Source organism: Duganella flavida (assembly GCF_009857445.1).
In the GTDB taxonomy this organism is placed as follows: Bacteria; Pseudomonadota; Gammaproteobacteria; order Burkholderiales; family Burkholderiaceae_D; genus Rugamonas; species Rugamonas flavida.
Genome location: NZ_WWCN01000004.1, coordinates 1 through 112,300 on the forward strand (window position 1 = coordinate 1; position 112,300 = coordinate 112,300).

The window sequence follows — 112,300 nt, forward strand, 5'->3', positions numbered from 1 at the left end:
CACAACCAAGCACTGATCGCTCTCGCAAGGCGGCGCTGCGACGTGATGTACGCCATGATGCGAGACGGGACACTTTATTGCCCTGCACCTCTCGCAACTGCTTGACGAAGTACATAGGGACACCCCCTAAGCCGACATTGCTTTACCACCGCTGGAAACGAGCGGAATTGTTACACGACGAACGATGCACAGACCGACGATGTCCATGCTCACATGAACGATAACAGCCGTAAGTAGGCCGACGTAGAGTGCGAGGAAACCCAAAACTACGCTGACAGAAAAAATTCCAAGGGCTTGAAAGAGCACTCGTGCATTTAAAATATTGAATCGATAGGCACGGGTATGAGCCAGCACGAAAAGAGCTGAAGTTGCCCACACTCCAATCAAGGGCTGTAGAGCTCCACGGAATAACAACTCCTCGCCAATACCAGCGGCAAGTGCAATCCATAAAGGATTCCAGCCTCGTAGGTCTAAACGCGCATAGCTCTCGACGGTGCTCTGTGTCGCTTTATGCTTGACCATGTATTTGAACCCTATGGCGGATGCCGCCCAGTACAATGCTCCCAATACAAACCCTAAAATGGCTTGGAGGAAGAGTGAGGGGCCGGCGAGAAGCGTAGAAATGTATGGCGGGCGTTTAAAGATGAGAGTGATTGTGACGGCGAGTGTGCAGAACAATACACATGTGAGAAGTTGCCGACTTAAACCAAATTTTTTTGTCATTTTAACTTTCACATATTTGGTTGGAGCCTTCCACAGAGCGAACGACATCCTAATTGGCGACCGATTAAGTATGAACAAACATTCTGCCGAAGTACCCTACCAAAGGTCCGCTTGTGGCCGAACTCAGCCAAAAGCTCGGAAAAGCAGCTTGCTAAAATATAAAATCCCAGATTCTCACCCTCGGCTGAAGCCGCCCCAAAGCGTGTACTGGGACGAAGCATAGAAAGAACTCAACGAAGAAGTTAGGGGCCGACACGGTTTTTTTGCGGAGGCCCGCTCAACTGCCGCGTTATGCCTTGCTTACAAGAGATGCACGAGTATTTCTCCGAGCCCCTACCAGAAACCCCTGCCATCGCATGGCTTGAGGATTGACTGCATCAGCCCCTGCTTCGATTAACGCAGTCACTGTACCAGTGGCCGGGAATAGTATACCAATAGCGTCGCCCAACATCGCTTTTCCGACCGACCGATAATGACGACTTTGATCGCAGTGCTTGAGAAATAACTTTTCCTGAGCATCTTGGAGCGCGTTTTCTACCTCAGCCTTCACCTCCTTCACTTCATTAGGTGACGCCATCCCCTGCTGTTGAGTTACCCATTTTCTAAATTCAGCTAGATATCGGTTAGCTCTCACTTCTTCAATAACTGGGTGATAGGGGCCTTGAGGAGTTAGATAGTTAGGAATATTTTCGAGTACTAGTAATTGTGTAAGTAGTGATTGACTGGCTGTATTAGAATCCGGCTCCAGAAATGGCTCAAGGCGCGAATTTGTTACCAATTCAATAGATGGATCGTTTAGCCTCTTGCATATGTATGCATCGATTGCCAAGTTGTAAGGATCAGCGTTTGCTTGACGTTGAAATGGGCCAATACTTAGGCCATGGGAATGATTGTCAATGCCCATTCCGTTAATGGCTCCTGCGTTTTCCAAGGACTCCTGAAACGACAATCCTTGTTCAATGGGCTTGTCTGGGGCATTCCACGCGGTCTTCCAGACTTCATTGACCTCTTCTTCCGTCACCTTTGGAAAAATACTTCCCTCGTCGAGAAATGAAACGTACGGAAGTGCACGCATGTTTTCGGGACACAAACTCCGTGACAAAAACACCAACTCATCAAATAACAGCAATAATCCAAATGGCGAATCAAGGACCGGATTGGGTGAGCTGTATGTATCTGCTTTGGCCTGGGTGGCGTGATTTTGATAATCAAAACCAATAGGTGTAGAAAGACCGATAAATGCTTTTCTCATTTTCTTTCCATGAAAAATTTTCAGAATTATTTCAAATTTTTGGTGCGAGATATATAGTGAAACACTTCATTGAACATAGAATACTGATAAAACATTAAATCCAATTTTTCTTGTAATTTTATAAATTAATTGTTGTTATTGAATTACCTAATTAAGGGGATAAATAAACAATAAAGTGCAAAAACAACTAACGCATTCAGAACTAAGCCGTCATCATAAGGCCTTTCTGGGCCCAACTTCCGCTTGTGGCCGGAAGCGGCCCCAAGGTTATTCCGACCTTGATTAATTGGCTTTCAGCATAGCAGTTTGCGCGTTGGCAAAGTTCACCAATTTCCACTCAGGCCGCAGTGCTTGGTTGTCGCCGCGCCTAGGTGAGCAAGAGGAGTGTAAAGAGGTTAGTATAGTGTGGCCACAATGGGAACATTGCGGCCCTTTTAACTTTCAGGAAAGGATCTACCGTGGCAGCGAAAAAGATACTGTTTTTGACGGGCGACTTTGCGGAAGATTACGAAACGATGGTGCCGTTCCAGGCGCTGCAAGCGGTTGGCCACATCGTGCACGCGGTGTGCCCGGACAAGAAGGCCGGTGACACCATTAATACCGCCATCCACGATTTCGAAGGCGACCAGACCTACACCGAAAAGCCCGGCCACCGTTTTACGCTCAATGCCAATTTTGCCGACTCCGATGTGAGCAAATACGATGCGCTGGCCATTGCCGGCGGCCGCGCGCCGGAGTACCTGCGTTTGAATCCGCGCGTGATTGAGCTGGTGCAGCAGTTCGCCGCCGCCAACAAGCCGATCGCCGCGATTTGCCACGGCGCGCAGTTGCTAGCTGCGGCCGAAGTCATAAAAGGCAAGACCATCTCTGCGTACCCGGCTTGCTCGCCGGAGGTCAAGCTGGCCGGCGCCATTTACGCCGACATTCCGGTCGACCAAGCGGTCACCGATGGCATCTTCGTCACCGCGCCGGCATGGCCTGCGCATCCGGCTTGGATTGCGCAGTTCCTGCAAAAACTGGGTACGGAAATTAAGCTGTAGCCAGGTTCTTCGCGTGGAAGCGCAAATGGTCTTCCACAAAGGTTGAGATGAAGTAGTAGCCGTGATCGTAGCGCTCATGCCGACGCAATGTCAGCGGCTGCGCTGCGGTCATGCACGCGGCTTCAAACGCCTGCGGGTACAACTGCTCTTGCAGGAATTTGTCGCCTAAACCTTGATCGATCAGGATGCCGGCCGGGAAGGGCGTCTTCGATTGCGCCATCAGCATGCTAGCGTCGTACTGCGCCCACTCGGCCTTGTCCTCGCCCAGATAACCGTTGAACGCCTTCACGCCCCACGGGCATTTCGATGGCGCGGCAATCGGCGCAAACGCCGACACTGAACGGAAGAGGTCCGGACGTTTCAGCGCCATCGTCAGCGCGCCATGTCCGCCCATCGAGTGGCCGAAGATGCCGATGCGTGCGGCGTCCACCGGCAGTTCTTGCGCCGCCAGTTCGTGCAGTTCGTGAATGTAGCTGTACATGCGATAGTGCTTGGCCCACGCAGGCTGCGTCGCATCCAGATAGAAGCCGGCGCCGACGCCGAAATCCCAGCTATCGTTTTCGCCTTCCACGCCAGCACCGCGCGGTGACGTGTCGGGCGCGATCAGCATCAAACCCAGTTCCGCCGCCACGCGCTGCGCGCCGGCCTTGATCATGAAGGTCTCTTCGGTGCAGGTCAGGCCCGCGAGGTAAAACAGCGCAGGCACCGCGCCTTGTTCCGCTTGTGGCGGAATGAAAACCGAGAAGCGCATCGGCAGGCCGATCTCGCGCGAGTCATGACGATAGAAGCGCTGCACGCCGCCGTAGCAAGCGTGTTCGCTGACAAGTTCCAGCATATTGTTTCCTTATGTTCCCCAGCGCACAGTGAAAAAGCTGGTAATAGCCCAGAATTGTACAAGTATCTTTAAAAAGGAGAAGTACATGCCGGATATTCAGGTCATTTTGGCCGATCTGGGCTGGCCGCTGGCGATTGCCGTGGCGTGGCTGTCGGGGGAATTCGTGCATCGATGGACGCGCCTGCCGCGCATCAGTGTTTACGGTTTGGTTGGTTTTTTATTGGCACAGGCTTTTCCGGAAGCCCTCAGCAGCGGCGCTAATAGCAATGTGACCCTGCTTGCAAACATGGCCTTCGGCCTGATCCTGTTTGAATTTGGCTACCGCATCAATCTGCACTGGCTGCGGATTAATCCCTGGATTGCGGTCAGTGGTTTGGTGGAATCGGCCGCCACGTTTGGCGTGGTCTACCTGATCGCGCATCTGAGCGGCATGCCGCCGTTGACCTCTCTGTTACTGGCCTCGCTGGCCATGTCCACTTCGCCGGCCGGTGTGCTGCGCGTGATTAATGAAGAAGATAGTTCGGGCCAGGTGACTGAGCGTGTGCTGCACCTGGTCGCCATCAACAGCGTGATCGCGCTGTTCGTGTTCAAGGTGGTGGTGGGCTTCTGGGTGTTCCAGACCTCGGGCAGTTTGACGCAGGCGATTTCGCACAGCGGCATCGAGCTGCTGCTGTCGGCCGCGATGGGCGCGCTGATGGGCTTTATCGTGCCGCTGGTGCTGCGCCGCCTCGGCGCGCTGGCGCAGGATGGCACGATTGCGTTTGCGCTTGGCGTGATCCTGCTGGTGGCGGCATCGCGTGCGTTTGACGTGTCACCGGTGCTGGCCACGCTGACCTTTGGCCTTACGGCGCGTCACAAGCGCGTGGCCTTCAGCCGCACCGAGCGTAACTTCGGCGGCATCGGCGAGCTGCTGACCGTGCTGCTGTTCGTGTTTGCCGTCTCCACGCTGGAATGGGAGCGCGTGGTCGATGGCGCTGCGCTGGGCGCGGTGCTGCTGCTGGCGCGCTTTGCGGTCAAGGCGTTCAGCGTCGCCGCGTTCTCGCGCGTGAGCGGCATTACGTGGCGCAAGGGACTGTTGACCGGTATCGCGCTGTCGCCGATGTCGGTGTTTGTCACGCTGCTGCTGGAGCAGACTAAATACATGGGCATCGTGCTGGTGGACGAACTGGCCGCGCTGGCGGCAATGACGCTGCTGCTGGAGGTGCTCGGCCCCGTCATCACGCAGCGCGCGCTGCACTGGGCGAATGAAACGCCGAAGGAGGAACGATAATGGCATTGGAAGAATTCAAATCGTCGCAACCGCTGACCATGGGCGTGGAACTGGAGCTGCAGTTGGTTAGCTTGTCGGATTTCGACCTGACCGCATCCAGCCCGGACTTGCTGCACCTGTTGAGCCGCAAGCCTTTCCCCGGCAACGTCACGCCGGAGATCACTGAGAGCATGATCGAGATTAACAGCGACGTGCACACCAATCACAGCGAACTGGTGGCGCAGCTGCAGGTCATTCGCGACACGCTGGTGCAGGCGGGCGAGCAGCTCAACATCGGCATTTGCGGCGGCGGCACGCACCCGTTCCAGAAATGGTCGGAGCGCCGCATTTTTTCGAAGCCGCGCTTCAAGGAAGTGTCGGAGCTGTATGGCTATCTGGCCAAGCAGTTCACCATCTTCGGCCAGCACGTGCACATTGGCTGCGCGTCGGGCGACGATGCGCTGTTCTTGCTGCATTCATTGAGCCGCTACGTGCCGCACTTTATCGCGCTGTCGTCGTCGTCACCGTATGTGCAGGGGAATGACACGCTGTTCAACTCCGCGCGTCTGAATTCCGTATTCGCTTTCCCGATGAGCGGCCGCGCGCCGTTCACGCAAAGCTGGTCCACCTTCGAACACGAATACTTCGCCAAGATGGAGCACACGGGCGTCATCAAGAGCATGAAGGACTTCTACTGGGACATCCGTCCCAAGCCGGAATTCGGCACCATCGAGCTGCGTGTGTGCGACACGCCGCTGACGGTGGAACGCGCTGCGGCGTTGGCCGTGTACCTGCAGGCGCTGTGCCGCTACCTGCTGGAGCGGCGCGAGGAGCCGCCGGCGGAAGACGATTACCTGGTCTACAACTACAACCGTTTCCAGGCTTGCCGCTTCGGCCTCGATGGCGCCATCGTCCATCCAAAAACCTACGAGAACCTGTCGCTGCGCGAAGACATCCTGACCACGCTGCGCAAGATGGAGCCACATGCGGCGGCGCTGGGTGGCACGGCGGGCTTGCAGCACTTGGTGCAGGTAACGCATGAAGGCAGCGACGCGCACTATCTGCGCCAGCAGTTCGACAGCAGCGGCAGTGTGGAAGGTGTGGTTGACGCGGCGATCCAGCGTTTCCGCGGCGGTTGATTATTTGAAGGTGATCGCCTTGTTCAAGCGGTTGATCACCTCATCCGGCACCGACTTGCTGCACATGATGTGGCGGTCGCCGCCGCGCGGCATGTCCTTCAGCGACAACAGGCGCAGGTTGGCGGCGCTATCGCCAGCCTCGTTCTTGAGGATGTAGGCGCCTTCATCTTCCGACACAAACATCAGGTCCACTGAACCCTTGGCCACCGACTGCACCATTTTCAAGGTGGAGGCGGTGGACACGGCCACCACCGGGTGCCATTTCTGGATGAATTTGTCCAGCCCACCGTATGAGAAATTATCCTTGATCAGCACGCGGATATCGCGCTGCGACGCCAGTTCCTGCATGGTGGTGATGCCACGCTCGGCAAAGGCCACGTTAGCCAGCAGCATCCAGCCCTTGTCGCGGTAGATGGCCTTGGTGTATTTGGCGTACGCCATCCGCTCCGGCACTGCGAACCAGCCGATGGTGCAGTTCAGTCCATGTGGATCTTTCACCATCGCCAGTTGGCGGTTGGTCGGCACCAAGTGCCATTGCACCGGGATGCCGGCGGCTTTGAAGGCGGCCGCAGTCGGTGCACCGGTCAGGCCGGCGGGTACACCATCAGCTTGCTGGATCAGGTAGGGCGGACGTTCGGAGTAGGCGACATGGATGGTGTCCTCCGCCTGGCCAGCCAGTGGAGCGAGCAGCAAGCTTGCTGTTATCAGGGCAGTGCTACGCGGGCATTTCATGAAAATCGATCCGGCTTTACGAAGACCGCCAGTCTACACCCGGCGATAACATAAAATCAAAACACATTTTTTAATAGCATCATTTGAGAGGCTAGAAGCGTGTCTCCCGCGCCACGCGCAGGAAGTTGTCGAGGATGGCCGTGCAATCGAGCAGCTCGACGCCGCCGGCGCGGTGGAATTCCGGATGCCATTGCAGGCCCATCACGAACGGCGCCTTGCGGTAGCGGATCGCTTCCACCACATTGTCCGGGACGGACAGGGCTTCGACCGACATATCGCGCCCCAGCGTCTTCACCGCCTGGTGGTGGATAGAGTTCACCAGCCCGCTACTGCGGCCCTTGAACAGACGCGCCAGCGAAGAGCCCACAGGAAAGCTGACTTCATGGCGATTGCGGTCGTACGCATCGTTGACATGGGCCAGCGAGTCCGGCATATCGGTGGCGATATCCTGGTACAGCGTGCCGCCGAAAGCCACGTTGATCAGCTGGCAGCCACGGCAAATACCCAGCACCGGCTTGCCCGCTTCGACAAATTCATGCAGCAGCTCCAGCTCGTACATATCGCGAGCGCGGTCGCCGCCCCATTCGGGCCGGGTCGCCGTTTCGGAATAGCTTTGCGGCGAGACGTCGGCGCCGCCTTGCAGCACCAGTCCGTCCAGATGCTTGGCGTAGTCGCGCAAGCGGATGTTGGAGGGATGCAGCAAGCCCTCCGTGTTCACGGTCGGGATCATGAACACCAGAACGTCGCGTGACATCACCCATTGCGCGATTGACTCTTCCAGATATTGCAGGTTCTTGCTGCGCAGGCCAGTGGCACCGGGCTCGGGATGGTAGATGCGGGCTGACACGCCGATGTGCAGCGGCCGCTGGATGATGTGGCGCGTGGCCGCCGCCGCCAAACGACGGTAGCGCGCCATGATGACCCGGCCCCACAGGCTGAACACCGTGTCGCCGGGATCGAGGTAGCGCGGCGTGGCGTCAGCGTGGCGGGTCTTGCGCTCGTGATGGCGGCGCTCGCTCTGGTCGCTGGCGCGGCGCTGTTGTTGGGATTGCGATGGATCTTGCGGCGGATCGCGGTCGTGGTCGTCGGGGCCGGCGCTCATACTGTTTCCTGTTAGTCTCCGATGCGCCTAGTGTGCCACACGTCGAAGTCAGCAGTCGCCCGGTTCAAGTTGTGCGGACAGCGTGTCGGCAAAGGCGGTGACGAGCGGATCGGCGTCGCGGCGGGTAGCCAGGCCGACGGTGGTGTGCAGCTGGCCGTGTGATAGCCTGACGAAACGCACGCCGCCCGGTGCGGTCAGGCGCATGCATTCGGGGACGATGGCGATGCCGAGTCCGGCCTCGATCAGATTCAGCTGCGAGGATTTGCGCGACAGGGCGCGCGCCGGCTTCGGGAAGAAGCCTTGCTCAAGGCAGAGATTGGCCACCAGGTAGCTCAGGCCACCACGGTCCTTGTGCGGAATCGAGATGAAGGCGTGCTCGCTCAACTCGGACAGGTCGACATTCTTGCGCGCCGCCAGCGGCGAGTGCTGCGACACCGCCACCATCAGCCGCTCGCTGCCGATCTCGCGCACCTGGATGTGCGGATGGCGGCGCAAAGTGGGCAGGCGCAGCAGGCCGATATCGGCGCGGCCTTCTTCGATTTCCATGGTTTGATTTTCCGATGGCAGCATGGACACGTCCAGCGTTACACCGGGATGCGCGTCCAGCGCTTGCGTCAGTGCGGCGGTGATGCGCGGCGTCAGGATCACCGAACTGGAATGCTGCAAGCGGATCAAACCTTGCGCGCCTTGTCCCACATGGCGCGCTTGCAGCAGCGTGTCGTCGATTTCTTCGAGAATGCGCTTGCCGCGTTCGAAGAATAGCTGGCCGGCCGGCGTCAGCTCGAACTGGCGCGCGTCGCGCACCAGCAGCGGCGTTTGCAGCTCGTCCTCCAGCTCCTTGATTTGCCGGCTCAGCGCCGACTGCGCGATGTATAACTTCTCGGCCGCGCGCGAATAGCTGCCGGCCTCCACGATCTCAATAAAATACCTGAACTGTTTAAGCGAAATCACCGTTATGCCGTTTCGAGATAGATGGCTGCCGTTTTTGCTATTGGATCAAATCCGGGCTGGCCGTTAAAGTGAAGCGTCCCTTCTTCATTTACGGAGCCTGCCATGTTGGCATTCATAGGCGTGATCGGCGTGGTGCTGAGTATTGCAGTAAAACTGATTTGCGTCCAGATCGGATGCACGGGCGCCGCCGGCGAGCGCGAAGACTAGCGTAGGCGGTGCTTGAGGATCTTGCCGGTGGCCGCTGCGGGTAGGGCGGCCATCAGGATGATCTGCGATGGGCGTTTGTAGGGCGCCAGCTGCTGCGCGAGATAGTGCGACAGCTCTTCGCTGGTGATGGTGTGGCGTGGATCGGGTTCCACGAAGGCCACCACGTCCTCGTCGCCGTCGCTGGCCGCGCGGCCTATCACGGCGGACTGCGTGACGGCCGGATGCGCATTCAGCACCGTCTCCACCTCCAACGGATAGACGTTGAAGCCTGAGTGGATGATCAACTCCTTGGTGCGGCCGGCGATGAACAGGGCGCCGTCGGCATCCTGGCGCACGATGTCGCCGGTATTGAGCCAGCCGTCTTCGCGCAGCACGGCGGCCGTCAATGCTGGCTCCTGATAGTAGCCGCGCATCACGTTGGGACCGCGCACCCACAGTTCGCCGGTGTCGCCGCCGTCCGCGCCAACTTCAACGCGGATGTCGATGCCGGGAATCGCTTGGCCGACCGAGGTATCGCTGCGCGGCTGGTCGAGGCGCGTCTGGCTGACGGTGGGCGCGGTCTCGGTCAGGCCATAGCCGTTATGCAGCGGCACGCCAAGCAGCTGTTCCACTTGCGCTTTCAAGGTCGGCATCAGCGGCGAGCCGCCGGCGTAGGCAAAGCGCAGGTGCGTCTCCATCTTTTTCTGCACGCCGCCCAGATGCGCGAGCAAACGCGCATACATGGCCGGCACGCCTTGCACGATGGTCAGGCGGTCGTCGCGCAAAGCGTTGAGCAGCGCTTCCGGCGTGAAGCGCGGGCACAGGTACAGGCAAGCGCCCGCATACAGAGTCCCCAGCATCACCGATGTCAGGCCGTAGACGTGTGTCATCGGCAGCACGCCGTACGCGCGGTCGGATGGCGTCAGGCCGCGCAGCGTGCTCGATACGGCGGCGATGAACAGCAGGTTGCGGTGCGTAAGCATCACGCCTTTGGGATTGCCGGTGGTGCCGGTGGTGTAGATCAGCGCCGCTATTTGCTCCTCGCCGGCGGCATGCACCGGCTCCGGCGTGCAGTGGGGATTGAGCGCGCTCACCATCCATGGCCCGAGCGGCGTGTGCTCGGTCACGGCCGCATGGTGTTCGGCATGGGCCGAGGTTTCCGGCGAGGCGGGCGAGGGCAGGTAGATGGCAAGCCGCGCGCCGCTGTGGCGCAGGATCACGTCCACCTCGCGCGCTGACAGGCGGCCATTGATGTGCACCAGCCATGCATCCAGTTCGGCGGCGGCAAAACTGAGCACGACTTGTGACACGCAGTTTTCGCCGATTACGGCCAGCCGGTCGCCGGGCCGCAACTGCCAGCGGCGCAGTTGCGCGGCGGCTTGCGTGACGGCGTCCGCCAGTTCGGCATATGTCCAGTGGCGCTGGCCGTCGTGCAGCGCGTGAGCATGCGGGGTGCGCTCGGCCCAGCGGCGGGGAATGTCGGAAATCCGTGCCGGCAGGCCGGCCAGCAGTGCAGCGGTGTTCAAGCCTTGATATTAATGAGGGTGCCGATATTTTGGTCGGCGGCCTGGATCACCTTGGCCGACAGGTCGAACTGCGCTTTGTAGACCAGCGAGTTGGTGGTTTCGGTCGCGAGGTTGGTGGCGCTGGGCGCATCCACCTGCAACAGTTCTTGCCCGCGCATGGAAATCGATACGCCGGTGCCGGCCGGGGCGCTCTCCTGGAACACCGCCTGCGTCGGCTGAAAACCCTGGGTGCCGATGTTGGCAATCGCGTGCGCACTGTTACCCAACGCGCGTTCGGCAGCGTTGAGACCGGTGACACCAGAGCTGAGTGCGGCGATGGCCATATAATTTCCCTTCGGCAAGAAGACTCCAGTGTACACCGTGACGTCAACTGTTGCAATTTCACTTGGCAGCTTGATAAGATCGTGGGGCAGGCGTAGCATGAAACTGGATTCCAATGTGGAAGTGACTGGCCATGCGTTTCTGTTTACTGATCTGTTGTTTGTGCTGGAGCCTGGCAGCGGCGGCTGAGCCGACCGTGGTGGTCTACCCGCGCGTGGACGGCGACGGCGGCGAGCACGGCGAGTACGGCATCGCCTTGCTGCAGCTGGCGCTGGCCAAGGCCGGCGGCAACTACCGCGCCGAACTGTCGCCGGCGCGCATGCAGCAAAACCGGGCGCTGGCCGATTTGCAGTCGCCCAACGGCCACATCGACGTGGTCGGCACCATGACCTCGGCCGAGCGCGAGGCCAAGCTGCTGCCGGTGCGCATCCCCATGACGCGCGGCCTGATCGGCTGGCGCATCGGCCTGCTGCGCGCCGACCACAAGGAGCTGTTGCAAACGGTACACGGGCTGGACGATCTCAAGCGTTTCAACGCCGGGCAAGGCTATGACTGGCCGGATTTGCAAATCCTGCGCCACAGCGGGGTGCCGGTGCAGGCGATTACGGTCTATAACACCCTGTTCGGCATGCTGGGCGCCAACCGCTTCGACTGGGCGCCGCGCTCGGTCAATGAGATCTGGGCCGAGGTAGCGCGCCACCCCGAGCTGGTGGTCGATCCCTATGTGGTGGTGCGTTATCCGACCGCCGACTATTTCTTCGTCAACCGCAGCAATAGCGCGCTGGCCGAGGAAATCCGGCGCGGCCTGGAGGCGGCGCTGGCCGATGGCAGCTTTGAAAAACTGTTCTACCTCCACTATGGCGCCCGTATCCGCGAATCCCGGCTCGACAAGCGCGTGCTGATTAGCCTGCCCAACCCCTTGCTGTCGCCGCAAACGCCGCTGAATCGCAAGGAATTATGGTTCACCCTGGACGATCTTAAACGTATCCCATAGCTATTGCACTTGTGCTATTCTTGCGCCCGATATTGTTCATAAGAAACACTTATTGGGGAAAAATGCATGGCTTTGTTTGATTTTCTAGAGAAGGAACGCACCGTTGCCGGTGCAGGTTTCAATCGATGGCTGGTGCCGCCTGCGGCGCTGGCAATTCACCTGTGTATTGGTATGGCGTACGGCTTCTCGGTGTTCTGGCTGCCGCTGTCGAAGGCGCTGGGCATCAAGGAAGCGCTGGCGTGCCCGGCAGATATTGGTGTGCTGGAACGCATCCTGTCGTCCGGCTGCGACTGGCAGATTTCCATGCTGGGCTGGATGTACACCATGTTCTTCGTATTCCTCGGCTTGTCCGCGTGGCTGTTCGGCGGCTGGCTGGAACACGCCGGTCCGCGTAAAGCGGGCGTGGTGTCGGCCTTGTGCTGGTGCGGCGGCCTGGTGATCTCGGCGCTGGGGGTGTACCAGCACCAGATCTGGCTGATGTGGTTGGGCTCCGGCGTAATCGGCGGTATCGGCCTGGGCCTGGGCTATATCTCGCCAGTGTCGACCCTGATTAAATGGTTCCCGGACCGCCGCGGCATGGCGACCGGCATGGCCATCATGGGTTTCGGCGGCGGCGCCATGATCGGCGCACCGCTGGCCGACAAGCTGATGAAATTCTTCGCCACCGCGGATTCGGTGGGCGTGTGGCAGACCTTCCTGGTGATGGCGGCGATTTACTTCGTGTTCATGCTGGCCGGCGCGCTGTCCTATCGCGTGCCGCCGACTGGCTGGAAACCAGCGGGCTGGACGCCGCCGGCCACCAACACCAATGCCATGATCACTACGCGCCACGTGCACGCCAGCAAGGTGTGGGGCATTCCGCAGTTCTGGCTGGTGTGGCTGGTGCTGTGCCTGAACGTGACGGCCGGTATCGGTATTCTGGGCATGGCTTCGCCTCTGCTGCAGGAAATCTTCGGCGGCCAATTGCTGGGCGTGCCGCTGGCGTTCAATGAGCTGGACACCGCGCAGAAAGCGCAGATCGCCGCCATTGCTGCTGGCTTCACTGGTTTGCTGTCGCTGTTCAATATCGGCGGCCGCTTCGTGTGGGCGTCGTGCTCGGATTACCTGGGCCGCAAAGTCACCTACGGCATCTTCTTCGTGCTGGGCCTGGGCCTGTACGCGTCGATTCCATCGATGGCGCACGGCGGCCACCTGGCGCTGTTCGTTGGCTTCTTCTGCATCATCCTGTCGATGTACGGCGGCGGCTTCGCTACCGTGCCGGCGTATCTGGCCGACCTGTTCGGCACCCAGATGGTGGGCGCCATCCACGGCCGCCTGTTGACCGCTTGGTCGGCGGCGGGCGTGTTCGGTCCTATCCTGGTCAACTATGTGCGCGAGTACCAGATCGCCAACGGCGTGCCGAAGGCGCAAGCCTATGACATCACCATGTACGTGCTGGCCGGGCTGCTGGTCGTCGGCCTGATCTGCAATCTGCTGGTGCGTCCGGTAGCCGATAAGCACTTCATGACCGACGCCGAATTGGCCGCCGAGAAGAAGCTGGCGCATGAGCGCGACGCCGCTGCCTCGAACGGTGCGGCCGTGGCCTCGAACGGCGTCACCAGCCCGGTGATGGTGGCGTTCGGCTGGCTGGCAGTCGGCATTCCGCTGGCGATCGGTATTGCTATCACGGTGCAAAAAGCCGCTGTCCTGTTTAAGTAGGAAAATTCGGGTTTGCCGGCACGTTTGATTTAGATCAAAGGTGCCCGGTGAGGTTAACGTAGCCTTGACGTTCGCGCTGCAATCGCAGCGCGGACAACTCCCTGGCACTTAACTTTCGAGGCAAATCCATGTATCCATTTTCCCAATCTGTCACCCCTGCAGCAAAAACTCACCTGGAAGCGCAACTGTCGTTCTTCAACGACCTGTCCAAATCGCTTTTCCGCACGGTCCAGCAGTACAGCGACCTGAACATCCAACTGGCACAAACCCTGCTGGAAGAATCCACGCAGGTTGGCCAGCAGGTCATCACGGCGCATCGCCCCACCGAGGCCTTGTCCGTTGCCGCAGCCCATGCCCAGCCAACCGCTGAAAAGCTGCGCGCGTATCAGCAACACTTGTCCCGCATCGCCGCCGATACCCACGTTGACCTGTCCAAAGTGGCAGAAGAACACGTGCAGGAAACCAGCCGCACCGCCAAAGCGCTGGCTGACGAAGTGGCGCGTGTGACCACGGAAGAAACGGAAAAGACCCTGCGCAACCACAAGGATGCGGTGGATCGCTTTACCGATCCATTCTCGTTCAGCAAAGACGATGCCCGCCAGTCGCGCGGCAATGAAGGGCGCGGCGGCCAGACCCTGCAAAGCGCCCAGAACGGCGCCGAAGGGCGTGAAAGCGGTAGCATGCAAGGCGGCCAGGCCACGGCGGCCCAAACCGCTGCGCAAGCGGCTAGCCAGGCTGGCAAACAGACTGGCGCTCGGAAAGAAACCTGAACTACGTTTAACGTTTTAAGCTGCCGCGCCGCGCGAAGCAACTTCGCGTGGCGCGGCATTTTTTTCGCCCTTGGATTATCATGCTCAGCTTGATGTCTGGAGATTCATGATGAGCAATTCCCCTAACGCGCAGCCGGAGTCGCTGCATATCGTCTGTCCGCATTGCGATGCGGTGAACCGCGTGCCAGCGGCCAAGCTATCGGCCGAGCCGGTGTGCGGCAAATGCCAGAAGGCGCTGTTCACCGGCGCACCGGTGGATTTGGGCAGCGCGCGGTTTCTGAAACAGATCGAGCGTAGCGATATTCCGGTGCTGGTGGATTTTTGGGCGCCGTGGTGCGGCCCGTGCCGTACGATGGCGCCGTTTTACGCGCAGGCTGCCCAGCGGCTGGAACCGCAGTTCCGTGTGGTGAAAGTGGATACCGAGCAGGCGCAGGACCTGGCCACGCGCTACGCCATCCGCAGCATCCCGACGCTGGCCCTGTTCAAAGGCGGCCGCGAAGTGGCGCGCCAGCCAGGTGCGATGGATGCCGCCAACATCGTCGCATGGGCGATGCAAAACAACCGTTGATCAGGTCTCGCTGGCGCGCTCCAGCCACTTGCGGATGCCGTCGAGCGTGCGAAAGTCGGCGACCGAGCGGGTGCTGATGCGCGGATGGCGGTTCTGCAGCATGCGCGATAGCGCTGCACCGGGACCTAGCTCCAGTGCGACAGTGATGCCCGCTTCGGCGGCGGCATCCATGCACGCCAGCCAACGAATCTTCTCTGCCAGTTGCCGTGACAGCGTTTCGACGGCGCGTGCCTGAGCGCTGACCGGCGCCGCATCAATGCCAGCCAAGATCGGCGCTTGCATCGGCTGGAGCACAGCCTCGCGCAAAGCTTCCGCGAACGGCGCGACGGCGTTTTGCATGTAATGCGTGTGTGATGCCACTTCGACCGGCAGGCGCTTGCTGCGCGCCCCCGCAGCTTCAATCGCTTGCTGTAGCGTGTCTGACTGCGCAGCGGGGCCGCCAGCGATGCACGTGTCTTCCCCGGTTTCGATGCTGACCTGATAGCCATGCTGCGCGGCCAGGGTGCTGGCGCTGGCAAGCGGCAGACCGGTGATCGTCAGCAGTGTTTGGCCGGGCGCGGCACGCTGGCAATCATCCATCAACTGCGCGCGTTGTGTCGCCAGCGCGACGGCCTGTCCGGGTGCGAATGCTCCCGCCACGCCGTATGCCGACAGCTCGCCGATACTGTAGCCGGCCACCAGCGCCGGCGGCGGTGCGAAGTCACGGATCGCCTCCCACATGCACAGCGTGGCCGCAACAATCAAGGGCTGCGCGATGCGATTGGCGAAGATATCGCCATCGACGGCCAGCGCTTGGCCGTCCGGCGAGAGCGCAGGGATGCATCCGGCCAAGCGGTCTGTCAGTGCGCTCGCCGCAGGGCTGGCGCGCGCGAGGTCGAACATGCCAGCATGTTGGTCGCCTTGGCCGGGGCAGAGCAGCAGCAGGCGCGCGCGGGTCATGCGTGGTCCAGCCGCGCGAGTGACTGTACGAAGCAGCACGCCGCCAGCAAATCCGCTGCGCCGCCGGGCGACAGCCGGTGCCGCACGAAGACCTGATGGCTGTCGATGGCGCGCGCGCGCCAGCCAGCATTGGCGGTGCCGCCCAGCGCAAGAAATCGCTCGGCATGGTCACGCACGATCTGCGCGCCATCTGGCCCGGCGCGGTGATAGACATTGCTATCGCTGATATGCGCCATCAATGTGTATAGCGTGTCGATGCGCTCCTCGGTGACGGAAGCGCCACGCGCGCTTGCTGCCAGCAGGGCAGGCAGGCCGACCTCAAACACCGACGGCAGTCCCAGCGCACCTTCCTCCCGCGCGCCACTCACCGCATATCGTGCCGCCACGCGCAAGCCATTGCTCAGATGTGCGTCGCTCGTCGGCACGATGGCGCCGTGGCGTGAGCCCGCAGCCTCGCACCCGATGTGCACCGCATCGCGGCCTGCGGCTGGCGATTGGTGAGCGGGCGTGGCGATTGGCGCTGCATGGCCGGCGAGTTCCTCGCCCCAGCGGATCAACATGGCAGCACGCAGCGCGGATGGGGCCAGCGGTGTGCCTTGCGCACGCGCGCGGCCCGCAGTGGCGCACAACATGCCGAGGCTGAAAATCGCTCCGCGGTGGGTGTTAATGCCACGCGTCGCCTTCAGCATCGCCGCCTCCGCAGCGATGCCCAGCTGCTTCAGTTGCACGAACGGCGCATCGTCCCAACCTGCCAGGCAGATTTTGCGGAAGTAGTGACGCAGCGCGAACATACTGCGCATGAAAGTGCCAGCATCCATGTCGTCATGACTGCCGCTATCCACCGGCGACACCAGTCCCGGCTTCGGATACAGGCACAATTCCGCATGCAAACTGCGCACCGCCAACCGTGCCACCTCCCGCGCAAATGCCCGCCGCGCCGCCATTCCTGCCGCAGCGACGCGAGTGCTGGTGATTGCCTGCGCCTTCTGGCGGACGGACGAGGTGCGCATCATTGGGCCTCCTGCGTGGTCAATGTCGCCAGCAACGAGGCGGTATCCGCCAGACGTACAGCGTGCAATTCCTTTACCATTACCTTGGCCGGATGGCGCATCGCCATCTGCCACTCCTTCCACGATACCGCCGCTCCACCGGGGAAAACAATCTCGCCATCCAGTGGCAACTGCCGCGTGTAACGCTCCAGCAGCGCCACGCCTTCATCGAGCGCGTGCCTGCTTGCCGGATGAAACAGCACGTCCACATCCGACGTAGGCGACACATACTGCAACCCAGTCAACGCCTGCATCGCCAGCGAGCCAAACACGCGCAAGTCCAGTGCCGTAGCCTCATCGCACAACGCATTCAACTGTTCATGCCACGCGCCGGAAAACGGCAGTGCCGCATGCAACGCCATCGCATCCGACGACCGCACTACATGCGCTGCTTGAACGCGTAACGCAATCCTCACTTTCCGGCCCGCGCTATCTGGCGGCACGGGCAGGCCGAGGCACACTTCATCCGGAGCGGCATCCGCATCCAGCCGCCGCACCACAGCAGGCCAGTCGCGCCGCTGCCACTGCGTCAAGGCCGCCGTGTGCTGCGGCTGCGCAGCACGCGCCGCTTGCCAGCCAGCCTCGCTGAGCCACACCAGCATATGACGTTCAAGCTTGCACATGACCGCCCGATACCACTGCATCAATCACCGGCTGCGCCAACTTGCGTCCACCACGCTGCAAACCGAGCGCACTACGCTGGTCGCCGCTCGTCGCTTGAGCCAACGCCGCGCGCAAATGCGCCGCCAGATCGCTATGCCAGATCGACTCCAGCCCACCCATGCGCAGATAATTCTCCGGCCCCGGCGCAAACACCGGATTACTTTGCGCCAGCTCCGTCAACAACTCTTCCGGCACCTTGGTAATGCGTGCCATCGCCGGCAAGCCCATAACGCGGATGGTAGCATCGGGCAGCGCATGGCAAGCATCCGCCATCAAGCCGCTGGTGATGAAGCCTCCCGACAGCGCCTGGTCGTACACCAAGCCGATAATTTTGTGACCTTTGCGCCGCGCCAGATCCACGCATTTGCCTAGGTGCGCCATGTAGCTGTTGATGCCCAACATCTCGTCGCGATGGCGCAGGCGCTGGCCTTGCGTATCGATCAGCATCACAATCGGCATGCCGGGAAATTCGCGCACGGTACGCAAGATGGCCTGCGCTTGCGCCAGTGCGATCTCCACGCCTATCGGCGTGTGGTTAGTCGTGCCGATCACCGCCACCGCGCTGCCATCCACTTGTGCGCTTCCGCATAAAAACTCGTTCTGTTCGACGATGGCATGGCCTTCGGGGAACAGCGTATCCGCCAGTTTTTTCCAGTCCATCTTAAACTCCCCGGCGGCGCGTTGCCGACGCCGCGATAAAACTGTCCACGTCCAGCATCGGAATATTGGCCGCATCCGGCATCTGCATCGCGTTCCAGATATCGACAGGATCGGGCAGGGCGCCGAAGTTTTGCAAACGTGCTTCCAGCATTTGCTGCTCCGCTTCCAGTGCTTCCAATGTCAGGCCAGTCGCGCCACCTGCTAACGCGGCCACCGCTTCCTGCGCCGCAACGCGGAAGGCAGCGACATCGTCGGCCACAATGCGCTGGCAATCGCCTAGCAGGTAGCGATGTTTGCCGCCGGACGTGCGCCACACCAGCGCACGGTCGCGCGAATCGAATTCCTCCACGCCGTTGGCTGTTTCAATCACTTCCGGGCCGGACATGGCGAGGCGGCCTTCTTCTGACATGATGACCACATTCGCGCAGCGCGTCACGATGCCCATGCCGCCGAACGCGCCGTTCGCGCCGCCGACCAGCGCAATCACCGCCACGCCGGCGTCGCGCGCATCGAGCAGGGCACGCATTACTTCCGACACGGCGATCAGGCCCGCATTGGCCTCATGCAGTCGCACGCCGCCCGATTCCACCAGCAGCACCACGGCTGCTACCTTGTCGGCAATCGCCTTGCGCAGCAGGCCAACCAGCTTGGCGCCGTGCACCTCGCCGACCGCACCGCCCATGAACGCGCCTTCCTGCGCCGCTACATACACCGGCACGTCGCCCAGCAGCGCGCGGCCGATGGCGACGCCGTCGTCAAATGCCACCGGCGCATTTAACTGCGCGAGGTGAGGGCTGGTGACGCGCGCCGACGGCGGAATGAATTCCTCAAAGCTGCCCTCGTTGAATAGATGCTGCAGTCGCTCGCGCGCGGTCGCTTCCTGATAGCTGATCGTGCGGCTCATGATGCATCTCCCAACATGGTCTGCACGGCCTGGTCGAGACGCAGGCTGACCACCGCCGGCGTCGCACCCATGTCGTTGATCGAAATGCGCGTATCGGCCAGCAGCCAGCGTGCGTGGAAGTCGCGCATCACCGCTTCCCAGATTGCGCCGAAGCCGACGGCGGCGGTGCTGATCTCGATGGTGCAAGCACCATCTAGCGCCGCCGGCTCGATCAGCACCTCCAGATTGCCCGAGCCGACCACGCCCACCACTTCCGGCGCGGCGTTCAAGCGGCGCGTACCTTGCTCGAATCGATAATTCAGTGTTTCCATCTTCAGACTCCTTTACCAGTTGCGGAAACGCTTGGGCGGGTTGTACAAACCGCCCGATGCGCGCACCAGGTCTTTCATATTGCGGGCCGCCAGCAGATCGCGCGTGGCAAGGCGCTTGTCGATACCGAGATCCTCGGCACGCGTGATGATGCCGCGATCGCGCAAATTCTCCACCATGCGCCGGTCGCGGCCCAGTCCTACCGGCGTGTAGCCGGCCACGCCGCGTATCGCCTGCTCGCGTTCCTCGTCGGTACGGCACAGCAGCAGGTTGGCGATGCCTTCCTCGGTCAGGATGTGGGTGACGTCATCGCCGTAGATCATCACCGGAGGAATCGCCATCTTGGCCTGTTCCATCAGCTCCCACGCGTCGAGCTTTTCAACGAAGGCGGGCTGCATATGCTCGCGGAAGGTCTCTACCATCTGCACCACCAGCTTCTGGCCGCGCGGGATGGTGTTGCGGCCAGCGCGCGCCTGCTCGCCGGCCTTGAGCCACGCCGGACTGGCGTGACGCCGCCCACGCGCGTCCGCTCCCATATTGGATGCACCGCCAAAGCCGGAGATGCGGCCCGCAGTAGCTGTCGATGAATTGCCCTGTAAATCAATCTGCAAGGTCGAGCCGATGAACATGTCGCAAGCATAGTGGCCGGCGGCCTGGCACATGGCGCGGTTGCTGCGCATGGTGCCGTCCGGGCCAATCGCGAAAACGTCCGGCCGCGCATGGATGTAGTCCTCCATACCTAGCTCCGAGCCAAACGAATGCACGGAACTGACGAAGCCCGCCTCAATCGCCGGGATCAGCGCCGGGTGCGGATTCAGCGCCCAATGCTTGCCGATCTTGCCGCGCAGGCCGAGCGATTCGGCATACGTCGGCAGCAGCAATTCAATCGCGGCGGTGTCGAAACCGATGCCGTGATTCAGGCGCTGCACCTCGTACTCGGCGTAGATGCCTTTGATGGCCATCATCGCCATCAGCACCTGTATCTCTGAAATCTGCGCCGGATCGCGCGTGAACAGCGGCTCGATGTAGTAAGGGCGCGGCGACTGCACCACGAAATCCACCCAGTCGCCCGGCACGTCGACGCGCGGCAGCGTGTCCACCAGCTTATTCACCTGCACGATGACGATGCCTTGTTTGAACGCCGTGGCCTCGACGATGGCCGGCGTATCCTCGGTATTCGGCCCGGTGTACAGGTTGCCATGACGGTCCGCCGCTTCCGCTGCGATCAAACAAACGCGTGGCGGCAGGTCGATGAAGTAGCGGCTGAATAGTTCGAGGTAGGTGTGAATGGCGCCGATATTCAGCTTGCCGGCGGACGCCAGCCGCGCCACCCGCGTTGCTTGCGGGCCGGAGAACGAAAAGTCCAGCCGCGACGCTACGCCGCGCTCGAACACGTCGAGATGCTCCGGCAGCGCCAGCACCGACTGCAGCATGTGCAGGTTGTTGACGCGCTCCGGATTCAGGTTAGCCAGCGCATGGCCGAGAAAATCGGCCTGTTTCTGGTTATTCCCTTCGAGGCAGACGCGGTCGCCGCATTCGATGACCGCATGCAGCAGGTCGGCGATGCGCGCCGCCGGCAGGCTTTTGCCGTCCAGTTCCGCGCCCAGCGCCGCGCGGGCACGCTGCAATCGCGCCGCGCGGTTTTGCTGCAAGGTGTTCCAGGACATTTTATTTTGCTCCCATAATCATGTCAGGCAGGCCGGTTGCAATCGACGGGAAGACGCACAGCAGCAGTACGGCGACGACCATCAGCAACAGGAAGGGGAATACGCCCCAGATCACATCCTTGAGCGGAATGTCCGGTGCGATGTTCTTGATGACGAAAATATTCAGTCCTACCGGCGGGTGTATCAGGCCCATTTCCATCACCACCGTCATGACGATGCCGAACCAGATCAGGTCAAAACCAGCTTCGCGCAGCGGCGGCAGGATGATCGGCGCCGTCATCAGGATGATGGAAACCGGCGGCAGGAAGAAGCCGAACACAATCACCATTAGCAGGATTACCGCCAGCAGTACCCATTTTGACAGGTGCAGGCCGACCACCCACGCGGCGGCCGATTGGCTGATGTGCAGGTAGCTCATCACGTAGGAATACAGCAGCGACATGCCGATGATCAGTAGCAGCATGGTCGATTCCTTGATCGACGAGCCGAGGATGGGCGACAAATCCTTTGGCTTCCATACGCCGTAAATCACGGCCAGCAGCGCCAATGCCAGCAGCGCGCCGAGACCCGCCGTTTCGGATGGCGTAGCGAAGCCGCCATACAGCGCTACCATTACACCGATCAGCAGGATGATGAAGGGCAGTACGCGCGGCAGCATCTCGACTTTTTCGCTTAGCGTGAAATGTTCGTCTTCAAGGTAGGCCGACTTCTCGCCGCCTTTCTGATAGATGTCCAGCGCCATGCGGTATTCCTTGCGAGCGCGGTAGACGGCGTAACCGGCGAACAGCACCACCAGCAGCACGCCCGGCCCGATCCCGGCCAGGAACAAGCGGCCCAGCGACTGCTCGGCGGCCACCGCGTACAGAATCATGGTGATCGACGGCGGCAGCAAAATGCCCAGCGTGCCGCCGGCGGCGATGATCCCGGCCGCGAAGCCAGGCGAGTAGCCACGCTTGCGCATCTCTGGAATGCCGGCTGAACCGATGGCCGAGCAGGTGGCAGGCGAGGAACCGGCCATCGCCGCGAACAGTGCGCAGGCAAACACGTTGGCGATGCCAAGGCCGCCGGGGACCTTGTGCATCCAGGTGTGTATCGCGGAATACAAGTCCTTGCCGGCCGGTGATTTGCCGATCGCCGCACCCTTCAAGATAAACAGGGGAATCGACAGTAGCGTGATCGACGCCATCTCTTCGTAGACGTTCTGCGTGATGGTGTCCAGCGAGGACGCTGGCATGAAGAAGTACATAAAGCCGGTGGCGACGACGCCCAGCGCGAATGCGATCGGCATCCCGGAGAACATCACCACCAGCGTCACGGCGCCGTACAGCGCGCCCAAGGTCAGGTCACTCATGCTGCATGCTCCGGTTTATTGGTGAGGCGGGCCAGCGTTTGCAGCAGGATTTGCAGCGTCAGCAGGGTCATGCCGGCGGCCATCATGGAGTAGGGGATCCATAGCGGCGGCGCGAAAGTGGAAGAGGTGGTCTGGCCATCGACCCAGGCTTCATGGAACAGCAGCCACGATTTCCACGTGAAGAAAGCGCAGAACAGCATCGACACCAGATCCACGAAGAACAGCCGCACTGCATTCACGCGGCGCGGTAGCAGGCCGGCCAGCGCTTCAATGCCGATATGGCCGCGATGGTATTGGACGTAGGCGGTGCAGAAGAAGGTCACACCGACCAGCATGAATACCGAGGCCTCGTCCTGCCAGTCGGTGGGCGCGTGGAAGAAGTAGCGCGACACCACCGAGTAAGTCAGCACGAGGGAAGTCAGCACCAGCGCCACCATCGATAGCATCATCAGGAAGCGATTGAGCTTGTCCATCCACGCCGTCAACGCGGCGATGATGGCGTTGTCGGGCGGTGCAGGGCCGCGTGACGGCTGCAGTTCGACGCCGTGGCTCACAGCGTTTTCTCCGCCAGTTTAAGCAGGTTGGCGCAGCTCGGGCTCTTCTCGCTGTAGTCCTTCCATGCGGTGGTCTTGGCGATGTCCTGCCATTTTTTCAGCGCGGCTGGATTCATGTCGACCACTTTGGAGCCGGTCTTCTGGTAGACGTTGGCCACCTGCTGGTCGTCTTCCTTGGACGACTTGAGCGCGAAGGCTTCCAGCTCGGCGCCAACGGTGAGCAGCAACTGCTGCTGGTCCTTCGGCAGGCGGTCGAACACGGAGCGCGACATCATCAGCGGCTCCAGCATGAACCAGTAGGAGCCTGCACGCGCGGTGGTCAGCGCTTTCGAGACTTCTTCAAGACGGAACGAGATCAGCGAAGTGGAGGAGGTGAGCGCCGCTTCCATCGCGCCGGTCTGCATGGCGGCGTAGATTTCGTTGGACGGCAGCGTCACCACGGCGGCGCCTGCGGCCTTCAGCATCAGGTCCATTTCGCGCGAGCCGCCGCGTATCTTCATGCCCTTGGCGTCGTCCGGATCGACCACCGGCTTGCCGCGCGACGCCATGCCGCCGCCTTGCCAGATCCAGCTCAGCATCACGATGCCTTTGTCGTACAAGATGCGCGCCAGCTCCTTGCCGACTTCCGCATTCTTCCAGCCGTAGGCCTGGTCGTAGGAGGTGACCAGGCCGGGCATCAGGCCGATGTTCACTTCCGGGACTTCGCCGCCGGCGTACGACAGCGGCACCAGCGATAAATCCAGCGCCCCTTTGCGCATGGCCGAGAACTGGGCGTTGGTCTTCATCAGCGAGGAGCCGGGATAGATGGAAAACTTGAGCGCGCCCTTGGAACGCTTTTCCACTTCAGCCGCAAACATGCGGGTCAGACGGTCACGGAAATCACCCTCCGTGAGCGTACCACCGGGGAACTGATGGGAAATCTTGAGCGCGGTCTGCGCCCAAGCTGGTTGCAACAACAAGGGGCTGGCGGCCAGGGCTGCCAGTACGGACCTGCGGGTGATAGCGGTCATACGTCCTCCAAGGTTGGTCGAATTATGCAAATTTCTGTTTTGTGTATACAAGAATAGCGCTTGCGAATACATTGTCAAGCGATATAATGCAAACATGACGACCCATTCCATTACTCTGCGAGAACAAATCGAGGAAATGATCGCCGTTGGCGAGCTAAAGCCGGGTCAACATCTGGACGAAACTGAACTCGCGACGCGCTTCGGCGTATCGCGTACGCCGATCCGGGAAACCCTGATCCAGCTATCGTCGATGGGACTGGTAGTGATCCGTCCACGGCGCGGGGCCATCGTGGCGGAGTTGGGGCCGCAGCAGCTGGTGGAAATGTTTGAAGTGATGTCGGAACTGGAATCGACCTGCGGCCGCCTCGCCGCGCGCCGTATGACGCCGGAAGAGCAGCAAGCCTTGCTAGCCGCGCACCAGGCCTGCCAGCAAGCGCTGGAGGCGGAAGAGCCGGACGTCTACTACTACCGCAACGAAGTCTTCCACGAAGCGATCTACGCGGGCAGCCACAATCAATTTCTGATCGAGCAGACGCGCGCCCTGTACCGCCGCCTGCGTCCTTACCGCCGCCTGCAACTGCGGGTGCGCAACCGTCTGGCCACCTCTTACAACGAACATGACGGTGTCGTCCAGGCCATCCTCGCCGGTGACGGCGACCGCGCCGCCCAACTGCTACGCGAACACGTCATGATCCAGGGCCAGCGCTTCTCCGACCTGATGGCCTCGCTGCCACAGCTGCGTCAAGACGCCGCCTGAGTATTGGGTGGCATTGATACCAAACGCATTATGCGGGCAGGGCATAGCAGGGCTGGCTTCTGGCTGCATGGACTTGCATTAAGCTGGAGGGCGCCAGGAGACGCTGCAATGCACCTCACTATTCGAAATCACCGACAGTCTCTTCTTGCAAACAGCCGAGAGGCATCTCTACCTCGTCCAAAACGATTTGTGCACTTTCTTCTAAAATGGAATTAAACATCGGTGAAGCGTTCGCAACTAACTTCGTGAAAAGCATGCAAAGTAATAGCGCGAGTACAGCAAGCTTTCCCGCTTGGGACGAAGTACTGCGCTTTGTTGACGCAGCCGCTAAACCCAGTTTTTTACTCGATATAATCATGGATTCATGGTCGGTAGCTGCGGCCAGGGAGGGATTTTGCTGAGGTTGTTTGAATGTGCTTTTCAGCAGAACCGATGAGATTCTACAAGATTTAAAAAGCGAAATTATTGCAGATTAGAAAGGTTAGAGGTTCAATCACCAGTGTGTCGCCGTCCCAGTTCGCGACATTGGCGCCGAAGGAATACCGCCTTGGATGCAAACCGCCCCGGCTCCGGCGCATGGTTTTGCGAGTAGATCATCGCTCGCTTGCGTTTGTCGTTCAACGGCAAACCGTTGAACTGCTGCGGCGCGGTTGCTCCGAGCGCGACATCGCCAAACTATGGGGCGGCAACTTCCTGCGCGTCCTCGGGGAGGCGCAAAAGCTGGCTACAGCACTTTGATAAAGTGGCGGGGAAAGTTATCAGTGGCTTGCCATTTTGCGCATAATGCGCACCGGCTTGATTGCCGGTTCTGCGGTGGGCAGCATGTCTTCCAGCGTTTGCTGGTCGAGCACTGCGAGGAAGGCCTTGGTGGCCTCGTTGAGGGTGTGTTTGAGTTTGCAGTTGGGCGTCAGCGGGCAGGTGTCGCTGGCGCGGTCGAAGCATTCAGCCATGAAGAAATCGGTCTCGGTGGTGCGTACCAGGGCGCCGATGTTGATTTCTTTTGGCTCTTTCGCCAAGCGCAGGCCGCCGTTGCGGCCGCGTACCGTCTCCACCAGTCCGGACAAGCCCAATTGATAGACCACCTTCATCAGGTGATTTTTTGATATGACGTGCAGGTCGGCGATGTCCTGGATGGTAACCAGTCGATCCCGATTCGCTGCCAGGTAGAGCAGCGTGCGCAGCGAGTAATCGGTAAATGAAGTCAGGCGCATTCGGTAGATCAGGCTTATGACAGTTTAATGCGCCATTCTACATGCTTGAGCGTGATCTTGCGTACCGAGGCCGGCGGCGGCTGGCCATGACTAATCGTGGATGACCGGCTTGCCCGCTTGCGCCAGCACCCAGGCGATCACGCTCAACACCAGGCTGGCGAGGACGCCCCATGCCAGATTCAGCGCGCTATCGAACAGCAGTGGTGCGACCAAGCCTGAGACCAGCGCAAACAGCAGCATCTGGATGAAGGATTGCATCGACGCTGCGAGACCACTGTTATTCGGGAAGTACTCCAGCGCGATCAGCGACAGCGGCGTCATAGCCAGCGCCAGGCCGAAGGAATACACGAACAGCGGCATCACCGCCCACGGTACCGCTGCCACGAAGGCGGCGTTGTAGGCGACATTAATCACGCCCGCACTAATCATCACCGCAAAGCCCAGCCAGACCTGCTGCTTGCGCGAGAACTTGTGGGCGAATTTGCCGGACAGCGCGGAGCCGATTACCATGCCGCTAATCAGCGGCACGAACATCCACGCGAACGCGGTCTCCGGCAGGTGCAGGATATTCATTACGAAATAGGCGGCGGAGCCGATGTACAGCGCCACGCCCGCAAAGCACATGCCCACCGCAACAGACAGCAGCAGGAAGTGGTGATGGCACAGCACCTTCCAGTAATTTTTGGCGATCACGCCGAGGTGGAAGGGATGGCGATCCTTCACGGCCAGGCTTTCCGGCAGCGCGCGCTGCACGGCCACCAGCATCAGGATGCCGAAGGCGCTGAGGAACCAGAAGATTGAACGCCAGCCGAAGCTCACTTGCAGCCAGCCACCCAGCACCGGCGCAATGGCCGGCGCAAGGCCGAACACCATCATGATGTGCGACAGGATTTTCTGTGCGGCGGCGCCGGAGAAGCGGTCCTGCACAATTGCGCGGCCCACCACCGAGCCTGCGCCTGCGGCCAGTCCCTGCACGATGCGGCAAGCCAGCAGCACGCCGATCGACGGCGCCATCGCCGCTACCACGGAGGCGACGATGTACAGCACCAGCGACACCATGATCACCGGGCGGCGGCCGAAGGAGTCGGACAGCGTTCCGTAGAACAGCATCATGAAAGCGAAGCAGAACAGGAACATGGACAGCGTCTGCTGCACCAGCATCGGGCTGGCGTTGAAGCCCTGCGTAATGGCCGGGAAAGAGGGCAGGTAGGTATCAATTGCCAGTGGACCGACCATAGAGAGGCCTGCCAGCAGCAGCGTCAGCAAAATATTCATGAATCGCGTATTCTTCGTTGGACCCGGCATTTTACGCGATAATCGACAAAACATGACCATAGATACCTTTGATGGCACCTCCGTCAAGCCCTCGCACTGGAACCTCGGCAGCGTGATCGAGCAGCTGCGCGTGTCGCGCGAGGCGACCCATAACATCCGCCACCATGGCCGCATCCGCGAGCTGCCGTCGCGCGATGCGCTGACTACTATCGTGAATGTCCTGCAGGCGGTGCTGTTCCCGACCCACTACGGCCGCCCCAATTTGACCGACGAGAGCATCGACTTCTTCGTCGGCGATACGCTGAACACCACCTTGAACCGCTTGGCCGAGCAAGTACGGCGCGGCCTGCAGTTCTCGGCCGAAGAAGCGACGCCCGATGACGATGCGATGACGCGCCAGGCGCACGACATCACGCGCCAGTTCGCGGCCAGCCTGCCGGAGGTGCGGGCCTTGCTGGTGTCCGACGTGCAGGCGGCGTTTTCGGGCGACCCGGCGGCGACGTCGGTGGCCGAGATCATGCTGTGCTATCCGGGCACCATCGCGATTCTGTATTATCGATTGGCGCATAGCCTGCACCGTCTAGGCTCGCCATTTTTAGCGCGCTTGATTTCTGATATCGCCCACTCGCTGACCGGGATCGACATCCACCCGGCGGCGCAGATCGGCGCCAGCTTTTTCATCGACCACGGCACCGGCGTGGTGATCGGCGAGACCGCCATCATCGGTCAGCGCGTGCGCCTGTACCAGCACGTGACGCTGGGCGCGAAACGTTTCCCGGCGGACGAACAGGGCGCCTTGATCAAAGGCGTGCCGCGCCACCCGATCGTCGAAGACGACGTGGTGATCTACGCCGGAGCGACAGTCTTGGGCCGCATCACCATCGGCGCCGGCTCCACCATCGGCGGCAATGTGTGGCTGACCCAGAGCGTGCCTGCAGCCAGCAACGTCTCCCAGGCGCAGATGCGCAACGACTGACGTAACCTGCCATCCGGCTTTCGGCATCAACTTACATTTGCTTACACGGGAAACCGGCTTTATACATCGAATTCGTCGGCTCATGCGTTGTTATTCCTGACTCGGAATTCGCCGGGCAAAAGATCAAGGAACTGATAATGACGAAGAAGATCATCTACGCGGCGGCCATCGCCATCGCCTTAAGCGCTTGCACCACCGTTGTAAAGGAGCGTGTGGTGGTACACGATCATCCGGCCACCGTGCGTTATGCGCCGGTGCCGATTCAGGAAGCAATAACGCCAGCGCCGGCGCCTGGCTACGCCTGGGTGCAGGGCCATTGGGCATGGCGTGACCACGGCTGGCAGTGGCAGCGTGGCTACTGGTATCAAGGCCCGTCGCGGCCAATGCCAGCGGTCATTGTGGAACAGATCACGGTCGCTCCTAGTCCCGCTCATTATTGGGTGCCGGGCCACTGGAGCTGGCACCACAATGAGTGGGAATGGATGCGTGGTCATTGGGAACGCTAAGGAAACAGCCGCTCAGGCAGTGATGCGCGCGCGGCGGTTGAACACTTTTTCGCGCAGGGTGCCGGCGGTGTATTCGGTGCGGTAGCGGCCGCGCTGCTGGAGTTCTGGCACGATCAGGTCGACCACGTCGCGCATGCTTTCGTGGGTGATGGCGTAGGCCAGGTTGAAGCCGTCGATGCCGGTTTCGTCTTGCCACATCTCCAGCTGGTCTGCGATTTGCGTTGGGTCGCCTATCAGCACTGGTCCGCGGCCGCCAAGGCCGACGAATTCTGCCGCTTCACGTACGGTCCATCTGCGGTTGGGATCTGCGGCACTGAATGATGCCAGCGCCGAACGGCCGGCGTCGGAGTCGATGTATTCAATCGTCGCGTCCAGTGGGAATTGGCTGAAATCTACGCCCGTCCAGCCGGACAGCAAGGCCAGCGCCGCTTCGATGTTGATGTGGCGTTTGTAGTCTTCATGTTTGGCGCGCGCTTCGGCTTCGGTCGGTGCGGTGATGATCAGCGCTTGCGCGTAGATTTTGAGATCGTCGCCATTGCGGCCTGCGGCGCGCACGGCGGCTCGCAAGTCGTCGGCGTATTTCTTCACCACGCGGATGCTAGGCCCGCTGACGAAGGTGCACTCGGCATGCTTTGCCGCAAACGCCGTACCGCGCGGCGAGGTGCCGGCTTGATACAGCAGCGGTGTGCGCTGCGGCGACGGTTCGCACAGGTGGAAGCCGGGCACCTTGAAATACTTGCCTTCATGCGCGATTGGATGGATGCGCGACGGCTCGGCGTACACGCCGCGCTCTTTGTCATTAACCACCGCGTCGTCGTCCCAGCTTTGTTCCCACAGCTTGTAGACTACGTCCATGTATTCATCGGCGAGGTCGTAGCGTTCGTCGTGACTCAGTTGCTGGTCCAGTCCCAGGTTGCGCGCTGCGCTGTCCAGATATCCCGTGACGATGTTCCAGCCGATGCGCCCGCGCGTCAGGTGGTCCAGCGTCGACATGCGGCGCGCGAAGGTGTAGGGATGCTCATACGTCAGCGCACACGTTACGCCGAAGCCGAGATGCTTGGTGGCCTGCGACATGATCGGCACTAGCGCCAGAGGATCGTTCAGTGGTGCTTGTGCCGCATGGCGCAAGGCCGCATCGGCGCTACCTTGGTAGACATCGTAGGCGCCCAACACGTCGGCCAGGAAAATGGCATCGAACAGACCGCGTTCCAGCAACTGCGCCAGTTCGGTCCAATAGTCCGGATCCGTGTAGCGGTGGCTTTCGTTGCGCGGGTGAGTCCACAGCCCAGGCGACTGGTGACTCACGGTGTTCATCTGGAAGGCGTTGAAACGTATGAGTTTGCGCATTACTTTTCTAGCGCGAGCTGGTAGTCGGTCTTGGCGTAGTCGGCGAAGTGTTTATTGGTCACTTCCAGGAATTCACGCGAACGGTAGGCGGCGGCGATGTCCTTGGCGAACTGCTTGTCCTTGTCGGCGGTGCGGATGGCAACCAGATTGGCGTAGGCCGGCGAGATTTTCTCGGTGATCAGCGCGTCCTTCAGTTTCAGGCCCGAGGCCAGCGCGTAATTCCCGTTGACGAAGGCATAATCGGCGTCCTGCAAGGAGCGCGGCAATTGCGCGGCTTCCAGCGGCAGCAGTTTGATTTTTTTGATGTTGGCGGCGACGTCTCTTTCCGAGGCCTTGATTGGATCGGTTTTCTCGCGCAGCTTAATCCATCCCAGTTGATCGAGCAGCACCAGCGCGCGCGCCTGGTTGGTCGGGTCGTTCGGCAGGGCGACGGTGGTGCCTTCCTTCACATCGTTCAGCGTCTTGTGCTTTTTGCTGTAGATGGCGATAGGCGCGGTCGGGATTTTGACCAGTTCCGACAGCGCCAGTTTATGGTCGGCCGAGAATTTGGTCAGGTAGATAATGTGCTGGAAGATGTTAGCGTCCAGCGAGCCTTCGGCCAACGCGTAGTTAGGCTGGATGTAGTCGTTGAATTCCACCAGCTTGACCTTGTAGCCTTGCTTTTCCAGGATAGGCTTGATGCCCAGTTTGACCTGGTCGGCATATGGGCCGGAGCTGGTGCCGATCACTAGTTCTTTCGGATCTTTGGCGTGGGCGGAGATGGCGATTGCTGCGGCAGTTGCGGCCAGTAGGAGCTTGCGGCGAGTGTTCATTGAGTGTTTCCTTGATTAGCGTTTGTCGATGCGTTTGGCGATGCGGTTGCCGGCGAATTGAATCACTTGCACCATCAGGATCAGGATGGCGACAGTGGCGACCATGATGTCGGTTTCGAAGCGGTAGTAGCCGTAGCGGATGGCGAGGTCGCCGATGCCGCCGCCGCCCACCACGCCGGCGACGGCGGAGTAGGACAGGAAGCTGATGGACAGCACGGTCAGCGCCAGTACCAGGCCGGAGCGCGCTTCCACCAGCAACACGCGCAGGATGATTTGCAGTTCCGATGCGCCCATTGCATGGGCGGCTTCGATCACGCCACGCGGCACTTCGCGCAGGTTTTGTTCGACCAGCCGCGCGAAGTAGGGGATGGCGGCGAAGGACAGCGGCACGGCGGCGGCGAGTGGGCCGATCGAGGTACCGGCGATGATGCGCGTGAATGGCACCAGCGCCACCAGCAGGATGATGAAGGGGAACGAGCGGACGGTGTTCACCACCCAGCCCAGTACCAGTGCGGCAGGGCGGTTTTGCAGCGATTGGCCTTCGGCGACGAGGAATAGCACGATGCCCAGCGGGCCGCCGATCAGGATGGCGGCGGACAGGCCTATGGCCAGCATGAGCAGCGTCTGGCCGAGTGCTTCCCACATTTCAGGCAGCATGGCGTAGATGGCGCCGGCCGAAACGGCCAGTGAGGAGATGAGTTCAGACATGGGCGGTCTCCGGCAGCTGGGTGAGAGCGGCAAGCGCATTGGCAGCGCTAGCCGCCACGGAAGCGGCCAGCTCGCGGCCTAGCGCGGTGAGGCGCGGGGCGGACAGGCTGGCTGCATCGTCGAGCGCGAATTGCTCGGCGATGGCGCCGTCTTCAATCACTGCCACGCGGTTGCAAATCTCGCCGATCACGTCTAGTTCATGGCTGACGATCACGATGGTCACGTCCAGCCGCTGGTTGATGTCCTTCAGCGTCGCCAGCAGCGCGCGCGTGGTTTCGGCATCCAGCGCCGATGTCGGTTCGTCGCACAACAGCACCGCAGGCCCGCTGGCCAGCGCCCGCGCGATGGCGACGCGCTGTTTCTGCCCGCCCGACAGCTGCGCCGGATAACTGGCGCTCTTGTCGCTCAAGCCCACCAGCTCCAGGCAATCCGCCACGCGCGCGGCGATCTGCTGCTTCGACTGCCCGCCGTGAATGCGCAACGGGAAGGCCACGTTGTCGAACACGCTGGCGTTCTGCAGCAGATTAAACTGCTGGAAGATCATGCCGATGTTGGCGCGTGCGTCGCGCAAGTCGCGTTTGGACAGCGAGGTCAATTCGCGGCCATCGACCGTAATCGCCCCTTGGTCCGGGCGCTCCAGCAGGTTAATCAATCGCAGCAAGGTGGACTTGCCTGCGCCGCTTTTGCCGATCAGGCCAAAGATATCGCCTTGGGCCACATCCAGCGATACATCGCGCACCGCATGGAAGTCGCCAAAGGCCTTGCTCGCATGTTCGATGCGAATCAGGGGAGTAGTCATCAGGAATATGCAGTAGGTTCAGGCAGCGTACCTTCGAGCGCATAGCGTCCGAGGTCGCGGATTTTATAGTCGACCGGATCGTGCAGGGTATGCACGCGCACATTGCGCCAATAGCGGTCGAAGCCAAATTTGGCGGAGGTCGAGCGCGCGCCGGTCAGTTCGAAGATGTCGTTGCTGACGTCTATGCCGGCTTGGTGCGCCAGCACCTTGGCCTCGGCCACGGAAATCGCCAGCTCGCCGCGCTGCTGCGCGGTGACGGCCGCGCCGAGCCGGAACAAGCGCTCCAGCTCTGCAGCCGCCTGGTCGGCCAGCACCGCCGCAGGCCGTAGCTTGAGCCACAGCTGGCCGAAGCGATGCTGCACCAGCGGATCCGCATTCGCTGCCGACACGCCGGACGCGAACCACGGCCGCGCCTCATGTGCCATGTACTGGCGCGCCGCTTCGAACGCACCTTCGCCGATGCCGAGATAAAGATTCGCCATAATCAGTTGCGCCACTTGGGAGCGCAGCGTCGCTTGCGCGGTCGGCTTGGCGCCCGGCGCTTGCAGCACCTGCGTGGACGGCAGCGAGACCGCATTGAAATGCACATTGCCGCTGTCGGTTTGCTTCTGGCCGAAGGCATCCCAGTCGGCTTGCACCGCCACGCCGTGCTGGCGCGTCGGCACCACGCCGATCAAGGCGCTTTGTGTGGCCTCGTGCCAGGCCGAGATGGTGAGCCAGTCCGAGCCCACCGAGCCGGATGAAAAACTCTTCACGCCGTCGAGCAGGAAACCGTAGTCCGCATCGCTGGCGATGGTGCGTTTATCCAGCGGATTGAGGGCGTTACCCCAGAACAGATTCTGCTCCACGGTCTGCGTCAGGAAGCGGCGCTGCTGCTGCGCGCTGCCATATAGCTGTATGCCGGCCAGCTGCAAATGATGGAAGCCGAAGATATGGGCCAGCGCGCTGTCGGCGCGGGCCAGTATGCGGATCACCTGATAGACCGTTGGCCAGTCCGCGCCTTGGCCGCCGTACACGGTGGGTATAGATAAAGTCAGCAGGCCGGATTCGCGTATCCATTCGCGTTCCTGTGCTGCGTGGCCGCCGGCCTGGTCGCGGGCGGTGGCGGTGGTTGCCAGTCGCTGCGCCAGTTCGGTCGCGACATGCAGCGGATCGCGGGCACGGTCGTGCGCCGCTTTGAGTAGTGCTTGAGACATGGTATGTCCGTCGTCTTGGTATCGGTGTTTTTAGTATTGCATCCAGCGCTAAACGCAGTACACGAAGAATTCCGGCTTTTGATATGCGAAAAAATCATGCTTTGGTTTTCGCATATCAAAACGTAAAACTATTCGTTTTGATTTCTATCGGGCGGCTTTATTCTGGCGCCACCATATAAGACAGGGGACAGACCATGAGCATTCTTCTACTCGGCGGCAGCCCTGCGGCGCCTTCCAGTACCGGCCGTTTGCTGGAGCATGTAGGCGACAAGCTGGCCGCGCTCGGCCACCGCCACAGCAAACTGAATGTCCGCGATCTGCCGGCGAAAGCGCTGTTGCACGCGGACTTCGCCGATCTGGCGCTGAAGCGCGCGATCGAAGTGGTCGCCGAAGCCGATGCCATCGTCATCGCTACACCAATTTACAAGGCCTCCTACACCGGCATCCTGAAAGCCTTCCTCGACCTGCTGCCGCAAGACGGCTTGAAAGATAAGCTGGTGCTGCCCTTGGCCACCGGCGGCAGCCAGTCGCACATGCTGGCGCTGGACTATGCGCTGCGCCCAGTGCTGCAAGCGCTGGATGCGCGCCAGGTCTTCACCAGTATTTACGCCACCTCGCAGCAGCTGTCGTGGAGCGACGTTAGCGGCTTGACCGTGGACCAGTCCATCGCCTGGCGCGTGCAAGCTGGCGTGGACGCGCTGTCTGCAGCGCTGCATGCGCAACGCCAGCAGCCCGGCGAGGTCTTCGTCGCCAACGCCCAGCCAGTGCGGCTGGCACGATAAGGAGCCATCATGAGCATCGATCAGAAACGCGCGGCGCGCCGCCATACTTTGGGCCTGCTGTTTGCTGCAGGCGTGATGGCGGCAGCGGGCGGGCAAGCCAACGCGCAGGCGCCGGCCAAACAGGAAGTCCGCATCGGCTACCAGAAATACGGCACCCTCACGCTGCTGAAGGGGCGCGGCACGCTGGAGCAGCGTCTCGCGCAGCGCAACGTTACCGTCAAGTGGACTGAGTTCCCGGCTGGCCCGCAGCTACTGGAAGGCCTGAACGTCGGCAGCGTGGATTTCGGTACCGTCGGCGAAGCGCCGCCTATCTTTGCGCAGGCTGCCGGCGCCAATCTGGTTTATGTCGGTAATGAGCCGCCGTCGCCGGGTAGTGAGGCCATCGTTGTGCCGAAAGATTCCAAGCTGCGTAGCCTGGCCGATTTGAAGGGCAAGAAGGTGGTGCTGAACAAAGGCTCGAACGTGCACTACCTGCTGGTGAAGGCGCTGGAGAAGGCCGGCATCGCCTATAAGGATATCGACGTGGTCTACCTGCCGCCTGCTGATGCGCGTGCGGCGTTTGAACGCGGTGCGGTTGATGCATGGGTGATCTGGGATCCCTTCCTGGCCGCTGCCGAGAAGCAGCTGAGCGCCCGCGTCCTGGCTGACGGCAAAGGCCTGGTGGCGAATCACCAGTTCTACCTGGCCGCGCGTCCGTACGCTGAAAAGAACGGCGACATCGTTCGCATCCTGCTGGAAGAAATCGCCAAGGTGGACGAGTGGGGCGCCAAGAATCCCAAGGAAGTAGCGCAGATCCTGTCCGCGCAAACCGGACTGGATGTAGACGTGGTGGCGCTGGCGGCATCGCGCTACAGCTACGGCGTCAAGCCGATCACCAACGACGTACTGGAACAGCAGCAGAAACTGGCCGACGCTTTCGCCAACCTGAAGCTGATCCCGAAACCGATCGCTGTCAAGGATGCGCAGCTGCCGGCGAAACAACTGGCGGCGCAATAAGGAATCAACGATGTCTCTCAATGTTTTCTGGTTTATCCCTACCCACGGCGACAGCCGCTATCTCGGCACGTCGAAGGGCGCACGTCCGATCGACGCCAACTACCTGAAACAGGTAGCGGTAGCTGCCGACACGCTGGGCTACGATGGCGTGTTGCTGCCGACCGGCCGTTCTTGCGAAGATGCCTGGGTGGTGGCGTCGTCGCTGATTCACGTGACGCAGCAGCTGAAATTTTTAGTGGCGATCCGTCCGGGCCTGACCACGCCGGGCCTGGCGGTGCGCATGGCTTCCACTTTCGACCGTTTGTCGAATGGCCGCCTGCTGATCAACGTCGTCACCGGCGGCGACCAGGGCGAACTGGAAGCGGACGGCTTATTCGCCGACCACGCCAAGCGCTACGAAATTTCGGATGAATTCATCCGCGTGTGGCGCGCTTCGCTGGCGGGCGAGGGCGGCGACAAGGGTTACGATTTCGAGGGCAAACATATTCAAGTCAAGGGCGCGAAGACGCTGTATCCGCCGGTACAGAAGCCATATCCGCCCTTGTACTTTGGCGGTTCGTCCGAACCGGCGCACGAACTGGCTGCGGAGCAGATGGACGTGTACCTGACCTGGGGCGAACCGCCGGCGGCCGTCGCGGCAAAGCTGGACGACATCCGCGCCCGCGCCGCCAAGCATGGCCGTACGGTGAAATTCGGCATCCGCCTGCACGTGATCGTGCGTGAGACGAATGAGGAAGCATGGCGCGCCGCCGATGAGTTGATTAGCCACCTGGACGACGACACCATCACCAAGGCGCAAGCAGCATTTTCGAAAATGGATTCCGTTGGACAGCAACGCATGGCAGCCCTGCACGGTGGCCGCCGCGACAAGCTGGAAGTATCGCCCAACCTCTGGGCCGGCGTGGGACTGGTGCGTGGTGGCGCCGGGACCGCGCTGGTGGGCGACCCCGAAACCGTGGCGGCGCGCATCAAGGAGTATGCGGATCTCGGCATCGAGACCTTCATTTTCTCGGGCTACCCGCATCTTGAAGAGTCGTACCGCTTTGCGGAGCTGGTGTTCCCGCTGCTGGGCAAGGGCAAGGATCACGGCGAGCAATCGCTGACCGGCCCATTCGGCGAAATCATGGCCAGCGATATCGTGCCGAAGAAGAAGGCCGCGTAAATGAAGAAGCAAAGTGTATGGACGCCGTGGATACTGCCGGTGCTGCTGATCGCAGTGTGGCAAGTGTCGTCGCAACTGGGCTGGCTGTCCAGCCGCATCTTGCCCGAGCCGTGGGCGGTGGCGAAGGCTTTCTGGGCGCTGGCTGTCTCCGGCGAGTTGTGGGTGCATCTGCGTACTAGCTTGTGGCGCGCGGCCAGCGGCTTTGCCATCGGTGCGAGCCTCGGCCTGCTGCTTGGCCTGTTGACCGGCAGCTTCCGCCAGGCGGAAACGCTGCTCGACACCACGCTGCAGATGATCCGCAACATCCCGGCGCTAGCCTTGATTCCGCTGGTGATCCTGTGGTTCGGCATCGACGAAACGGCCAAGCTGTTCTTGCTGGCGGTGGGCGTGTTCTTCCCGGTGTACCTGAATACTTTCCACGGCATCCGCTCGGCTGACCAAGGCTTGATTGAAATGGCGCGTAGCTACGGCCTGTCTGGCTGGCCGCTGTACCGCGATGTGATTTTGCCGGCGGCGCTGCCGTCAATCCTGGTGGGCGTACGTTTTTCGCTGGGCCTGGTGTGGGTGCTGCTGATTGTGGCGGAGACGATTTCGGCACAAGCGGGCATCGGCTACATGACCATGAATGCACGTGAGTTTTTGCAGACCGACGTGGTGCTGGTCGGGATCTTGTTGTACGCCTTGCTGGGCAAGCTGGCGGATTTGGTGTCGCGCGGATTGGAGAAGCACTTCCTGCGCTGGAACCCCGCATACCGTTAAGGAGATCACATGTTTATATCCACCGCTTTATTTGATACTGGCACGACGCTGCGCGATGGTGCGACGTGGACCTCGGCCCAACCGCCGCGCCGGCAGGGCGTGTCGCTGGAACTGGACCAGGTGAGCAAATCGTTCGGCACGCGGCAAGTGCTGAACGACGTGCAGCTGGAGCTGAAGGCGGGCGAGTTTGTCGCCATCGTCGGTCGTAGCGGCTGTGGCAAAAGCACGCTGCTGCGCGCGATTGCAGGGCTGGAGAGCACCGACCAGGGCAGCATCGCGATAGGCAAAGGCAGCATCGCGGCCAGCATCCGCATCATGTTCCAGGAGGCGCGCCTGCTGCCGTGGAAGACGGTGCTGGAGAATGTGGCCATCGGCCTGCCGCATGCGCTGAACGCGGCGGCGGCGACCTTGGCCACTGTAGGTCTCGCGGAGCGCGCCAACGATTGGCCGTCGGAGCTGTCGGGTGGCCAGCGCCAGCGCGTGGCCCTGGCGCGCGCGCTGCTGCATGAGCCGCAGTTGCTGCTGCTGGACGAGCCACTGGGGGCGCTTGATGCGCTGACCCGTATCGAGATGCAGCAGCTGATCGAATCTCTATGGCTGTCGCGCGGTTTCACCGCAGTGCTGGTGACGCACGATGTGCAGGAAGCCCTGGCCTTGGCCGATCGCGTGGTGCTGATCGAAGAAGGCCGCATCACGCTGGACTTGAAAGTCGACCTGCCACGCCCGCGCGGCCGTGGCAACCCCGCCTTCGCCGCACTGGAACAGCGCCTGCTGTCCCGCATCCTGAACCAAACTCCCGTCACCTCGGCCGTTGCGGCCGCAGCATAAAGCCAGCCTTAAGGCAGATACCGCTTTCCTATCGTTTCGTTATCATAACCGTATTCGGATATGATCGATTTTATCGATAGTAAAGCGGTAAATTTTTCGTTTTACAACTTTAGATGTCGCGAGCATAATCAGCGTCACTTGAACAATTATGTTCACCACATTAGGAGTTTCTAAATGAAAAAAATCGTTGCCCTGCTGATCGCTGCTGGTGTTTCGCTGACCGCTTTCGCGGCTCCGGAAAGCTTCTCGTCGGACGCTAACCACACCTTCTCCAGCTTCAGCTACAGCCACTTTGGCTACTCGACCCAGCAAAGCCGTTTCAACAACACCACCGCCAAGTTCACCATCGACCGCGCTGCCAAAACCGGCTCGGTAGAAGCGACCATTGACGCCAAATCGGTGGACACCGGCTCCAAGCTGTTCGACGGCCACATCCAGGGCGAAGATTTCCTCGACACCGCTAAGTTCCCGACCATCACCTACAAGTCGACCAAGGTCAACTTTAAAGGCGACGTGCCGGCCACCGTTGAAGGCAACCTGACCATCAAGGGCGTGACCAAGCCAGTGACCCTGACCATCACCCACTTCTCGTGCATGGACCACCCAATGATGAAGAAACTGGCTTGCGGCGCCAACGCCACTGCCACCATCAAGCGTACCGAGTTCAACGCCGGCAAATACGCGCCGCACGTGGGCGATGACGTGACCCTGTCGTTCGCTATCGAAGCACTGAAAGACTAATACCGGGAACTGGGCTCGCCTCAATTCTCTGACACCGCCGGCGCTGTACGCATGTAGAGCGCCGGTTTTTATTTTCCAGGAGTAGTTCATGAAATTGACGCAGCTCGCATTCGCGGCGGCTTTCGCCTGCGCGTCCCAGTCGCACGCAGCGACGGACCTCATCATCACGAATGGCAAGGTCGCCACCATGACCAAAGAGGGCGCTTTCGCGCAAGCCCTCGCCATCAAGGACGGCAAGATAGCAGCCGTGGGCAGCAACGCCCAAATCCTCAAACTCAAATCCGCACACACGCAAGTCATCGACGCCGCCGGCAAGACCGTGATCCCCGGCCTGAATGACTCGCACCTGCACATCATCCGCGAAGGCCTGAACTACAACGCCGAGCTGCGCTGGGATGGTGTCACCTCGCTCAAGCAAGCCTTGCAGATGTTGAAGGAGCAGGCCGCACGCACGCCGGACGGTGCATGGATCAAAGTGGTCGGCGGCTGGAACGAATTCCAGTTCGAAGAAAAACGCCTGCCGACGCTGGAAGAAATCAATGAAGCAGTGCCGGACAAGCCGGTGTTCCTGCTCTATCTGTATGGCCTCGGCTTCCTGAACAAAAAGGGCATCGACACGCTGGGCTACAGCGCCGACACCAAATTCAAGGACGGCGTGGTCGAGCTGGGCGCGGACGGCAAACCAACTGGCAAGCTGATCGCCAAGCCCAACGCGATGATCCTGTACACCACGCTGGCCAAGACCAACGTGCTGCCACGCGAACAGCAGCTGAACTCAACGCAGCAGTACTACTCCGAACTCAACCGCCTCGGCCTGACCAGCGCCATTGATGCGGGCGGTGGCGGACAAGCCTATCCGGACGATTATGCCGTCAGCCTGGAACTGGCGAAAAACGGCAAGCTGACCGTGCGCACCTCCTACTACCTGTTCGCGCAAAAGCCGGGCAAGGAGCTGGAAGATTACCAGCGCTGGCTGACGCTCACCCATCCTGACAAGAACGAGCACCTGTTCTACGCCAACGGCTACAACACCGAAGGCGGCGGTGAGAACCTGGTGTGGAGCGCAGCCGACTTTGAAAACTTCCTCGAACCGCGTCCCGACATGCCGTCGCAAATGGAGAGCGAACTGGAGCCGGTGCTGCGCCTGCTGGTCAAGAACCGCTGGCCGTTCCGCATCCACGCCACCTACGACGAGAGCATCGACCGCGACCTGGCGGTGATCGAAAAAGTGAATAAAGACACGCCGCTGAACGGCCTGCGCTGGTTCTTCGACCACGCCGAGACCATCAGCGACAAGCAGCTGGCGCGCGTAAAAGCGCTGGGCGGCGGTATAGCGGTGCAGGACCGCATGTACTTCCAGGGCGAGCTGTACTGGAAGCAGTACGGCGCGCAAACGCGCCAGATGCCGCCGATTCAGAAAATGCTGGCGATGAAAATCCCAGTCGGCCTTGGCACCGACGGCACCCGCGTGTCCAGCTACGGCCCATGGCCGTCGATCTATTGGGCAGTGACTGGCAAGACTGCCGGCGGCCTGAAAATCTGGCAGGACAAGGATGTGCTGAGCCGCTATCAGGCACTGAAGCTGATGACCCAAGGCAGCGCATGGATGAGCGGCGAAGAAAAGCTGAAAGGTACGCTGGCCAAAGGCCAGTACGCCGACCTGGTGATCCTGCCGCAGGACTACTTCACGATGGATGTGGAGAAGATCAAGAACCTCGAAGCCAGCCTGACCATCGTCAACGGCAAGGTGGTGTATGCCGCGCCTGAGTACGGCCAGTACGCGCCGGCCAAGCTGGAAGTCGCACCGGACTGGAGTCCCGTCAAATACTACGGCGGCTACCAGAACAAGTAATCAGCCGACGAACCAGCCGATCACCGCGCCCGCAGCCAGCAGCCACAACAGATGGATGCGGGTGCGCCAGATCAGCAAGCCGGCGCCGGCCGCCACCAGCCACAGCGGCCAATCCTGGGCCGGGTTGCCGTTGGCAGTGGCCAGGATCACGCCGACCGATACCATCAAGCCCACCACCACCGGCGCCAGGCCTTGCTTGAAGGCGCGCACGCCCAGCAGTTCGCGATTCTGGTGGCCCCAGCGCGCTGCGAGATAAGTCAGCGTGGTGCTCGGGATCAGGATGCCCAGCATGGTCACCGCCACGCCGGCAAACGCCAGCGCGTAGCTGCCCGCGTTGAGGCCGACATTCCAGCCCATCAGCGCCACGAACAGCACATTCGGTCCCGGTGCGGCTTGCGCGATGGCGATGGCGTTGTTGAACTGCGCTTGTGTCAGCCAGTGATGTTCTTCCACCAGATAGCGGTGCATTTCGGTCGAAGTGGAAATCGCGCCGCCAATCGACATCAGCGACATCAGCATGTAGTGCGCGAACAGGTCCAGCCAGTCCGCCGCGCTGAGGACGATATGCAGTGGCGCCTCGCTCATGCCGCGCCTCCCTTCAGCTTGCGGTAGGTGAGCGCATAACCGAGCCCACCCAGCACCAGCAGCGTGTACGCCAACGGCAAGCGCAGCACCAGCACAAAGCCCACGCACAGCAGCGCAATCGCCGCGTTTTGCCAGCGCGGCAGCGGATGCCTGCGCAAGGCCGACGCCAGCTTGAGGCCGGTCGCGGCAATCATCCCGGCGGTCACAGCGGCCATGCCGCGCAGCGCCCCCGTTACGCCCGGATGGCTGCCGTACTGGGCGTACAGCAGTGCCAGCACCAGCACCACCAGCAGCGGCACGCACAGCATGCCAGCCAGTGCCACCAGCGCACCGCGCAGGCCGAAATAGCGGTCGCCGATCATCAGCGACAGGTTGACTACGTTCGGCCCCGGCATGATTTGCGCGACCGCCCAGTCTTCGATGAATTCCTCCGGTGTCAGCCACTTCTTGCGCTCGACCATTTCACGCTGTACCACGGCCAGCACGCCGCCGAATCCTTGCAGCGCCAGGACGGTGAAAGAAATGAATAAATCCAGCAAGGAAGTAGGGCGGGGGCGGGCGGTCTCGGGCGTCATACCGCATTATAGAACGGCATAAATTTAATTGCGGAATGATAGGAGCTTGCCATTGACTTTGTACCATGGTCGGCCATACTCCTTGAGCGCATCACCGATCGGGCGGCAGCCCTGACTCTCACCAAGGATCATGATGAACGTTACGATAGTCCAGCAGCGCCAAGACGAGGCCGGCAGCGCAGTGGTCGAGCGCGGCATCACCGTACAGTCCAGCTTCAACACCGTATGTGCCATCGAATACCTGAAATCGCATAATGTGCATCCGAAAGTAATCGAACGGGTGTTATTACACCCTGATCAGCGGCGAAAAACGGTGCATTGATATGCGCTGCCGGCGTTTACTTATGCACAAATCATGTTGACAAGAATTTTTTTGAAAAGTTTTCTTGTTACAATCTGTGAAAATCTAAGTCATTGATTTTAAAGGGTAATGTTTTTGCCTCTTGGATGGGCAGTTTGTTGAAAACCGCGCCGTTACAGGGGCTCTGCATTGTCAATGGGGGTATATCCACATAGATATCCACAGCAATTGTGGATATCCTGAAAAACGCTTATGGACCAGTCACTTAAGCGAAACTTAAAGTGGTTTTTTGAGTGCCTGCAGCACGCTGCCGACCAATACGGCGCCACCGTCGTCACTGGTGGCGGTGACACGCAGGCGCACTTCCTGGCCATCGCGGCGCCAGGTGCTGATCACATCGGTCCAGGCTTCGCCGTCTTTTAGCGCTTGCAGCGCATCGGCCAACTGGTCTTGCGGATAGGGTGAGGGATGCAGCAGGCGCGGATCGGCGCCCAGCAGTTCCTCGCGGCTGAACTGGTACACCGCGCACAGCTTATCGTTGACCGAGGCAATCTTGCCGCGCTCGTCCAGCGTGGCGATCACGGCGTGCTGGTCGACCACGCTCAATAGCCGGCGCGCTTCATCCAGTTCGGCCTGCAGCGACACCATTTGCCGGTGCGCCTGCTCCAGGCCGGCGTACGCGCGCAGCGAGGAAATCACCGTGGTGAACAGCTTGCGCGTGGTCAGGTCGGTCTTGCACCAGAAATCGTTGATGTCGTAGTCGAGGATGATGCTGTGTTCCAGCGCCTGGCCAGGCTGGCCGGTGCGCAGCACGATGCGCACCAGCTGGTTGTGCAGCTGGTCGCGGATCTGGCGCGCCACCATCAGGCCGGCGTCGCTGGTTTCCATGATGACGTCCAGCAGCACCAGCGCGATGTCGGGCGTATTGCGTAGTACGTTGAGGGCTTCCTCGCCGCTGTAGGCGTGCAGGAAACTGAGCCGGCGGCCCTGGAAGCAGGCATTACTCAGCGAGAATTTCGTGACGACGTGCACGTCCACATCGTCGTCCACGATCAGGACGCGCCAAGGCGGCGGCCCACCGGCGGCGCTAGCATTGCCCGTGCGCGGCTGGTTGCTGGGCGGCGCCTCGTCTTCTATCATCCAATCGGTATCGTCGTCGTTCTGATTCATGCATCAAGTCCCAGTTAGGTCGAACAGGCCGATCTCAGAGTGACACTATTCCTCGCCAGCACTTTTGTCAAAGAATTCGCAGTGTGGCGAAACAACGGGTGTGGTTCTTCCCACTTATGCACATAAAATTATTTTTAAAGAAGCGAAAAAGCCGCCCGGCGGCGACTTTTTCCATTTTGTAAGTCATTGATTTTAAGCGATAAAAAATCTGCCTGTGGATTAAGCAATTTATTGTTTCGCCCGCCGTTAAAGGCGTTCTCGGCTGTCAAGAGGGGCTTATTCACATGCTTATCCACAGTTGATGTGGATATCTGGAAAAACCGCTTTAGATACGCTGACTTATGCTTTTTGGTGGAGAAAATGCTTGCGCTACGTCATGCGACAAGTGGCGGCTCAGCAGGATCAGGAACACCACCAGCGCATGCAGCGCCAGCGCGAAGGTCACGGCCACGTTGGCTTGGGCGCCAGCCAGCGCCGGGTAGGCCAGCAGGGCCAGCGCTGGCGACACGCCGTAACGATCGGAGTTTAACATTTGCTTGGCATCCAGTTTGACCCAGGCAATGATGCCGATGCCGAATAGTACCCAGCCGGCCCCTGGGGCGTCGAGGTTGCCGAGCATGAAGGCGGCCAGCAAGGCGATGGCGCTGAGGGGCAGGGGCAGCTTGTGCAGGCGTTTCATGATGTGCTCTCTCTGTATGCGGTGGAATTGAGAGACAGATTAACGCCTGCGCCTAAATAGGTAAATTTTATTATTTCTATTATTTCGATAAATTTTCTGTTTTTCTCTAAATCGCCGCGAGCAGCCTGCGCACCGCGCCGTGCGCCATCACCAGCTCCGGGCCGTCGTGCAGCATGGCGTTGTACTTGGCGCGGAATTCCTGGTCGCCTTCCTCGCATGGGCCGATCAGCATTTCCAGCGACTGGCGGAAGGCCTTGGCCTCGGCCGGCGTGACCGGCTCTTTTTCGTCCAGCCGTTCGTCGATCTGCGTCATCAGGCCGGACAGCTTTTGCAGCCAGGCAAAATGGGGATGGTTGGTAATCAGCTGCAGATGTTCCAATGGACTGCCGACATTGCCGAAGTACTGGCTTTCGATGTGGATCAGCTGTTTGTGCAGGTCGCGCAGGGCGCGCGTCAATTGGTGGAGTTGTGTGTTCATGATGCCATCTTAGCAGAGGCAGGGTGAGTGCAAAGCCTGCATTAAGGTAGATAGTGTTTCAGTCGCGCGCCCCCTAAGATAAAGGTTCTCTAGACCCCACATGGAACCCCATCATGAGCAATCCTAAATTAGAAGTCCTGACCCCGCACAACAGCCAACTTATCTTCATCGATCACCAGCCGCAAATGGCTTTCGGCGTGCAATCGATCGACCGCCAGGTACTGAAAAATAACACCGTGGCGCTGGCCAAGGCCGCCAAGGCGTTCAACATCCCGACCACCATCACCACCGTCGAGACCGAAGCCTTCTCGGGCCACACCTATCCGGAACTGCTGGACGTGTTCCCGGAAAAGGATATCCTCGAACGTTCGTCAATGAACTCCTGGGACGACCAGAAAGTGCGTGATGCACTGAAAGCCAACGGCAAGAAAAAGGTCATCGTGGCGGGCCTGTGGACGGAAGTCTGCAACACCACCTTCGCTTTGTGTGCCATGTTGGAAGGCGACTACGAAATCTACATGGTGGCCGACGCTTCGGGCGGCACCTCGAAAGAAGCCCACGACTACGCCATGCAGCGCATGATCCAGGCCGGCGTGGTGCCGGTGACCTGGCAGCAAGTGCTGCTGGAATGGCAGCGCGACTGGGCCCACCGCGAAACCTATGACGCCGTCATGGCCATCGTGCGTGAACACTCGGGCGCCTACGGCATGGGCGTGGACTACGCCTACACCATGGTGCACAAAGCGCCGGAACGCACCCAAGGCAGCCATAAAGTGCTGGCTGCCGTGCCGGCCAAGTAAGCAGCTGCGGTTAAGCACGTAACGCCGCCTGCATCATCCTTGTGTAAATGGGGCCGCCGGCGCACTGGCTGCGCCCCTTGCTTAAGAAGCAGTCCTTAGTTCAGGTGCACCAGACCGCGCCGGGCGGCCACCATTGCAGCCTCGGTGCGGGTGCAGACGTTGAGCTTGGACATAATGCTCTTGACGTGAAATTTGACCGTGCCGATGCCGATGCCGGCTTCACGCGCAATCACCTTGTTGCTCATGCCGCTGGCCAGGTGCACCAGGATGTCGCGTTCGCGCGGCGTCAGCTGGTTGCCGTGGATGCGGCTGGCCAGCTTCAGGGCCAGCTCCGGCATCATGAATTTACGGCCTTGCAGAACGGCGTGGATGCAGGTCATCAGATCGTCGAGCGGGGCGTTCTTCAGCATATAGGCTTGGGCCCCGGCGCGCATGCTGCGGTCGGCATGTTCTTCGCCGTCATGGCCGCTGAGGATGATCACCTTGGCGTCCGGATGATGAGCGCGAATGCGACCCAGCGCCTCGACGCCGTCGCAATCGGGCAGGTCCAGATCCATCAGCAACAGGTCCGGCTGCAAGCGCTCGCACATCTCCACCGCCTGCGTACCGTTGCTGGCTTGTCCAAGCAGCGTGAACTTCCCATCGGACGTAATCAACGCAGCCATGCCGGCGCGGATCAGCGGATGGACATCGGCAATGATGATGGAAGCGGTATGCATGGTCGGGCTCCAGAGGAAGTTGATGTGACCATTTTCACCAACCTTGCCCGCTGCGTATAGTTATACGAAGGTATAGTCAGCCACACACCAATTTCAGGCGCTCAAGCTCCGCGAGGAAGCGTTCGGCGGCGAGGGCGGGAGGCCAGGGTTCCCAGGCGGTGCCGCCGTAGATGGATTGCAGCGGATCTTCGCTGAGTGGCGGTACTTTTATTTTCAGCGTTTGCTGGACTTCTTGTGCGGACCAGCCGGTAACGTGTACCGCTTCGCTGGCAGCGGCGAGGCGGTCGGCCAGCTTGTGGGCGGCATGCTCTTTCTGCGTCCAGCGCGGCAGGCCGTAGCGCAGGAAGACGGCGGCTTCCAGTTTCACTGTCAGCGTTTTGAAGGCTTCGCCCAGGAAGGGCTTGAGCGGAGAGATGCAGTCGAATCCCAGCAAGCCTTCTTCCGCGTCGTGCAGCAGTTCGCGCAGCGCGAAGATGGGTGATAGCGACAGCCCGGCCGCTGCACCTGCGGCGGCGCGCACATGCATCACCGTCAGCGAATGCTGCGCTACCGACAGCGGCAACGGCCACGCCGAATGTCCGCCCCAGCGATAGGTGCGCGCGAGACCCAATGCGAGGTCGCTATCGTCCCAGTCAAACGGTGTGGGATCGAGCAAATCCAGACGCCGCCCGGACGGCATGCGCACCCAGGCGCGTTGTTCTTGATGATCTCTGGCCATGGCAAATTCTATATCGAAAGCCGCAATTTGTTTTGGGCAATAGTACCTGATCTGAAATACACTGAAGGATTAGCGACTTCTCTCTTCCGCGACGACATGGCGACCAGACCTTCCTATATTTACCAGGGCGGCTCGGTGATGATGCACTCACCGCTGCAATTGAAGAATTCCGAGATGTACGGCTTTTTCGTCAAAGGCGATCTGGCCAAATTACAGGCTACGCTGGACGATACGCTGAACGCCGTCGCCGGCCAGCGCATCAGATTCAAGGCGCTGTCGCCGTATGTGCTGATCACCTTCACGCGCGTGAATCACGCGGATTCTGCCGCCCCGGTGGACCATGCCAAGGGCTGGATTACGGAAATCGATATCGTCACCTGGATCATGGTGGGAGCGATGGATGACGAGGGCAAGCTGGCCCACATCTATTACTACCCAGCCCATATCTTCGTCGACGATGCGATGGCGCTGATTAATGGCCGTGAGCTGTTCGGCTATCCCAAGTACCTGTGCGAATATGAGATCGACGCCAAGCGCTGCGCCTTGTCGGCCAAGGGTTTTCATCCGTTTGCGCCAGAGACGAAAATCGCCATGCACCCACTGCTGGAGGTGAACGCCACGCAGGCCACGGACGGCGAACGTGAGGTCAGCAGCATCGCCGACATCATTGAGCAGGCGATCACGCTGTTCCTGTCGATACCGGACTTCTTCAACATGGATGTCGCGGGCTGGGAGGACATCATCTCGCTGCTGCGTCATCCGCGCATCGACCAGATCTTCCTCAAGCAGTTCCCGGACAGCGCGGGCCTGAAAGCGGTCTACCAGGCGATTCTGGCGGCGCCGGCCACCATCGAGAAAATCCACAGCGGCAAAGTGCTGGGTTCCGAATATGAGGCCGTGCTGCATGCCTTTGACAGCTTCCCGCTGAACCAGACGCTGGGCTTGAAACTGGGGCCGCAGCAAGCCATCCTGCCGTATTACCTGAACTTTGATTTCACCGCGCAACCGGGCGAAGAGCTGGTCGATAATTCGTCCGTCGCGCCGCAGAAGATTGCGATCCTGGGCGGCGGCGTCGGCGCAGTGACCACCGCTTACTATCTGAGCGACCAGCCGGGATGGCAGAACAACTACGACATCACCGTGTACCAGCAAGGCTGGCGTCTGGGCGGCAAGGGAGCGAGCGGGCGCAACGCCAAGCTGGGACAGCGGATTGAAGAACATGGCCTGCACATCTGGTTCGGCTTCTACGCGAATGCCTTCAAGATGATCAAAGCGGCCTATGCCAGCCTGGATCGTCCGGCCGGCTCGCCGCTGGCGACCTGGCGCGACGCCTTCAAGCAGCAGGATTACGTGGCCTTGTCGGAGCAGGTGGGCGATCAGTGGCATAACTGGTCCATCGAATTCCCAACGCTGCCGGGCGAACCGGGCGAGGGCGATGAAAAGATCACGCTGTGGCAGATGGCGGTGGCGATGGTGGGCTGGATCGAGAAGTGGATACACAGCCTGGATCATCTGACCCAGGAGCTGGCGCCGCATGTGTCGCACACGGGCGCGATTCCGGACTGGGTGCATGACCTGGCCGCAGGCGTGACGTCGTCGGTGCATGAGTTGTTGAATGATATATCGCTGCTGGCCAGCGCGCTGTCCGGCATGGTGTTCAATATGGCGGCAGATGCGGATGAGGGGCAGCATCTGGCGTTGGCCGCTGCGATGGCGGGTGTGCGCGGTAAGCTGCATGCGCGCTACGGCAAGCTGATTGCCAACGCCGATGGAGATATAGCGGACGATATCCGCCGCCTGTTCATCTGTCTGGACCTCGGTATCACGGTCATGAAAGGCGTGTTTGAAGATGGCGTCATCAGGCATGGCTTCGATGTCATCAACGATATCGACTTCCGTGACTGGCTGCGCAAGCATGGCGGCGACCAAGAGCTGTGTGTGAATTCGGCGCCGGTGCGTGGTTTCTACGACCTGGTGTTTGCCTACGAAGGCGGTAACTTCGACCAGCCGAATGCGGAAGCGGGCACCCTGCTGCGCGCGATGGCGCGCATCGGCCTGGCCTACAAAGGCGGCATCATGTTCAAGATGCAGGCCGGGATGGGCGATACCATCTTCACGCCGATGTATCAGGCTTTGCTGGCGCGGGGCGTCAAATTCAAATTCTTCCACAAGGTGGAGGAGCTGGTGCCGGACGGCAGCCAGATTGGCAGCATCCGCATGACGCAGCAAGTGGCGCTGGCAGGCGGCAGCTACGCTCCACTGGTGCCCGTGAAAGATCTGGAATGCTGGCCGAGCGAGCCGCTGTACGGCCAGATCGACACGGCGCAGGCGGAATTGCTGCAGTCCGGGAAAATCAATCTGGAGTCGCACTGGACTGACTGGCCGGCGGTATACCGCGAGGCGTTTGACAAGGAACTGCCGGTCGTTACGTTGAAGCGCGGTATCGACTTTGACCAGGTGGTGTTTGGCATTTCGGTTGGTTCGCTGCCGGTGCTATGTCCGCAGCTGCTGGCGCAAAGCCCGGCGCTGCTGGCTACCTCCGAAAAAGTGCAGACGGTAGCCACGCAGGCCTATCAGGTCTGGCTGGACAAGGATCTGGCGCAGATGGGCTGGACCTATCAGCCTGACGGCCAGCAGCCGGTGCTGAGCGGCTTCACCGAACCCTATGACACCTGGGCGCCGATGGACCAGTTGCTGGTGCGCGAAGACTGGCCAGCGCCGCTGGATCCGCGCAACGTGTCTTACTTCTGCAGCGCGCTGCCGGTGGAGAGCTATCCGCCGGTCAGCGATCACGGTTTCCCCGCGCGGATGGCGGAAGTGGCCAAGGCAGGCGCCGTCAATCAGCTGGGCAAGCAGATCGCCTCTCTGTGGCCGGCCGCCGGACCAGCAGGCGCGTTCCCATGGCATTGGCTGGTGGACGGCAGCGAGGCCACCGGCGTGCAGCGCTTTGACGCGCAGTACTGGCGCGCCAACGTCGATCCTTCCGAGCGTTATGTGATGTCGGTGGTGAATTCAACCAAGTACCGCTTGCGCACCGACCAGTCGGGATTTTCCAACCTGTTCCTGACCGGTGACTGGATCAAGACAGGCATCAACGCAGGTTGCGTGGAAGCGGCGGTCATGGCGGGCATGCAGACCTCGCGCGCGATCAGTGGCTATCCGGCCGTGATCGAAGGCGAGGTCGATTTCTAAAGCTGCTTGTGCATGAAGGTGGTGCCGCAGTAGGCGCCATCTGGCATCAAGGCGTAGTTCGGCACGACGCCAACTGTTTGCCAGCCGGCGCGCTGGTACAGGCGTTCGGCGTCGCCACCCGTCACGGTGTCCAGTACCAGCACGGTCTTTCCCTGTTCCCGCGCGGTGTGGTCCACGGCGGCCATCAGTTGAGCGGCCACACCGCGGCGGCGGGCGTCGCGGTGCACCAGCATCTTGGCGATGTCGGCGCGGTGCGGCTGGTTGTCGGGCAATGCGGTGATCAACTGCACGGTGCCTACGATGCGGCCTTCGCTGGTTTGCGCTACCAGCAGCACACGTTCACCGCGCTCCGCGCCTTGCAGCACACCGTGCCAAAAAGCTAGCGCTTTAGCGCGCGCCAGCGGCAGCATGAAGCTCACGGATGCACCCCCTTCCACGCAATCGATCAAGACATCGGACAGCGCTTGCGCCAGCGGCTCGGCGCGTTCGAGGGCTTCGCCGGAGCCGATGCGTCGCACGATGATGGTCATGTGCTTCTCCTATTGGTGGGTTGCGTGGTCAGCGCTACGAGGTAGCGCGCTTGCTTGCGAGTAGGATTGTGATAGACGATGTGGCGGTCGAGCCGCATGGCCAGCGTGTCACCGGCATCCAGCCGCCAGCGCTGGTCTCCCACGCTAATTTCCATCGCACCTTCGATCATCCACACTTGCTGGTGGATGTCGGCGTTGTGCGGCACGCTGTCGTAGGCCACGCGCTGGCCGGGCGGGAACACCACGTCTACCAGCTGTAGAGGCGACGGCGCGGGCGGCGACAGGCTGCGGCGCATGTAGCCGGATGCAGGATCGGTCCACACCGGTTGTTCGGCCACGCGTGCAAGTGGCGAGGGCTCTGCCTCCGGGGCGCCTTTGTCTTCGAACAGCGCAGCCAGCGCTACGCCCAGCGCGCTGGCCAGTTTGTCGAGCACCGTTGCAGTAGGGCTGCTCTCTCCGCGCTCGATCAGCGAAATATTAGAGCGGCTGACGCCACTGCGCACGGCCAGTGCATCCAGCGATAGACCGTGCGCATCGCGCAGCTCCCGCACGCGGCGGGCAATGAGAAGATTGATGTCCATGGATTTCCATTTTACAGGAAATCCATGTCCAGTAAACTGGAATCAACGCTTGCCGTCCGCCTTGTCGCCACGCGCGCCAGCGGTGCGGTCACGGTGGGTCACCGTTTTGGCTGTGGCGGATGCGCTCTGCTGATTGGTTGGGGTGTCGTTGGCGCGGTTGCCGCTCGCGTGGTTGCCGCTTTCGGACATGCCTTCCTGCTTCGGATCGTAGCCCTCGGATGGCATATTGGCGCCGGGTTTGAAGCCTTTTTCGCTAGGTTTGCTCATGATGCTTCTCCTTGTAGAAAACTGCATCCTAAGCCGCCTTGGCCTTGCGCGATGTGTGCCAGCGCACGGAGTGCGGCGGTGCGGCGTGCCGCGCTAGGCAAGCCGGATACTGCGCTTACTCCGGCGCGGCCGAAGTAACCATCAGCCGCGCAAAACTGGCGATACTGGCCACACCGGCAAATACTGCGCCCAAGATCAGCGCATACGAGGTGCCGCGTATGGACGACAATGTGAAGCAGTAAGCCACCAGCGCCGCGCCGGTGGCCTGGCCGATCAGGCGTGCAGTGGCGACGATGCCGCTGGCGCCGCCCGCCCGGTGCGGCGGCGCGCTGCCCATGATGGCCTTCAGGTTAGGCGCCTGGAAGAAACCGAAGCCGATGCCGCACCACGCCATGCGCCACGCGATGTCGAAGGCCGACGGCTGCGCCGGCAGCATCAGCATCGCTACCAGCCCGGAAGACAGCAGTGCCAAGCCGATACCGCCCAGCGCACCGGGCGAATAACGGTCGCTCAGGCGGCCGGCGATGGGCGCCATCACCGCCACCAGCACGGCCCAAGGCGTCATCAGGAAGCCGGTTTCGATCGGCGAGCGGCCCAGCGTGGTCTCGAAATAAAACGGCAGCGAAACGAAGGCCAGTCCTTGCGCAGCAAAGGTGCAGACGGCCGTCAGCGCGGAGAGCGTGAAAAGCGGCCGCTTGAACAAGTCCACCGGCAGCATGGGTGCGGCGTGGCCGGCTTGGCGGCGCAGCAGCAGGACGAAGAACAGCAGCGTGGCGGCCAGCTCCGGCAGCAGCTTGTGCCAGCCTTCCTGATGCGCGGCATCGCCGAAGGTCAGGATCAGCAGGCCAAAGGCGAAGACGTTGAGTATCGCGGTCGGCGCATCGATGGTGTGGCCGGCGCGCGCCGAATGCGGCAGCGCGCGGCGCGCCAGCAGCACCGCCGCCACGCCCAGCGGCACGTTGATGGCAAATAGCCATGGCCACGGCGCGACGGACAAGATCAGCGAGGCGGCCGTGGGGCCGATCGCAAACGCCACCGCTACCACCAGCGAATTGAGGCCGAACCCATGGCCGTGCAAGCGCGCCGGGAAAATGGTGCGCACCATCGCCGTATTCACGCCCATCATGGCCGCGCCGCCGATGCCCTGGAACAGCCGCGCTACCACCAGCGAGGGCAGCGACCACGCCAGCGCGCAGGCCAGCGACGCCGCCGTGAACACGCCCAGCCCGAAGATGCATACGCGCCGGTAGCCGATGACTTCACCCAGCGCGGCAAACGGCAGCAAGGTGGCGACCATGGCCAATTGATAAACGTTGACGATCCAGACCGAGGCAGCGGGCGATGTATGCAGCTGGTCGGCGATGGCCGGCAGGGCAGTGTTGGCGATGGCGGTATCGAGCGACGCCATGCCGACGCCGATGGAGACCGACAGCATGGCCAGCTGGCGCGCGCCTTGCGGCAGGCCGTCGCGCGCAGCCAGCGCGCTATCAGGAGTATTCATTTGATATCCGGTGCGAGGTAAAACTGTGAAGCGTGTCCACTATTGTCGCGGAAAATCGGAAACTCTGCTTAAGCCACGTTGACGTTGCGCAGGTCGGCGCAAGCTTTGTCCAGCGCCGCTTCGACGTCGGGCAGCATGTCGATCACTTCCACCAGGTCGCCGGCGCTGGCGGCGGCTTCCATCGCGTGGCACAGCGAGTGCAAGTGGGTCGAATTGAGATAGCCGGCGCTGCCTTTCAGCGCGTGGATGGCCGCCGCCGCCGCACCGCTATTGCCGGCGATGACGGCGGCACGCGCCGTCTCCAGCCGGCGTGGCGCTTCGTCGAGGAAGGCCTGGGTGATGCGCTGCATATGTTTGTGCGACAGTCCGGCCAGCGGCATGATACGCACCGTGTCCGGACGGACGTCGGCGCACACCGCCGGAATGACGCCAAACTGCTGGTCCAGCATCTCCGTGCGCTCGGCCTCCAGCCGCGCCGCATCGGTGGGGCGCAGCGGACGGCCGCGGCTCAGGTGTTGCGCGATCACTTTTTCCACTTGGTCGTACAGCAGGCGCTCGTCCACTGGCTTGCTGAGGAAGCCGTCCATGCCCACTGCCAGATAGCGCGCGCGGTCATGGTCGCTGGCGTTGGCGGTCAGCGCGATAATCGGGATGCCGGGATCGAGCACGCGATAGTCTTCGCTGCCGCCGGAGCGGATCAGGCGCGCGGCCTGTTCGCCATCCATCATCGGCATGCGGCCGTCCATCAGCACCATGTCGTAGGCGGCGGTGCTCAGCGCATGCAGCGCTTGCAGGCCGTTTTCGACCACGCGAATGTCGTGGCCCATGCCTTCCAACAGCGTGCTGACGATGATCTGGTTGGTACGCACGTCTTCCGCGCACAGCACGCGCAGGCGGTGGGCGTGGTGCTCTTTGCGCGGTTGCAGCGACAGGTCGACGCTCGGCTCCGAGCCCATTGCCAGCGGCAGCGTGAAGCTGAACGTGGAGCCGGCGCCAACGCGGCTCTCGGCGGCTATCGAGCCGCCCATCAGTTCTACCAGCTCCTTGCAGATGGCCAAGCCAAGACCGGTGCCGCCGTAGCGGCGCGTGGTGGAGTGGTCGGCCTGTTCAAATTTCCGGAACAGGCGTGGCAATGTGTCGGCCGGGATGCCGGGGCCGGTGTCGCTGACGTCGATGCTGATGCTGGTGTGGCCGTCGGCCGTCTGCAGTGCCGATGCGTCCAGCCGTACTTCGCCGCGGTCAGTGAACTTGATGGCGTTGCCGAGCAGGTTAAGCAGGATCTGGCGCAGGCGGGTCGGGTCGCCGCGCACGTAGCGCGGCAGGTCCAGTGCCAGCTCGTAGCGCAGCAGCAGGCTTTTGGCGTCGGCCTGCTGCTGCAGAATGCCGACGGCGTCGTCGATCAGCGCAATCAGGTCGAAGTCGACGTTTTCAATCGACAGGCGGCCGGCATCGATCTTGGAAAAATCGAGGATGTCGTTGAGGATGGCCAGCAGCGATTCGCTATTCTGCAAGCCGATGCGCAAATACTCCTCGGTCCTGCCGCGCACTGACTGGTCGCGCATGGCGAACTTGATCATGCCGATCACGCCGGCCAGCGGCGTGCGGATGTCGTGACTCATGGCGGACAGGAAGTCGATGCGGTGGCGGCTGACGATTTCCGCGTGCTCCTTGGCTTCCGTCAGTTCGGCGGTGCGCTCTTTCACGCGCTGTTCCAGCGTGTTGCGCAGCAGGCGAATCTGGTCGGCCAGCGCGAACGCCAGCAGCACGCCGTCTAGCGTACCGCCCAATAAAGTGAACAGCTGCGCGTTGGTCACCAGCGCCGGAATCAGGCCGACGTTGGCCGGCAGGATCACGAGGCCGGGCACCATCAACGCCACGAAGCCCAGTACGAAAAAGCGCGCCGGGTAGTAGCCGCGCCGCCAGACGATGATGCCGCTGGCCAGTGCCATGGTCATCCAGATGGTGATGACGATGGTGGCGATGGTGTGGGCGTAACTGAGCGCCAGGAAGCAGCTGGGCAGCGTCACCAGCGGCAGCACGATGTTGATACGGCTCAGTGCATACAGGCGCGGCGCGGTTTCCTTCAGGCGCAGGAAGGTGGTGTAGAACAGCGTGCTGAGAACCGGCAGCAGGAAGAACGGCACGTAATGCCAGTGCAGGTCATGCCAGCTGAATAAATCGGCCGACAGGTGGAAGGTCATGCCCCATGCGATGGCGTAGCACAGCACATACAGCGAGTAGTACAGCGAGGAGCGGTCGCGCGTGATGGAGTAGATGAAGAAGTTGAACACGGTGAGCGCCAGCAGCGCGCCGATCGAGCCGATGATCAGCACGTTCTCACTCGCCACCAGCTGCTGGTAGGCAGGGCGCGGCAGCACCGAGAACACCGGCGTGCGCGCGTAGTAGGGACTGGAGAAGCGGATCAACACGTGATAGCGCTGGCCCGCTTCCAGGTCGATGTCTTTACCGTAATGCAGCAGGTAGGAGTGCGGCTGGCGGTAGCCGGTCAGCATCTGGTGGAGGCTGCCGTCCTCGCCGTAGACCTGGATGTCGACCATGTCGATCAGCGTATCGTTCGGATCAATCACCCAGTGCGGCTGCAGGCCGTCGTTGCGCAGTTCTGCGTACAGCCAGTAGCTGCCACCCAGCAGGTTGACTTTGGAGGCGGGCGTGAGCCGCGCCAGCATGGCGGGCAAGCCGCTAGCGTTGACGGGATAGGGCTCGCCGCCATCGACAAACAGGCGGCCGCTCTGGGCGAGGTCGATGCTGCTACCGACGAGGGACAGTGTTTGCGCCTGCGCAGGGGGCGCATACACCATACACAGCGCGCACAGCGCCAGCATGAAGCTGTAAATCTTACTGGCTATGCTCATTCGTGTTCCGTGCGCCGGCAGTCCGTGGAAGGTGGTATCACCCATTTTAAACGAGAACTTAACTATTTGGTATGATGGCCGCTTTGCCCCCTAGGGAACCATCTTGTTAATTACACCAGAACAGCTCATAGGATTTCTCAGCGCCGCGCTGTTGATTACGGTCTCGCCGGGCCCGGACAACCTGATGGTGCTGAGCGTCGGCATGTCGCGCGGACGGCGCCAGGGCATGATGTTCGGCCTCGGTTGCGCGCTGGGCTGCCTCAGTCACACGGTGCTGGCCACGCTGGGCGTAGGCGCCTTGATCAAGGCCTCGCCGCTGGCGTTCACCGCGCTGAAAGTGGTGGGCGGCCTTTACCTGATCTGGCTCGGTTTTGGCGCCTTGCGCAGCCGTGGCGGCGCGCGTGTGGAAGGTGCGGGCTTGCCGGATGAAAGCCTGCGCAAGCTGTTCACCAAAGGACTGTTCGCGAATGCGATCAATCCGAAAGTGGTGCTGTTCTTCCTGTCCTTCCTGCCGCAGTTTGTGGTGGCGGAGCGCGGCGACGCCAGCTGGCAAACGGCGCAACTCGGCCTGCTGTTCACGGCGCAGGCGATCGTGCTGTTTGGCCTACTGGGCTATTTCTCGGGCGCGGTGGGCGCCTGGATCAACCGCACGCCAAGCGCCGGCAAGTGGATGGACCGCGTGGCCGGTGCGATTTTCGTCGGCCTTGGATTGCGCCTGATCGTGGCGCGCTAAAAAAAGTTTGTTCGGGAGGGCGCGATGTCATCATGGCGTCATGCACCACTGAGATACTGTCCTTGCTCTTTCAAGTCTCTCCCGATTTGAAACTTTAGGCCCGCGCCTTATCAAGGCGGCGGGCTTTTTTTTATCTGGCGTTTAGTTCGAAACGCAGCTCCATCTGGTCTTGCACGGACATGGCGCCCGCCATGACGGAGAAGGGCGTCAGGCCGAAATCGGTTTGCTTCAGGTTGACCGTGCCCTTCACATAGATGCCGCCATTTTCCTCGCGCAGCGCTACCGGAATCGCCAGCGTGCGGGTGACGCCGTGCAGCGTGATCGACACTTGCAGCGGCTCTCCCGGCGCACCGCGTTCCGCGTGCACCTGCACCAGCGGATAGCGTTCCGCATCCAGCACCTTGGTCAGCATATTGTGGCGCGTGCCTTCGATAGCGTCGGCCGACGGCTGCTTTTCCAGGCCGGCGATGTGGCGCAGATCTGCTTCATCGATTTTCATCTCATCGAGACGGAAGGTGAAATCGGCGCGGCTTTGCGACGGCGAGACGGTGCCGCTGATGGCATGGCTGGCCACCACGTGGTCATGGCCGAGGCGTGCCAGCACGCCGCCGCGCCGCACCGTAACGGCGATCAGCGACTGCGCGCTGTCAATCTGGAGCAGCGGACCGCTGTCTTGCGGCAGCGCTGCCGGTGCTGGTGCCGGCGTAGCGGCGACTGGCACAGCGGCCGGTGGCGGCAGCTGCGAGCAGGCGGCCAGCATACACAATGCCGTCAGCGCGGGAATAATGTAATTTTTATACGTCATCTAGGTGTTTTAAGCATTCTTAATGAAGTCCTAAGCCTGCCTTTGCCGATCAATGGCAAAGTAGAACCCATAGCGCAAGGTTAAGCCCAGCGCCCGGTTGCCGGACCGTTCAAGCCCGGCACAAATTTCGTTCAAGCGGCAGTATCGCCGCTGAACCACTGAACATCCCCACGCTTTCGAGCGTTTTGCAACCAGCACCATCTAACGATGATGCTGGTTTTTTTTTGCCCCGGCGCGTTAGCCCGCGTGCTGCGCCAGCCACGCGTCGATCTGCGGCAGGCGCTTGTTGCGCACCTTGATGCGGTACTCGACGGCGGCAATTGCGGTCTTGGTATCGCCTGCGGCGTTGGCCGCCAGGTGCTGTTTGGCGTAGGCTTGCAGCTTGCCGACCATGGCCGGATCTGCCGAGCGTCCACCCAAGCTCGGGAAATAGCGGCTGCGGCTGCCGACTTCCATTTTCTGCTCGACCTGTGCCAGGTTGGCGATGGCGAAGTCGAACGCCAGGTCCGGATGGCGGCTTGCCACCCGGCTGATCATCGCCGCACCGGTGGTGGCACCCGGTTCGTCGGTCAGCGCCAGGTCCAAAGTGCGCTGCGCCAGCTTGTCGTCGCGCGCGGCGGCGAGGAAACCATACAGCTCGTCCTTGGTGGTGGCCGACGGTTCGGCCTTGGCGGCGGCGCGCAGCTGGTTCCAGGTCGCTTCATCGGCATTGGCGCCGATCACGCCCAGTACCGGACGGCGCAGCGCGGCCGGCAGCGCATCCTTGTCGGCCTGCGAAGCAGCGTACAGGCGGCGCGCTTCGGCCAGCACGGCATCGTCGCCGGCCTTGCCGAGGGCAGTAATCAAGGTTTCGCGCAGATTGGCCACGGTCGCCGCTTCATCCTTGGTAGCGGTCCAGCCGATGCGCGCCAGCACTGGCGCCAGGCGGGCGCGCGTGAAGCGGTCCAGCACCGCGCGCTGTTCGGGCTTGCTGTCGTAGTGGTCGCGCAGGCCCGCCAGCACTTGCGCGATCTCCTGCCATACTTCCGGCGCAACGTTGACCGGCGTACGGTTGGCCAGCTCCAGGAAGCCGGAGGCCGGCGCCTTGCCCGCCAGTCCCAGCGACCACGTATCGCCCAGCAGGCCCAGTTGGTCGATGGCCGGCAGCTGGGCAAAGTTTTCGGCCAGCGCGGCAAACGCCTTCGGTGCGTACAGCGTGCGGTAGTAACCACTCTGGCCGGCGTTGACCAGCACCGCGCCGCAACCCGGCAGCGTGAGACTGGCCTTGCCGCCGCTGATGATGGTGCGCACGGTGGCGTTGCCCACGGTCTGCGCGATCACCGGCACGCGCCAGCTCAATGGCTTCTTGTTTTCCTGGTCCTTGCTGAATTCTCCCTGCGTCAGCTGGATGGTGGTCTTGCCGTTTTTGCAGACCGCTTCCGATACTCTCACCAGCGGCACGCCCGGCTGCAGCGTGAAGTCATGCGCAATGGCCACCACCGGTTTGTGCGCAGCCTGTTCCACGGCACTCCACAAGTCGCTGGACACGGTATTGCCGTAGGCATGCTTGGCCATGTAGGCGCGCACACCGGCGCGCCACGCATCGGCGCCGACGTAGTTTTCCAGCATATTGATCACCGCCGAACCCTTGTCATAGGTGATGGAGTCGAAGGCCTGGCTGATCTCTTCGGCGCTGCGGATGTGCTGCACCACCGGGTGCGTGGTGGCCAGTGCGTCGCGCTCCATCGCCGAATCGCGCGAGCCCACGCCGCGCAGCTTCCAGTTCCATTCCGGATGCAGCAGGTTGGTGGTGCGCGATTCCATCCACGAGGCGAAGCCTTCGTTCAGCCACAGGTCGTCCCACCACGACATGGTGACCAAATCGCCGAACCACTGGTGGGCGATTTCATGCGCGGCCACCAGGAAGGAGGTTTCCTTGTCGGTCTGCGTGGCGGTGCGCGGATCGAGCAGCATGGCATATTCAAAGGTGAAGATGGCGCCCCAGTTTTCCATCGCGCCGAAGGACTGGCTGCGGCCAGGTGCGGCGACGTTGTCCAGTTTCGGCAGCGGGAACTTCACGCCGAAGTAGTCGTTGTACTCTTTCAGTACCGCGCGCGAGCTGTCGAGCGCAAACTGGGCCTGCGCCACATGGCCTTTTTGCGTAACCACGCCCAGTTCCACGCCGCCCTCCATGGCGCTGGCGCGTTCGAATTCACCGAGGCCGAAGAACAGCAGGTAGGTTGACATCTTCGGCGTGGTGGCAAAGCGCACCAGTTCACGGCCGTCGGCCAGCTTGGTGGTGGAGGCGACCGGCATGTTCGACACCGCCATCTGGCCGGCCGGAATGGTGGCTTCCAGCGCGAAGGTGGCTTTGTAGGATGGCTCATCCCACGACGGGATCACGCTGCGCGCATCGGTGGACTCGAATTGGGTGTAGAGCGCGCGCTTTTTGGCGCCGCCGTTTTCATAATCAAGTGAGAACAGGCCGGCCGGCTGGTCGCCGATCTTACCGGTGTAATCGAGCTTGAGCTGGTAGCTGCCCGGCTTGAGCGCCTCGGCAAAGTGGAAGGTGGCGGTTTGATTTTTTTCATCGACCTCGATATTGCCGGCCGCTTGCACCGGTTTGCCCGGGCCGGCGCTGATGGTGGCCGCACTGAATTTCAGGTCGACGGCGTTGAGCGTCAGGCTGCTGCTGGCTTGCTTGACGTTGAGCGCTATCGTGACGCTGGCGCTGAAGCTGCTGTTGGCTGCATCAGGCGTGAGGGAGATAGCGTAGTGGGTCGGTGCGGCGTTGCGCGGCAATTGGGTGGTGACCTGTGCGGCCTTGCCGGCAGCGGTAGCTGCGTTGGCGGCGAATGGCGCGGACAATCCGAGCGCCGCGATCACGGCGAGCGAAATCAAAGTGCGTTGCATGCTGATCCTTTTATTGTGTGGCCTTGTAGGCAAGCGGACAATCTAAAGTGAACTGCATGCGCTGTCAAATCCCTAATGGGATTATCATCTGGCTTCAACAATCCATCTAAAAGGCAGAGACATGATCGACCTGTACACGGCCGCCACGCCCAACGGCCACAAGATTTCCATCGCGCTGGAAGAGCTGGAGCTGGCGTATACCCTGCATACGCTGGACCTGTCGGCCGGCACGCAGAAGGAAGCGTGGTTCCTGGCGATTAATCCGAATGGCCGCATCCCGGCCATTGTTGACCGCTCTGAGGATAACTTCGCCGTGTTTGAATCCGGCGCGATCCTGGCCTACCTCGCCGAAAAAACCGGCGAATTGATGCCGGCCGATTTCAAGGGCCGCTCGCAAGTGATGCAGTGGCTGATGTTCCAGATGGGCGGCGTCGGCCCGATGATGGGACAGGCCAATGTGTTCCATCGCTATTTTCCGGAGAAGATCCAGCCGGCCATCGACCGTTATCAGGGCGAGAGCAAGCGCCTGTTCCGCGTGCTGGATGCCCACCTGGCGCATAATGAATTTCTGGCTGGCGAGTATTCGATTGCCGATATCGCCAACTGGGCCTGGGTCCGTACCCATAACTGGTCGGGCGTGAGCGTGGACGATTTGCCGCATTTGCAGCGCTGGATCGATGCGATTGCGGCGCGGCCTGCGGTGCAGCGCGGTATTCTGCTGCCGCCGCGCGCAGAACGCACCGATCCAACGACTGTTCGCACCATGCTGGAGACAGGACAATCACGATGAAATTTTATACTTCCCCACGCACGCCAAATCCACGTCGCGTCGCTATGTTCATGGCCGAAAAGGGCTTGAGCGGCATTGAGCAAGTGCAGATCGATCTGGGCGCGGGCGAGCATCGCAGCGCCGAGTATTTGGCGCGCAATCCGTTTGGCCGCATTCCGGCGCTGGAGCTGGATGATGGCCGCATCCTGTGCGAGACGCGCGCCATCTGCTCATGGCTGGAGGGTTATGCGCCGGAGCCGAATTTGATGGGCGAAGGCTACGACGAGCGTGCGTTTATCGAAATGGCGGACCGTCGCGTGGAGCTGCATCTGTTTTACGGCATCGCCAACTGCATCCGCCATACGCATCCGGGTTTGGCGGCGCTGGAGCAGCCGCAGTTCCCCGACTACGGTGCGGCGCAGGGCGAGAAAATGCGTGAGACGGCGCGCTGGCTGGACGACGTGCTAGCTACGCAGCCGTTTGTGGCGGGCCAGCGGTTTACCATCGCCGACATTACGGCGTTTTGTGCGCTGGAGTTTGCGCGCGGCTTGATGAAGTTCCGTCCGGGCCAGGAGGGCCTGGCGCACTTGCAGGCCTGGCGTGACCGTATCGCTGAACGGCCCAGCGCTTCAGTTTAGGCGATGCGCTTGTACCACGACTGGTGGGCCAGCAGCGGCTTGTAGTGGTGCGACAGCAGATCGTGTTGGTCCAGCGGGCGGTCCAGCGCCAGTGTGCCGAACGGCGCCAGGCTGTCATCGAATAGCTGCAGCACGCGCTTGCGCAGCGCCGGGCCGAAGTCGGGCAGGGCGCGGTGCCCGAGGATCATCTGGAATTCGTTGAACGAGGCGTCGGTGACGAGGTTGTACTGCGCCCAGGTGATGCGGCTGTTCAGGTGCGGTTTCAGTACGGCGCGCAGGCCGTCGTCGCTGACGTCGAAGTAGTCGATTAGTTTGCCGGTGCCGCCGCTGCGCACGTAGTTGGCTTGCAGTTCGCCGAGGCGCTCCATCGGCAGGCTGGCTTGCTGGGCTTCGGTCAGCATGGCGTCGCTGGCAACGGTGGCATAGATTTCGGTGCGTGGCGCCAGTTGTTCCTGTTCCAGCAGGATGGCCAGCGTCCATGCTTGCTGTACGCCGGCGCAATCGGCCAGCCAGACGCGCGGCAGGGCGGCGCCGTGCAGCACGCCCAGCGACAGGCGCAGCATCGAAGCTTCCAGTGCATTGTCGAACATCAGGGCTGGCGTGACGTAGAGTGCGTGCAGCAGGGTGTTGTAGGCTTCTGCGTCGTGCAGGATGCGCGATTGCAGGGCGGAGATGGTGGCCAGGCCGAGCTCCGCGCGCAGGGCCTGGACTTTGTATGCGACGACGGCGCGTTCGTAGCCGCGGAAGTCGTAGCCGTGGCACTGGAACAGCGCTTCCAATAACAGCTCCAGCTCCAGTTCCTCTACCGACGATGGCGAGTGCCGCCGCGCCGCGCCGTTGGCGGAGACGATCAGCGGCGTGCCGGGCTGCACGTCCGGCGTCGCCACAGCGCCCCGAGGCTGCACTTCGGCTGCCGGAGTTGAGCGCGGTGAGGCAGCGCTCAAGGCGGCGCGGAGGGAGGCGATGAGCGACGACATCAGTGCAACCATACGCGCATCAGCGACAGCAGCTGTGCCACATCCACCGGCTTGGTGATGTAGTCCGATGCGCCGGCCGCGATACATTTATCGCGGTCGCCCTTCATCGCCTTCGCCGTCAGCGTGATGATCGGCAGCGACTTGAATTTCGGGATGCGGCGGATCGCGCGCATGGTGTCGTAGCCGTCCATCTCCGGCATCATGATGTCCATCAGGACGATCTCGATGGTCGGATCGCGCTCCAGCACCTCGATGCCGTCGCGCCCGTTTTCGGCGAACAGCACCTGCATCTGCTGGCGCTCCAGTAGCGACGACAGTGCAAAAATATTGCGCAAGTCATCGTCGACGATCAGCACCTTGCGTCCTGCCAGCCCGCCTTCCGCCGCGTGGATCTCTTCCAGCATGCGGCGCTGCGCTTCCGGCAAACTGGCCTGCGAACGGTGCAGGAACAGCGCCGTTTCGTCCAGCAGCCGCTCCGGTGAACGCGCATCCTTGATCACGATGGTCTTGGCGTAGCGCTTCAGCTTTGCTACTTCCTTGCGGTTCAAGTCCTTGGCCGTGTTGATCACAATCGGCAGATCGCGCAGCGACTCATTCTTGCCGATGATGTCCAGCAGGTCGAAGCCGCTGATGTCGGGCAGCGTCAGGTCCAGCACCATGCAGTCGAAATGCTGCTCGCGCAGTACGTCCAGCGCCGCCTGGCCGGTTTCCACCGCCACGATATGAATGTCCACATTGCCGATCAGCGCGATGATGGAATCGCGCTGCGCCTGTTCGTCGTCCACGACCAGCAGGCTGCGTTTTCCGCCCAACAGGAATTTCTGGATGCGGCTGAATTCTTCCGTCAACGCTTCCTTGCTGACCGGTTTATTCAGGTAGGAGATGGCGCCGAGGCGCAGCGCGCGCTCACGCTCGCGAAGGCTGGACATCACATGCACCGGGATATGGCGCGTGCTTGGATCGCGTTTCAAACGGTCCAGCACCGTGAAACCGTCGATATCCGGCAGGTCGAGGTCGAGGAAGATGGCCGACGGCAGGTAGTCGCGCGCCAGGCTCAGTGCCGAATCGCCCTGCATGGTCACGATGCCCTTGAAGTTCTTCTCGCGTGCGAAGGCCAGTACAATCTGCGAGAAGCGATCATCGTCCTCGATGATTAACACCGACGGATCGCCCGGCGCCACCAGTCCGCGGTCGTCGCTGCCGCTGAATTCATCCAGTTCGGCATCCGGTTCGATGGTGGTTTCAGCATGCGCAGGCGGCGTGTACACCACCTGCGGCGTCGGCGCCGGCAGGCGCACTTGCGGCGCGCGCACCGTGTCGTAGTTGATGAAGCCCGCGCGGTTGTAAGGCAGGAACAGGGTGAAGGTCGAACCGCTGCCGACCACCGATTCGACGCGAATCTCGCCGCCCAGCAGGCGCGCCAGCTCGCGCGAGATCGACAGGCCTAGGCCGGTGCCGCCGTATTTGCGGGCGGTGGAGCCGTCGGCCTGCTGGAACGCTTCGAAAATCAGCTGCAGCTTGTCGGCCGCGATGCCGACGCCGGTGTCGCTGACTGCAAACGACAGCACCGCGTCTGCATGCAGCAGGTTGGCGTGGTCGCTGGAGAAGCCGCTGGTGACCAGACTGATATTCAAAGACACCTGGCCGTGGGTGGTGAACTTGAAGGCGTTGGACAGCAGGTTTTTCAGCACCTGCTGCAAGCGCGTGGTGTCGGTCATCATCGCCGTCGGCAGGCTGTCTTTCAGCTCGACAAAGAAGCCGAGATGCTTGGCCTCCGCCATGTGGCGGAAGGTGCGGTCCACATAGTTGCGCAGGTTCTGGAAGCGATATTCCGACACGTCCAGCGTGACCGTGCCCGATTCGATCTTCGACAGGTCCAGGATGTCGTTAATCAGCGTTAGCAAGTCGGAGCCGGAGCCGTGGATGGTCTTGGCGAATTCCACCTGCTTGCCCGACAGGTTGCCGTCCGGGTTGTCGCCTAGCTGCTGCGCCAGGATCAGCAGCGAATTCAAAGGCGTGCGCAGTTCGTGCGACATATTCGCCAGGAATTCGGATTTGTATTTGGAGGACAGCGCCAGCTGGGTGGCTTTTTCTTCCAGCGCCAGTTTGGCTTGCTCCACCTCGCGGTTTTTCCGTTCCACCTCGATGTTTTGCTCGGACAGCAGGCGCGCTTTCTCCGCCAGCTCCTGGTTGGTCTGCTGCAGTTCCTGCGCCAGCGACTGCGATTGCGTGAGCAGCGATTCGGTACGGCTGTTTGCCTCGATAGTGTTCAGCACCACGCCGATCGATTCCATCAGCTGGTCGAGGAAGGAGAGGTGGGTTTCGGTGAAACGGTCCAGCGATGCGATCTCAATCACCGCCTTCACCTGCTGCTCGAACAGAATCGGCAGCACCACGATATTGGTCGGCGGGGCCGCGCCCAAACCGGACGACACCACGATGTAATCGCGCGGTACGTCGGTCAGCCAGATGCGCACTTTCTCCAGTGCGCACTGGCCCACCAGGCCTTCGCCCGGCAGGAAGGACGTCGGCAGCTTGCGGCTGGAGCGGTAGCCATAGCTGGCGATCATGCGCAGGCGCGCGTCGCTGTCGCCGGCGTCCATCATGTAGAACACGCCGTGGTGGGCCGATACCAGCGGCGCCAGTTCGGACAGGATCAGTTTCGTCACAGCTTGCAGGTCGCGCTGGCCTTGCAGCAGGCGGGTGAAGCGCGCAAGGTTGGTCTTCAGCCAGTCCTGCTGGGCGTTTTTCTGCGTGGTTTCTTTCAGGTTGCGGATCATCTCATTGATGTTGTCCTTCAGGTAGGACACCTCGCCGCGCGCTTCCACCTGGATGGAACGCGACAAGTCGCCGCGCGTCACGGCGGTTGCCACCTCCGCAATCGCGCGCACCTGGTTGGTCAAGTTAGCCGCCAGCTGGTTGACGTTCTCGGTCAAGTCCTTCCACGTACCGGCCACGCCGGACACGTTAGCCTGGCCGCCCAGCTTACCTTCCGTACCCACCTCGCGCGCTACCCGCGTCACCTCGGAAGCGAAGGAGGACAGCTGGTCTACCATCACGTTAATGGTGTCTTTCAGTTCTAGAATCTCGCCCTTCACGTCCACCGTAATTTTCTTCGACAAGTCACCACGCGCCACCGCCGTCGTCACCGCCGCGATGTTACGCACCTGGCCCGTCAGGTTGGATGCCATGAAGTTCACGTTGTCGGTCAAATCCTTCCAGGTGCCGCCTACGCCTGGCACGTAAGCCTGGCCACCCAGCTTACCTTCCGTACCCACTTCGCGCGCCACCCGTGTTACTTCGGATGCGAAGGAGGACAACTGGTCCACCATCACGTTAATGGTGTTTTTCAGTTCGAGAATTTCGCCCTTCACGTCCACCGTGATTTTCTTCGACAGGTCGCCGTTTGCCACGGCGGTGGTCACGTCCGCGATGTTACGCACCTGGCCTGTCAGGTTGGACGCCATGAAGTTCACGTTGTCGGTCAAGTCCTTCCAGGTGCCGGCCACGCCGGACACATTCGCCTGGCCACCCAGCTTACCCTCGGTACCCACCTCGCGCGCCACGCGGGTCACTTCGGATGCGAAGGAGTTCAATTGGTCCACCATCACGTTGATGGTGTTTTTCAGTTCAAGAATCTCGCCTTTCACGTCCACCGTAATCTTCTTGGACAAGTCGCCGTTCGCCACGGCGGTGGTCACCTCGGCGATGTTACGTACCTGGCCCGTCAAGTTACCCGCCATCGAGTTCACCGAGTCGGTCAAATCCTTCCACGTACCGCCGACGCCTTTCACCTGCGCCTGTCCACCCAGCTTACCCTCCGTGCCCACCTCGCGCGCCACCCGCGTCACTTCGGATGCGAAGGAGGACAGCTGGTCGACCATCACGTTAATGGTGTTTTTCAGTTCGAGAATCTCGCCCTTCACATCCACCGTAATTTTCTTGGACAAGTCGCCGTTTGCCACGGCGGTAGTCACCGCCGCAATGTTACGTACCTGGCCTGTCAAGTTGGACGCCATGAAGTTCACGTTGTCGGTCAAGTCTTTCCACGTGCCGCCCACGCCCGGCACATAAGCCTGTCCGCCCAGCTTACCTTCTGTACCCACCTCACGTGCCACGCGCGTTACTTCCGATGCGAAGGAACGCAACTGGTCCACCATCACGTTGATGGTATCTTTCAATTGCAGGATTTCCCCGCGTACGTCTACCGTGATTTTTTTCGACAAGTCGCCGTTCGCCACGGCGGTAGTCACCTCGGCGATGTTACGCACCTGCGACGTCAGGTTACCCGCCATCGAGTTCACCGAGTCGGTCAAGTCCTTCCACGTGCCGGCCACGCCCTTCACCTGCGCCTGGCCACCGAGCTTACCTTCCGTACCTACCTCGCGCGCCACGCGTGTTACTTCGGAGGAGAAGGAGGACAGCTGCTCCACCATGGTATTCGCCGTCATGGCGGCCCGCAGGTACTGGCCTTTCAGCGGATGACCATCCACCTCCAGCGACATGGTCTGCGACAAATCGCCTTTCGCCACCGCACCGATCACGCGCGCCATTTCCGACGTTGGGCGTACCAGGTCGTCGATCAGCGTGTTGACGGAGCTGATGATGGTGGCCCAGCCGCCGGCCGTATTCGGCATCTCGGCGCGCTGCGTCAGGCGGCCTTCGCGGCCCACCACACGGCTCACTTCCGTCACCTCGCGCACCATACGCGCTTTGGTTTCGATGATGTCGTTCAGCGTGTCGGCGATCTTGCCCGCCATGCCGACCCAGTCGGACGGCATGCGCACTGAAAAATCACCTTTTTTCAGCGCCATCAGCGTGGACAGCAGCAGCTTCGCGTCGAGCTGCTCGCCCATGTCGGTCATATTATTCATGGCTTAGGTCCTCATTGCTTGGGAGGGTGTAGAGAGGTTGAATTCGGGGCCGGCGGCTTGTTCCAGCAGGCCTGCCGCAGGTAGCGGCGGATAAAACAAGGCGCCCTGGCAGGTGTGGCAGCCCAGCTCCTGCAAGACTTCCAGTTGCTGGCGCGTTTCCACGCCCAGCGCCACCACGCGCATGGACAGTGCCCGCGCCAGGTGGATCACGGCAGCCACGATGTCGGTACCGCCTTCTTCATTCCCGATGCCGTGCACGAAGCTGCGGTCGATTTTCAAGGTATTGAGCTGCCAGCGTTTGCACGCCGCCAGCGAGGAACGCGCGCTGCCGAAATCGTCCAGCGCTATGCGCACGCCGGTGCCTTGCATATGGGTGAGCAGTTGCGCCAGCGGCTCGGTCGCGCCAAGCAGCAGCTTTTCACTGAGTTCGATGCCGATGGCGCCGGGCGGCAGGCCGTGCTTGCGCATGGCCGGCAGCAGTACTTGCAGCAGGTCCGGATGCAGCTGCTGGGTGGCGAGGTTGAGCCAGATGCATGGCGCCGTGGCAGGCGTATGCGCGCCGCGCAGGTTCGCGCTCACGGCATGCCACAACGCCGCCTGCGAACAGCACTGCGCGATCACCCATGCGTCGATGCGGTCCAGTAGCGCGCGTTCCTGCACCAGCGGCAGGAACTGCGCCGCTTCCATGGCGCCGTGCACCGGATGGCGCCAGTGCAGCAGCGCTTCGGCGGCGATCACGCTGCCGGTGTGGAGGTCCACCTGCGGCTCGTAGCGCAATTCCAGCTGGCCGGCAGCCAGCGCCTTGCGCAGCTCCAGCGTCCAGCGTTCGCGCTCACGTTCGCGGACGTTCAGCTCCTCGTGGAAGAACTGCACCGGCGTTGCGGCAGATTTTTTGGCGTGGTACATGGCGGTGTCGGCGTTCTTCATTAGCGCCTGTGCGTTGGCGCCGTCCTGCGGATACAGGGCGATGCCGATGCTGGCGGCAGTCTTGACACGGTGGCTGCCAATGTCGAAGGGCAGAGCACACGCAGTCTCGATTTTCCGCCCTACGCGCGCGGCGTTGGCCGACGCCGATTTGCCTTCGATGAGCACCACGAATTCATCGCCGCCCAGCCGCGCCACGATGTCGGCCACGCGCACTGCCGCCGTCAGGCGCGCCGCCACCTGGCGTAGCAGTTCGTCGCCAGCTTCGTGGCCGTAGGTGTCGTTGATCGGCTTGAATTTATCCAGGTCGAGGAACAACAGCGCGAAGCCGATGCCGCTGCGGTCGGAAGTGGCCACTGCATGCTCCAGCTGCTGGATCAGGGCGCGGCGATTCAGCAGGTTGGTTAGCGCATCGCGCGTGGACAGGGCATGGGCGTGCTGCTCCGCCAGTTTGCGCTCCTTGATTTCCTGTTCCAGTTCGGTGTTGATGCGTTCAAGATCCTGCAGGCGCCGTACGCGCAAGTCCTGGTTGAGGCGCGCCAGTCCCTCGGTCTTGATGCGCAGCTGCATATTCTTCTTGGCCATCTCGACGAACACCGCCACCTTGGCTTGCAGGATTTGCGGAATCACGGGCGTGAACAGATAATCGGCCGCGCCTTTTTGATAGGCCTTGAGGCGGTTCAGTTCATCGGCGTAGTGCGCGGTGATGAAGATGATGGGCGTGCCGGCCGAACGCGGATGCGAGTGGATCGCTTCGGCCGTATCGAAACCGTCCATGCCGGGCATGCTCACGTCCAGTAAGATGACGGCAAATTCCTGGCGCAGCACGTGGCGCAGCGCTTCCTTGCCGGAACCGGCGGTGACCAGCTCATAGACGTGTTGATCCACTGCCTCCAATAGCAGGCTTTCCAGCGCGTACAGGCTGGCCGGGTCGTCGTTGACGAGGAGGACTTTTGGGGTCTGCACGGCGGGTCGACGGTAGCAAATGGGAAGTAAGAGTGTGCCTGTTATTTTATCGTTTTACCAACTGCGCTTCCAGCTTTTCCACAACCCACAATGTTATTGGAATTAAATTTTCCTCAGCGCACGATTGACGCTTCGCCAGCTGCGCAATTCTCACCAATTCTTCCACTGGTTCCCGCGCGGCATTGATAGTATGCTGCTGTGATGCAAAAAACTTCTCTCATATAGCGATTCTGCATGCTGAAATCGGCCCATAGAAGAAAAGTCGTCACCGGTTCGCGCCTGGTTTTTTGGGGCGTGGGCTGTGCCTTGGCAGCTGGCGTGGGAGCGCTGCTCTACAGCGCCGCCGCTCGCACGGTGGACGACGATGCGGCCCAGCGTTTTGAGAACCTCGCACGCAGCACGCAGTACGGCATTTCGGCGCGCATCAAATCCTATGCTGATCTGACGCGCGGACTGGCGGCGCTGTTCCAGACCTCGGACGCCGTCACGCGCAAGCAGTTCAGCCAATACGTGGCCAACCTTGATATTCCGCGCCACTTCCCGGCCATTGAGGCGTTGACCTGGGCGCCATCGATTTCGGCGGCACAGCGTGACGCCTTCGTGGCTGGCGTGCGCGCCGAGGGCTTCCCCGATTTTGACATCAAGCCGCTGGGCCGCCGCGAGCAGTACGCAGTGCTGACTTATCTGGAGCCGCAAACCATGCTGGAAGAACGGCACGGCGTTGACATCGCAGCCAATCCGGCCATAGCGAAAATACTGGCGAATTCGCGCGACAGCGGACAAGTGGCCGCATCGGGCCTGCCGATCGTGGTCCGGCTGCCGACGCCGCACTATGGCCTCGGCGTGCGCTTGCCGGTGTATCGGCGCGACATGCCGGCAACTACCGTGGCCGAACGCCGCGCCGCCTATCTCGGTTCAGTGGGCGCGGGCTTCAGCATTCCGCGGCTGGTGCAAGGCGCGATCGACGAGATGACGGTGCGCCAGGTGCATTTAACGCTGTACGCCGACGGCAGCGCCGACGTCGAGCAGCGCCGCCTGGTGATCGAAGCCAGCGACCGTCTGCTGTTCAACGACACCGGTGCGATGGTGGCGACGCGGCAGACCCCGACCGAACGCGCGCAGATGTTTGAGACTGTGCTGCCGATCGACTTCAATGGCAGCTTGTGGAAGGCGCAGTTCCAGGTCCGCAAGGACGCGCTGCTGACTGGTTTCGATTTGTACTTCCCATGGATCGCCGCGCTGACCGGCTTTGCCGGCATGCTGCTGTTGTACAGCTATGTGTTCGTGCTGTATGCCTCGCGCCGGCGCGCCATCAAACAGGGGCTGTTGCTCGACACGGTGCTGAATAACGTCGACGCGCACGTGTACATGAAGGACCAGGAGCGGCGCTACCTGTACGTCAACGCGCGCATGGCCGAGAGTCTCGGCTTGCCGGCTGAGGACATCATCGGCAAGCTGGATCGCGAACTGATGCCGACCAAGGCGGCCGATTCCCAGTGGGCGCTGGAACGGCCGGTGTTTGCCGACGGCGCCAAGCGTTCCGGTGAAACGCAATTCATCGACCGCGACGGCGCGGTGCAGCATCAGTGGACCGTCAAGGTGCCGGTGGAGCTGGGGCGTTCGTTCATGGCGGTGATCGGCATGTCCACCGACGTGACGGAGCTGCACAAGCTGAAAGAGGAAGCCGATGCGGCCAACCAGGCCAAGAGCGATTTCCTGTCCAATATGAGCCACGAGATCCGCACGCCGATGAACTCCATCATCGGCATGGCGCACCTGGCGCTGAAATCGGTCACGCATCCTAAACAACGCGATTATCTGCAGAAGATTTATCATTCGGGCCAGCACCTGCTGGGCATCATCAACGACATCCTCGACTTTTCTAAGATCGAAGCGGGCAAGATGGACCTGGAGGTGCTGGACTTTACGCTCGATACGCTGCTGTCGAATATCTCCAGCCAGCTGGGTGAGAGCGCGCACGCCAAGGGGCTGGAGCTGGTGTATGAAATCTGGCCTGGCCTGTCGCACCAGCTGCGCGGCGATCCGCTGCGGTTGGAGCAGGTGCTGCTCAACTTCGCCAGCAACGCGATCAAGTTTTCCGAAAACGGCAAGGTGGTGATACGCGCGCGCCCGCTGGAGGAGCGCGACACCCACATTATGGTGCGCTTTGAAGTGGTGGACCACGGCATTGGCATGACGCCGGCGCAGCTGGAGCAGCTGTTCCAGTCCTTCCATCAGGCGGATACGTCGACCACGCGGCGCTACGGCGGCACCGGCCTTGGACTGGTGATCAGCAAACAGCTGGCCGAGTTGATGGGCGGCGGCGTGGGTGTGGACAGCAAGCCAGGCGAGGGGAGCACCTTCTGGTTCACGGCGCGGCTGGCCAAGGGCGTGCGCTTCCTGCAGCCGAGCGACGAATCGGTGCAGCCTGATGTGCTGGATAGCATACGCGGCGCGTCCATCCTGCTGGTTGAGGACAATATCTTTAGCCAGCAGGTGGGGCAGGAGCTGCTGGAAGATGCCGGCGCCACGGTGTGCGTGGCCAACAACGGCAAGGAGGCCATCGACCTGCTGCTCAAGGAACGCTTCGACTGTGTGCTGATGGATGTGCAGATGCCGGTGATGGATGGTTACGAGGCCACGCGCCTGATCCGCGCGCATCCGAAGTTGTCGGCCACACTGATCATCGCCATGACCGCCAACGCGGGGCGCGATGACCAGCAGCGCTGCCTCGATGCGGGCATGGACGAATTTGTGACCAAGCCGATAGCGCCCAAGCTGCTGTTCAATATGCTGTCCAAGTGGATGAGCCAACGTGCACGCGCGGCCAGCAGCGTGCCGCGCAAGCCGGCGCCGCCACCGCCGTCGTACTTCTCGGTGCTGCCGACGCCACCGGTGTTCGTGCCACGCCAGATGGCGCCAGCCGCACCGGCCATGCCAGCATCCCCGCCAGCACCGCCGCCGATCGCTGAAGCGCCGGCCGAGTTGTTCGACGTGGCGGCGCTGGCCGAGACCTTCTCCGGCAAGCCTGACAAGATGCGCAAGTACGCGCTGCTGTTCCTGACCTCCGCGCGAGACGGACTGGCCGAAATGGACGAAGCGCTGGCAATGGAAGACCTGGAGCACCTGTCGGAACTCGGCCACCGCACCAAATCCGCCGCGCGCGCGGTGGGCGCCATGCAGTTCGGGAACCTGTGCTACGAACTGGAACAGGTACGCAAGGATGCTGACGCCAGCAACGCTACACGGTTGGTGCAGGCACTGCACGCCATGCTGGACGTGCTGGACCAGCACATCGAACAGGAACTGCTGGCATACGATCCGGGCTAGAGCGATAATACGGCTTCGATCCTATTAAAGAGCCCTATGCACCCTGGCATCACCCCCGGCCTGCTGATTTTGCACGGTAACCAGATGGAGCAGCTGCGCGCTGCCGTCTTCCAATGGCTGCGCAATCACCCGCTCGGGGCGCTGGAGTCGGAAATCTTTTTGGTGCAATCGAACGGCGTGGCCGAGTGGCTGAAGATTGCGCTGGCCGAGGAAAACGGCATCTGCGCCGCCGCCCGCGTGGCGCTGCCGGCGCGGTTTTTATGGGATGCCTATCGCGGTATGCTAGGGCGCGAAAGTGTGCCGCCCATTTCCGCCTTCGACAAAGGTCCGCTGACCTGGCGTTTGATGCGTCTCCTGCCTACGCTGCTGGGTGATCCCGTGTTCGCGCCGCTGCGCCATTTCCTTGCCGACGGCGAGGCCGAGCGCCGCCTGCAACTGGCCGAACGGCTGGCCGACTTGTTCGACCAGTACCAGGTCTATCGCGCCGATTGGCTGGACGACTGGGCCGCAGGCCGCGACCAGTTGCGCAACGCGCGCGGTGATGTGACGCCGCTGCCGGAAGACCAGCGCTGGCAAGGCCAGTTGTGGCGCGCCGTGATCGCTGACGTCGAGCCGCATGAACGCGGCTTAGGCCGCGCCACTGTGCACACCGAATTCGTCCGCGCCAGTGCCGCCGGCGAAGAGCCGCTGGGCCGCTTGCCGCGCCGGGTGGTGATCTTCGGCGTGTCGGCGCTGCCGTTCCAGACCTTGCAGGCGCTGGCCTCCATCGCGCGCTACACGCAGGTGCTGCTGGCGGTGCCGAATCCCTGCCAGTACTACTGGGGCGATATCATCGAAGGGCGCGACCTGCTGCGCAGCGCACATCGCCGCCAACAGCCGCGCAACGGCCAGGATCTCGGCCAGATTCCGTTGGAAGAACTGCATGCGCACAGCCATCCGCTGCTGGCTAGCTGGGGGCGGCAAGGCCGCGACTTCGTGCGCATGCTGGATGAATTTGACGAAGCCGCGCAAGCCGTAGCCGCTTTGGCCGATGGCGACGCGGTCGCGCCGTTGCGGGTGGATCTGTTCAGCGAAGGCGGGGGCGAAACGCTGCTGACGCAAGTGCAGGCCGCCGTGCGTGAGCTGCTGCCGCTGTCCGAGCATCCGCAAATTCCACCGGCGGATGACGACCGCTCGATCGAATTCCACATCACCCACAGCGTGCAGCGCGAAGTGGAAGTGCTGCATGACCAGCTGCTGCAAATGTTTGCCGACGCCGAACAGGCAGGCCGCCCGCTGCGCCCGCGCGACGTGGTGGTGATGGTGCCGGACATCGACACCTTCTCGGCCGCCATCCACGCCGTCTTTGCCCAGCACCGCCGCACGGACGCCCGCTACATCCCGTTCGAAATCGGCGACGTCAACGACCGTAGCGTCAATCCGCTGCTGGTGGCGCTGGAATGGCTGCTACGCTTGCCGCATCAGCGCTGCCGCCAGAGCGAAGTGCGCGACCTGCTGGACGTGCCGGCGCTGGCCGCCCGCTTCGGACTGCACGAAGATGACTTGCCGACGCTGGGCCGCTGGATTGAAGGCGCGGGCGTGCGCTGGGGCCTGGACCAGCAGCACCGCAGCGGCCTGGGTCTCGGCCCGGCCGGCGAACAGAATGCCTGGATCTTCGGCGTACGCCGCATGCTGCTCGGCTACGCCAGCGGCGCCGGTGGTGACAACGGCGGCAGCTTTGCCGGGATTGAACCGTACGCGGAAGTCGGCGGGCTGGATGCCGCGCTGGCCGGATCACTGGCGCAGCTGGTGGAAGCGCTGCTGCACTGGCGCGCCGTGCTGGCCGAATCGCGCTCGCCGGCTGAGTGGGGCATGCAGGCGCGCGCGCTGCTGGCGGCCTTCTTCACATCGAACGAGGAGGGCGACCGCCTGACGCTGGCGCAGCTGGACGACGCCTTGAATAAATGGCTGGACACTTGCGAAGGCGCAGGCTACGAGGAAGCCGCGCCGCTGGCCGTGCTGCGCGAAGCCTGGCTAGGCCTGATGGACGAGCCGACCTTGAACCACCAATTCGTCTCCGGCGGCGTCACCTTCTGCACGTTGATGCCGATGCGCGCGGTGCCGTTCCGCGTGGTCTGCCTGCTGGGCATGAACGACGGCGATTTCCCGCGCCGCGCGCCGAAGGCCGACTTCGACCTGCTGGCGCAGCCGGGCATGGCCCGTCCGGGCGACCGCTCGCGCCGCGACGATGACCGCTACCTGATGCTGGAAGCGGTGCTGGCCGCGCGCGACAAGCTGTATATCAGCTGGGTCGGACGCAATGTACGTGACAACAGCGAGCAGCCGCCATCGGTGCTGGTGTCGCAGCTGCGCGATTATCTAGTCAATGGCTGGCAGTTGGACCTGCATGCGCGTACCACCGAGCACGCGCTGCAACCGTTCAGCCGCCGTTACTTCGAAGATGGCGGCCTGCTGACCTATGCGCGCGAATGGCGCGAGGCCCACGGCGTGAAAGTCGGGGAAGGTGAAGCCGCCGCCTTGCCGCCATTCGACATCGACGACAAATTCCGTCTCAAACTCGCGCAGCTGCACAACTTCCTGCGCCAGCCGGTGCGCTTCTTCTTCCGCCAGCGCCTGGGCGTGATGTTCGGCGAGGCCGCGCTGGTGGGCGAAGACGAAGAACCGTTTTCGCTCAACGCGCTGGAACGCTACCTGCTCGAAGACACCATGCTCGATGACGCCGACACGCCGGAAGAAATCGACCAGGTCTACGACAAACTGACGCAACGCGCCGAACGCCTCGCGCGCGAAGGTGTGCTGCCGATCGGTTTGATCGGTCAGCAATACCAGCACCAATTGGTGCAAGCACTGGTGCCGGTGCGCTGCGCGTGGCTGACGCTGCGCCAGCATTACGAACTGCCGGCTGCGAAAGTGGCGCTGAACCTGGTGCTGGCCGGCGTGCCGCTGGATGACTGGATCGACCAGTTGCGCAGCAACGGCAGCGAAACCGTGTGGCTGGCGCAGATGTCATCGCGCGTGGCCGACAAGCAGGGCAAGCCGCGTGGCGACAAGCTGATTGCGATGTGGCTGCGCCAACTGGCCGTATCGGCCACCGGCATGCAGGTCACCGGCTACCTCGTGGCGCGCGACGCCATCGTCACCATGAAGCCGCTACCGCCAGAAGCGGCGCAGGAAGCCTTGCGTGAATTGGTTTGCCTGTGGCGCGATGGTATGAACCGTCCGCTGCCGACGGCCTGCAAAACGGCGCTGGCGCTGGTGCAGGAAGGCGACCCGCGCGCGACTTACGATGGCGGTTTCGATATCGACGGCGAGAGCGCGGACCTGTGTCTCGCGCGCCTGTGGCCGGACTTTGCGGCACTCAGCGGCCAAGATGATTTTGACGACGTCTCGCGCGCCCTGTATGGCCCGCTGGCGGAATGGATGGAACACTACGTGACGATTGAGCAGATCGACCCCGAGGGCGCAGCATGAACACCGCTAACCAACTCGCCCCGTTGACCTTCCCGCTGCACGGCTCACGCCTGATCGAGGCCAGCGCCGGCACAGGAAAAACGTGGACCATCGCCGCGCTGTATGTGCGGCTGGTGCTGGGCCACGGCGGCGCGGACGGCTTCCAGCGCCCGCTGCTGCCGGCCGACATCCTCGTCATGACGTTCACCCGCGCCGCCACGCGCGAGCTGTCCAATCGCGTGCGCGAACGGCTGGTGGAAGCGGCAGCCTATTTCCGCACGCAAGAAGAACGAGAACAGCGCGACGATTATCTCGATGCGCTGCTGGAGTCCTATCCCGACCACAGCGCACAGCAGCAAGCCGCGCACCGCCTGCAACTGGCGGCGGAAACGATGGACGAAGCGGCCATCTTTACCATCGACGCATGGTGCCAGCGCATGCTGCGCGAGCACGCCTTCGACAGCGGCAGCTTGTTTGACGAAGAACTGGTCAGCGACGAGCAATCGCTGTTCGAAGATGCGGCGCACGATTACTGGCGCCAGCAAGTCTATCCGCTCAACGCCGTCTCGCTGGAAGCGCTGCTGTCCTGCTGGAGCGATGTGGGGGCGCTGAAAAGCAGCATCCGCGAATTGGTGAAGCGGGCCGACATCATCGGCGAAGCTGCGGCGCGCGGCGAGTCGCTGGGCGTATTGATCGCCGAAGTGCAGCGCAAGCAGCAAGCGCAGCTCGCAGAACTCAAGGCCGGCTGGTACGAACGCGCCACGCGCATGGAGCAATGGATCGCCCAGCACCGCGCGGTCGATCCCAAGTGCTTCAACGGCAACAAGATGCGGCCCGATTCGCTCACCAGCTGGTTCAATGGCCTGCGCGAGTGGTCGCAAAATCCGGCCAGCGTGATGCCGGACATTTCGGACACGGCGTGGAATCGCCTGACGGTGGAAGGCATTGAAGACGCCTTCTCCAAAAACTTCAGCGCCGCCGTGCCGGACGACTTCGACGCCATACTGCCGTTGAAAAACGCCTTGCGCGACATCGAACCGTTGGCGCACGCGCTTTACCGTCACGCCGCCGCCGCCGTGGCCGACCGCATGGCCGAGCTGAAAAAGCGCAGCCGCCAGTTCGGTTTCGCCGACATGCTGGACCGCTTGAACGACGCACTGCAAGGCGAGAACGGCGCCGCGCTGCGCAAGCGCATCACCGATCAATATCCGGTGGCGATGGTGGATGAATTCCAGGATACGGCGCCGAACCAGTACCAGATTTTCAACGAACTGTATCGCGTGGCGGATAACGATCCCGCAACAGGGCTGTTCCTGATCGGTGATCCCAAACAATCGATCTACGGCTTCCGTGGCGCGGACATCCACAGCTACCTGTCTGCGCGCCGCGCCACGGCGGGCCGCCACTACCAGCTGGGCACCAACTACCGCTCGACAAAGCCGGTGGTGGACGCGGTCAACCACCTGTTCCTGCACGCGGAAGGCCGCGCTGCAGGCGAAGGCTTCCCGCGCGGGGCGTTCCGCTTTCGCGACATCCATACGCATGAAAATCCGCTGCCGTTTGAAGCAGTCGCCGCGCAAGGGCGCAAGGAGCGCATGGTTGATGCAGCGGGCGACGTACCCGCGCTGGTCATCGCCTGCAGCGCCGCGCAAGACCTGAAGGCTGAAGGCTACCGAGAGTTCTTCGCGCATCACTGCGCGGAAGACATCGTCGCCAAGCTGAATGACGCGCGCGTTGGTTTCGGCGGCGACGAGTTCAAACGCTTGCAGCCTGCCGATATTGCAGTGCTGGTGCGCGACCGCAAGGAGGCTGCTGCCATCCGCCGCGCGCTGCAACGGCGCGGCGTGCCGAGCGTCTACCTGTCGGACAAAGACTCCGTCACCGATAGCGAGGAAGCAGCGGACGTGCTGCGTTGGCTGTCCGCCGTTGCCAATCCGCTGGACGGCGCTCTGGCACGTGCGGCCTTCGCCACGCGCACTGCGGGCTTGCCGCTAGCCGAACTGGCTCGCTTGTCGTCGGACGAACTGGCGTGGGAAGAACGCGTGGAACAGTTGAAGGCACTGCACATTATCTGGCAGCGTCAAGGTGTGCTGGCCATGCTGCGGCGCTTTATCCACGAGCTGCAACTGCCGGCGGCGTTGCTGCAGCAAGTTGGTGGCGAGCGCCGTTTGACCAACTTGCTGCACCTGGCGGAACTGCTGCAATCGGCCAGCCGCCAGCTGGATGGCGAACAGGCGCTGATACGCTGGCTCGCCGAGCAGATTGAAGGCGGCGAGGGCGCCGGTGATGAGCGCGTGCTGCGTTTGGAGAGCGATGCCGAGTTGGTGAAAGTGGTCACGGTCCACAAGTCCAAAGGGCTTGAATATCCGCTGGTGTACCTGCCGTTTGCCGTCACCGCGCGCAAGGTTGATAAGCGCAACCGCAGCTTCTTCGAATTCAGCGACGATGAAGGCGTCCGCCAGATCGACATGGCGCTCAGCGACACCGCGATGGAGCTGGTCGAACGCGCGCGCCTGCAAGAGGATTTGCGCCTGATGTACGTGGCGCTGACGCGCGCGCGTCACTTCCTGTGGCTGGGCGTGACCGCGCTGTCGGCGCGCAAGGCGGGAGACAACACGCTACACGAATCGGCGCTCGGCTATTTGCTGACGGGTGGTTCGCCGCTGCCGTCGGACCTGATGATGGAGCGCTGGCAGCATGCCTGCCAAGGCTGCGACGCGATCAGCCTCACCACGCTGGCGATGGGCGCGCAGCCTGTCACGCGTTTGAGCCGCGTCGAAGAACGCCCGCCGTTGCTGGAGCCCTTGCACTATGGTGGCCATTTCGAACGCGATTGGTCGGTTGGCAGTTTTAGTTCGCTGGCGCGGCGCACAGGGCCGACAGGCGCCATCAGTGCCGATGGCCCGGTGCCGCGCGACGCCTTGCAGGAAAAGCTGCTGGAGGGCGGCGACCTGCCCGCCATCGTGCAGCCGGCGCGTGTGGAAGACGCGCCGTGGCATCGCTTCCCGCGTGGCTCGGTGCCCGGTAACTTCCTGCACGAGCAGCTGGAGTGGATGGGGCAGGAGGGCTTTGCGGTTGTCGAGTCGGAGCATTTTGAATCGCGCCTGACGCGCCGCGTGGAGCGTGCCGGCTGGGGTAACCGTCTTGAGGATACGCTGGCGTGGCTGCGCGAAATCGCCGTCACGCCGCTGCCGTATTTTGATGCGTCCTTGAGCCGCATAGTGGGTGCGCTGCCGGAGATGGAGTTTTGGTTCCCGAGCGAGCGCCTTGCCACCGGCGCGCTGGACCGGCTGTGCGCCCAGCACCTGCTGGGCGGCGTGTCGCGCCCTGCGCTGCCGGAGCGTGCGCTGCACGGCATGCTGAAGGGCTTCTGCGACCTGGTGTTCGAACACGAGGGGCGCTACTGGGTGCTGGACTACAAATCGAATGCGCTGGGTGGCGGCGATGCGGCCTACCACGAGCCGGCGCTGGTGGCTGCAATGGCCGAGCATCGCTATGACATCCAGGGTGCGATTTACATGCTGGCGCTGCACCGGCTGCTGCAAAGCCGCCTGGGCGATGCCTACGACCCGGCCGAGCAGCTGGGCGGGGCGGTGTTCATGTTCCTGCGCGGCATAGGCAATGCCCAAACACGCGGCTGCTACTGGATGGCGCCGGATCCCGAATTGCTGGATGGGCTCGATAGCCTGCTGGGTGTAACTCATGGGTAAAGAATTTTTCGCGCAGGTCGATGCGCTGACCGAGGCCGGCCAGCTGCGCCGTCTGAGCGGCGCGTTTGCGCGTTTCATCGCCTCGGTGGGCGAGGCCTCGCCGCAATTGATGGCCGCCTGTGTGCTGTTGTCCGAGCTGGAAGGGCGCGGCCACAGCTGCCTGCTGTTAAGTGAATTGAATGCCGATCCGGCTGCGCTGCTGGGCTGGAGCGGCGACGAGTGGCGCGATCTTCGTTCATCTGTTGGTAATTGGCCGGAAAACGTTGCAGATTGGCGCGATCTGCTGGCAGCGTGCACGCAGGTCTGGCCGGTCGGCGGCGATAATGTTAACCAGCCGCTAGTGCTGGACGGTGACCGTCTCTACCTGCGCCGCTACTGGCAAGACGAAACCCACGTGGCCGGTGCGGTGCGCGGACGGGCGCTGGGCGGCGTGTTGGCGGCTGATGCGGAGGCGGAAACGGCTGAAATCCGCCGCTGGCTGGATATTTTGTTCCCACACGCCCCACGCGGCGGCAGTACGGACTGGCAGAAAATTGCGTGTGCGGTGGCCATGCGCGGCAAGCTGGGTATCATTACCGGCGGCCCGGGCACAGGCAAGACCTACACCGTGGCGCGCTTGCTGGCTTTATTATTTGCCACTGCGGGCGAGCGCCAAGCTGGTTTGCGGGTGGCGCTGGCGGCGCCTACCGGCAAGGCTGCGGCACGACTTAAGCAATCGATTGATATTGCGCTGGATGAGTTGGCTGGAAAAGTGGGCTCGGCGCTGCCGCTGCGCGAACTGGCTGCGCGTATGGGCGCGGCGCGGACGTTGCACAGCTTGCTCGGAGCGCGCCCCGATACACGGGCTTTCCAGCATCATGCAGGCAACCAGTTGGATGTTGATGTGCTGATTGTTGATGAGGCGTCAATGATTCACCTGGAAATGATGTCGGCGCTGCTGGCGGCATTGCCGCCGCAAGCGACGTTGATCTTGCTTGGTGATAAGGATCAACTGGCATCGGTAGAGGCCGGCGCTGTGCTGGGCGATCTGTGCCACAACGCCGAGGCGGGCGAGTATTTGCCGGAAACCTTGTCATATGTGGAGGCATGTACCGGCCAGCAGGTGCCTGGGCAGTACGCTGGACACGGCGGGCCGATCGCCCAGCAAACCGTGATGCTGCGAGAAAGCCGTCGTTTTGGCGGCCCGATCGGTGCGTTGGCGCTGGCTGTGAATGCCGGCGATGCTGGCAAGGCGGTGGAAGTGTTGCGTTCCGGGGAAGATGGCAAGGTGGCCTGGACCGATCTGGCGCAGTCTTCCGACCTGTTGCAGCTGGCCTTGACGGGCTATCGGCCATATTTGCAATTGATTAAGAATTTGTCGGAAAATGCCGATGACATCGTACGACTTGGCATTTTGAGAAGCTTTGAAAGCTTCCGGATTTTATGTGCAGTGCGTGAAGGCGAATGGGGTGTGTCGGGCTTGAATGATGCAATTGAACAAAGATTGCAGGCGGCTGGACTGCTCAAACGGACTGGTGAGTGGTACGTCGGCCGGCCGGTAATGGTGACGCGAAACGACTATGCGACCGGTGTTTTCAATGGTGACATTGGCCTGACGTTGCCCGATCCTGCGCGTCCGGGGGCGCTGCGGGTGTACTTCTCGGAAGGTGAGACGGTGCGCAGCGTGCTGGCCACGAGGTTAAGAAACGTGGAAACCGCGTTTGCCATGACGGTGCATAAATCACAAGGTTCCGAGTTTGCACATACGGCGATGGTGTTGCCGAAAGACGGCGGTGGGATGCTGGCGCGGGAGTTGATCTACACCGGCATCACCCGCGCCCGCGACTACTTTACGTTACTGACACCGAACGGCCAAGTGCTGTTGGACGCCATCGGTCAACGCACGCAACGGGCTAGTGGTTTGCGTCATCTGCTCGATAGTTAAGCCAGTTATTAGCATATTGAAACCAAGTTCTGGCTTCTAACCCATTTGCTTTTGCCTCGACGCCAGCATTACCACTTAGGGGTCTGACCCCGTACGGGGTCAGACCCCGCATGGCAGTGCGGGTTTACATCGCGCGGCGCGTACGCTTGGCCGACTTGCTGGTTTTCTTTGACGCTTTCATGACTTTTGGTTTGTCATCCGGGCCGGCAATAAAGCGGCGAATGTTGACTGCATCCATCAAGCGCGCCGAGTTAGCCTTGGCGTTCAGCAACACCAGCGTGGCATTTTTACCCGCCGACTTGAAGCGCATGATCAGGCAGCGGCCGGCTTCCTCGGTGTAGCCGGTCTTGGACAAACCTACATCCCAACCCTTGGCGCCGACCAGGCGGTTGGTGTTGTGATACTCAACCTTGCGGCCTTTGATACTGATCACATCCTTGGTGTCGGTGGTGATGCGGCGTATGTCCGGGTAAGCCGAAGCGGCCGTCGCAATCTTCACCAATTCAGTCGCGGTCGACATATTGTGCGGCGACAAGCCGGTTGGCTCCTCGATCACAGTCTGCGTCAAGCCCAGGGCACGGATCTTGTTTTTGACTGCCAGGCGGAAAGCATCCATACCACCAGGATAGGTGCGGCCCAGTGAAGCGGCAGCACGGTTGTCTGACGACATCAGTGCCAGTTGCAGCACATCGCCGCGCGAAATTTCCGCGCCGACCGGCACGCGCGAGGCGCTATGTTTCAACATATCAACGTCCAGGCGATCAATGGCGATTTTTTCTTCCATGTCTTGCTTGGCATCCAGCACCACCATCGCAGTCATCAGCTTGGTCAGCGAGGCGATGGGGACTTGGGTGTTGGCATTTTTTTCGAGCAACACTTTACCGGTGCCGTCTTCGACTACCAGCACGGATTGCGAACCAAGCGGAACCGCAGCGAAGGCAGCCGCAGTAAACGAGGTCAGCAATACAGCAACAATTTTCTTGAGCATATGGATATTCGGGGAACAGGAGTCTATCGGACGCACCTGGGCGGTGCGGCGCGCGTAAAAATCTAGCTATACGGCAATATTCTCTAAGGATAGACAATATCATTAAAGTGGGTTCTCGTCTATTGTCTGTAAGTGTCGGATTCTTATATTTTTTTCCTCACTAAGCCCGTCTTAAGTAAAAAAAGCCCCGGGACCGTCAGATCCCGGGGCTTTGCGGTAGCGCAACAGCTATGGCTTATTTGTTGTAGATCTTGTCGAATTCGCCGCCATCGTCGAAGAATTTCTTCTGCGCAGCTTTCCAGCCGCCGAACAGCTCATCTACCGAGAATAGGCTGATCTGGCGGAAGTTGGCGTTATATTTCTTGAAGGCTTTTTCCGAGCGTGGACGCAGCGAGTGCTTGGCGATGATTTCCTGGCCTTCTTCGCTGTACAGGAAGTTCAAGTAGCCGGTCGCTTGCTTGCGCAGGTTGCGTTTGTCGACCACCTTGTCGACGACCGCCACAGGCGATTCGGCCAGGATGGAGGTGGCAGGGTAGACCACGTCAAATTTGTCGCCGAACTCGGCGCGTACCAGGTTGACTTCGTTTTCGAAGGTGATCAGGACGTCGCCGATTTCACGCTGGGTGAAAGTGGTGGTGGCGCCGCGGCCGCCGGCGTCCAGGATGGGCACGTTCTTGAAGATTTTGCCGACCAACTCGCGCGCTTGCGCTTCGTTGCCGCCTTTTTTCAGCACCGAACCCCACGCGGCCAGGAAGGTGTAGCGGCCGTTGCCCGAGGTTTTAGGATTCGGGATGATGACCTGCACGCCCGGCTTGGCCAGGTCGTCCCAGGTCTTGATCTGTTTCGGGTTGCCCTTGCGCACCAGATACACCACGGTGGAGTAGAACGGCGCAGCGCCGTTCGGGAATTTCTTGGCCCAGTCAGCCGCCACCATGCCGCGCTCGACCAGAATGTCGATGTCATTGGCCTGGTTCATGGTCACCACGGACGCTTCCATGCCGTCCGCTACCGAGCGGGCTTGCTTGGAGGAACCGCCGTGCGATTGGTTGACGTTGATGGTTTCGCCGGTACGCTTCTTCCAGTCGGCTTCAAATACCGGGTTGATGTCTTTAAAGAGCTCGCGGGTGACGTCATAGGATGCGTTCAGCAGCACGGTGTCCGCCGCCTGCGCCTGCGGCAGGCCCAGCAAGGTGGCCGAAGCGGCCAGGAAAGAGGCGATAACAACGCGGCGAGTCGTATTTTTAGTGGTCATAATGAGCTTTCGTTATATCAAGCCTTGATAGTGTAAAATTTCGCCCGGAAAAGATACGAATTTTTCGTAATATGCTTAGAAGTACACTATAAAACGCATATGGATTTTTGAAAACATTCGTGGGCAAACGTGGTGCCACGCTCTAGTCTGGCAGCATCCGACGGCTTTCTCCCGCTTGGTGTATAGTCGTTCCCAGTACTAAAGTAATGTTTTGTGAGCGTACATGAGTCTTGAAATTCGTATTGCCGCTTCGACGGATGCAGAAGCGGCATGCACTGTCTTACGCCGTTCGATCAAGGAATGCTGCGAACTGGATCATAAAAACGATCCCGCCATTCTTGATGCCTGGCTAGGCAATAAAACTCCGCAGATGGTGGCGAACTGGTTCAGCTCGCCCACCAATTTTTCGCTGGTGGCTATCAGCGAAGGTGCCGTCGTCGGCGTCGCTTTGCTCACCGGCGCCGGCAAGCTGGCGCTCTGCTATTTGCTGCCGGAAGCGCGCGGGCAGGGCGTCGGCAAGGCGCTGCTGGCGCGCATGGAAGAGCAGGCTTGCGGCTGGGGTGTGAAGGCGCTGCAACTGCACAGCACAGCCACCGGCAAAGCCTTCTTCGCCCAGCGCGGCTATACCGACGCCGGCATGGTGCGCTCGCCGTACGGTGTGGAGACGGTATTCTTCTGGAAACAGCTGGATGACGAGGCGACTTGCCCGAATGCGCCCAAGCGCAAGAAATTCTGCAACTGCAATACTGCCTAGTAAGCTACCAGCAATTCCTCGCTCTCGCGCCATTCCGGCGTTGCTCCCACTTCCTCACCCGCGACAAACAGCTTCAGTTCGCCTTCGGCAAAACGCGTCCAATGTTCGTTGGAGGTGAGGGGCTGGGTGGCGATCACGGCGATGCGGTCGTCGCGCTGGTTGTGACGGCTGAAGTCGATGCTGAGATCGCAATCTACCAGCTGCGCCACCGAGAACGGAAAGGCGCGCGTCACCACGTGCAGCTCGGTGCTGCAATGGGCGAATAGCAGGTCGCCGTTCGACAGGATGAAATTGAACGGACCGTAGACGCCAATCCCGGCGGCCAGTTCAGCCAGCGCCGCGTACAGCTCGTGGCGTTCAGGCTGCTCGTCGAAGCGCTGAGCCAGCTCGGACAGCAGGTAGCAGAAGGCGCGCTCGCTGTCGGTGTCGCCCCAGGGGGCATAACGTCCCGTGGACGGCGTGAACAATTTCAGGTCGCCGTTGTGGGCGAAGGACCAGGTCCGCCCCCACAGCTCGCGCGTGAACGGATGGCTGTTTTCCAGCGATATCCGGCCTTGCGTAGCCTTGCGGATGTGGGCCACCACGTTGCGCGCCTTGATCTGGCTATCGCGAAACTGCGCCGCCAGCGGCGAGTGGATCGAAGGCAGGTAGTCGGTGTACAGTCGGCAGCCGTTCTGCGTGTGCAGGGCGATGCCCCAGCCATCCTTGTGCTCGCCAGTGCGGCCGCCGCGCTCGATGAATCCCGTGAAGGAAAAGTCCACGGCGGCGGGTTGCTTGCTGCTCATCGCGAGTAATTGGCACATAGGGAGACGGCGTAGTTAAACGATGTCCCCACGATAACGGCCGTGCTGCCCGGGCGGAACGAATGTTTTGGCATATCCATAGCTGAAAGCATTCGTTCTGCTTTCTCCTGCGCGGGCATACGCTGTCGACATTGTTAGTATCCCACGAGGAGTTCCATGTCATTTCCCATCCTGCAAAAGTACCTGGCGCGTCTATCCGACGCCACCGGCGCTGCTTCCAGTATCTGGCTCGATCACGAGGGCAAGGCGCAAGGGCGGTTTTTCAATTGCACCATGAGCAGCGCCTTCCAGCCGATCCGGCATCTGGACAGCGGCGAAGTGCAAGCCTACGAGGGACTGGCGCGCAGCGTGTCGGCGCAGGACCAGGGATTGTCGCTGTGGAAGCTGCTCGACCACGCCGCCAGCGACGATGAATCGATCGAACTGGACCGGCTGTGCCGTATGCTGCACTCGATTAATTTCTTCCGCCAGGCCGAACATAACCAAACCGACCTCTACCTGAATGTGCATGACCGTCTGCTGAGCGCGGTCAGCAGCAACCACGGCCACGCTTTCCGCCGCATCCTCGATGCGCTGGAGCTGCCGCTGGACCGGGTGGTGCTGCAATTGCCGGCGGCGACGCCGCAGCAAGGCTGGCTGTTGAATTATGTGTCGGACAACTACCGTCGCAACGGCTTCCGTTTTGCAGTGAACGTGAACAGCCCGCGCGACGCACTGGGCGTGCTGGACCGGCTGCGGCCGGACGTGTTCAAGCTCGACGTGCGCGAAATACAGGATAAGGCAGGATTGGCGGACTTGCTGCAGCGTTGCGCTGCGTCCCGAGTAGAGGTGGTGTTCAAGCGGCTGGAAACGCCGCAACACCTGGCGGCCTTGCGCGAACTCAGCGCGGCCGCAGGTGTGTCATTGCTGGTGCAAGGGTATCTGCTTGACGAGCCACGCGCGGCCTTGTTGCAAGAGCCGGCGCGGCAAGCAGCATAAACATTAGTTCAGGACCCAGTTGTATTGCACTTGTGCCCAGACTGGTTCGCTGCCGTTGCTGGCTGGCTTGAATTTGCAGGCGGTGCTGGCGCGCAGCGAAGCTTTGTCCAGCGCCACGTGGCCGCTCGACGAAATCACTTTGGTGTCTTGCACATTGCCTTTGGCGTCGACCAGGACTGCCAGCTTGACGTTGCCGGTCAGTTCGTCGTCTTGCCACGAGTTACGGTAGTTAGGCACGTTGCACTCGGCGTTGTTCAGGCGGTCGGTAGGGGCAGCGGCGCTGGCTGGGTTGATGGTCGACAGGGCGATCAGCGACAGGGCGATGATAGAACGAGTGATCATGGTAGGCTCCAATTAATTAGTTCGACGGGAAAACATATCTGGTACGGCTGAACTATACTGCGTCGCACCATATATGAATACTTTATTGTTGGAATGCCGGCCATTAGCTATTCGTATAACTGGAATGGTGAAAGAGTTTCTGATACGAAATTTTTGTATCGTGCAGGCAGCTGTATCATTTCTTAAACGTAAGTTAGGACGGTTTTTCTTTCCCTCCGCATAAGCTATAGTGACAATATTGATTTTTACGGTAAGAGAACACTAATGGCTACGCGCAGGGATTTTTTAGGGCTGACGGCCGCAAGTTTCTTGGCTGTACCGCTGATAGGCTGTGCATCGAGTGCGTCGGTGCGGCATGGCAGCGTTGCCACGGCCACCGCCAAGCCAGCGCCGGTGCCGCCAGCGCAAAGCAGCATGGCACGTGCTGCCGAGCAGTTGGCGCCATCCGGCAGCGGCGGCGCGATGGATCCGCCCCCCGATATTTTCGACGCTCAGGCGCTGGACCTGGAATTCTGGCTGCGTCCGCGCACCATCGAAGTGATCCGCCCGGCCAGCAAGGAGCGCGCCAAGCTGCTGTACTGGAAAGACGGCGAGATCATCGACTCGGCCTATCAGGACTTGTGCCACCTGATGCGCGACGTCAACGGCGGCAATGAAACCCGCACCATTGATCCCAAGCTGTTTGAAACGCTGTGGGGCACACAAGCCTTCGTGCAGCGCTACGGCATCGACGCGCCGCTGGAAATCCTGTCCGGCTACCGCACGCCCGCGTCCAACAACAAGTTGCGCGAAGCCGGCGTTCCGGCCGCGCGCCAGTCGCTGCACATTGTCGGCCGCGCGGCCGACATCCGCATCGCCAACCTGAATTCCGAAGTGCTGGGCGGGCTGGTGAAGAGCTTCCGCCAGGGTGGCGTCGGCTTCTACTATCGCGCCGGCCCGCGCGGCGGCTGGATCCACGCCGACACCGGCCTGCAACGTACCTGGAAGGGTTGACCCCGGATCGGCTACACTGATGGTTTGGCAAGTCGAGGAATACCATGCAGGACAATCAGGAGCAGCCACGCTTCCGCCCGGTGCCGTGGAGCGGGCTGGAGACGCCAGCCGACGTCGAGCTGTGGATCGAGGAACATAACCAAGCCTTGCAGCAGCACATCGGCAAGAATGAAACCGGCTACGGCGTGTGCTTCACGCTGGCCGAAGGCGGCGAGATTTACATGCAGACCACGCAGGATGGTCACATCGTGCTGGACGTGACCGAGGAAGCGGAATGGATCGCACCGCTGATCATGGCCGCCGCCCGTGTGCAGGAAGCGCCGCCGGGCCGCATGTGGGTGCTGCCTGATGATAAGCTGGTGCAGTTGATGATAGGACTCAGCGGCCTGATTGCCAGCTCCATCCTGGTGGTTGGCCATAACTTCGGACTGCGCCGCCGTATGGGCGCCTGGTAAAGGAACCTCATGCACAAACGTCTTTTCTTGTTGACGCTGGCGGCGGCGCTGGCTTTGCCGGTCTCGGCTGCTGATTTGCTGGCCACAGTGAAGACGCGCGGCACGCTCAAGGTGGCGCTGGAGGGCACTTATCCGCCGTTCAATTACAAGGAAAAAACCGGCGAGCTGGCCGGTTATGACGTCGATGTGGCCAAGTTGCTGGCTACTAGACTCGGCCTGAAGGTGGAGTTCGTCAGCAGCGAGTGGGCCAGCATCCTGGCTGGGCTGGCTGCCAACAAATACGACGTGATCATTTCGCAGGTCGGCATCAATCCCAAGCGAGAACAGGCGTTTGATTTTTCCCAGCCTTATATTTACTCGATGCCGCAGCTGATTGTGCGCAGCAACGAGACCGCCACCTACAAATCGCTGGCCGATTTGAAAGGCAAGAAACTGGGCGTGGGGCAGGGCAGCGTCTACGAGCAGCAAGCCAAGGCGGTACCAGGCGTGGAAGTGCGCAGCTACGCGGCGGCGCCGGACACCATGTCCGACCTGGCCTCCGGCCGCATCGACGCGGCGCTCAACGATAGCCTGATGTCGGCCTACCTGCTGAAGATTTCCAAGCTGCCGATCAAGGCCGGCGCGCAAGTCGGCGCGGTCGAGCGCATGGGTATTCCATTCAAGAAGGGCAATCCCGAATTCAAGCAGGCGCTCAACAAGGCGCTGGCCGATGCGGCCGCCGACGGCAGCCTGAAAGCCATTTCGCTGAAATGGTTCGGCGTCGACGTCAGCAAGGCGCCGTAAGCGATGGAGTGGCTGGAGTTGCTGCGCGAGGCGGCGCCGGTGATGCTGCGCGGCGCCGGCTACACGGTGCTGTTCGCGCTGGCCGCCATGCTGGGCGGCTTGCTGATCGGCTTTCCGGTGGCGGTGTTGCGCTTGCTGCCATATCGCTGGCTGTCGTGGCCGGCCAGCGTGTATGTCAGCCTGATGCGCGGCACGCCGCTGCTGGTGCAGATGTTCGTGATTTACTACGGCTTGCCCAGCGTCGGTATTGAATTCACGCCGGTCACCGCCGGCATCCTGGCGCTGAGCCTGAACTCGGGCGCCTTCCTGTCCGAGAGTTTGCGCGGCGCCATCGCCTCGATCAGCAAGGGCCAGTGGGCGGCCAGTTTCAGCCTTGGCCTCGGCTACTGGAGCACGCTGTACTACGTGGTGCTGCCGCAGGCGCTGCGGGTGGCGGTGCCGGCCATGAGCAATACGCTGATCAGTCTGATCAAGGATACCTCGCTGGTATCGGTCATCACGCTCACCGAGCTGATGCTGTCGACCAAGGAAGTGATTGCCACCACGTTCCAGCCGCTGCCGATGTATCTGGCCGCCGCCGGCATTTATTGGCTGCTCAGCCTGCTGTTTGAAGCGCTGCAACGGCGCGCGGAACAACGCTTGAACCGCGCACACCACTCCCGATAGCCCATCTGCTCGACATCCCGGTTCCGAAATGTTAGTCTGAAGACATCAAAGAAGGGGGTGTATGGAGAAGACTATGCACGCTGAGCTGCCCGGATTGGCGGTCCTCGCCGAGGAAGCCGCCATGGCGCCGTACGCGAGCGCCGCAGACGAGCCGGAGCAAGCCTATTTCAATGATATCTACCTGCTGGCGCCGGTCGGCTATTTCGTGCTGGCCTTCGACACCACCATCCTGCAGATGAATGTGGTGGGCGCCGATTTGCTGGGTCTGCCGCGCGCCAATCCCGAGCGGGCGCCGTTCCGCCAGTTCATCGCGGCGCGCTTCCACGACGACTTCGACCGCTTCTTGCGGCGCGCCATCAACTCCGGCCAGCCCGAGCAGTGCGACCTGCAAATGCTGCGCAACCGTAACCTGCAAGGTTTCCCGGTGTCGCTGCGCGCCAGCGTTGATGGCAGCGGGCAGGGCATCCGCATGGTGCTGGAACTGGCCGAGGGCAAGCTGGCGGCGCTGGAGCGCAGCGAGGAACGTTTCCGCCGCATCGTCCACAACGCCGAGGAAGGCATCTGGGAAATCGACGCCGCCGCGCGCACCAGCTTTGTGAATCCGAAGATGGCGCTGATGCTGGGCTACAGCATTGAGGAAATGCTGGAACAGCCGCTGGTGGCCTTCATGGATGAAGAGGGCCGCGCCATCCTCGAACGCAATATCGCGCGCCGCCAGCAGGGCATGTCGGAGCGCCACGAGTTCAAGTTCATCCGCAAGGACGGCGGCGACCTGTGGGCTACGCTGGCCACCAATCCCATCTTCGACAACGACGGCAGCTACCGCGGCGCGCTGGCGTTGGTGACCGACGTCACCGACAGCCGCGCCTCGGCCGAGCTGATCTGGCATCAGGCGAATTTCGATCAGCTCACCGCGCTGCCCAACCGCCACATGTTCCACGACCGCCTGAACCAGGAAATCAAGAAGGCGCGGCGCGAGGGCTTGCAGCTGGCGCTGCTGTTCATCGACCTCGACGGCTTCAAGGAAGTCAACGACACGCTCGGCCACCAGCAGGGCGACGCGGTGCTGGTGGAGGCGGCGCGCCGCATCGGCCTGTGCGTGCGCAGCTCGGACACGGTAGCGCGCTTGGGCGGCGATGAGTTCACCGTGATCTTGTCCGGGCTTGAGCACGCTGACGGCATCGACCGCCTGGTGCAGGGCATGCTGGCGCTGCTGAGCCGGCCGGTGACGGTGGAGGGCGCGCTGCCGTCGGTCTCGGCCAGCGTTGGCATCGCGCTGTATCCGGCCGACGCCGCCACGCCGGAAGACTTGCTGCGCTGCGCCGACCAGGCCATGTACGCGGCCAAGCAGAGCGGCCGCAATCGCTACAGCTATTTCACACCCGACTTGCAGCTGGCGGCGCGGACGCGCCAGCAAGTGACGCTGGATTTGCGTTCGGCGCTGGCGCACGAACAGTTCGAGTTGCACTACCAGCCCATCGTCAACTTGCAAAATGGTCAGATCGAGCGCGCCGAAGCCTTGCTGCGCTGGCGCCATCCGCAGCGCGGGCTGCTCAGTCCAGCAGACTTCCTGGCGTATGCCGAAGCCGGCGGCATGATGCTGGAAATCGGCGACTGGGTGTTCCGCCAGGCGGCGCAGCAGGCCAAGCGCTGGCAGGAGGAGTTGGGCAGCGGCTTCCAGGTCAGCGTCAACCAGTCGGCGGCGCAGCTGCGTGGCGATACCGCGCTATACGTCGACTGGCTGCAGCATGCCAGCCGCCTCGGTCTGCCGCCGCGCAGCATCGTGCTGGAGATTACCGAGGGGGTGCTGCTGGACGGCGCCAGCCGCGTCACCGAGCGCTTGCGCGACCTGCGCGAGATGGGCTTGCAGGTGGCGCTGGATAACTTCGGCACCGGCTATTCCTCGCTCTCCCACCTCAAGCACTTCGGCATCGACTTGCTCAAGCTCGACCACAGTTTCATCCAGCACCTGGCCAGCGACAGTGGCGATCTGGCCATGTGCGAGGCGCTGATCGTCATGGCCCACAAGCTGGGCCTGCGGGTGGTGGCGGAAGGGGTGGAAACGGCGGCGCAGAGCGGCTTGCTGGCCATGGCCGGCTGCGATTATGCACAAGGGTTTGTGTTTGCCGGCGCCATGCCGGCGCCTGAGTTGTCGGCGCTGGCGCACCGGGGGCTGGGCTTGCTAGCTTAGTGCAGCAGAATTAGCGCAAACTCAGCAGCGACACCACGCGTTCGCGGCTGATGCCAGCCAGTGCCGAGGTGATCGACAGCAGCGACTGGTAGCCGGGCTGTTTGGTGGTCGACAGGAAGTTCTGCGCCACTTGGTCCATGCCATTCTTGGTGGCGGCTGGCGCGGCGTTCTGCACGCGCGCGCTCACTTGCGCCAGTGCCTGGTGCACCGAGGAGATCGACTGTTCGACCTTGGCCAGCGCCTGCACCACTTGCTGCAGGGTGGTGCGGATGCCGTCAACGTCCGCCGTGTTCCAGCTGTCCGGATCGACTTCCGGCGCTTCGGCTTCCGCCTTCACGCGGTTCAGCTGGCCGGTCGGGAAGCGTACGCCGCCACCTTGCACGGCGATGGTGTCACGTACATTGGCCCACTGCGCTTCCGAAGTCGAAAACTCCAGCTGGCCGTCATCATTGATGTCTGCGCGCACGCCGCTCGGCGCCAGCGCCTCGTCAAAACGCTGGGCGATTTGCTCGTCGCTCAGGCCCGGTTCCACCACCACCGAACGCACGTTCTGGCCACCGCCGACGGAAATTGCGAGCACTTCGCGGCCGCCGCTGCGCAGGTTGGCCAGGCTCATGCCGCGCACGGTGAAATTGGTGGTGGTGCCCTTGTTGCTGAACTTCAGGCGCGCATCCAGTGTGCCACCCGAGGCATTGCTGCGGTTGCGCCAGCTGTTGCTGAACTGGCGCACGCGCGACTCCAGTGCGCCGTCGGAACGCTGGCGATTGGCCAGGCGGCTGCTCAGGTCGGCCTTCAGATTGCGCAGCTGGGCCGCGCTCTGTTCGAGGAAATCGAGTGCCTGCTGGGCGCCGGAAATATCGCCTTGCAGCGGCTGGTCCCAGTTGTTCAGGCCGCGGCGCAGTGGCGCCGCCGAGTTCGGCGTCGGCGTAACCGGCGTCGCGGTGGCGGCGTTTTCGCCGTTCAGACCCAGCGACGTGCCGTCCACCGCAGCGGCATTGCCGGCATGGGCGCCTGGCACAATGACTTGGGGTGTAGAGGTGGACGTGATTTGCATACGCGGGTCGGCTTAAAAAGTTTACAGGACGTTGAACAGCGACAGGTTGGTGATCTTCGAGTAAGCCTTGTACGAAGCCTGCAGCGCGTTGTTGTAGCCGTTCAGTTCAGTGGCGGCCTCGGTCATGTCGAGCGCGCCCAGGTCGAGGATCGCAGTCTTGTTCGACAGGCTGACGTTGGCGTGGTTGCCATCCAGGGTTTCCATCACGTTTTGCGCGCCGCCAAAGTTGGCGATCTTGCCGGCGATGGCATCGAGTTCGCTGCTGGCGCCGTCCATATTGGCGCGGATCGCCGCTTGCAAGGTCGGCGTCGCTGCGCTGATGCCCGGCTGCGACAATTCGTCGATGGTACTGTCCATCTGGTTCAGCAGCGTTTCCAGGCCCGAGACGTCAACGTTGACGGTCTGGGTGATGCCGTTGCCCACCACCGATTTCTGCTGGTTGGTGTTGCCGGTGAAGGTGTAGCGCGAACCGACCGGGGCGCTGGCATCGTAGCTGATGGCCGGGGTGTTGGTCAGGGTGCCGGAAAATACATAGCGGCCTTCCTGGTCTTTCTCGTTGGCGCTGTAGTACAGGCTGTCACGCAGGGAGGTCATGGTATTGGTCATCGACTTCAGGTCGGCGCCGGTGTTGCTGGCGTCGGCGGCCCAGACCAGCAAATCGTGGCTCTGGGTGATGTCGTTGGTCATACTGGTCAGGTAGGTCTCGTTGGTCGACAAACGGATCTTGATGGCGGCGATATTGTCGCGGTACTGGCCGACGATGGCTTCTTCGCGGTTCAGGCGCGACAGGCGCACGGCGGTGACCGGGTCGTCCGACGGCACCTGGATCTTGTTGCCGCTGGCCATACGTGCGGTCAGCGAGGCCAGTTTGCTCTGGTTGTCCAACAGGCCGCGGCTCATGGTGGCCTGGAATTGACTAGTGGCGATACGCATTCAGGCTCTCCTTAACCGAACATTTGCAAGGTCGATTCGAACAGGGTGTTGGCCACGGCAATCACCTTCATATTCGCTTGGTACATATTCTGGAATTCCACCAGGTTGATGGCTTCTTCGTCGGTATTCACGGCGCTGGTCGACTTCCAGTCATCTTCCGCCTGGCTGCGGATGGTGGTGGCGGTGGCCAGCTGCGACTGGTTCTGCTGGCTGTCGATGCCCAGCTTGCCGACGATCTGGGTATCGGCATCGCCCAGTAGCACGCTGCCCAGCGTGGTCAGGGTGATCGGCTGGCCCTTGATGTCGACGATTTTTTGCAGGTTGCCGCTGTCGCCTGGCGTACCGTCGCTGGAGAACGCCAGGTCGGTGGTCTGAAAGCCGGCCGCCACTTGCAGCAAGCCGGTGGCGCTGGCCGGATTGAATTCCAGCAGCGCTTGGCCAGCGCTACCGTCGCTCTTGAAGCCGGCTACCAGCTGGGCGTTGACCGCAGTCGACATTTGCTCGGCGATTTCCTTGATCGAGCCTTGCAGCGGCAGCAGGGTGTTTTGCTTGTAGTCGCCGAGGCCGCCCAGTTGGCCGCCGACCTTGGTGTCGTCCAGCTTGAACTTGGTGCCAGCAAAGGTCAGGGTCAGGACCGAGGAGCCGCTGGTGGTGACGTAGTCGAGCGACGCCGACAGATTGGTGACCACCAGTGGCTGGCCGCTCTTGAGCGAGACGCTGGCCGAACCGTCTGGGTTGTTGATGACTTCCACCCCTACTTGCGAGGCGACGCCGTCGATCAGCTGTTCGCGCTTGTCCTGCAGCGCCGAGGTGTTGGAGCCGGCACCTTGCAGCTGGATGATCTGCTGGTTGAGCGAGGCGATGCCTTTCAGCGACTCGTTCAGCGACGGCAGGATGGCCTGTTGCTGTTGCAGTACCGACACCAGCTGGTTGGCGGTGACGTTGTAGATCGAGTTAATCTGCTGCGACATGGAGTCGGCGGCGGTGATCACTTGCTGGCGCAGCGGGGTTGAGGTCGGGTCGACGCCGGCCGCATTCAGGGCCTTGAAGAAGTTATCGACGCCGTAGCTGATGCTCGACTTGTCATCGCTCATCACGGTTTCCATCTGAGTCAGGTAAGGCTGCACTTGCGAGTGCGCACCGAGCTCCGAGTTGGAACGCCACATTTGCTGGGACTTGTAGGAATCGCTGAAACGCAGCAGTGAGCCGATCTGCACACCATTGCCGGCCGATTTGGCGCCGGCGTCAGACGCGGTCGCAGTCAGCAGCACGCCTTGGCGGGTGTAGCCTTTGGTCTGCGAGTTGGCGATATTCTGACTGACGGTGTTCAGTGCAGCCTGGGCGGCCAGGGCGCCCGACAGTGCGTTATACGAGATGGTCATGTAGCGGGTCTTTCCTGGTGAAGTCCGAGGGGCCCGTGGGGGCTTTACCCCACCGGTCCGATATCAGTAGAGGGCGACCGTTTATTGCTGCTGATTAAGCGGCGCGCTGACATTTTGCGATTCAGCAACATTGGCGCTCGCCATCGATGCTGGCGCAGCTTGCTGTTGTGGCAAGAGTTGGCGCAGGATGGCGTCGGCCACGCCGAAGGCGCGCTTGCCGGCCAGCTGGTCGGCCACCAGGTTGTCGGCCATGTCCAGCATATCGTTGTTGATGCTGCTCTTGCTCGGGCTGTCGTCGGCCGCCAGCGCGCGGTTACCGTCGCGCATCTGGTGCAGCATGTGGCCGATGAAAAAGCTTTCAAACTTGATGGCCGCTTCGGTGGCCTTGGCGCGGTAGGCCGGGTCGACCGTGTCGCCTTCCTGGGCTGCTTGCGGCGCCACAAAGGTGCTGCTGAGCTGGCCGGCCGTGCCCTTGGACAGCAGGCGGGTAGGATCGAAGGAAGAGGAGTCCATGCTTAATCCTTAAATAACAACCAGTTCGCCTTCGATGGCGCCGGCCTGGTCCAGCGCTTGCAGGATGGCCATGATGTCGTCCGGGGTGGCGCCTAGGCTGTTGACCACGTCGATAATCGATTGCAGCTTGGCGCCGGCCGGCCATTTGAACATTTGCGCCGGGCCCTGGTCGGCTGTCACCTGCGACTGCGGTGAAGACACCGTGGTGCCGCCGGCCAGCGCGTTCGGCTGGCTGACCTTGGTCGATTCGGAAATCACCACTTTCAGCGAACCGTGGGTGACGGCGGCCGCGCGCACGCGCAGACCCTCGGCAATCACCACCGTGCCGGTGCGCGAGTTGAACACCACTTTCGGCGCATCTTCGCCGACTTCGATATTCAGCGACTCCAGCTTGGCCATGAAGGCCACGCGCTGGGTTGGATTGGACGGCGCTACCACGTCAACGCTGGTGGCGTCGCTGGCGGTGGCGATGTCGCCAAAGCGCTTGTTGATCGAATCGACAATGTTGATCGCAGTCTGGAAGTGCGGATGGCGCAGCGACAGGCGTACCGTCGGCTTGCTGGTGAAGTCGGTCGGGATTTCACGCTCGATGTTGGCGCCGCTTGGAATGCGGCCCGAGGTCGGGGTGTTGACGGTAATCGAGGAGCCGCTCTTGCCCTGGGCGCTGAAGCCGCCCACTACCACATTACCTTGCGCCAGCGCGTAGACTTCGCCGTCGGCCGCGCGCATCGGCGTCAGCAGCAGGGCGCCGCCGCGCAAGCTCTTGGCGTCGCCCATCGAGGACACCACCACGTCAATGCTCTGGCCCTTGCGATAGCCGGGCGGGAACACCGCCGACACCATCACGGTCGCCACGTTCTTGGATTTGGCGTCGGTTCCGTCCGGCACTTTGACGCCGAACTGCTTGAGCATATTGATCACCGACTGGCTGGAAAACTTGACCTGGGTCGAGTCGCCGCTGCCGTTCAGGCCGACCACCAGGCCGTAGCCGACCAGCGGGTTGTCGCGTACGCCTTCAATGGCGACCAGGTTGCGCAGCACCTGTGCAGCGTGGACCGGCAGGGCCATGCTCAGGGCCAGCGGCAGGGCGAGGAGGAGCTTGCGGAAATTCATGGGATCACCCGTAACTTAGAACGGCATCAGCGGGCCGGTGAAGAAGCGCGTCAGCCAGCCCGGCTGCTGCGTATCGGCCAGCGTGCCTTGCGCCGAATAGGCGATGCGCGCATTGGCAATGCGCTGCGACGACACCTGGTTGTCGGCGTCGATATCGGCCGCGCGCAGGTAGCCGCGCAGGCGGACGAATTCTTCGCCGTTGTTGAGGGTCAGGGTTTTTTCACCGGCCACACGCAGCAGGCCGTTCGGCAGTACTTCCTGCACGATCACGGTGATGGCGCCGGTCAGGGCGTTTTGCTGGGTGCTGGTAGCGTCGCCGGCAAAGGTGTTGGAGGCGCCCAGGCCGACTGCGGCCTTGCCGAAGGTCTTGCCCAGCAGGTTAGGCGCAGTAATGTTGTCGGCCGACTGCTTGGAATAGCTGGTGCCGGCTTTCTTGCTGGCCTGCGTGGTTTCCTGCAGGTTGACGGTAACGATATCGCCGACGCGGAATGCCCGGCTGTCCGAGGTCAACGACATGCTGACGTCGGTGCTGAAGACGCCGCCCGAGACGCCGCGCGGCAGGGTATTGCGCGATACGGTAGGCGGCTCGTCGGACGGACCGGGACGCACGGCCGGCGGCTGCAACTGGGCACAGCCGGCCAGCGTCAATGCCGCAAGCAGGGCAGGCAGTGCGAGTTTCATTATCGTGCTGCCTGTGACAGGTACTGCAGCATATTGTCGGCGGCCGACAGCACCTTGGTGTTCATCTCGTAGGTGCGCTGGGCAGCAATCATGTCGACCATTTCTTCCACCACCTGCACGTTCGAGCCTTCCAGCGTGCCCTGCTTGATCTTGCCCCACTGGGCGGTACCCGGCGTGCCTTCGGTCGGCGTGCCCGACGACGGCGTTTCGGCAAACAGGTTTTCACCCAGGGCCAGCAGGCCGGTCGGGTTGATGAAGGAGGTCAGGGTCAGCTGGCCCAGCTGCTGCAAGGTGACGTTGTCGGCGATCTTGGCCGAGACCACGCCGTCTTCCGCGATGGTGATGGCAGTGGCATTGGCCGGCACGGTGATCTGCGGAATCAGCGGCAAGCCATTGGCGTTGACCAGGATGCCGTTGGCGTCGACCTGCAGCTGGCCGGCGCGGGTGTAGGCGGTGGTGCCGTCAGGCTGGCGCACCGACAGGAAGCCGTTGCCCATCACCGAAATGTCAAGGTCGCGCTGGGTGGTTTGCAGGATGCCCTGGGTGAACACCTTTTGGGTGCCGACCATGTGCACGCCGTTGCCGAGCTGGACACCGGACGGGGTCAGGGTGTTGTTGTCGGCGCGCTGGGCGCCTGGCTGCTGCTCGACCGAGTAGAACAGGTCTTCGAATACAGCGCGGTCGCGCTTGAAGCCGACGGTGTTGGCATTGGCCAGGTTGTTGGCGATGGTTTGCAGTTTCTGGTCTTGCGCCTGCACGCCGGTTTTGCTGATCCACATTGCTGGATTCATGATTTTCTCCCTGTTGTATCGTGGTGGATTAGCTGCCGCTAATCAGGCGGTTGCCGGCTTCAGTCATGGAGTCGGTAGACGAGAACAACTTCATCTGGATTTCGAAGGTACGGTTCAGGCTCATCACCGACACCATTTCCTCGACTGCCGAGACATTGCTGCCTTCCAGGTAGCCGGAGCGCAGCGTTACAGTGGGATCGGTATTCAGCGGATTGCCGTCGCGCGCCACCAGCAAGCCTTGCTGGTTTTTGGTCAGCTCCGACCCTTCCGCCTTCACCAGGCGCAGCTTGTCGATCACCTGCATGGTGGTGGTGCCCGGCGCCTGGATCGACACCGTGCCATCGTTGCCGACGGTGATCTTGGTGTACTCGGGCAGGGTGATCGGGCCGCCTTCGCCCAGCACCACGTCGCCGTTGATGCGCAGGGTGCCGGTTTCATCGAGCGTCATATTGCCGGCGCGGGTGTAGGCTTCGCCGTTGGCGGTCTGCACCGCCAGGTAGCCACTGCCGCTGAGCGCAACGTCGAGCTCGCGGCCGGTGCTTTTCATGGTGCCGGTCTTGCCCGACACGCTATTGGCCTGCAGTTGCGACATATGGCGGTCATCGTAACCGTAGCCGTTGACGGCTTGCGCCGCCGACAGCTCCATATTGGCGCGGAAGCCGCCGGTATCGATGTTCGCCAGGTTGTTGGCGTGCACCTGTTGCCCGCGCAGGGCCCGTTCGGCCCCGCTCATGGCGGTGTAAATCAGCGCGTCCATGGTTCAGCGATCCTTAGATGGCTTGCATCAGCGATTGCAGCATGGTGGACTCGGTCTGGATCACTTTCGAGTTGGCCTGGTAGTTGCGCTGCGAGGTCATCAGGCCCACCAGTTCCGACGTGATGTCGACGTTGGACTGCTCCAGCGTGCTGACGCTCAGGGTGCCAGCCATGCCGACGCCGGCGGCGGTGATCAGCGGTTCGCCCGAACTGGTCGAGGTGGTCCAGCTGGTGTCGCTGATGGCGGTCAGTGCGCCTTCGTCCGGGAAGGTGGCGACGGCCACGCGGCCGACGGTCTGCTTCTGGCCGTTGGTGTAGCTGGCGATCACGCTGCCATCGGTGCCCAGCGTCAGGTCGTTGAAGGTGCCCGAAGCATAGCCGTCGGCATTGTTGGTCGAGGTGGTGGCTTCGCCGGCAAAGCCGGTGGTGCCGGTGTAGTTGATGACGATGTCGTTCAGCACGCCGCCGTTGGCGGTCACGGTGCCGGCCAGCGCGAGCGTGATGCTGCCGGCGGCGGCGGTTGGGTCTGGCGTCAGCATCTGGCCGGTGGTGCCGTCGAAGGTCATGGTGGTCGGGGTGCCGACTTCCAGGCCGTCCAGCACGTAGTGTACGTCGACCGAGTTGGCGGTCGAGGCGCCGCTGCCGCCGCCGGTGCGGGCGAAGTATTGGGTCAGGGTGTGCTTGCCGCCCAGGCTGTCATACAGCACCGAGGCCTTGGACATATTGAAGGTGGCGGTGTCCGGTGCGTCGGCAGCGGTGGCCGGCGCGGTCCAGCCGGCGGTCGGCGCGACCCAGTCAGCCGACAGGTTGCCGACGTAGGTCACTTTGTCCGAGGCCACGGCCGGGATCGCGCCGGTCGGGATCGCCACGTTGCCCAGTGCGCCCATCACGCCGGTCTTGACGTCCACCGGGTAGCCCTGCACCTTGCGGCCGGAAGCGTCGATCAGGTAGCCATCCTTGGAGGCGTTGAAAATGCCGACCCGGGTGTACTGGGTTTCGTTGGTCGAGGCATCCTTGGTGATGAAGAAGCCCTTGCCGTTGATCGAGGCGTCCAGTGCGCGGCCGGTGTTCAAAATGCCGCCTTGCAGGCCGATATTCTGGGTGGTCGAGCCGACCTGCACACCCGTCACCTGATTGCCGGCTACCAGCGTCGCGAAGTTGGCGCGGCTGGCTTTGTAGCCGTAGGTGCCGGCATTGGCGATGTTGTGGCTGGTGATGTCCAGCGAATCGTTAATGGCCTGGATGCCAGACAATGCGATATCGAAACTCATGATGGATACCTTCCTTTAGAGACTAGATTGAGCGGCAGATGCGGATGCGGTCGATGGACCGTTGAATGCGGTAATCGCGGTGGTGGAGGTCTCGCCGATATTGCTGACGTTGAGCACCACGCTGCCGGCTGACGACAGGCGCACGCTGTTCAGGCGGCCCTGGATGTCGAGCGCCGGGGTTTCCTTGCTGGAGGTCTCGACCGCCATGGTGTAAGTGCCGGCTGGCAGGCCCAGCGACGCAGGGTCGATGCTGAAGGCCACCGTGCCCGGCGCTTGCGTGCCGAGGTTGACGTTGTGTTTGACGCCGTCGCTGCCGGTCAGCACCAGGGTGGTCTTGGTGCTGGAGGCCGCCAGCGTGGTCTGGCCGGTGACCTTGGTGCTGCCGTCCAGCGCCACCGAAGTGGTCTCGGCCATCACGTTGGAGCCGACTTGCGCGCCCAGCGCCAGCACCTGCATGCTCTGCAGCACACTGGCGCTGGAGCTGGTCAGGCTGGTCAGGTTTTGCAGCGTTTCCGTTTGCGACAGCTGGGTCAGCTGTTGGACGAATTGCGCCGGATCGGTCGGCGACAGCGGATCCTGGTTCTGGATCTGTGCCACCAGCAGCTTGGTGAACATGTTCGACGCTTCGCTCGAGGCATTGCCAGTAATGCTGGTGCCGGAGGAGGTGGACGTGGTGCTGCCGTTATTGAGGAGACTGACGGTCATGACTTAGCCTTCACCGAGTTTAAGGAGGGAGCTCTGCATCGAACGGATGCGGCCGAGGACTTCAACATTGGTTTCAAAGGCGCGCGAGGCCGACATCATGTCGGTCATTTCGGCCACCTGGTTCACATTCGGGTAAAACACCATGCCTTCGGCATTGGCCACCGGGTTGCCGGGTTCGTAGACCTGGCGCAGCGGCTCGTCCGACTGCACCACGTCCAGCACTTGCACCTTGCCGCCGGCGCTGGCCATGCCGTCCTGGCCATCGCCCATCACAGCGGCAAACACCGGCTTGCGCGCGCGGTAGGTATCGGCTTCGGTGCCGGCCACGGAGTCGGCATTGGCCAGGTTGGAGGCGATGGTATTCAGGCGCACGGTCTGGGCCGCCATCGCCGAACCGGCGATTTCTGAGATAGCTTTGAAGGACATGCTGGTTCCTGCCTTACTGGCCGCTGATGGCTTTCGCCAGGCCCTTGAGTTTCATGTTGACGAAGGTCAGGCTGGTGGCGAAGTCGGTGGCGTTCTGCGAGAAGGCCGCCTGCTCAACGCCGATTTCGACCGTATTGCCGTCACGCGTAGGGTGGTAGGGCACGCGGTACATTTGCGCGCTCTCGCCGCCATCGCCGAGGTCGCCGTTGCCGACCGCCTGCACATTGGCCAGCGTGGCGCTGAAATCCATGTCCTGCGCCTGGAAGCCGGGCGTGTTTTCATTGGCGATATTGGACGCCAGGATGCGCGTGCGCTCGGCGCGCAAGGCCAGTGCATCCGCGTGGACGCCGGCCGCATCTTTGAAGTTAATGCCCATTACTCTTCCCCTGTGGTGACGTTGCAGTAAAACGTGTCGACATGAGTGGCGGCAACAGCAAGCCGCCCTGTAGAATGACCTCTCGCATCATAGTAGAGGTTATTGCTCATGTTCAACAAATGTATTGTAACTGTTTCGGCGGCAATGTTGCTGTTTTGCATTCCAATTTCGCAGGTATTTTCTGCTTCGGCGCCGGTGGCGGCCGAGCAGGTACCGGGCATGGTGGAAGCGGCGGCGCGCCAGCATGTGGTGCGCTGGGCCGAAGCGGCCGGTTTGAGCGAGCCCCAGGTCAGTGTCACGGTGCTGCCGGGCACGCGTCCCTTAGCGGCTTGTGGCCAAGCGGTGACGGTGCAGGGCGCCGATACCCGGCTGCCGTCGCGCATGCGTTTCATCGCGGTCTGCGCCGGCGCCAACGGCTGGCGGTATGAATTCATCGTGCGCGCGCTGGTCTCGGCGCGCATTGCAGTCATGGCAAGCGATGTGGCAGCAGGGAAAGTACTGGCCGATGAAGATGTGTTGCTGGAGCGCCACGACATTTCAGCCATCAGCGACAGCATCAGCGATCCGCAAGAGGCGGTCGGCATGAGTGGCAAGCGCACACTGCGCGCCGGTGAAATTTTGCGCAAAGGTTTGCTCAGTGCGCCGACTATGGTCAAGCGCGGCGAACCGGTGCGCATTGTCGCGCGGCGCGAGCAAATTGAGGTCAGCATGGCCGGCGAGGCGCTGGATGCCGGGGCGCGCGGCGACACCGTGCGCGTGCGCAATGCGAATGGCACGGTGATACGCGCCCGGGTAACAGGCGCAGCCACGGTAGAACCTGTCTCAGCGCCGGTCACAGCTAGTTCTCCGTCGGAGTAATGCCGGCCAGGCCGCCGCCGCGCTGCAATTGCGCGGCTACCTTGCTCAGCTTGTCTACATAGTTGGGATCGGTGGCATAGCCGGCCTTGGCCAGTCCGCTGGCAAAGGCGCGCGCATCGCTGCCGGTGTTGAGTGCTGCCGCATAGCGCGGATTGGTGCTCAGCATGCTGGCGTAGTCGCGGAAGGCGCTGGCTGTGTCCGGATAGCTGCGGAAGCGCTCGGTCTTGCGCAGCATGGCGCCGTGTTCATATTCGGTGGTGCTGGCCACGGCCACTTCGCCTTGCCAGGTGTTGCCGGCTTTCAGGCCGAACAGGTTGTTGGCGCTGGCGGCGCCGTTTTTCAGCGGCTGCTTGCCCCAGCCCGATTCCAGCGCTGCGTGGGCCGCCACCAGTTCCGGTGCCACGCCCAGCTTGCCGGCGGTTTCTTCGGCCCAGGGCTTGATCGAGGCCAGGAATTGCTGCTGGGTGGCGCTGTCGACGCCATTGTCTTCCTCGTCGCTGACGCCGCCTGCGCGGCTGCGCAAGGCCATCGCTTGCAAGCTCATGGCTTGGGAAGAGGGCTGGGCGTTGCTGCTGAGGGGGCTGTCGCCACGCGCGATGTAGGCGGCCACATCGGCTTGCACTTGCTGGAAGGCGGAGTTGAATGCGCCGGATGCAGCCATGCCGCCAGTCGCCACAGTAGGGCGGCTGGCAGTCATATTCGATACGGTTGCAGCCGTCGGCGCAGTGGCCTGCGTTCCGCTAAGCTGGCGCATAAATTTGCTCCTCGCCATGCAGCACGCGCTGCATGATGGTGTATTGCTCTACCAGGAGGTCGCCATTGCGTTTGCTCAGTACCTTGCACCCGATGACGGCCTGTTCCAGCGTGTTCCAGTCCGCTTCCATTCTCTCCCGTGCTGCATTTTTCAGCAAGGCAAAAGCCTGCAACATGGTGCCGTTCGGGCCTACCAGGCGTTGTACCAGCGCCACGCGCAGGGCGCGGCGCTCCTGCATGGTGTCCACCAGGGTGGAAATAGCCTCGGCTACCGGGCCCAGTTCAGCCGCCTTGTGGCGCAGCGCGGCCTGGAATTGCTGTTGCAGCAGGTCGTTCAATTGCGGGTAAGCCTGTAAATCATCCGCGATCCCGGCCAGTAACAGACGCATGGCGTCCTGGCGCGGGAGGTTGTTGCTCACTATCACTGCTCACTCCCGTGGAAACGCTGGATCAGGCCGGCCAGCTTGCCCGGATCGAAGGGCAGTTCGCCCTTGGCCAGGGCGTTGCGCAGCAAGTCGACCTTTTCCTGGTCGATTTCCGGCATTTCGCGCATGGCTTGCAGGGCCGGCTGCATCACGGACGATTGCAGTGGCGCCGGCGCTGGCGGCTGGACTGCTTCCGCCGCTTCTGCCGGGGCGCTATCGGCTACGCGCTGGACGGCCATCCCGTCCGCGGTCGATGTCGTGATTCTCATACGTGTGCCTCGTGTTGGCTTGGTTTCCATACGAACTCTTATTCGAACTCTTACTTGTTCCGGCGCGGATCACGCAGCGGACTCTCGCCGCCCAGCTTGCTGCGCAGCTGCTGCAGCAGCGTGGCGTCCGGCAAGGCGGTGTCGACGTCGTGGGTCAGCGGATCCGATGCGTCCGGCACACCAAACATGGTGGAGATGGTCTTGGCCTGTGCCGTGGTCAGGATCAGCAATTCAATGCGGCGATTGACGCCGGCGTCGACGCGCTTGGTGTCGAGCGGCGCGCGGTCCGCCATGCCCACCACCTGCAACACCGATTCGCGGTTCATGCCGCCAGCCAGCAGCTGGGCCCGGGCCGACATGGCGCGGTTGGCCGATAGCGTCCAGTTGGAAAAGGCCGCGTAGCTGGTATCGGCGTACTGCAGCGAGTCAGTGTGGCCGACGATCAGCATCTGGTTGTCCATCTGCGCGAACAGCGGCCCCATCTTGCGCAGCAGGGCGCGGAACTTATCGGTCGGCACGGCGCTGCCGCGCACGAACATGCCCTGGCGGTCAGTATCGTGCAGCATCACGCGCAAACCATACGGCGTGACGATGGATTCGAGGTTGCTCGACAGGCCGGCCTCGGCGCTCATCTTGGTCAGCACCTTGGACAGTGCGGCCAGATCGTCCGGGCTGTCGTACTTGACCTTGGAGGACGGCTGTTCCGGCGTATCAACGGCTTCGGCCGTGGCCTTTTTCTTGCCTTCGGATTCAGACGAACCGAAGTGCGGCATCGGGAAACGGTCGATCAGGCTGCCGCGCGGGCCGCCCACTTGCTCCGGCATCACGCCCTTGCCCTGGTCGGTCTTGGCGCCGTCGGCCTCGGTCAGGATTTGCTGCAGTGACTCGGTGTTGCGCGCTGCCATCAGCCACAGCACGAGGAACAAGCACATCAGCGCCAGACAGAAGTCGGCGAACGCCACCTTCCAGGCACCGCCGTGATCGTCGTGCTTGTGCTTGCCACCACCACGCTTGATGATGGTCTGGTCATGCGCCTTGTCATGCGGCTTTAGCACCACGTCCTCCGCGACCAGAGTTATCGGATGGCTCACTGTCGCGGCCTTCCAGATCGTTAATCCAGCGTTCCAGCTGGGCGAAGCTCGGCTTGATGTTGAGCTGTACCAGGCGGCGGCCGGCGTCAATCGCCAGCAGCGGCGGCTTGCCGGCCACGTGGGTCACCAGCACCACTTTGACGGTTTCCTTGTTGGCCGCTTCCGAGTTGACCAGCTGCTTCAGCATATTGCACAGCGGGTCGATCAGGCCATAGCACAGGAAAATACCGATGAAGGTACCGACCATGGCCGCGCCGACGTGCTCGGCGATCTCGCCCGAGGTCGCGCCTTCGCTCACGGTGTTCATGGTAATCACAATCCCCAGCACCGCCGCCAGAATCCCGAAGCCCGGCATCGCCTCGCCGATTTTGTTGAGCGACTTGGCTGGCTGTTCCTGCTCGGTGTGGATGGCTTCCAGTTCCTGGTCCAGCACGCCTTCGAGTTCATGGGCGTTGATTTTACCCATGGCCATCAGGCGGAAGTTGTCGACGATGAAGGCCAGCAGTTTCGGTTCTTCCAGCACGCGCGGGTAGCGCTGGAACAGCGGGCTGTCTTTCGGCGCCTCAACGTGCGCATCGAGCGCCTTCAGGCCACCGGCGGCCAGTTGCAGCAACTCGTACATCAGCAGCAGCAACTGGCGCTGAAATTCCGAGTCATACTTTTTCTTCATGATCTTCTTGATCTGCGTGCCCAGTTCCTTCAGCACGTGGCCAGGGTTGCCGATCACCAGCGCGCCCAGGCCGGAACCGGCAATCACGATCAGCTCGATCGGTTGCCAAATCTGATGGAAGGCCCCGCCCATCAGGAAGAACCCGCCGAAGACGCTGCCTAAAACGATAAGAATGCCGACTATTTGCTGCATGATGATTCGCCTTTCCGCGTCATTTTTCTAATTCCTGTGCGATCCGCCGTGTGCGTCAGACGCTTTGCAGTACTGCTTTCATTTTGTTCAGCGCCGCCTTGTTGAGCTGGCAGACGCGGGCGTCAGTCAGGTCCAGTACGGCGGCGATTTCTTTGTAGCTCAGCTCGAACTCGTAATACATCTGCACCACCCGTTGCTCGCGCTCGTCCAGACCGCGCAAAGCTTGTTCCAGGCTACGCCGCACCACCAGCTGGTCTTCCGGGCTCGGCGCGCTGTCGTTGCTGACGCTTTCCTGCAAGACCTCGTCGAAGCTGGCAATTAGTTCGGCGTTTTCATCCATCAGGTAAGCCTGGTAGCCATCCGGCGTCAGCGCCAGCGCTTCCATGATTTCGTGTTCGCTCGGTTCGCGCCCCAGCCTGCGGGTCAGGGCGCGTACGCCGTCGCGCAGCTTGTGGCTTTGCTGGCGCACCGCGCGCGGCCGCCAGTCCTGGCGGCGCAGCTCATCCAGGATGGCGCCGCGGATGCGCAAGCTGGCGTAACTGCCGAAGGCGCCGTCCGGCTCGCCGTAGCGGCGCAGCGCTTCCAGCAGCCCCATCAGGCCGATCTGTTCCATATCGTCGCGGTCGATGGCGCCGGCGATTTGCGAATTGAGCTGGCGCACGATGCGCTTGACCAGCGGCGCATATGCCAGCAGATGCTTTTGCTCGTCAGCTACGCTGTGCACCAGCGGCGTGGCGCCGTGCTCACTGTAGCTTTCGGCATAAGCGTCTGCAAATTCCTCTACATATCCCATGCCCGCTCCACTTGTGTTCATGCTGCTGCGGCCTACTCGACAATGAGCTTGCCTAACATGACTTCGTCAAAAGGCTTTTCGCGGCCCGATTCTTCGAATTCATGGTCGAAGGCCTTGTTCAATTCTCCGGCAAACTGGTCGATGGTCATGAGCTTGGCGGTGGCCATCGGCAAGTTGGACAGGGTCTTCACTGCCACGCTGCGCAGCATGGGCAGGGTTTCCTTGGCTTCCTTCTCGCGCTTGGCGTCGGTGGCCACCACCAGGTCGGCCGACAGGTAATGCGTGAGGTTGTCGCCCGCTTCGTGCTTGAGCATCACCACCACTTTATCGACCGTCAGGTACTTGGGCGGCAGTTCCGACTTTTTCTCTTCCTTCTTGGCTGGTTTTTTCTTGCTGTCCTTGCCGTCCTTGGTTTCGGCTGCGTGCTCGTCGCCGCCCTTGGACATGAACCAGACCGCGCCGCCGGCTACCCCGGCGGCCAGCACGGCCACCGCAGCAAAGATAATGATGACTTTTTTATTCATTGTGCAGATTACTCCCCGGTCATGGCAAAGGTGGCGGTGCTGTCATCTTCGGACAGGGCGCGGCTTGGTGTGCGGTTGTCATCCTGGCCGCGCTGCTGGCCATTTCGCCCACCTTGGCCACCCTGGTCGGCCTGCGCTTGCGCGCGCGACGACGACACGGTGACGGCCACATCGCTGAACTGGCGGTTCGACAAATCCTGGCGCACGCTGTCGCCGATGGTGTTCAGCTGGCGCAGCACTTCGCTGTTGTTGGCGCTGAGGTTGACCTGCAGCGCGCCGGCGCTGTGGCGGATCGAGATTTCGATGCTGCCCATATTCGGCGGTTCAAGGCGGATCACGGCCTGCTCGTTATTGCGTTGCAGCTGCAGTTGCAGGCGGTCGCCCAGCGCTTCGCGCAATGGTTGTTGCCACTGTTCCGGCGTGCCGGCCAGCGTGACGCTGCTGCTGGTGGTGGCCGGGGCGGCGGTTGGCGCGGCGCTGCCGGCGTGGGTGGTGTTGATGCTGGTGCCGGCCAGCGAGAAGCTGCGCTCGTCGCCGCTGCCGGCGACGGTGGCCGCCGCTGCGGCTGGTGCAGCGGTGCTGGCGGTGTTGGTAGCCGTGGTGTCGGCGCTGCGGGTCACGATGCGTGCGCCGTTGACCCAGGCTTCCTTGAGCGGTGCGACGGCAACTGGCTGGGCGGCAGCATCAGCGTCCACCGCCGGGGCAGGGCTGTCGGACGGCGCGCTTGCTGGCGCACCGGCTTCGGACTGGCGCGCGGCGACGGCAGCCAGCGTGGCGTTGTTGGTCTGGGCGAACACGCCTTGCTGCACGGTGGCTGGCGCGGCGGCTTGGGCGGCAACGGCAGCCGTGGCTGCGGCGTCGTCGGCTAGCGGTGCGGCCGGGGTCACGGCCACGCTGGCGGCGGCCAGGTTGAGGCGGGTGGCGCTGCTGTTCAAGGTGGCGGTGGCGCTGATGGCGTCCACCGTGCTGCTGTCGCTGGCGTTGCTGGTCAGCGGTGCGACCGGCGCAGGCGCGGCGGCGTTCAACAGCGAGGTGATCATGGCTGGCAGCACATTGCCAGCGGCGGCGCTGCCGGAGCCGGTGCTGTCATCGCTGTCGCTCTTGGCGCCGGTGTCGGTGCTGCTGTCGCTGTCAGTGGCCACATCGGCCAGGTTCAGCAGCTGGGAAAACAGCGGCGCGGCGACCGGCTCCGCATCGGCCAAGGCTTGGGCGGCCAGCTGGGCTGCGCTTGGCGCGGTGTTGTCGGCCTGGGTGCGGCTGCCGGCCTGGTTGGCGGCCGCTGGCTGGCGGCTGTTGCCGGTCTGGTTGTTCTGACTGGTTTGGGCCGGCTTGGCCGAAGCCTGGCCGGCGCTGCTCTCAGTGCCATTGCTGGTAGCCGGCTTGCCGCTGGCAGCCGTGCTCTTGACGCCGGCGCCGGCGTTGTTGGCAGCCACCGGGGCGGTCAGTTCGGCTTGCGCGGCCTTGGCCGCTGCCGTTGCGCTGGAGAGTGTCGTGCTCATGCTTGGATTCCGCTTTCTGCTAATTCGCTTTCGAGGGCATAAGCCAGCCAGCCCTCTTTGTTTGCCTGCATCTCTTGCAACCGTTTGCCCAGTTCTCCGGAGGCGCGGTCGCAGCGCTTGACTGCTTCGTTGTGCATCTGGCGCAGGGCGGCGAGGGCCGCCCATTCGGCGCTGCTCCACTTGCCCTGCGCTGCCATCTGCGGCAATACGGTTCCCATTAACGTGTTAATCGCCGCCAGCGTTTTCCAGTCTTCGGAAGCGATGGCGGCGCTCATTTTCTGCGCCATTTGCAGCAAAGTGCGTTGTCTATCCATTGGTCTTCGCCTGCACGCCCAGCCATCCTTTTTTAATCGTGGTCAGTAGAGTCGTCACTTCATCAATAATGGCCGGGTCGAGGCTGACGCCCGCCGTGTACAAACGGCCGGCACAGTATTCGTACAGGCGGTCGAGATTCACCACCACTTCGCCACCGTTGTCGAAGTCCAGCGAGCTCGACAGGCCGTTGATGATGTCGGTGCACTTGTTCAGGCTCTTGGCCTTGAGCTCGTAGCGCTTGCCGACGATGTGGCCGCGCGCACGCGCCAGCTCTTCGAGCAGGCCGTCGGTGAGCACCAGCACCAGCTCAATCGGCGAGGCCCGGGCAACCTGGGCGTCGAGATTGGTGGAGTGGTAACTGCTATAGGCTTCCTGATTCAACATGGTATTCACCGTACGGTCAAAAAAATTACAAAGTGCGTGTTAGCTCGAGCTATCGCTGGAGAACAGCGCGGTAAACATATTCGATGTGGTCGTCATCGACGATTGCAGCGACTGCAGCGCGGTAAATTGCGCCAGATAACGGTTGTAGGCGTTATCGAACTGGCCTTTCAGCACGGCCTGGCGGTCGGTCAAATCGCTCTGCTGCTTGGTCACCACGTCGCGGCGGTTGGCGATGTAGCCGCCAGCGGTACTGGTCCAGGCGGTGGTCAGCTTGTTCATCGCACCCAGCACGCCGCTGTCGACGCCGATGCCGGCGCGGCCGAACAGGGTGTCGATGGTGCCCGGATTAGCCGCCAGCGTTTTGTTGAGGCGGGTGGTATCGAGCGACAGCGAACCGTCCTTGGTGGAGGTAATGCCGAAGTTAATCAACGAGACGCCGCCGGTGGCCGAGCGCAATACCGAGTTCAGGCGGTCGCGCAGCGCAGCCACGCCGGCATCGTTGTAGAAAGCGGCGTCGGCCGCAGTCGGCGACGGATTGCTGCCATCGGTCGACTCGACCACGGTATGGTCACCGGCGGCGGTCAGCGTTTTGATGGTGGCGAGCAGGCTGTTGTAGGCCGTCACGAAGCTCTGCACATTGGTAGCGGTGCCGGTGTTGTCGGACGCTACGGTCATGGTCACTGGCGAGGCGCCAACTGCCTGGGCCTGGTTGATGGTGAAGGACACATCGTCGACCAGATTGAAAGTGTTGGACGCTTGCTGCACCTTGGTGCCCGAGGTGCCGCCGACCCAGACGATGGCGTCGTTGGCGGTGGCCAGCGTGGTTTGCGCCGACAGCGCCGATTGCAGGTTGGTGTCGTTCAGGCCAGAGACGTCGATCGAGGCGACCGCATTGTTGGCGCCGGTCTTGGCCGACGTCAGCACCAGCTTGGACTGGCCGTTGACGGTCATGGTGGCGGCGGTGACGCGCGAGCCGTTGTTGGCGGCCGAATTGATGGCGGCAGCCACTTCCTTGGCACTCAGCACGCCATCCATATTGCTGTCAGCGCTAGCCAGGTCAACCTGGAAGGTGGAGCCGTCTGCCAGCACCACATTCATGGCGCCGGCGTTGGTGGCGACGCTGTCGTTGACGTTGTACGAGACCTGGCCGGCGGTAGCCAGCTGCTCGACATAGAACGAGTAGGTGCCAGCGATGGCCTTCGAGGTGGCGGTGCCGGTGGCGATGGCGGTGTTGCTGAAGGTGGCGGTGTTGCTGGTCACCGACTTGGTGCTGCTGGTGAGCGAGGTCAACGTGCTCTGGAACGTAGTCAGCGCGTCGCTCAGCGTGGTCAGGCCCTTTGCCGTGGCAGTGGCCTTGGTCGACTGCGAGGTCAGGATCGCCTGGGTACCGGCCACGTAAGCGTTGGCCAGGTTTTCCGCAGTGGTTTTCGGATCGTAGGTCGGACTGCTAATGACGGATGTTGCCATGATCGTGCTCCTGGAAAGGATATTTGAAGTGTACCCCGATATAGGGCGACCTTAATCGTTTCCGTATGAAAATATTTCCAACTATTTTTTGTAACTGCGGTTAAACCAAATTTATTTCTGGCCGCGCAGCCACACTTGTGTTGCTAATTCATCATGTTGCTTGCGTTCTTTGACATTCTTCTGCTGGTCGAAGACCTTTTGTTCCTTGGTCAACACCATGTCCATCACCTCGCGCTTGGCCCAGGCTTTGTTGAGCGCCTGCTGCGACACCGCCATGTCAGCCTCGTGCATGTGCAGGTCGAGCCGGTGGCTGTCGGCCATGGCCATCACGGCCTGCTTGTAGTCGCCGCAGTTGCCGGCCAGGGCAGGGTGCAGGTTGCCGCTGGCGCCGCTATTGGTGTACAGGCTGGTCAGGCGTTCCAGGTTTTTCTGGTAGCGCTCACGCGTGTTGGCCTTCTCCGCCATTTCCGTCTGCAGGCGCTCGACTTCCGTGTTGCGCAGGGCCACCAGGGTGGTCAGGTTGCGGATTTTCTGTTGGCTCATGATGTCATCAGCTTTTCAAGTTGAGCAATGCAATTGCCGATGGGAGCTTCTTCCTTGGTGCCCTGGCACAGGAAGTCTTCGACTCTGGGATGTAACTGGACTGCCTTGTCGGTAATTGGGTCGGCGCCGGGTACATAAGCGCCGAGCGGGATCAGGTCGCGCACGCGGTCGTGGCGTGCCATGCTGGCTTTCAGCGCGCGCGCCGCCATCACGTGTTCGTGGCTGATGACCTGGGTCATGCAGCGGCTGACCGATGCGGCAATATCGATCGCCGGGTAGTGGCCGCGTTCGGCCAGTTCGCGCGTCATCACGATGTGGCCGTCGAGAATCGCGCGGGCGGTGTCGACCACCGGATCCTGGTGGTCGTCGCCCTCGGCCAGCACGGTGTAAATGGCGCTCATGCTGCCGGACTGGTTTTCGCCGTTGCCGGCCGATTCCACCAGCTGCGGCA

At 61.9% G+C, this 112,300-nt stretch carries 108 protein-coding genes (1 of these 108 cut by a window edge); 36 read left to right on the forward strand and 72 right to left on the reverse strand.

Annotation, left to right across the window (positions count from 1 at the left end):
* Positions 1-126: 126 nt before the first annotated feature.
* Positions 127-723 carry a CPBP family intramembrane glutamic endopeptidase gene (locus tag GTP46_RS06835; RefSeq protein WP_161005880.1) on the reverse strand — a complete coding sequence of 199 codons (597 nt, stop codon included), beginning with the start codon at positions 721-723 and terminating at the stop codon, positions 127-129.
* Between the two features lie 289 nt (positions 724-1,012).
* Positions 1,013-1,975 (reverse strand): hypothetical protein, encoded by a 963-nt coding sequence (locus GTP46_RS06840; RefSeq protein ID WP_161005881.1) that lies wholly within the window; start codon positions 1,973-1,975, stop codon positions 1,013-1,015.
* Positions 1,976-2,433: 458 nt separating this feature from the next.
* Between GTP46_RS06840 and GTP46_RS06845 the strand changes: the two genes are divergently transcribed.
* The gene (locus GTP46_RS06845; RefSeq protein ID WP_161005882.1) at positions 2,434-3,015 is read left to right on the forward strand and encodes a DJ-1/PfpI family protein; all 582 of its coding nucleotides are present in this window, start codon (positions 2,434-2,436) and stop codon (positions 3,013-3,015) included.
* Here GTP46_RS06845 and fghA read toward each other — a convergent pair.
* Positions 3,005-3,850: an S-formylglutathione hydrolase gene (gene fghA, locus GTP46_RS06850; protein WP_161005883.1), complete on the reverse strand. Its 846-nt coding sequence runs from the start codon at positions 3,848-3,850 to the stop codon at positions 3,005-3,007. The genes GTP46_RS06845 and fghA overlap by 11 nt on opposite strands.
* Positions 3,851-3,935: 85 nt before the next feature.
* Between fghA and GTP46_RS06855 the strand changes: the two genes are divergently transcribed.
* Positions 3,936-5,120, forward strand: coding sequence for a cation:proton antiporter (locus GTP46_RS06855; RefSeq protein ID WP_161005884.1), 1,185 nt, complete (start codon positions 3,936-3,938; stop codon positions 5,118-5,120).
* Complete coding sequence (locus GTP46_RS06860) at positions 5,120-6,238, forward strand: YbdK family carboxylate-amine ligase (RefSeq protein WP_161005885.1); 1,119 nt, start codon at positions 5,120-5,122, stop codon at positions 6,236-6,238. The genes GTP46_RS06855 and GTP46_RS06860 overlap by 1 nt, the downstream gene beginning before the upstream one ends.
* Here the strand turns inward: GTP46_RS06860 and GTP46_RS06865 are convergent, their stop codons facing one another.
* From GTP46_RS06865 to GTP46_RS06885, 5 genes are all read right to left on the reverse strand, one after another.
* Positions 6,239-6,970 carry a hypothetical protein gene (locus tag GTP46_RS06865; protein WP_161005886.1) on the reverse strand — a complete coding sequence of 244 codons (732 nt, stop codon included), beginning with the start codon at positions 6,968-6,970 and terminating at the stop codon, positions 6,239-6,241.
* A gap of 91 nt (positions 6,971-7,061) precedes the next feature.
* Positions 7,062-8,072: a gamma-glutamyl-gamma-aminobutyrate hydrolase family protein gene (locus GTP46_RS06870; protein ID WP_161005887.1), complete on the reverse strand. Its 1,011-nt coding sequence runs from the start codon at positions 8,070-8,072 to the stop codon at positions 7,062-7,064.
* A gap of 48 nt (positions 8,073-8,120) precedes the next feature.
* Positions 8,121-9,023 (reverse strand): LysR family transcriptional regulator, encoded by a 903-nt coding sequence (locus GTP46_RS06875; protein WP_161005888.1) that lies wholly within the window; start codon positions 9,021-9,023, stop codon positions 8,121-8,123.
* Positions 9,024-9,226: 203 nt separating this feature from the next.
* Positions 9,227-10,735 carry a class I adenylate-forming enzyme family protein gene (locus tag GTP46_RS06880; RefSeq protein WP_161005889.1) on the reverse strand — a complete coding sequence of 503 codons (1,509 nt, stop codon included), beginning with the start codon at positions 10,733-10,735 and terminating at the stop codon, positions 9,227-9,229.
* Complete coding sequence (locus tag GTP46_RS06885; protein WP_161005890.1) at positions 10,732-11,058, reverse strand: flagellar basal body rod C-terminal domain-containing protein; 327 nt, start codon at positions 11,056-11,058, stop codon at positions 10,732-10,734. The genes GTP46_RS06880 and GTP46_RS06885 overlap by 4 nt, the downstream gene beginning before the upstream one ends.
* 131 nt (positions 11,059-11,189) lie before the next feature.
* Here GTP46_RS06885 and GTP46_RS06890 point away from each other — a divergent pair, with 131 nt between their 5' ends.
* The 4 genes from GTP46_RS06890 to trxC all read left to right on the forward strand — a co-directional run bounded on the left by GTP46_RS06890 (position 11,190) and on the right by trxC (position 15,086).
* Positions 11,190-12,050 carry a type 2 periplasmic-binding domain-containing protein gene (locus GTP46_RS06890; protein WP_161005891.1) on the forward strand — a complete coding sequence of 287 codons (861 nt, stop codon included), beginning with the start codon at positions 11,190-11,192 and terminating at the stop codon, positions 12,048-12,050.
* A gap of 66 nt (positions 12,051-12,116) precedes the next feature.
* A complete protein-coding gene (locus GTP46_RS06895) occupies positions 12,117-13,748 on the forward strand; it encodes an OFA family MFS transporter (protein WP_161005892.1) in 1,632 nt (543 codons plus the stop codon).
* A gap of 128 nt (positions 13,749-13,876) precedes the next feature.
* Positions 13,877-14,518 carry a phasin family protein gene (locus GTP46_RS06900; protein WP_161005893.1) on the forward strand — a complete coding sequence of 214 codons (642 nt, stop codon included), beginning with the start codon at positions 13,877-13,879 and terminating at the stop codon, positions 14,516-14,518.
* Between the two features lie 109 nt (positions 14,519-14,627).
* A complete protein-coding gene (trxC, locus tag GTP46_RS06905; RefSeq protein ID WP_161006223.1) occupies positions 14,628-15,086 on the forward strand; it encodes a thioredoxin TrxC in 459 nt (152 codons plus the stop codon).
* Here the strand turns inward: trxC and GTP46_RS06910 are convergent, their stop codons facing one another.
* From GTP46_RS06910 to dctP, 10 genes are read right to left on the reverse strand one after another with little or no spacing between them, the layout of a single operon-like run.
* Positions 15,087-16,025 (reverse strand): ACP S-malonyltransferase, encoded by a 939-nt coding sequence (locus GTP46_RS06910; protein WP_161005894.1) that lies wholly within the window; start codon positions 16,023-16,025, stop codon positions 15,087-15,089.
* Positions 16,022-17,038, reverse strand: coding sequence for a triphosphoribosyl-dephospho-CoA synthase MdcB (mdcB, locus tag GTP46_RS06915; protein WP_371869583.1), 1,017 nt, complete (start codon positions 17,036-17,038; stop codon positions 16,022-16,024). Before mdcB ends, GTP46_RS06910 begins: the two co-directional genes overlap by 4 nt.
* Positions 17,035-17,697, reverse strand: a complete 663-nt coding sequence (gene mdcG, locus GTP46_RS06920) for a malonate decarboxylase holo-[acyl-carrier-protein] synthase (RefSeq protein WP_229258834.1) — start codon at positions 17,695-17,697, stop codon at positions 17,035-17,037. The genes mdcB and mdcG overlap by 4 nt, the downstream gene beginning before the upstream one ends.
* Positions 17,684-18,397, reverse strand: a complete 714-nt coding sequence (mdcE, locus tag GTP46_RS06925; RefSeq protein WP_161005895.1) for a biotin-independent malonate decarboxylase subunit gamma — start codon at positions 18,395-18,397, stop codon at positions 17,684-17,686. Before mdcE ends, mdcG begins: the two co-directional genes overlap by 14 nt.
* 1 nt (position 18,398) lies before the next feature.
* Positions 18,399-19,301 (reverse strand): biotin-independent malonate decarboxylase subunit beta, encoded by a 903-nt coding sequence (locus GTP46_RS06930; protein ID WP_161005896.1) that lies wholly within the window; start codon positions 19,299-19,301, stop codon positions 18,399-18,401.
* Positions 19,298-19,612, reverse strand: coding sequence for a malonate decarboxylase acyl carrier protein (gene mdcC, locus GTP46_RS06935; protein ID WP_161005897.1), 315 nt, complete (start codon positions 19,610-19,612; stop codon positions 19,298-19,300). Before mdcC ends, GTP46_RS06930 begins: the two co-directional genes overlap by 4 nt.
* A gap of 12 nt (positions 19,613-19,624) precedes the next feature.
* Positions 19,625-21,277: a malonate decarboxylase subunit alpha gene (gene mdcA / locus GTP46_RS06940; protein WP_161005898.1), complete on the reverse strand. Its 1,653-nt coding sequence runs from the start codon at positions 21,275-21,277 to the stop codon at positions 19,625-19,627.
* A gap of 1 nt (position 21,278) precedes the next feature.
* The gene (locus GTP46_RS06945) at positions 21,279-22,628 is read right to left on the reverse strand and encodes a TRAP transporter large permease (RefSeq protein ID WP_161005899.1); all 1,350 of its coding nucleotides are present in this window, start codon (positions 22,626-22,628) and stop codon (positions 21,279-21,281) included.
* Positions 22,625-23,182 (reverse strand): TRAP transporter small permease, encoded by a 558-nt coding sequence (locus tag GTP46_RS06950; RefSeq protein WP_371869584.1) that lies wholly within the window; start codon positions 23,180-23,182, stop codon positions 22,625-22,627. The genes GTP46_RS06945 and GTP46_RS06950 overlap by 4 nt, the downstream gene beginning before the upstream one ends.
* Complete coding sequence (dctP, locus tag GTP46_RS06955; RefSeq protein ID WP_161005900.1) at positions 23,179-24,192, reverse strand: TRAP transporter substrate-binding protein DctP; 1,014 nt, start codon at positions 24,190-24,192, stop codon at positions 23,179-23,181. Before dctP ends, GTP46_RS06950 begins: the two co-directional genes overlap by 4 nt.
* 94 nt (positions 24,193-24,286) lie before the next feature.
* Between dctP and GTP46_RS06960 the strand changes: the two genes are divergently transcribed.
* Together GTP46_RS06960 and GTP46_RS30505 are read left to right on the forward strand one after the other, a co-directional pair.
* The gene (locus GTP46_RS06960) at positions 24,287-24,949 is read left to right on the forward strand and encodes a GntR family transcriptional regulator (RefSeq protein ID WP_161005901.1); all 663 of its coding nucleotides are present in this window, start codon (positions 24,287-24,289) and stop codon (positions 24,947-24,949) included.
* Positions 24,950-25,525: 576 nt separating this feature from the next.
* Complete coding sequence (locus tag GTP46_RS30505) at positions 25,526-25,687, forward strand: membrane dipeptidase (protein ID WP_161005902.1); 162 nt, start codon at positions 25,526-25,528, stop codon at positions 25,685-25,687.
* A gap of 20 nt (positions 25,688-25,707) precedes the next feature.
* Here the strand turns inward: GTP46_RS30505 and GTP46_RS06970 are convergent, their stop codons facing one another.
* A complete protein-coding gene (locus GTP46_RS06970; protein WP_161005903.1) occupies positions 25,708-26,160 on the reverse strand; it encodes an RrF2 family transcriptional regulator in 453 nt (150 codons plus the stop codon).
* 90 nt (positions 26,161-26,250) lie between these two features.
* Positions 26,251-27,435: a multidrug effflux MFS transporter gene (locus tag GTP46_RS06975; RefSeq protein ID WP_161005904.1), complete on the reverse strand. Its 1,185-nt coding sequence runs from the start codon at positions 27,433-27,435 to the stop codon at positions 26,251-26,253.
* A gap of 52 nt (positions 27,436-27,487) precedes the next feature.
* On the opposite strand from GTP46_RS06975, the gene epsC reads away from it, so the two are divergent.
* Both epsC and GTP46_RS06985 read left to right on the forward strand, forming a co-directional pair.
* Complete coding sequence (gene epsC / locus GTP46_RS06980; RefSeq protein ID WP_161005905.1) at positions 27,488-28,411, forward strand: serine O-acetyltransferase EpsC; 924 nt, start codon at positions 27,488-27,490, stop codon at positions 28,409-28,411.
* 137 nt (positions 28,412-28,548) lie between these two features.
* On the forward strand, positions 28,549-28,917 hold the full coding sequence (locus GTP46_RS06985; protein WP_161005906.1) for a YXWGXW repeat-containing protein: 369 nt from the start codon (positions 28,549-28,551) through the stop codon (positions 28,915-28,917).
* 12 nt (positions 28,918-28,929) lie between these two features.
* On the opposite strand, the gene GTP46_RS06990 is transcribed toward GTP46_RS06985, so the two are convergent.
* From GTP46_RS06990 to GTP46_RS07010, 5 genes are read right to left on the reverse strand one after another with little or no spacing between them, the layout of a single operon-like run.
* Positions 28,930-30,264, reverse strand: a complete 1,335-nt coding sequence (locus GTP46_RS06990; RefSeq protein ID WP_161005907.1) for an LLM class flavin-dependent oxidoreductase — start codon at positions 30,262-30,264, stop codon at positions 28,930-28,932.
* Positions 30,264-31,076, reverse strand: a complete 813-nt coding sequence (locus GTP46_RS06995) for a MetQ/NlpA family ABC transporter substrate-binding protein (protein ID WP_161005908.1) — start codon at positions 31,074-31,076, stop codon at positions 30,264-30,266. The genes GTP46_RS06990 and GTP46_RS06995 overlap by 1 nt, the downstream gene beginning before the upstream one ends.
* 15 nt (positions 31,077-31,091) lie before the next feature.
* Positions 31,092-31,784 (reverse strand): methionine ABC transporter permease, encoded by a 693-nt coding sequence (locus GTP46_RS07000; RefSeq protein WP_202414178.1) that lies wholly within the window; start codon positions 31,782-31,784, stop codon positions 31,092-31,094.
* Positions 31,777-32,583 carry a methionine ABC transporter ATP-binding protein gene (locus tag GTP46_RS07005; protein ID WP_161005909.1) on the reverse strand — a complete coding sequence of 269 codons (807 nt, stop codon included), beginning with the start codon at positions 32,581-32,583 and terminating at the stop codon, positions 31,777-31,779. The genes GTP46_RS07000 and GTP46_RS07005 overlap by 8 nt, the downstream gene beginning before the upstream one ends.
* Positions 32,583-33,779 carry an acyl-CoA dehydrogenase family protein gene (locus tag GTP46_RS07010; RefSeq protein ID WP_161005910.1) on the reverse strand — a complete coding sequence of 399 codons (1,197 nt, stop codon included), beginning with the start codon at positions 33,777-33,779 and terminating at the stop codon, positions 32,583-32,585. The genes GTP46_RS07005 and GTP46_RS07010 overlap by 1 nt, the downstream gene beginning before the upstream one ends.
* Before the next feature lie 194 nt (positions 33,780-33,973).
* Between GTP46_RS07010 and ssuE the strand changes: the two genes are divergently transcribed.
* The 7 genes from ssuE (at position 33,974) to GTP46_RS07045 (ending at position 40,899) form a co-directional block, all read left to right on the forward strand.
* The gene (gene ssuE, locus GTP46_RS07015; protein ID WP_161005911.1) at positions 33,974-34,561 is read left to right on the forward strand and encodes an NADPH-dependent FMN reductase; all 588 of its coding nucleotides are present in this window, start codon (positions 33,974-33,976) and stop codon (positions 34,559-34,561) included.
* A gap of 9 nt (positions 34,562-34,570) precedes the next feature.
* Entirely contained in the window at positions 34,571-35,557 is a 987-nt protein-coding gene (locus GTP46_RS07020; RefSeq protein ID WP_161005912.1) for a sulfonate ABC transporter substrate-binding protein, read from the forward strand.
* A gap of 10 nt (positions 35,558-35,567) precedes the next feature.
* A complete protein-coding gene (ssuD, locus tag GTP46_RS07025; RefSeq protein WP_161005913.1) occupies positions 35,568-36,719 on the forward strand; it encodes an FMNH2-dependent alkanesulfonate monooxygenase in 1,152 nt (383 codons plus the stop codon).
* Positions 36,720-37,478 (forward strand): aliphatic sulfonate ABC transporter permease SsuC, encoded by a 759-nt coding sequence (gene ssuC, locus GTP46_RS07030; protein ID WP_161005914.1) that lies wholly within the window; start codon positions 36,720-36,722, stop codon positions 37,476-37,478.
* Between the two features lie 9 nt (positions 37,479-37,487).
* Complete coding sequence (locus GTP46_RS07035; RefSeq protein WP_161005915.1) at positions 37,488-38,306, forward strand: ATP-binding cassette domain-containing protein; 819 nt, start codon at positions 37,488-37,490, stop codon at positions 38,304-38,306.
* Positions 38,307-38,480: 174 nt separating this feature from the next.
* On the forward strand, positions 38,481-39,047 hold the full coding sequence (locus tag GTP46_RS07040) for a YceI family protein (protein WP_161005916.1): 567 nt from the start codon (positions 38,481-38,483) through the stop codon (positions 39,045-39,047).
* Between the two features lie 88 nt (positions 39,048-39,135).
* A complete protein-coding gene (locus tag GTP46_RS07045; RefSeq protein WP_161005917.1) occupies positions 39,136-40,899 on the forward strand; it encodes an amidohydrolase in 1,764 nt (587 codons plus the stop codon).
* Here GTP46_RS07045 and GTP46_RS07050 read toward each other — a convergent pair whose 3' ends face one another.
* Positions 40,900-41,484 (reverse strand): chromate transporter, encoded by a 585-nt coding sequence (locus GTP46_RS07050; protein WP_161005918.1) that lies wholly within the window; start codon positions 41,482-41,484, stop codon positions 40,900-40,902. It lies immediately after the preceding gene.
* Complete coding sequence (locus GTP46_RS07055) at positions 41,481-42,059, reverse strand: chromate transporter (protein WP_161005919.1); 579 nt, start codon at positions 42,057-42,059, stop codon at positions 41,481-41,483. Before GTP46_RS07055 ends, GTP46_RS07050 begins: the two co-directional genes overlap by 4 nt.
* Positions 42,060-42,189: 130 nt before the next feature.
* Here GTP46_RS07055 and GTP46_RS07060 point away from each other — a divergent pair, with 130 nt between their 5' ends.
* On the forward strand, positions 42,190-42,381 hold the full coding sequence (locus GTP46_RS07060) for a hypothetical protein (RefSeq protein ID WP_229258835.1): 192 nt from the start codon (positions 42,190-42,192) through the stop codon (positions 42,379-42,381).
* Between the two features lie 255 nt (positions 42,382-42,636).
* Here GTP46_RS07060 and GTP46_RS07065 read toward each other — a convergent pair whose 3' ends face one another.
* From GTP46_RS07065 to GTP46_RS07080, 4 genes are all read right to left on the reverse strand, one after another.
* Entirely contained in the window at positions 42,637-43,530 is an 894-nt protein-coding gene (locus tag GTP46_RS07065; RefSeq protein ID WP_161005920.1) for a PAS domain-containing protein, read from the reverse strand.
* A gap of 134 nt (positions 43,531-43,664) precedes the next feature.
* Entirely contained in the window at positions 43,665-43,814 is a 150-nt protein-coding gene (locus tag GTP46_RS07070) for a hypothetical protein (RefSeq protein WP_161005921.1), read from the reverse strand.
* Positions 43,815-43,855: 41 nt separating this feature from the next.
* On the reverse strand, positions 43,856-44,209 hold the full coding sequence (locus GTP46_RS07075) for a hypothetical protein (protein WP_161005922.1): 354 nt from the start codon (positions 44,207-44,209) through the stop codon (positions 43,856-43,858).
* Between the two features lie 106 nt (positions 44,210-44,315).
* Positions 44,316-44,687, reverse strand: a complete 372-nt coding sequence (locus tag GTP46_RS07080) for a hypothetical protein (protein WP_161005923.1) — start codon at positions 44,685-44,687, stop codon at positions 44,316-44,318.
* Between the two features lie 113 nt (positions 44,688-44,800).
* Here GTP46_RS07080 and GTP46_RS07085 point away from each other — a divergent pair, with 113 nt between their 5' ends.
* Entirely contained in the window at positions 44,801-45,487 is a 687-nt protein-coding gene (locus GTP46_RS07085; RefSeq protein ID WP_161005924.1) for a hydrolase, read from the forward strand.
* A gap of 95 nt (positions 45,488-45,582) precedes the next feature.
* On the opposite strand, the gene GTP46_RS07090 is transcribed toward GTP46_RS07085, so the two are convergent.
* Both GTP46_RS07090 and GTP46_RS07095 read right to left on the reverse strand, forming a co-directional pair.
* Complete coding sequence (locus GTP46_RS07090) at positions 45,583-46,206, reverse strand: response regulator (protein ID WP_161005925.1); 624 nt, start codon at positions 46,204-46,206, stop codon at positions 45,583-45,585.
* 76 nt (positions 46,207-46,282) lie between these two features.
* Positions 46,283-46,924 carry a phosphohydrolase gene (locus tag GTP46_RS07095; RefSeq protein ID WP_229258836.1) on the reverse strand — a complete coding sequence of 214 codons (642 nt, stop codon included), beginning with the start codon at positions 46,922-46,924 and terminating at the stop codon, positions 46,283-46,285.
* A 96-nt stretch (positions 46,925-47,020) separates the two neighbouring features.
* On the opposite strand from GTP46_RS07095, the gene GTP46_RS07100 reads away from it, so the two are divergent.
* Positions 47,021-50,116 (forward strand): NAD(P)-binding protein, encoded by a 3,096-nt coding sequence (locus GTP46_RS07100; protein WP_161005926.1) that lies wholly within the window; start codon positions 47,021-47,023, stop codon positions 50,114-50,116.
* On the opposite strand, the gene GTP46_RS07105 is transcribed toward GTP46_RS07100, so the two are convergent.
* The 5 genes from GTP46_RS07105 to GTP46_RS07125 all read right to left on the reverse strand — a co-directional run bounded on the left by GTP46_RS07105 (position 50,113) and on the right by GTP46_RS07125 (position 55,868).
* A complete protein-coding gene (locus GTP46_RS07105) occupies positions 50,113-50,646 on the reverse strand; it encodes a GNAT family N-acetyltransferase (protein WP_161005927.1) in 534 nt (177 codons plus the stop codon). The two genes, GTP46_RS07100 and GTP46_RS07105, sit on opposite strands and share 4 nt — an antisense overlap.
* Positions 50,643-51,227: a helix-turn-helix domain-containing protein gene (locus GTP46_RS07110; protein ID WP_161005928.1), complete on the reverse strand. Its 585-nt coding sequence runs from the start codon at positions 51,225-51,227 to the stop codon at positions 50,643-50,645. Before GTP46_RS07110 ends, GTP46_RS07105 begins: the two co-directional genes overlap by 4 nt.
* A gap of 42 nt (positions 51,228-51,269) precedes the next feature.
* Positions 51,270-51,494: a hypothetical protein gene (locus GTP46_RS07115; protein ID WP_161005929.1), complete on the reverse strand. Its 225-nt coding sequence runs from the start codon at positions 51,492-51,494 to the stop codon at positions 51,270-51,272.
* A gap of 115 nt (positions 51,495-51,609) precedes the next feature.
* Positions 51,610-52,995, reverse strand: coding sequence for an MFS transporter (locus GTP46_RS07120; protein WP_161005930.1), 1,386 nt, complete (start codon positions 52,993-52,995; stop codon positions 51,610-51,612).
* A gap of 68 nt (positions 52,996-53,063) precedes the next feature.
* Entirely contained in the window at positions 53,064-55,868 is a 2,805-nt protein-coding gene (locus tag GTP46_RS07125) for a hybrid sensor histidine kinase/response regulator (RefSeq protein ID WP_161005931.1), read from the reverse strand.
* Positions 55,869-55,971: 103 nt separating this feature from the next.
* Here GTP46_RS07125 and GTP46_RS07130 point away from each other — a divergent pair, with 103 nt between their 5' ends.
* Entirely contained in the window at positions 55,972-56,601 is a 630-nt protein-coding gene (locus GTP46_RS07130) for a LysE family translocator (protein WP_161005932.1), read from the forward strand.
* A gap of 130 nt (positions 56,602-56,731) precedes the next feature.
* Here the strand turns inward: GTP46_RS07130 and GTP46_RS07135 are convergent, their stop codons facing one another.
* Both GTP46_RS07135 and GTP46_RS07140 read right to left on the reverse strand, forming a co-directional pair.
* On the reverse strand, positions 56,732-57,406 hold the full coding sequence (locus GTP46_RS07135; RefSeq protein ID WP_161005933.1) for a YceI family protein: 675 nt from the start codon (positions 57,404-57,406) through the stop codon (positions 56,732-56,734).
* Between the two features lie 237 nt (positions 57,407-57,643).
* Complete coding sequence (locus tag GTP46_RS07140) at positions 57,644-60,298, reverse strand: M1 family metallopeptidase (RefSeq protein WP_161005934.1); 2,655 nt, start codon at positions 60,296-60,298, stop codon at positions 57,644-57,646.
* Positions 60,299-60,419: 121 nt separating this feature from the next.
* On the opposite strand from GTP46_RS07140, the gene GTP46_RS07145 reads away from it, so the two are divergent.
* The gene (locus tag GTP46_RS07145; RefSeq protein ID WP_161005935.1) at positions 60,420-61,088 is read left to right on the forward strand and encodes a glutathione S-transferase family protein; all 669 of its coding nucleotides are present in this window, start codon (positions 60,420-60,422) and stop codon (positions 61,086-61,088) included.
* Entirely contained in the window at positions 61,085-61,705 is a 621-nt protein-coding gene (locus tag GTP46_RS07150; RefSeq protein WP_161005936.1) for a glutathione S-transferase family protein, read from the forward strand. The genes GTP46_RS07145 and GTP46_RS07150 overlap by 4 nt, the downstream gene beginning before the upstream one ends.
* Here the strand turns inward: GTP46_RS07150 and GTP46_RS07155 are convergent.
* From GTP46_RS07155 to GTP46_RS07165, 3 genes are read right to left on the reverse strand one after another with little or no spacing between them, the layout of a single operon-like run.
* Complete coding sequence (locus GTP46_RS07155; RefSeq protein WP_161005937.1) at positions 61,702-62,694, reverse strand: CheR family methyltransferase; 993 nt, start codon at positions 62,692-62,694, stop codon at positions 61,702-61,704. The two genes, GTP46_RS07150 and GTP46_RS07155, sit on opposite strands and share 4 nt — an antisense overlap.
* Entirely contained in the window at positions 62,682-67,556 is a 4,875-nt protein-coding gene (locus GTP46_RS07160; protein ID WP_161005938.1) for a HAMP domain-containing protein, read from the reverse strand. Before GTP46_RS07160 ends, GTP46_RS07155 begins: the two co-directional genes overlap by 13 nt.
* Before the next feature lie 3 nt (positions 67,557-67,559).
* Positions 67,560-69,446: a putative bifunctional diguanylate cyclase/phosphodiesterase gene (locus GTP46_RS07165; protein WP_161005939.1), complete on the reverse strand. Its 1,887-nt coding sequence runs from the start codon at positions 69,444-69,446 to the stop codon at positions 67,560-67,562.
* 234 nt (positions 69,447-69,680) lie between these two features.
* Between GTP46_RS07165 and GTP46_RS07170 the strand changes: the two genes are divergently transcribed.
* The 4 genes from GTP46_RS07170 to recD are packed head-to-tail and all read left to right on the forward strand — an operon-like array spanning position 69,681 to position 81,860.
* Positions 69,681-72,776, forward strand: coding sequence for a CHASE domain-containing protein (locus GTP46_RS07170; protein ID WP_161005940.1), 3,096 nt, complete (start codon positions 69,681-69,683; stop codon positions 72,774-72,776).
* A 36-nt stretch (positions 72,777-72,812) separates the two neighbouring features.
* Positions 72,813-76,247 (forward strand): exodeoxyribonuclease V subunit gamma, encoded by a 3,435-nt coding sequence (gene recC, locus GTP46_RS07175; RefSeq protein ID WP_161005941.1) that lies wholly within the window; start codon positions 72,813-72,815, stop codon positions 76,245-76,247.
* Positions 76,244-79,936: an exodeoxyribonuclease V subunit beta gene (recB, locus tag GTP46_RS07180; RefSeq protein ID WP_161005942.1), complete on the forward strand. Its 3,693-nt coding sequence runs from the start codon at positions 76,244-76,246 to the stop codon at positions 79,934-79,936. The genes recC and recB overlap by 4 nt, the downstream gene beginning before the upstream one ends.
* Entirely contained in the window at positions 79,929-81,860 is a 1,932-nt protein-coding gene (gene recD / locus GTP46_RS07185) for an exodeoxyribonuclease V subunit alpha (RefSeq protein ID WP_161005943.1), read from the forward strand. Before recB ends, recD begins: the two co-directional genes overlap by 8 nt.
* 124 nt (positions 81,861-81,984) lie before the next feature.
* Here the strand turns inward: recD and GTP46_RS07190 are convergent, their stop codons facing one another.
* The gene (locus tag GTP46_RS07190) at positions 81,985-82,848 is read right to left on the reverse strand and encodes a serine hydrolase (RefSeq protein ID WP_161005944.1); all 864 of its coding nucleotides are present in this window, start codon (positions 82,846-82,848) and stop codon (positions 81,985-81,987) included.
* A gap of 235 nt (positions 82,849-83,083) precedes the next feature.
* The gene (locus GTP46_RS07195; RefSeq protein ID WP_161005945.1) at positions 83,084-84,100 is read right to left on the reverse strand and encodes a sulfate ABC transporter substrate-binding protein; all 1,017 of its coding nucleotides are present in this window, start codon (positions 84,098-84,100) and stop codon (positions 83,084-83,086) included.
* A 223-nt stretch (positions 84,101-84,323) separates the two neighbouring features.
* On the opposite strand from GTP46_RS07195, the gene GTP46_RS07200 reads away from it, so the two are divergent.
* A complete protein-coding gene (locus GTP46_RS07200; RefSeq protein ID WP_161005946.1) occupies positions 84,324-84,854 on the forward strand; it encodes a GNAT family N-acetyltransferase in 531 nt (176 codons plus the stop codon).
* Here GTP46_RS07200 and GTP46_RS07205 read toward each other — a convergent pair.
* A complete protein-coding gene (locus GTP46_RS07205) occupies positions 84,851-85,657 on the reverse strand; it encodes a class II glutamine amidotransferase (RefSeq protein WP_161005947.1) in 807 nt (268 codons plus the stop codon). The two genes, GTP46_RS07200 and GTP46_RS07205, sit on opposite strands and share 4 nt — an antisense overlap.
* 156 nt (positions 85,658-85,813) lie before the next feature.
* Here GTP46_RS07205 and GTP46_RS07210 point away from each other — a divergent pair, with 156 nt between their 5' ends.
* Entirely contained in the window at positions 85,814-86,635 is an 822-nt protein-coding gene (locus GTP46_RS07210; RefSeq protein WP_161005948.1) for an EAL domain-containing protein, read from the forward strand.
* A 3-nt stretch (positions 86,636-86,638) separates the two neighbouring features.
* Here the strand turns inward: GTP46_RS07210 and GTP46_RS07215 are convergent, their stop codons facing one another.
* Positions 86,639-86,977: an energy transducer TonB gene (locus tag GTP46_RS07215; RefSeq protein ID WP_161005949.1), complete on the reverse strand. Its 339-nt coding sequence runs from the start codon at positions 86,975-86,977 to the stop codon at positions 86,639-86,641.
* 414 nt (positions 86,978-87,391) lie between these two features.
* On the opposite strand from GTP46_RS07215, the gene GTP46_RS07220 reads away from it, so the two are divergent.
* The 5 genes from GTP46_RS07220 (at position 87,392) to GTP46_RS07240 (ending at position 92,065) form a co-directional block, all read left to right on the forward strand.
* Complete coding sequence (locus tag GTP46_RS07220; RefSeq protein WP_161006230.1) at positions 87,392-87,970, forward strand: YcbK family protein; 579 nt, start codon at positions 87,392-87,394, stop codon at positions 87,968-87,970.
* Positions 87,971-88,014: 44 nt separating this feature from the next.
* The gene (locus tag GTP46_RS07225) at positions 88,015-88,425 is read left to right on the forward strand and encodes a hypothetical protein (protein WP_161005950.1); all 411 of its coding nucleotides are present in this window, start codon (positions 88,015-88,017) and stop codon (positions 88,423-88,425) included.
* A gap of 9 nt (positions 88,426-88,434) precedes the next feature.
* Positions 88,435-89,208, forward strand: coding sequence for a transporter substrate-binding domain-containing protein (locus GTP46_RS07230; RefSeq protein WP_161005951.1), 774 nt, complete (start codon positions 88,435-88,437; stop codon positions 89,206-89,208).
* Positions 89,209-89,211: 3 nt separating this feature from the next.
* Positions 89,212-89,874 (forward strand): amino acid ABC transporter permease, encoded by a 663-nt coding sequence (locus GTP46_RS07235; RefSeq protein WP_161005952.1) that lies wholly within the window; start codon positions 89,212-89,214, stop codon positions 89,872-89,874.
* A gap of 73 nt (positions 89,875-89,947) precedes the next feature.
* Positions 89,948-92,065: a putative bifunctional diguanylate cyclase/phosphodiesterase gene (locus GTP46_RS07240; protein ID WP_229258837.1), complete on the forward strand. Its 2,118-nt coding sequence runs from the start codon at positions 89,948-89,950 to the stop codon at positions 92,063-92,065.
* A gap of 10 nt (positions 92,066-92,075) precedes the next feature.
* On the opposite strand, the gene GTP46_RS07245 is transcribed toward GTP46_RS07240, so the two are convergent.
* From GTP46_RS07245 to flgB, 12 genes are all read right to left on the reverse strand, one after another.
* Positions 92,076-93,119 (reverse strand): hypothetical protein, encoded by a 1,044-nt coding sequence (locus GTP46_RS07245; protein ID WP_161005954.1) that lies wholly within the window; start codon positions 93,117-93,119, stop codon positions 92,076-92,078.
* 21 nt (positions 93,120-93,140) lie between these two features.
* Positions 93,141-94,052, reverse strand: coding sequence for a flagellar hook-associated protein FlgL (flgL, locus tag GTP46_RS07250; RefSeq protein WP_161005955.1), 912 nt, complete (start codon positions 94,050-94,052; stop codon positions 93,141-93,143).
* 11 nt (positions 94,053-94,063) lie between these two features.
* Entirely contained in the window at positions 94,064-95,434 is a 1,371-nt protein-coding gene (gene flgK / locus GTP46_RS07255) for a flagellar hook-associated protein FlgK (RefSeq protein ID WP_161005956.1), read from the reverse strand.
* An 81-nt stretch (positions 95,435-95,515) separates the two neighbouring features.
* Entirely contained in the window at positions 95,516-95,947 is a 432-nt protein-coding gene (locus tag GTP46_RS07260; protein WP_161005957.1) for a rod-binding protein, read from the reverse strand.
* A 9-nt stretch (positions 95,948-95,956) separates the two neighbouring features.
* Complete coding sequence (locus GTP46_RS07265) at positions 95,957-97,060, reverse strand: flagellar basal body P-ring protein FlgI (protein ID WP_161005958.1); 1,104 nt, start codon at positions 97,058-97,060, stop codon at positions 95,957-95,959.
* Between the two features lie 15 nt (positions 97,061-97,075).
* Positions 97,076-97,741 carry a flagellar basal body L-ring protein FlgH gene (gene flgH / locus GTP46_RS07270; RefSeq protein ID WP_161005959.1) on the reverse strand — a complete coding sequence of 222 codons (666 nt, stop codon included), beginning with the start codon at positions 97,739-97,741 and terminating at the stop codon, positions 97,076-97,078.
* Entirely contained in the window at positions 97,741-98,532 is a 792-nt protein-coding gene (flgG, locus tag GTP46_RS07275) for a flagellar basal-body rod protein FlgG (protein ID WP_202414179.1), read from the reverse strand. Before flgG ends, flgH begins: the two co-directional genes overlap by 1 nt.
* A 28-nt stretch (positions 98,533-98,560) precedes the next feature.
* Complete coding sequence (locus GTP46_RS07280) at positions 98,561-99,289, reverse strand: flagellar basal body rod protein FlgF (RefSeq protein ID WP_161005960.1); 729 nt, start codon at positions 99,287-99,289, stop codon at positions 98,561-98,563.
* A 13-nt stretch (positions 99,290-99,302) separates the two neighbouring features.
* A complete protein-coding gene (locus tag GTP46_RS07285; RefSeq protein ID WP_161005961.1) occupies positions 99,303-100,559 on the reverse strand; it encodes a flagellar hook protein FlgE in 1,257 nt (418 codons plus the stop codon).
* A gap of 15 nt (positions 100,560-100,574) precedes the next feature.
* Positions 100,575-101,264: a flagellar hook capping FlgD N-terminal domain-containing protein gene (locus tag GTP46_RS07290; protein ID WP_161005962.1), complete on the reverse strand. Its 690-nt coding sequence runs from the start codon at positions 101,262-101,264 to the stop codon at positions 100,575-100,577.
* 3 nt (positions 101,265-101,267) lie between these two features.
* A complete protein-coding gene (flgC, locus tag GTP46_RS07295; RefSeq protein ID WP_161005963.1) occupies positions 101,268-101,690 on the reverse strand; it encodes a flagellar basal body rod protein FlgC in 423 nt (140 codons plus the stop codon).
* Between the two features lie 13 nt (positions 101,691-101,703).
* Positions 101,704-102,066 carry a flagellar basal body rod protein FlgB gene (gene flgB, locus GTP46_RS07300; protein WP_161005964.1) on the reverse strand — a complete coding sequence of 121 codons (363 nt, stop codon included), beginning with the start codon at positions 102,064-102,066 and terminating at the stop codon, positions 101,704-101,706.
* 144 nt (positions 102,067-102,210) lie between these two features.
* On the opposite strand from flgB, the gene flgA reads away from it, so the two are divergent.
* Entirely contained in the window at positions 102,211-102,924 is a 714-nt protein-coding gene (flgA, locus tag GTP46_RS07305; protein WP_229258838.1) for a flagellar basal body P-ring formation chaperone FlgA, read from the forward strand.
* Here the strand turns inward: flgA and GTP46_RS07310 are convergent.
* From GTP46_RS07310 to fliI, 13 genes are all read right to left on the reverse strand, one after another.
* The gene (locus tag GTP46_RS07310; protein WP_161005966.1) at positions 102,905-103,678 is read right to left on the reverse strand and encodes a glycoside hydrolase family 73 protein; all 774 of its coding nucleotides are present in this window, start codon (positions 103,676-103,678) and stop codon (positions 102,905-102,907) included. The two genes, flgA and GTP46_RS07310, sit on opposite strands and share 20 nt — an antisense overlap.
* Positions 103,665-104,096 carry a flagellar export chaperone FlgN gene (flgN, locus tag GTP46_RS07315; protein ID WP_371869585.1) on the reverse strand — a complete coding sequence of 144 codons (432 nt, stop codon included), beginning with the start codon at positions 104,094-104,096 and terminating at the stop codon, positions 103,665-103,667. Before flgN ends, GTP46_RS07310 begins: the two co-directional genes overlap by 14 nt.
* A 2-nt stretch (positions 104,097-104,098) precedes the next feature.
* Complete coding sequence (gene flgM, locus GTP46_RS07320) at positions 104,099-104,371, reverse strand: flagellar biosynthesis anti-sigma factor FlgM (protein WP_161005967.1); 273 nt, start codon at positions 104,369-104,371, stop codon at positions 104,099-104,101.
* Between the two features lie 50 nt (positions 104,372-104,421).
* Positions 104,422-105,426, reverse strand: coding sequence for a flagellar motor protein MotB (locus GTP46_RS07325; protein WP_161005968.1), 1,005 nt, complete (start codon positions 105,424-105,426; stop codon positions 104,422-104,424).
* The gene (gene motA, locus GTP46_RS07330) at positions 105,410-106,324 is read right to left on the reverse strand and encodes a flagellar motor stator protein MotA (RefSeq protein WP_161005969.1); all 915 of its coding nucleotides are present in this window, start codon (positions 106,322-106,324) and stop codon (positions 105,410-105,412) included. Before motA ends, GTP46_RS07325 begins: the two co-directional genes overlap by 17 nt.
* A 55-nt stretch (positions 106,325-106,379) precedes the next feature.
* Positions 106,380-107,117, reverse strand: a complete 738-nt coding sequence (locus GTP46_RS07335) for a FliA/WhiG family RNA polymerase sigma factor (protein ID WP_161005970.1) — start codon at positions 107,115-107,117, stop codon at positions 106,380-106,382.
* 32 nt (positions 107,118-107,149) lie between these two features.
* Complete coding sequence (locus GTP46_RS07340) at positions 107,150-107,641, reverse strand: flagellar basal body-associated FliL family protein (protein WP_161005971.1); 492 nt, start codon at positions 107,639-107,641, stop codon at positions 107,150-107,152.
* A gap of 8 nt (positions 107,642-107,649) precedes the next feature.
* Positions 107,650-109,140, reverse strand: coding sequence for a flagellar hook-length control protein FliK (locus GTP46_RS07345; RefSeq protein ID WP_161005972.1), 1,491 nt, complete (start codon positions 109,138-109,140; stop codon positions 107,650-107,652).
* Positions 109,137-109,415 (reverse strand): hypothetical protein, encoded by a 279-nt coding sequence (locus tag GTP46_RS07350; protein WP_229258839.1) that lies wholly within the window; start codon positions 109,413-109,415, stop codon positions 109,137-109,139. Before GTP46_RS07350 ends, GTP46_RS07345 begins: the two co-directional genes overlap by 4 nt.
* A 31-nt stretch (positions 109,416-109,446) precedes the next feature.
* Positions 109,447-109,839, reverse strand: a complete 393-nt coding sequence (gene fliS / locus GTP46_RS07355; protein ID WP_161005974.1) for a flagellar export chaperone FliS — start codon at positions 109,837-109,839, stop codon at positions 109,447-109,449.
* A 39-nt stretch (positions 109,840-109,878) separates the two neighbouring features.
* Positions 109,879-111,306, reverse strand: coding sequence for a flagellar filament capping protein FliD (gene fliD, locus GTP46_RS07360; protein WP_161005975.1), 1,428 nt, complete (start codon positions 111,304-111,306; stop codon positions 109,879-109,881).
* A gap of 111 nt (positions 111,307-111,417) precedes the next feature.
* Positions 111,418-111,849: a flagellar export protein FliJ gene (gene fliJ, locus GTP46_RS07365; protein WP_161005976.1), complete on the reverse strand. Its 432-nt coding sequence runs from the start codon at positions 111,847-111,849 to the stop codon at positions 111,418-111,420.
* Positions 111,846-112,300, reverse strand: partial view of a flagellar protein export ATPase FliI gene (gene fliI / locus GTP46_RS07370; RefSeq protein WP_161005977.1) — the final stretch only. It continues 859 nt past the right edge of the window; only the last 455 of its 1,314 coding nucleotides appear in the window; its start codon lies off the right edge, out of view; the stop codon is at positions 111,846-111,848. The genes fliJ and fliI overlap by 4 nt, the downstream gene beginning before the upstream one ends.

Bases quoted from the DNA above. Each gene is read 5' to 3' on its own strand.
- GTP46_RS06835 (WP_161005880.1), bottom strand. From the start codon at position 723: ATGACAAAAAAATTTGGTTTAAGTCGGCAACTTCTCACATGTGTATTG.
- GTP46_RS06840 (WP_161005881.1), bottom strand. From the start codon at position 1,975: ATGAGAAAAGCATTTATCGGTCTTTCTACACCTATTGGTTTTGATTAT.
- fghA (WP_161005883.1), bottom strand. From the start codon at position 3,850: ATGCTGGAACTTGTCAGCGAACACGCTTGCTACGGCGGCGTGCAGCGC.
- GTP46_RS06855 (WP_161005884.1), top strand. From the start codon at position 3,936: ATGCCGGATATTCAGGTCATTTTGGCCGATCTGGGCTGGCCGCTGGCG.
- GTP46_RS06860 (WP_161005885.1), top strand. From the start codon at position 5,120: ATGGCATTGGAAGAATTCAAATCGTCGCAACCGCTGACCATGGGCGTG.
- GTP46_RS06865 (WP_161005886.1), bottom strand. From the start codon at position 6,970: ATGAAATGCCCGCGTAGCACTGCCCTGATAACAGCAAGCTTGCTGCTC.
- GTP46_RS06870 (WP_161005887.1), bottom strand. From the start codon at position 8,072: ATGAGCGCCGGCCCCGACGACCACGACCGCGATCCGCCGCAAGATCCA.
- GTP46_RS06885 (WP_161005890.1), bottom strand. From the start codon at position 11,058: ATGGCCATCGCCGCACTCAGCTCTGGTGTCACCGGTCTCAACGCTGCC.
- GTP46_RS06890 (WP_161005891.1), top strand. From the start codon at position 11,190: ATGCGTTTCTGTTTACTGATCTGTTGTTTGTGCTGGAGCCTGGCAGCG.
- GTP46_RS06895 (WP_161005892.1), top strand. From the start codon at position 12,117: ATGGCTTTGTTTGATTTTCTAGAGAAGGAACGCACCGTTGCCGGTGCA.
- GTP46_RS06900 (WP_161005893.1), top strand. From the start codon at position 13,877: ATGTATCCATTTTCCCAATCTGTCACCCCTGCAGCAAAAACTCACCTG.
- trxC (WP_161006223.1), top strand. From the start codon at position 14,628: ATGAGCAATTCCCCTAACGCGCAGCCGGAGTCGCTGCATATCGTCTGT.
- GTP46_RS06910 (WP_161005894.1), bottom strand. From the start codon at position 16,025: ATGACCCGCGCGCGCCTGCTGCTGCTCTGCCCCGGCCAAGGCGACCAA.
- mdcB (WP_371869583.1), bottom strand. From the start codon at position 17,038: ATGATGCGCACCTCGTCCGTCCGCCAGAAGGCGCAGGCAATCACCAGC.
- mdcG (WP_229258834.1), bottom strand. From the start codon at position 17,697: ATGTGCAAGCTTGAACGTCATATGCTGGTGTGGCTCAGCGAGGCTGGC.
- mdcE (WP_161005895.1), bottom strand. From the start codon at position 18,397: ATGGACTGGAAAAAACTGGCGGATACGCTGTTCCCCGAAGGCCATGCC.
- GTP46_RS06930 (WP_161005896.1), bottom strand. From the start codon at position 19,301: ATGAGCCGCACGATCAGCTATCAGGAAGCGACCGCGCGCGAGCGACTG.
- mdcC (WP_161005897.1), bottom strand. From the start codon at position 19,612: ATGGAAACACTGAATTATCGATTCGAGCAAGGTACGCGCCGCTTGAAC.
- mdcA (WP_161005898.1), bottom strand. From the start codon at position 21,277: ATGTCCTGGAACACCTTGCAGCAAAACCGCGCGGCGCGATTGCAGCGT.
- GTP46_RS06945 (WP_161005899.1), bottom strand. From the start codon at position 22,628: ATGAGTGACCTGACCTTGGGCGCGCTGTACGGCGCCGTGACGCTGGTG.
- dctP (WP_161005900.1), bottom strand. From the start codon at position 24,192: ATGACCGCTATCACCCGCAGGTCCGTACTGGCAGCCCTGGCCGCCAGC.
- GTP46_RS06960 (WP_161005901.1), top strand. From the start codon at position 24,287: ATGACGACCCATTCCATTACTCTGCGAGAACAAATCGAGGAAATGATC.
- GTP46_RS30505 (WP_161005902.1), top strand. From the start codon at position 25,526: ATGGTTTTGCGAGTAGATCATCGCTCGCTTGCGTTTGTCGTTCAACGG.
- GTP46_RS06970 (WP_161005903.1), bottom strand. From the start codon at position 26,160: ATGCGCCTGACTTCATTTACCGATTACTCGCTGCGCACGCTGCTCTAC.
- GTP46_RS06975 (WP_161005904.1), bottom strand. From the start codon at position 27,435: ATGAATATTTTGCTGACGCTGCTGCTGGCAGGCCTCTCTATGGTCGGT.
- epsC (WP_161005905.1), top strand. From the start codon at position 27,488: ATGACCATAGATACCTTTGATGGCACCTCCGTCAAGCCCTCGCACTGG.
- GTP46_RS06985 (WP_161005906.1), top strand. From the start codon at position 28,549: ATGACGAAGAAGATCATCTACGCGGCGGCCATCGCCATCGCCTTAAGC.
- GTP46_RS06990 (WP_161005907.1), bottom strand. From the start codon at position 30,264: ATGCGCAAACTCATACGTTTCAACGCCTTCCAGATGAACACCGTGAGT.
- GTP46_RS06995 (WP_161005908.1), bottom strand. From the start codon at position 31,076: ATGAACACTCGCCGCAAGCTCCTACTGGCCGCAACTGCCGCAGCAATC.
- GTP46_RS07000 (WP_202414178.1), bottom strand. From the start codon at position 31,784: ATGTCTGAACTCATCTCCTCACTGGCCGTTTCGGCCGGCGCCATCTAC.
- GTP46_RS07005 (WP_161005909.1), bottom strand. From the start codon at position 32,583: ATGACTACTCCCCTGATTCGCATCGAACATGCGAGCAAGGCCTTTGGC.
- GTP46_RS07010 (WP_161005910.1), bottom strand. From the start codon at position 33,779: ATGTCTCAAGCACTACTCAAAGCGGCGCACGACCGTGCCCGCGATCCG.
- ssuE (WP_161005911.1), top strand. From the start codon at position 33,974: ATGAGCATTCTTCTACTCGGCGGCAGCCCTGCGGCGCCTTCCAGTACC.
- GTP46_RS07020 (WP_161005912.1), top strand. From the start codon at position 34,571: ATGAGCATCGATCAGAAACGCGCGGCGCGCCGCCATACTTTGGGCCTG.
- ssuD (WP_161005913.1), top strand. From the start codon at position 35,568: ATGTCTCTCAATGTTTTCTGGTTTATCCCTACCCACGGCGACAGCCGC.
- ssuC (WP_161005914.1), top strand. From the start codon at position 36,720: ATGAAGAAGCAAAGTGTATGGACGCCGTGGATACTGCCGGTGCTGCTG.
- GTP46_RS07035 (WP_161005915.1), top strand. From the start codon at position 37,488: ATGTTTATATCCACCGCTTTATTTGATACTGGCACGACGCTGCGCGAT.
- GTP46_RS07040 (WP_161005916.1), top strand. From the start codon at position 38,481: ATGAAAAAAATCGTTGCCCTGCTGATCGCTGCTGGTGTTTCGCTGACC.
- GTP46_RS07045 (WP_161005917.1), top strand. From the start codon at position 39,136: ATGAAATTGACGCAGCTCGCATTCGCGGCGGCTTTCGCCTGCGCGTCC.
- GTP46_RS07050 (WP_161005918.1), bottom strand. From the start codon at position 41,484: ATGAGCGAGGCGCCACTGCATATCGTCCTCAGCGCGGCGGACTGGCTG.
- GTP46_RS07055 (WP_161005919.1), bottom strand. From the start codon at position 42,059: ATGACGCCCGAGACCGCCCGCCCCCGCCCTACTTCCTTGCTGGATTTA.
- GTP46_RS07060 (WP_229258835.1), top strand. From the start codon at position 42,190: ATGATGAACGTTACGATAGTCCAGCAGCGCCAAGACGAGGCCGGCAGC.
- GTP46_RS07065 (WP_161005920.1), bottom strand. From the start codon at position 43,530: ATGAATCAGAACGACGACGATACCGATTGGATGATAGAAGACGAGGCG.
- GTP46_RS07075 (WP_161005922.1), bottom strand. From the start codon at position 44,209: ATGAAACGCCTGCACAAGCTGCCCCTGCCCCTCAGCGCCATCGCCTTG.
- GTP46_RS07080 (WP_161005923.1), bottom strand. From the start codon at position 44,687: ATGAACACACAACTCCACCAATTGACGCGCGCCCTGCGCGACCTGCAC.
- GTP46_RS07085 (WP_161005924.1), top strand. From the start codon at position 44,801: ATGAGCAATCCTAAATTAGAAGTCCTGACCCCGCACAACAGCCAACTT.
- GTP46_RS07090 (WP_161005925.1), bottom strand. From the start codon at position 46,206: ATGCATACCGCTTCCATCATCATTGCCGATGTCCATCCGCTGATCCGC.
- GTP46_RS07095 (WP_229258836.1), bottom strand. From the start codon at position 46,924: ATGGCCAGAGATCATCAAGAACAACGCGCCTGGGTGCGCATGCCGTCC.
- GTP46_RS07100 (WP_161005926.1), top strand. From the start codon at position 47,021: ATGGCGACCAGACCTTCCTATATTTACCAGGGCGGCTCGGTGATGATG.
- GTP46_RS07105 (WP_161005927.1), bottom strand. From the start codon at position 50,646: ATGACCATCATCGTGCGACGCATCGGCTCCGGCGAAGCCCTCGAACGC.
- GTP46_RS07110 (WP_161005928.1), bottom strand. From the start codon at position 51,227: ATGGACATCAATCTTCTCATTGCCCGCCGCGTGCGGGAGCTGCGCGAT.
- GTP46_RS07115 (WP_161005929.1), bottom strand. From the start codon at position 51,494: ATGAGCAAACCTAGCGAAAAAGGCTTCAAACCCGGCGCCAATATGCCA.
- GTP46_RS07120 (WP_161005930.1), bottom strand. From the start codon at position 52,995: ATGAATACTCCTGATAGCGCGCTGGCTGCGCGCGACGGCCTGCCGCAA.
- GTP46_RS07125 (WP_161005931.1), bottom strand. From the start codon at position 55,868: ATGAGCATAGCCAGTAAGATTTACAGCTTCATGCTGGCGCTGTGCGCG.
- GTP46_RS07135 (WP_161005933.1), bottom strand. From the start codon at position 57,406: ATGACGTATAAAAATTACATTATTCCCGCGCTGACGGCATTGTGTATG.
- GTP46_RS07140 (WP_161005934.1), bottom strand. From the start codon at position 60,298: ATGCAACGCACTTTGATTTCGCTCGCCGTGATCGCGGCGCTCGGATTG.
- GTP46_RS07145 (WP_161005935.1), top strand. From the start codon at position 60,420: ATGATCGACCTGTACACGGCCGCCACGCCCAACGGCCACAAGATTTCC.
- GTP46_RS07150 (WP_161005936.1), top strand. From the start codon at position 61,085: ATGAAATTTTATACTTCCCCACGCACGCCAAATCCACGTCGCGTCGCT.
- GTP46_RS07155 (WP_161005937.1), bottom strand. From the start codon at position 62,694: ATGGTTGCACTGATGTCGTCGCTCATCGCCTCCCTCCGCGCCGCCTTG.
- GTP46_RS07160 (WP_161005938.1), bottom strand. From the start codon at position 67,556: ATGAATAATATGACCGACATGGGCGAGCAGCTCGACGCGAAGCTGCTG.
- GTP46_RS07170 (WP_161005940.1), top strand. From the start codon at position 69,681: ATGCTGAAATCGGCCCATAGAAGAAAAGTCGTCACCGGTTCGCGCCTG.
- recC (WP_161005941.1), top strand. From the start codon at position 72,813: ATGCACCCTGGCATCACCCCCGGCCTGCTGATTTTGCACGGTAACCAG.
- recB (WP_161005942.1), top strand. From the start codon at position 76,244: ATGAACACCGCTAACCAACTCGCCCCGTTGACCTTCCCGCTGCACGGC.
- recD (WP_161005943.1), top strand. From the start codon at position 79,929: ATGGGTAAAGAATTTTTCGCGCAGGTCGATGCGCTGACCGAGGCCGGC.
- GTP46_RS07190 (WP_161005944.1), bottom strand. From the start codon at position 82,848: ATGCTCAAGAAAATTGTTGCTGTATTGCTGACCTCGTTTACTGCGGCT.
- GTP46_RS07195 (WP_161005945.1), bottom strand. From the start codon at position 84,100: ATGACCACTAAAAATACGACTCGCCGCGTTGTTATCGCCTCTTTCCTG.
- GTP46_RS07200 (WP_161005946.1), top strand. From the start codon at position 84,324: ATGAGTCTTGAAATTCGTATTGCCGCTTCGACGGATGCAGAAGCGGCA.
- GTP46_RS07205 (WP_161005947.1), bottom strand. From the start codon at position 85,657: ATGTGCCAATTACTCGCGATGAGCAGCAAGCAACCCGCCGCCGTGGAC.
- GTP46_RS07210 (WP_161005948.1), top strand. From the start codon at position 85,814: ATGTCATTTCCCATCCTGCAAAAGTACCTGGCGCGTCTATCCGACGCC.
- GTP46_RS07215 (WP_161005949.1), bottom strand. From the start codon at position 86,977: ATGATCACTCGTTCTATCATCGCCCTGTCGCTGATCGCCCTGTCGACC.
- GTP46_RS07220 (WP_161006230.1), top strand. From the start codon at position 87,392: ATGGCACGTGCTGCCGAGCAGTTGGCGCCATCCGGCAGCGGCGGCGCG.
- GTP46_RS07225 (WP_161005950.1), top strand. From the start codon at position 88,015: ATGCAGGACAATCAGGAGCAGCCACGCTTCCGCCCGGTGCCGTGGAGC.
- GTP46_RS07230 (WP_161005951.1), top strand. From the start codon at position 88,435: ATGCACAAACGTCTTTTCTTGTTGACGCTGGCGGCGGCGCTGGCTTTG.
- GTP46_RS07235 (WP_161005952.1), top strand. From the start codon at position 89,212: ATGGAGTGGCTGGAGTTGCTGCGCGAGGCGGCGCCGGTGATGCTGCGC.
- GTP46_RS07240 (WP_229258837.1), top strand. From the start codon at position 89,948: ATGCACGCTGAGCTGCCCGGATTGGCGGTCCTCGCCGAGGAAGCCGCC.
- GTP46_RS07245 (WP_161005954.1), bottom strand. From the start codon at position 93,119: ATGCAAATCACGTCCACCTCTACACCCCAAGTCATTGTGCCAGGCGCC.
- flgL (WP_161005955.1), bottom strand. From the start codon at position 94,052: ATGCGTATCGCCACTAGTCAATTCCAGGCCACCATGAGCCGCGGCCTG.
- flgK (WP_161005956.1), bottom strand. From the start codon at position 95,434: ATGACCATCTCGTATAACGCACTGTCGGGCGCCCTGGCCGCCCAGGCT.
- GTP46_RS07260 (WP_161005957.1), bottom strand. From the start codon at position 95,947: ATGGACTCCTCTTCCTTCGATCCTACCCGCCTGCTGTCCAAGGGCACG.
- GTP46_RS07265 (WP_161005958.1), bottom strand. From the start codon at position 97,060: ATGAATTTCCGCAAGCTCCTCCTCGCCCTGCCGCTGGCCCTGAGCATG.
- flgH (WP_161005959.1), bottom strand. From the start codon at position 97,741: ATGAAACTCGCACTGCCTGCCCTGCTTGCGGCATTGACGCTGGCCGGC.
- flgG (WP_202414179.1), bottom strand. From the start codon at position 98,532: ATGAATCCAGCAATGTGGATCAGCAAAACCGGCGTGCAGGCGCAAGAC.
- GTP46_RS07280 (WP_161005960.1), bottom strand. From the start codon at position 99,289: ATGGACGCGCTGATTTACACCGCCATGAGCGGGGCCGAACGGGCCCTG.
- GTP46_RS07285 (WP_161005961.1), bottom strand. From the start codon at position 100,559: ATGAGTTTCGATATCGCATTGTCTGGCATCCAGGCCATTAACGATTCG.
- GTP46_RS07290 (WP_161005962.1), bottom strand. From the start codon at position 101,264: ATGACCGTCAGTCTCCTCAATAACGGCAGCACCACGTCCACCTCCTCC.
- flgC (WP_161005963.1), bottom strand. From the start codon at position 101,690: ATGTCCTTCAAAGCTATCTCAGAAATCGCCGGTTCGGCGATGGCGGCC.
- flgB (WP_161005964.1), bottom strand. From the start codon at position 102,066: ATGGGCATTAACTTCAAAGATGCGGCCGGCGTCCACGCGGATGCACTG.
- flgA (WP_229258838.1), top strand. From the start codon at position 102,211: ATGTTGCTGTTTTGCATTCCAATTTCGCAGGTATTTTCTGCTTCGGCG.
- GTP46_RS07310 (WP_161005966.1), bottom strand. From the start codon at position 103,678: ATGCGCCAGCTTAGCGGAACGCAGGCCACTGCGCCGACGGCTGCAACC.
- flgM (WP_161005967.1), bottom strand. From the start codon at position 104,371: ATGAGAATCACGACATCGACCGCGGACGGGATGGCCGTCCAGCGCGTA.
- motA (WP_161005969.1), bottom strand. From the start codon at position 106,324: ATGCAGCAAATAGTCGGCATTCTTATCGTTTTAGGCAGCGTCTTCGGC.
- GTP46_RS07335 (WP_161005970.1), bottom strand. From the start codon at position 107,117: ATGGGATATGTAGAGGAATTTGCAGACGCTTATGCCGAAAGCTACAGT.
- GTP46_RS07340 (WP_161005971.1), bottom strand. From the start codon at position 107,641: ATGAATAAAAAAGTCATCATTATCTTTGCTGCGGTGGCCGTGCTGGCC.
- GTP46_RS07345 (WP_161005972.1), bottom strand. From the start codon at position 109,140: ATGAGCACGACACTCTCCAGCGCAACGGCAGCGGCCAAGGCCGCGCAA.
- GTP46_RS07350 (WP_229258839.1), bottom strand. From the start codon at position 109,415: ATGAGCGCCGCCATCGCTTCCGAAGACTGGAAAACGCTGGCGGCGATT.
- fliS (WP_161005974.1), bottom strand. From the start codon at position 109,839: ATGTTGAATCAGGAAGCCTATAGCAGTTACCACTCCACCAATCTCGAC.
- fliD (WP_161005975.1), bottom strand. From the start codon at position 111,306: ATGGCAACATCCGTCATTAGCAGTCCGACCTACGATCCGAAAACCACT.
- fliJ (WP_161005976.1), bottom strand. From the start codon at position 111,849: ATGAGCCAACAGAAAATCCGCAACCTGACCACCCTGGTGGCCCTGCGC.